The sequence below is a fragment of the Marinobacter segnicrescens genome, assembly GCF_900111555.1.
GTDB classification, from domain to species: domain Bacteria; phylum Pseudomonadota; class Gammaproteobacteria; order Pseudomonadales; family Oleiphilaceae; genus Marinobacter; species Marinobacter segnicrescens.
The window spans coordinates 56,023-141,338 of sequence record NZ_FOHZ01000010.1; the positions used below are offsets into that span (position 1 = coordinate 56,023).

Annotated in this window: 69 protein-coding genes (1 of these 69 running past the window's edge); 40 read left to right on the top strand and 29 right to left on the bottom strand. The window is 61.0% G+C overall.

The window, feature by feature from the left end; translation table 11 throughout:
• The 9 genes from BM036_RS11415 to BM036_RS11455 all read left to right on the top strand — a co-directional run.
• Positions 1–411 carry the 3' end of a methyl-accepting chemotaxis protein gene (locus tag BM036_RS11415; RefSeq protein ID WP_177186049.1) on the top strand. It extends 1,665 nt beyond the left edge of the window, so 411 of the gene's 2,076 nt are visible here — the last part of the coding sequence; its start codon lies beyond the left edge, outside the window; the stop codon is at positions 409–411.
• Positions 412–439: 28 nt separating this feature from the next.
• Positions 440–1,339 carry a CheR family methyltransferase gene (locus BM036_RS11420; protein ID WP_091852020.1) on the top strand — a complete coding sequence of 300 codons (900 nt, stop codon included), beginning with the start codon at positions 440–442 and terminating at the stop codon, positions 1,337–1,339.
• Positions 1,340–1,350: 11 nt separating this feature from the next.
• Positions 1,351–9,063 carry an Hpt domain-containing protein gene (locus tag BM036_RS20300; protein ID WP_091852023.1) on the top strand — a complete coding sequence of 2,571 codons (7,713 nt, stop codon included), beginning with the start codon at positions 1,351–1,353 and terminating at the stop codon, positions 9,061–9,063.
• Positions 9,063–10,121 carry a chemotaxis protein CheB gene (locus BM036_RS11430; RefSeq protein WP_091852026.1) on the top strand — a complete coding sequence of 353 codons (1,059 nt, stop codon included), beginning with the start codon at positions 9,063–9,065 and terminating at the stop codon, positions 10,119–10,121. Before BM036_RS20300 ends, BM036_RS11430 begins: the two co-directional genes overlap by 1 nt.
• A 12-nt stretch (positions 10,122–10,133) precedes the next feature.
• The gene (locus BM036_RS11435; protein ID WP_091852029.1) at positions 10,134–10,607 is read left to right on the top strand and encodes a chemotaxis protein CheW; all 474 of its coding nucleotides are present in this window, start codon (positions 10,134–10,136) and stop codon (positions 10,605–10,607) included.
• Positions 10,608–10,730: 123 nt separating this feature from the next.
• Positions 10,731–11,225 carry a Fur family transcriptional regulator gene (locus tag BM036_RS11440; RefSeq protein WP_091852031.1) on the top strand — a complete coding sequence of 165 codons (495 nt, stop codon included), beginning with the start codon at positions 10,731–10,733 and terminating at the stop codon, positions 11,223–11,225.
• Positions 11,222–12,019, top strand: coding sequence for a zinc ABC transporter ATP-binding protein ZnuC (gene znuC / locus BM036_RS11445; protein WP_091852034.1), 798 nt, complete (start codon positions 11,222–11,224; stop codon positions 12,017–12,019). Before BM036_RS11440 ends, znuC begins: the two co-directional genes overlap by 4 nt.
• Positions 12,006–12,818 carry a zinc ABC transporter permease subunit ZnuB gene (gene znuB, locus BM036_RS11450; protein ID WP_091852037.1) on the top strand — a complete coding sequence of 271 codons (813 nt, stop codon included), beginning with the start codon at positions 12,006–12,008 and terminating at the stop codon, positions 12,816–12,818. Before znuC ends, znuB begins: the two co-directional genes overlap by 14 nt.
• A 98-nt stretch (positions 12,819–12,916) precedes the next feature.
• Positions 12,917–14,386 carry a CHASE domain-containing protein gene (locus tag BM036_RS11455; RefSeq protein WP_091852040.1) on the top strand — a complete coding sequence of 490 codons (1,470 nt, stop codon included), beginning with the start codon at positions 12,917–12,919 and terminating at the stop codon, positions 14,384–14,386.
• A gap of 14 nt (positions 14,387–14,400) precedes the next feature.
• Here BM036_RS11455 and BM036_RS11460 read toward each other — a convergent pair whose 3' ends face one another.
• Positions 14,401–15,483: a patatin-like phospholipase family protein gene (locus BM036_RS11460; RefSeq protein WP_091852043.1), complete on the bottom strand. Its 1,083-nt coding sequence runs from the start codon at positions 15,481–15,483 to the stop codon at positions 14,401–14,403.
• Between the two features lie 281 nt (positions 15,484–15,764).
• Here BM036_RS11460 and folE point away from each other — a divergent pair, with 281 nt between their 5' ends.
• A complete protein-coding gene (gene folE / locus BM036_RS11465; protein WP_091852046.1) occupies positions 15,765–16,334 on the top strand; it encodes a GTP cyclohydrolase I FolE in 570 nt (189 codons plus the stop codon).
• Positions 16,335–16,338: 4 nt separating this feature from the next.
• The gene (locus BM036_RS11470; RefSeq protein WP_091852049.1) at positions 16,339–17,064 is read left to right on the top strand and encodes an SDR family NAD(P)-dependent oxidoreductase; all 726 of its coding nucleotides are present in this window, start codon (positions 16,339–16,341) and stop codon (positions 17,062–17,064) included.
• Here the strand turns inward: BM036_RS11470 and BM036_RS11475 are convergent.
• On the bottom strand, positions 16,951–17,511 hold the full coding sequence (locus BM036_RS11475) for a 2-amino-4-hydroxy-6-hydroxymethyldihydropteridine diphosphokinase (RefSeq protein ID WP_091852052.1): 561 nt from the start codon (positions 17,509–17,511) through the stop codon (positions 16,951–16,953). The genes BM036_RS11470 and BM036_RS11475 overlap by 114 nt on opposite strands.
• Before the next feature lie 140 nt (positions 17,512–17,651).
• Between BM036_RS11475 and BM036_RS11480 the strand changes: the two genes are divergently transcribed.
• From BM036_RS11480 to BM036_RS11515, 8 genes are all read left to right on the top strand, one after another.
• Positions 17,652–18,083, top strand: coding sequence for a CoA-binding protein (locus tag BM036_RS11480; RefSeq protein WP_091852056.1), 432 nt, complete (start codon positions 17,652–17,654; stop codon positions 18,081–18,083).
• Positions 18,084–18,340: 257 nt separating this feature from the next.
• Positions 18,341–20,602 (top strand): putative bifunctional diguanylate cyclase/phosphodiesterase, encoded by a 2,262-nt coding sequence (locus tag BM036_RS11485; protein WP_342714463.1) that lies wholly within the window; start codon positions 18,341–18,343, stop codon positions 20,600–20,602.
• An 83-nt stretch (positions 20,603–20,685) separates the two neighbouring features.
• Positions 20,686–20,997: a hypothetical protein gene (locus BM036_RS11490; protein ID WP_091852059.1), complete on the top strand. Its 312-nt coding sequence runs from the start codon at positions 20,686–20,688 to the stop codon at positions 20,995–20,997.
• A gap of 571 nt (positions 20,998–21,568) precedes the next feature.
• Positions 21,569–22,012, top strand: a complete 444-nt coding sequence (locus BM036_RS11495) for a MerR family transcriptional regulator (protein ID WP_091852062.1) — start codon at positions 21,569–21,571, stop codon at positions 22,010–22,012.
• Entirely contained in the window at positions 22,005–24,794 is a 2,790-nt protein-coding gene (locus tag BM036_RS11500; protein WP_245742591.1) for a heavy metal translocating P-type ATPase, read from the top strand. The genes BM036_RS11495 and BM036_RS11500 overlap by 8 nt, the downstream gene beginning before the upstream one ends.
• Before the next feature lie 120 nt (positions 24,795–24,914).
• Positions 24,915–25,361 (top strand): DUF411 domain-containing protein, encoded by a 447-nt coding sequence (locus BM036_RS11505; RefSeq protein WP_091852065.1) that lies wholly within the window; start codon positions 24,915–24,917, stop codon positions 25,359–25,361.
• Between the two features lie 162 nt (positions 25,362–25,523).
• Positions 25,524–27,257: a sensor domain-containing diguanylate cyclase gene (locus tag BM036_RS11510; protein ID WP_091852068.1), complete on the top strand. Its 1,734-nt coding sequence runs from the start codon at positions 25,524–25,526 to the stop codon at positions 27,255–27,257.
• A 116-nt stretch (positions 27,258–27,373) separates the two neighbouring features.
• Positions 27,374–29,359 (top strand): ribonuclease R family protein, encoded by a 1,986-nt coding sequence (locus tag BM036_RS11515; RefSeq protein WP_091852071.1) that lies wholly within the window; start codon positions 27,374–27,376, stop codon positions 29,357–29,359.
• A 25-nt stretch (positions 29,360–29,384) separates the two neighbouring features.
• On the opposite strand, the gene BM036_RS11520 is transcribed toward BM036_RS11515, so the two are convergent.
• A complete protein-coding gene (locus tag BM036_RS11520) occupies positions 29,385–30,308 on the bottom strand; it encodes an acyltransferase (protein WP_091852074.1) in 924 nt (307 codons plus the stop codon).
• An 89-nt stretch (positions 30,309–30,397) separates the two neighbouring features.
• On the opposite strand from BM036_RS11520, the gene BM036_RS11525 reads away from it, so the two are divergent.
• The 3 genes from BM036_RS11525 (at position 30,398) to tpx (ending at position 33,239) form a co-directional block, all read left to right on the top strand.
• Positions 30,398–31,300 carry a LysR family transcriptional regulator gene (locus tag BM036_RS11525; RefSeq protein WP_091852077.1) on the top strand — a complete coding sequence of 301 codons (903 nt, stop codon included), beginning with the start codon at positions 30,398–30,400 and terminating at the stop codon, positions 31,298–31,300.
• A 94-nt stretch (positions 31,301–31,394) separates the two neighbouring features.
• The gene (locus BM036_RS11530; RefSeq protein WP_091852080.1) at positions 31,395–32,612 is read left to right on the top strand and encodes a Bcr/CflA family multidrug efflux MFS transporter; all 1,218 of its coding nucleotides are present in this window, start codon (positions 31,395–31,397) and stop codon (positions 32,610–32,612) included.
• A gap of 129 nt (positions 32,613–32,741) precedes the next feature.
• Entirely contained in the window at positions 32,742–33,239 is a 498-nt protein-coding gene (gene tpx, locus BM036_RS11535; RefSeq protein WP_091852082.1) for a thiol peroxidase, read from the top strand.
• A 98-nt stretch (positions 33,240–33,337) separates the two neighbouring features.
• On the opposite strand, the gene BM036_RS11540 is transcribed toward tpx, so the two are convergent.
• The gene (locus BM036_RS11540) at positions 33,338–34,351 is read right to left on the bottom strand and encodes an NADP-dependent oxidoreductase (protein WP_091852084.1); all 1,014 of its coding nucleotides are present in this window, start codon (positions 34,349–34,351) and stop codon (positions 33,338–33,340) included.
• A 107-nt stretch (positions 34,352–34,458) separates the two neighbouring features.
• On the opposite strand from BM036_RS11540, the gene BM036_RS11545 reads away from it, so the two are divergent.
• Complete coding sequence (locus BM036_RS11545) at positions 34,459–34,917, top strand: MaoC family dehydratase (RefSeq protein WP_091852087.1); 459 nt, start codon at positions 34,459–34,461, stop codon at positions 34,915–34,917.
• Positions 34,918–35,014: 97 nt separating this feature from the next.
• Here the strand turns inward: BM036_RS11545 and BM036_RS11550 are convergent, their stop codons facing one another.
• The 12 genes from BM036_RS11550 to budC all read right to left on the bottom strand — a co-directional run bounded on the left by BM036_RS11550 (position 35,015) and on the right by budC (position 46,838).
• A complete protein-coding gene (locus BM036_RS11550) occupies positions 35,015–36,154 on the bottom strand; it encodes an ABC transporter substrate-binding protein (protein ID WP_091852089.1) in 1,140 nt (379 codons plus the stop codon).
• A 73-nt stretch (positions 36,155–36,227) separates the two neighbouring features.
• Entirely contained in the window at positions 36,228–36,935 is a 708-nt protein-coding gene (locus tag BM036_RS11555; RefSeq protein WP_091852092.1) for an ABC transporter ATP-binding protein, read from the bottom strand.
• Positions 36,922–37,689, bottom strand: a complete 768-nt coding sequence (locus tag BM036_RS11560; protein ID WP_091852095.1) for an ABC transporter ATP-binding protein — start codon at positions 37,687–37,689, stop codon at positions 36,922–36,924. Before BM036_RS11560 ends, BM036_RS11555 begins: the two co-directional genes overlap by 14 nt.
• The gene (locus BM036_RS11565; protein WP_091852098.1) at positions 37,682–38,716 is read right to left on the bottom strand and encodes a branched-chain amino acid ABC transporter permease; all 1,035 of its coding nucleotides are present in this window, start codon (positions 38,714–38,716) and stop codon (positions 37,682–37,684) included. The genes BM036_RS11560 and BM036_RS11565 overlap by 8 nt, the downstream gene beginning before the upstream one ends.
• 2 nt (positions 38,717–38,718) lie before the next feature.
• Positions 38,719–39,582, bottom strand: coding sequence for a branched-chain amino acid ABC transporter permease (locus BM036_RS11570; protein WP_091852101.1), 864 nt, complete (start codon positions 39,580–39,582; stop codon positions 38,719–38,721).
• 340 nt (positions 39,583–39,922) lie between these two features.
• Entirely contained in the window at positions 39,923–41,581 is a 1,659-nt protein-coding gene (locus BM036_RS11575) for a long-chain fatty acid--CoA ligase (protein WP_091852103.1), read from the bottom strand.
• Between the two features lie 110 nt (positions 41,582–41,691).
• A complete protein-coding gene (surE, locus tag BM036_RS11580; protein WP_091852106.1) occupies positions 41,692–42,483 on the bottom strand; it encodes a 5'/3'-nucleotidase SurE in 792 nt (263 codons plus the stop codon).
• Positions 42,480–43,553 (bottom strand): phosphotransferase, encoded by a 1,074-nt coding sequence (locus tag BM036_RS11585; RefSeq protein WP_091852109.1) that lies wholly within the window; start codon positions 43,551–43,553, stop codon positions 42,480–42,482. The genes surE and BM036_RS11585 overlap by 4 nt, the downstream gene beginning before the upstream one ends.
• Before the next feature lie 9 nt (positions 43,554–43,562).
• Positions 43,563–44,330 (bottom strand): SDR family NAD(P)-dependent oxidoreductase, encoded by a 768-nt coding sequence (locus BM036_RS11590; protein ID WP_091852112.1) that lies wholly within the window; start codon positions 44,328–44,330, stop codon positions 43,563–43,565.
• Positions 44,331–44,343: 13 nt separating this feature from the next.
• Positions 44,344–45,558 carry an acyl-CoA dehydrogenase family protein gene (locus BM036_RS11595; protein WP_218144807.1) on the bottom strand — a complete coding sequence of 405 codons (1,215 nt, stop codon included), beginning with the start codon at positions 45,556–45,558 and terminating at the stop codon, positions 44,344–44,346.
• Positions 45,559–45,603: 45 nt separating this feature from the next.
• Positions 45,604–46,050, bottom strand: coding sequence for a PaaI family thioesterase (locus tag BM036_RS11600; RefSeq protein ID WP_091852116.1), 447 nt, complete (start codon positions 46,048–46,050; stop codon positions 45,604–45,606).
• Positions 46,050–46,838, bottom strand: a complete 789-nt coding sequence (budC, locus tag BM036_RS11605; RefSeq protein ID WP_091852119.1) for a meso-2,3-butanediol dehydrogenase — start codon at positions 46,836–46,838, stop codon at positions 46,050–46,052. The genes BM036_RS11600 and budC overlap by 1 nt, the downstream gene beginning before the upstream one ends.
• 236 nt (positions 46,839–47,074) lie before the next feature.
• On the opposite strand from budC, the gene BM036_RS11610 reads away from it, so the two are divergent.
• Positions 47,075–48,676 carry a class I adenylate-forming enzyme family protein gene (locus BM036_RS11610; protein WP_091852122.1) on the top strand — a complete coding sequence of 534 codons (1,602 nt, stop codon included), beginning with the start codon at positions 47,075–47,077 and terminating at the stop codon, positions 48,674–48,676.
• 163 nt (positions 48,677–48,839) lie between these two features.
• Positions 48,840–50,117 (top strand): MATE family efflux transporter, encoded by a 1,278-nt coding sequence (locus BM036_RS11615; RefSeq protein WP_091852220.1) that lies wholly within the window; start codon positions 48,840–48,842, stop codon positions 50,115–50,117.
• A 6-nt stretch (positions 50,118–50,123) separates the two neighbouring features.
• On the opposite strand, the gene BM036_RS11620 is transcribed toward BM036_RS11615, so the two are convergent.
• A complete protein-coding gene (locus tag BM036_RS11620) occupies positions 50,124–50,549 on the bottom strand; it encodes an acyl-CoA thioesterase (RefSeq protein WP_091852125.1) in 426 nt (141 codons plus the stop codon).
• A gap of 172 nt (positions 50,550–50,721) precedes the next feature.
• Here BM036_RS11620 and BM036_RS11625 point away from each other — a divergent pair, with 172 nt between their 5' ends.
• The 3 genes from BM036_RS11625 to BM036_RS11635 all read left to right on the top strand — a co-directional run bounded on the left by BM036_RS11625 (position 50,722) and on the right by BM036_RS11635 (position 54,996).
• Positions 50,722–52,365 (top strand): MBL fold metallo-hydrolase, encoded by a 1,644-nt coding sequence (locus BM036_RS11625; protein WP_091852128.1) that lies wholly within the window; start codon positions 50,722–50,724, stop codon positions 52,363–52,365.
• 245 nt (positions 52,366–52,610) lie between these two features.
• On the top strand, positions 52,611–54,014 hold the full coding sequence (locus tag BM036_RS11630) for a succinylglutamate desuccinylase/aspartoacylase family protein (protein ID WP_091852131.1): 1,404 nt from the start codon (positions 52,611–52,613) through the stop codon (positions 54,012–54,014).
• A gap of 49 nt (positions 54,015–54,063) precedes the next feature.
• Entirely contained in the window at positions 54,064–54,996 is a 933-nt protein-coding gene (locus BM036_RS11635) for a DMT family transporter (protein WP_091852134.1), read from the top strand.
• A 6-nt stretch (positions 54,997–55,002) separates the two neighbouring features.
• Here the strand turns inward: BM036_RS11635 and BM036_RS11640 are convergent, their stop codons facing one another.
• The 4 genes from BM036_RS11640 to ovoA all read right to left on the bottom strand — a co-directional run bounded on the left by BM036_RS11640 (position 55,003) and on the right by ovoA (position 60,294).
• The gene (locus tag BM036_RS11640) at positions 55,003–56,097 is read right to left on the bottom strand and encodes a malate dehydrogenase (RefSeq protein WP_091852137.1); all 1,095 of its coding nucleotides are present in this window, start codon (positions 56,095–56,097) and stop codon (positions 55,003–55,005) included.
• Between the two features lie 91 nt (positions 56,098–56,188).
• Positions 56,189–56,722: a macro domain-containing protein gene (locus BM036_RS11645; RefSeq protein WP_245742593.1), complete on the bottom strand. Its 534-nt coding sequence runs from the start codon at positions 56,720–56,722 to the stop codon at positions 56,189–56,191.
• Positions 56,723–56,974: 252 nt separating this feature from the next.
• Positions 56,975–58,159 (bottom strand): MalY/PatB family protein, encoded by a 1,185-nt coding sequence (locus BM036_RS11650; protein ID WP_091852140.1) that lies wholly within the window; start codon positions 58,157–58,159, stop codon positions 56,975–56,977.
• On the bottom strand, positions 58,156–60,294 hold the full coding sequence (ovoA, locus tag BM036_RS11655) for a 5-histidylcysteine sulfoxide synthase (RefSeq protein ID WP_091852143.1): 2,139 nt from the start codon (positions 60,292–60,294) through the stop codon (positions 58,156–58,158). Before ovoA ends, BM036_RS11650 begins: the two co-directional genes overlap by 4 nt.
• A gap of 165 nt (positions 60,295–60,459) precedes the next feature.
• Here ovoA and BM036_RS11660 point away from each other — a divergent pair, with 165 nt between their 5' ends.
• Positions 60,460–61,347, top strand: coding sequence for an AEC family transporter (locus tag BM036_RS11660; RefSeq protein ID WP_091852146.1), 888 nt, complete (start codon positions 60,460–60,462; stop codon positions 61,345–61,347).
• Between the two features lie 23 nt (positions 61,348–61,370).
• Here the strand turns inward: BM036_RS11660 and BM036_RS11665 are convergent, their stop codons facing one another.
• A complete protein-coding gene (locus BM036_RS11665) occupies positions 61,371–62,975 on the bottom strand; it encodes a methyl-accepting chemotaxis protein (protein ID WP_091852149.1) in 1,605 nt (534 codons plus the stop codon).
• A 134-nt stretch (positions 62,976–63,109) separates the two neighbouring features.
• Entirely contained in the window at positions 63,110–64,990 is a 1,881-nt protein-coding gene (gene ftsH / locus BM036_RS11670) for an ATP-dependent zinc metalloprotease FtsH (RefSeq protein ID WP_091852152.1), read from the bottom strand.
• A gap of 208 nt (positions 64,991–65,198) precedes the next feature.
• On the opposite strand from ftsH, the gene BM036_RS11675 reads away from it, so the two are divergent.
• Positions 65,199–67,814, top strand: a complete 2,616-nt coding sequence (locus BM036_RS11675; RefSeq protein ID WP_091852155.1) for an acyl-CoA dehydrogenase — start codon at positions 65,199–65,201, stop codon at positions 67,812–67,814.
• A gap of 22 nt (positions 67,815–67,836) precedes the next feature.
• Here BM036_RS11675 and BM036_RS11680 read toward each other — a convergent pair whose 3' ends face one another.
• The 3 genes from BM036_RS11680 to BM036_RS11690 form a co-directional block, all read right to left on the bottom strand.
• Positions 67,837–68,511: a histidine phosphatase family protein gene (locus tag BM036_RS11680; protein WP_091852158.1), complete on the bottom strand. Its 675-nt coding sequence runs from the start codon at positions 68,509–68,511 to the stop codon at positions 67,837–67,839.
• A gap of 76 nt (positions 68,512–68,587) precedes the next feature.
• Positions 68,588–69,214, bottom strand: coding sequence for an exopolysaccharide biosynthesis protein (locus BM036_RS11685; RefSeq protein WP_091852161.1), 627 nt, complete (start codon positions 69,212–69,214; stop codon positions 68,588–68,590).
• Complete coding sequence (locus BM036_RS11690; RefSeq protein WP_091852164.1) at positions 69,211–70,164, bottom strand: LysR substrate-binding domain-containing protein; 954 nt, start codon at positions 70,162–70,164, stop codon at positions 69,211–69,213. Before BM036_RS11690 ends, BM036_RS11685 begins: the two co-directional genes overlap by 4 nt.
• 110 nt (positions 70,165–70,274) lie before the next feature.
• Here BM036_RS11690 and BM036_RS11695 point away from each other — a divergent pair, with 110 nt between their 5' ends.
• The 4 genes from BM036_RS11695 to BM036_RS11710 all read left to right on the top strand — a co-directional run bounded on the left by BM036_RS11695 (position 70,275) and on the right by BM036_RS11710 (position 75,148).
• Positions 70,275–71,165: a DMT family transporter gene (locus BM036_RS11695; RefSeq protein WP_091852167.1), complete on the top strand. Its 891-nt coding sequence runs from the start codon at positions 70,275–70,277 to the stop codon at positions 71,163–71,165.
• A 181-nt stretch (positions 71,166–71,346) separates the two neighbouring features.
• Positions 71,347–72,054: a biofilm-associated metzincin protease inhibitor BamI gene (bamI, locus tag BM036_RS11700; protein WP_091852170.1), complete on the top strand. Its 708-nt coding sequence runs from the start codon at positions 71,347–71,349 to the stop codon at positions 72,052–72,054.
• Positions 72,055–72,158: 104 nt separating this feature from the next.
• Positions 72,159–74,036, top strand: a complete 1,878-nt coding sequence (mep72, locus tag BM036_RS11705) for a biofilm-associated metzincin protease Mep72 (protein ID WP_091852173.1) — start codon at positions 72,159–72,161, stop codon at positions 74,034–74,036.
• Between the two features lie 242 nt (positions 74,037–74,278).
• On the top strand, positions 74,279–75,148 hold the full coding sequence (locus tag BM036_RS11710; protein ID WP_091852176.1) for an alpha/beta fold hydrolase: 870 nt from the start codon (positions 74,279–74,281) through the stop codon (positions 75,146–75,148).
• Between the two features lie 36 nt (positions 75,149–75,184).
• On the opposite strand, the gene BM036_RS11715 is transcribed toward BM036_RS11710, so the two are convergent.
• The gene (locus tag BM036_RS11715; RefSeq protein ID WP_091852179.1) at positions 75,185–75,826 is read right to left on the bottom strand and encodes a TetR/AcrR family transcriptional regulator; all 642 of its coding nucleotides are present in this window, start codon (positions 75,824–75,826) and stop codon (positions 75,185–75,187) included.
• Positions 75,827–76,074: 248 nt separating this feature from the next.
• Between BM036_RS11715 and BM036_RS11720 the strand changes: the two genes are divergently transcribed.
• The 5 genes from BM036_RS11720 (at position 76,075) to BM036_RS11740 (ending at position 82,716) form a co-directional block, all read left to right on the top strand.
• A complete protein-coding gene (locus tag BM036_RS11720) occupies positions 76,075–78,168 on the top strand; it encodes a 3-hydroxyacyl-CoA dehydrogenase NAD-binding domain-containing protein (protein ID WP_091852182.1) in 2,094 nt (697 codons plus the stop codon).
• A gap of 71 nt (positions 78,169–78,239) precedes the next feature.
• The gene (locus BM036_RS11725; protein WP_091852185.1) at positions 78,240–79,418 is read left to right on the top strand and encodes an acetyl-CoA C-acyltransferase; all 1,179 of its coding nucleotides are present in this window, start codon (positions 78,240–78,242) and stop codon (positions 79,416–79,418) included.
• A gap of 98 nt (positions 79,419–79,516) precedes the next feature.
• Positions 79,517–80,704 (top strand): acyl-CoA dehydrogenase family protein, encoded by a 1,188-nt coding sequence (locus tag BM036_RS11730; protein WP_091852188.1) that lies wholly within the window; start codon positions 79,517–79,519, stop codon positions 80,702–80,704.
• A gap of 10 nt (positions 80,705–80,714) precedes the next feature.
• Positions 80,715–81,863, top strand: a complete 1,149-nt coding sequence (locus BM036_RS11735; protein WP_091852191.1) for an acyl-CoA dehydrogenase family protein — start codon at positions 80,715–80,717, stop codon at positions 81,861–81,863.
• A gap of 79 nt (positions 81,864–81,942) precedes the next feature.
• Positions 81,943–82,716, top strand: coding sequence for an SDR family oxidoreductase (locus tag BM036_RS11740; protein ID WP_091852194.1), 774 nt, complete (start codon positions 81,943–81,945; stop codon positions 82,714–82,716).
• A 923-nt stretch (positions 82,717–83,639) separates the two neighbouring features.
• Here BM036_RS11740 and BM036_RS19895 read toward each other — a convergent pair.
• Both BM036_RS19895 and BM036_RS19900 read right to left on the bottom strand, forming a co-directional pair.
• Entirely contained in the window at positions 83,640–83,885 is a 246-nt protein-coding gene (locus BM036_RS19895) for a hypothetical protein (protein ID WP_143066598.1), read from the bottom strand.
• 62 nt (positions 83,886–83,947) lie between these two features.
• Positions 83,948–84,199 (bottom strand): hypothetical protein, encoded by a 252-nt coding sequence (locus BM036_RS19900; RefSeq protein WP_143066599.1) that lies wholly within the window; start codon positions 84,197–84,199, stop codon positions 83,948–83,950.
• A gap of 317 nt (positions 84,200–84,516) precedes the next feature.
• Here BM036_RS19900 and BM036_RS11750 point away from each other — a divergent pair, with 317 nt between their 5' ends.
• Entirely contained in the window at positions 84,517–85,041 is a 525-nt protein-coding gene (locus tag BM036_RS11750; RefSeq protein ID WP_091852226.1) for a DUF6988 family protein, read from the top strand.
• The last annotated feature ends 275 nt before the right edge of the window (positions 85,042–85,316 follow it).

Genomic DNA, 85,316 nt, shown 5'->3' on the forward strand with positions numbered 1-85,316 from the left:
CAGATTGAAGCCCTGGTTAAAACCATCCAGTCGGATACCAACGAAGCGGTTATCTCCATGGAACACACCACCGCCGAGGTGGTCCGCGGTGCACGCCTGGCACAGGACGCAGGTGTTGCCCTGGAGGAAATCGAAAACGTATCCATGAGCCTGGCGGAGCTGATCCAGAACATCTCCAACGCTGCACGCCAGCAGGCGTCGTCGGCGGCGCACATTTCCAACACCATGAACGTCATCCAGGAAATCACCTCCCAGACCTCTTCCGGTACCAACGCCACCGCGCGGTCTATCGGAAACCTGGCCGAGATGGCATCCGAGCTGAGGTCTTCGGTTGCCGGCTTTACCCTGCCGGAAGAAGACCAGGTCGATGCCATGGAGCGCGAAGAAGACAACGTACCGGTGGTCAGCTGACCACCGTTGCCAGGGGCGATGAGGGTTTATGGCTGAAGCACCCCGCAACCTGTCACCCGGCTCCGAACACTGGGCGCTGCGCCCGCTCCCTGACATGGACGAGGCGCAGTTCCACCAGTGGAAAACCCTGCTGGAACACCGGACCGGCATGGCCCTGGCCCCTGAGCGCAAGTCCTTCCTGGAAACCAACATTGGTATCCGCATGCGGGAGATCGGATGCGGCAGTTTCCAGGCCTATTACGAAAAGATTGTGGCCGGACCGGAAGCCGTCGTGGAATGGTCCACCCTGGTGGACCGGCTTACCGTCCAGGAAACAAGGTTTTTCCGGGATGGGGATGCGTTCCGGCTGGTGTCAGACTATGTGATGACCCGGCCACGGGAGCAACTGCGACATCGCCCGCTTGAGGCGTGGAGCGTGGGCTGCTCCACCGGCGAGGAAGCCTATACCCTGGCGATCCTGCTGAACGAGTGTATGGCGCAGCTAAAGCTGCCACCACTGTACGGAGTGACCGGTTCTGACATCAGCAAGCCGGCCCTGGACAAGGCGCAACAGGGGCTTTTCAACCCCAGGCGCCTGAACGGCATGGATGACAGCCTCCGTCAGCGGTATTTCCGGGCAGGAGCCCGTAACAGTGCGGAAATTGCAGAAAGCATTCGCGAGCGTGTCTGTTTCACCCGGCTTAATGTGCTGGACCTGAAGCGGGCCCCCATGCACGGGATGAACATCATTTTCTGCCAGAACCTGCTGATCTATTTCCGTCGCTGGCGACGGCGGGAGATCGTGACAAGGCTGGCGGAACACCTGGCCCCCGGCGGCCTGTTGGTGCTGGGGCAGGGTGAGATCACCGGCTGGCAACCGCCGGGAATGCAGCGGGTTCCCTCGGAACATGTGCTGGCGTGGATTCGCCGCCAGTCAGACGACGAATAACCGGAGTGGTTATGGGCAACAACCATGACAGTATCGCCCTGGACTGGGTTCGTGGCGAAATAGAACAAACACTGACGCAGAGCCAGCAGGCGCTTGAGGCCTATGTCGAGAACCGTGAAGACACGGCGCGCCTGCGCTTCTGCCTCAATTACCTGCACCAGGTAAACGGTACCCTCCAGATGGTCGAACTGCAGGGTGCCGCCCTGCTCACCGAGGAAATGGAAAAACTTACCCAGAGCGTGCTCAAGGGTGAGGTAGTCGACACCGACCAGGCCCTGGACAGCCTGATGGAGGCCATTCTCCGCCTGCCTCGCTACCTGGAAGGACTTCGCAGCAGCGCTGACGACCTGCCCCTGACTCTCCTGCCCCTGCTCAACGACCTGCGGGCTGCGCGCGGGGAGGGTCTGCTTTCCGATCTGTCACTGTTCCGGCCAGACATGGCCCAGGCCCGCTTCGAGGCCTCGCCCAGGGTTGCCCGCCTGCTGCAGGACCCCAAGATCCTGGCCAACGTCGGCAAGCTGGGACAGATGTTCCACCGTGCCGTGAACAGCATTGTCCCCGGCAAGGACAACAACGCTCTGTACGACAACCTGCAAAAGGTGATCCAGCGCCTGGTCAAGCTGTGCACCGGCACGCCCCGTGAGCAACTGTGGCGCGCCACCGGTGGCTTTATCGAGACGCTTGAGCAGAATATCAACGAGCTGACACCGGCCACCCATGCCCTGCTCAAAGAGCTGGACGACGAAATCGATCGTCTGACCCGGGAGCCAGACGACATCCTGCGTCAGCCAGTGCCGGAAACCCTGTTCCGCAACCTGCTCTACTACATAGCCCAGGCCCACGAAGCCACGTCTGCCTATATTTCTGACATTCGCGACCGCTACGGCCTTGAGCAGGCGATGCCCACAGGCGGCAGCTTTGACAGCAGCAGCGGCCCGGGCCGGGAAGCTATTCACTCAGTCGTGCTGGCGCTGAACGAGGAAGTTGCCCGCCTGAAGGACCAGCTCGACTTGTTCGTGCGCGATCAGAACCGCCAGAACCAGGATCTCGAAGAACTGTTGCCGGGCCTTCGCCAGGTAGCCAATACCCTCGCCGTGCTCGGCCTGGGTAACCCACGCCGTATCATCGGTGAACAACTCGATGTAGTGGACAAGCTCCTTGGCCAGAGTGACACCGTGGATGATGGCACCCTGCTGGACATCGCAGGGGCGCTGCTCTATGTCGAAGCCACCCTGTCCGGTATTGACCGGGACCGCCACCTGGCCCCGGACGGCGAAACCAGCAGCGAAGAAGACGAGTCAACCGGCCCCGGCCGCCAGGAGCTCGGTGACGCCCACAATGCCCTGCTCCGGGAATCCCGCAACGCCCTGGAACAGGTCAAGAGCGCGGTGGTCAACTTCATCGCGTCTCAGTGGGATCCGCGGGAAATCGAACATGTACCCGAAATGCTCTCGAGCATCGAGGGTGGCCTCAAGGTCATTCCCCTGGAGCGGCCAGCCCTGATACTGGCCGCAGTGCGCGATTACATCCAGCAGGTATTGCTGGAGCGCAAACGTATCCCGGACTGGAAACAGCTCGATACCCTGGCAGACACCATTACCAGTATCGAGTATTACCTGGAGCGCCTCACAGACGGCATCCGTGACAATGAATCCGTGCTTCGGGTTGCAGAGGAAAGCCTCCGCACCCTTGGCTTCCCCCCTGGCGCCGAGCCCACCTGGGTTGAAGCGGACACTGACGCTGCCCCGTCGCCCACCAGCGCCGAAGAAGCGCCGCCGGAAGCGCCGGTGCAGACCGCCAAGCACTCCGACATGGAGCTGGTGGACGACGAAATCCTGGAAATCTTTGTCGAAGAAGCCGGCGAAGTCATGGCTACCATCAACACCTGGTACCCTCGCCTTCGCCAGGACCACGATGATCGCGAAGCACTCACGGAAGTACGCCGTGCCTACCATACCCTCAAGGGCAGCGGCCGACTGGTAGGCGCCACCAGCATTGGTGAGCTGGCCTGGTCCATCGAAAACCTCCTCAACCGGGTGCTCGACCAGACCCTGCGTCCCACCGAAGACCTGTTTGCCCTGGTGGACGACGTCAACAACCGTGTCCCCTCGCTCATCGAGGAATTCCGCAACGGAGACGTAACCGGCGACGTGGATACACTGATCCAGCGGGCAGAGGCCATGGCCGATACCCGCAAGACCAGCCACAGCGAAGCGGGCGCGCCGATTGAGGCAACAGACACACAGGTAAGTGGCTCTGATGAGGATGCCACCCCGGCACCGGCCAGCCAGCGTGAAAGTCTGAGCACCACCGACAGCGGTTTCGACAACGATGATCTGATCGATGATGAAATTATCGAGATCTTTGTCGAAGAAGCCGGAGAGGTACTCGGAACCATCAACGAATACCTCCCCATGCTGCTTCGCCAGTATGACGATCGTAGCGCCCTTGCCGAGGTTCGGCGTGCATTCCACACGCTCAAGGGTAGTGGCCGCATGGTCGGGGCCAGCGTCGTCGGAGAACTGGCCTGGTCCGTCGAGAACATGCTTAACCGCCTCATCGACGGCACCGTATTCATGAACGACGACATTGCCGGATTACTGCGGGAGGTTACCGACACCATTCCGTCCCTGGTCACTGATTTCGAACAGCGCCGCACGCCCTCAGTGGATACCACCCCCCTGCAGGAGCAGGCGACCGCGCTGGCGAACGGCGAAATTCCGGGCACCCGGGCAATGCCCGAAACCGACCAGGAAGCGGACCACGAAGCTCCTGAAGATGTACAGCCAACACCGGAGCCCGAGGCGGGCACAGGGGCCCCTGACGCCGCCATGGGAGCAGCGGAAAGCAGCGAAGACCTGGTGGACCCGATACTGGTTGAGATTTTCGAGAGCGAAGCCCGGACACACCTGGCTGCCCTGGAAGCCTTCCTTGAGGATACCGGCGGACGCAGCAGTGTCGCCTATACGGACCAGGTCTCCCGCGCCCTGCATACTCTGAAAGGCAGCGCCAACACCGCTGCCATCGAACCCATTGCACGGGTTGTCACCACACTGGAGCAGTTCGTCAAGCAGGCCCGGGCCGAAAACCGTCGTGCCGACAGCGACGTCATCGCCCTGATCCAGCAATGCTGCGAGTTCCTCAAGCAGGGTCTCGACCAGCTTGACAGCACGCCGCAACAGCCACTGCCGGGCACCGACTCCTATCTTGAACAACTGGCCGCAGTCTCTGCCCGTACCCTTGGACGCCGTGACACCGACGACGAAGAGGCGGCGGGCAGTACTGACAGCCAGCTGGTGACGCTGTTCCTCAACGATGGCCTGGACGTACTGCTGGATGCTGACCGGATTGTTCAGGACTGGGCGGCCAACCCGTCGCAAACCAGCGACATTGGCCGGCTCTCCCATGAACTGGGGCAGCTTGCCTCCGGTGCCCGGGATGCCGGACTGGTGGATGTGGCTGAGCTCACCCGCGCCCTGACACAGGTCTATCACAACGCACTGGCACATCCCGAAGGTCCGGACGACTGGTTCATGGAAACCGTTCAATCAGCCCATGAGCACCTGATCAACCTGATGGACCAGGTTGCCGCGGGCCTGGCCACGCAGCCGGACCAGACCCTGCTTACCGAACTCGAGGTACTGGCGGATTCATTGTCCACACCGGAACCTGATGTCGACGAGCCCGAAGAGATTGACTATGAAGGTTACGACCTGCCGGCCGGTGAAGCGGAATCAGACACAAGCACCACCGACACCGACGATGGCATGGATGACGAGCTGGCCGAGATCTTCCTGGAGGAAGCCCAGGATCTGATTGCCAGCACCGCCGATGCCCTTGAAGACTGGCAGACCCGGTCCGACAACAGTGAAATGCTGCGTTTGCTGCAACGGGATCTGCACACCCTCAAGGGTGGCGCACGCTTGGCAGGCGTCCAGCCCATCGGCGACCTGGCCCATGAGCTGGAAACCCTGTTTGAAGGCCTCGCCGAACATCGCCTCGGTGTCACCGAGGAACTCTCGGACCTGCTGTTCCGTTGTCACGACCGCCTTGCAAGCATGGTCGACGCCCTTGCCGCCGGTGACTCTCCGCGTCCGGCCCCGGACCTGGAAGCGGACATCCGGCATTATATGGATAACGCCAGCGGTGAACGTCCGGTCACACGGATTCCCGGAGCCAGTGAAGCCACGCCGCCGGACGGGGAGTCCACCGAACAGCCCGGCGACAGTTCCGAGCAATCGGCGCAGAAGGACGAGCCTGTCGGGCCGACTGACAGTGCCGGGACTGCCGACCTTGAAGCCGGCGATGACGAGCTGCCGGAACTGGATATCAGCGATCTCGGCAACGAACTCGAACAGCTCCACGAGGACCTCGACGATGGTGCCGGCGATTCCGGCCAGGTCGCCAGCTCAGCGGCAGCCGAACAGGTCCCCCCGGAAGAATCCGGCGAAACCTATGACCTTTCCCACCTGGATCAGGAGCTGGTGGCGATCTTCCTGGAAGAAGCCTACGACCTGATCAATTCCACCAGCAGCGCCCTGCACAGCTGGAGTGAGAACCCGGCGGACAGCTCCCTCGCAAGCGAGCTGCAGCGAGATGTGCACACCCTCAAGGGCAGTGCCCGCATGGCTGGCGTCGACCCCATCGCGGACCTCACCCACGTGCTGGAAGACCTTTTTGAACGGGTCGCGGACGGCCGCATCGAGGCCAGCGCCGGGATGCTCGACCTGCTGTTTGCCTGCCACGACCGGCTCGCGGGCATGGTGGATGAGATTGCGACAGCCCGGCCCTGTGCCCGGGCGACGGGACTGATCAATCAGGTACAGGCTATTATCAATGGGGAACCGGCCGGCGCAGTCACTCAAAGAGCGGACGTCGACACCGCAGCCACACAGCCGGAGACTGCCGCGCCCGATCAGGCCGAAGTCCCGGAAGCCGAACTCAGCGAAGAGGCTCCGGAACTCACCGCTGATGAACTCACGGGCATGTTCCTCGAGGAAGGCCTGGACATCAGCGAATCCATCGAGGAAAGCCTGTCCCAGTGGCGAGAGGATCCGGAGCAGCTCACGGGGATTACCCAGCTTCAGCAGGAGCTCCATAGCCTCAAGGGCGGAGCGCGATTGGCCGATATGGACGCAGTAGCAGACCTGGCCGAAGCCTGGTCTGATGCACTCGGCCCTCTGCTGGAAGGTTCCGGCAACCAACCGCTGGTGCTGACCCTCAGCGAAAGGGCGAACGCGGGCCTCAAGGCCATGCTCGAGCAGCTTGAGGAAGGCAACCGGCCGCAACCGGACACCGGCCTTTTGCGCCTGCTGCAGGAGGCGGCCAGTCACCTGGACGAAGAAGGGGACGCGACCCCGGAATCGGCCACTGCCGACGACGATAAGCCCGACACCGAAGTACTGGAGATTTTCCTGGAGGAAGCCGGGGAAATTCTGGACCAGCTGGAACAGCTGCTGGCCGACTGGCGCCAGGAACCGGAAAGCCAGAACTTCAGCCACGAGGCCCAGCGTGCCCTGCACACCCTCAAGGGTGGCGCCCGCCTGTCTCGCCAACCCAGGCTCGGGGACCTGTCCCACGAGTTCGAGGCGATGCTCACCGAACTGGGAGACCAGCCCCCCGCCCAGGACGACTGGAAGAAAATCACCGAACACCACGATGCATTGATAGCGTCTGTCGCCAGGATTCGTGAGAACTTCGAGAACTACCTGGCCAGCCAGGCGCCGGACCTTGCCACCCCGGTCAGTAGCGACCAGTCCAGGGCGGGCGAATACCGTGGGCCGTCCGCCAGTGCCGAATCGGCACCGGTCGTCAGCAAGCCACAAACAGCCCGCAAGGCCATAGAGAAGCGCCGCAAGGACAGTGCAAGGGCAGCACAGGAAACCATCCGCGTCTCTGCCCCCTTGCTGGACGAGCTGGTTAACCTGGCTGGTGAAACCAGTATTACCCGTGGCCGGCTGGAACAGCAGAACAGTGACTTCGGCCATACCCTGGACGAAATGGCAGCCACCATTGACCGTCTGCGCGAGCAGTTGAGGCGAATGGACATCGAGACCGAGGCCCAGATCCTGTTCCGCGCTGAGCAGGAGCATGGCCCGGACTACGGTGACGACTTCGACCCGCTGGAAATGGATCGTTATTCGTCGATCCAGCAGCTGTCCCGGGCCCTGAGCGAATCCGCCTCTGACCTTGCTGACCTGCGGGAAACCATGTCTGACCGGGTGAGGGACACCGACACCCTGCTGGTGCAGCAGTCCCGGATCAACACCGAGCTGCAGGAAGGTCTGATGAAGACCCGGATGATCCCGTTCGCCTCCATGGTGCCCAGGCTTCGACGGATCGTCCGGCAGATCAGCGGCGAGCTGGGCAAGAAGGTGGAATTCGACGTCCGCAACGCAGAAGACGAGCTCGACCGCAACATTCTGGAGCGCATGGTGGCCCCTCTCGAGCACATGCTCCGGAACGCCCTGGACCACGGCATCGAGACTCCGTCGGACCGGGCCAGGGTCGGCAAGCCGGAAACCGGTCAGGTGACTCTGAGCCTGAGCCGTGAAGGTGGCGAAGTGGTATTGCGCATGACCGACGACGGCGCAGGCATTCCCAGCGCGGTTATCCGTCGAAAGGCCATCGAGCGGCGCCTTCTGGGCGAGCACGAAGACCTCAGCGAGCGGGAAATCCTGCAGTTTATCCTGCAGCCGGGCTTCTCCACGGCCGAGGCGGTTACCCAGATTTCCGGCCGGGGCGTAGGCATGGACGTGGTCGCCAGCGAGATCAAGCAGCTCGGTGGCAGCCTGGACATTGACTCACAGGTGGGCCACGGAACCACCTTTACCGTGCGACTGCCGTTTACGGTATCGGTCAACCGGGCGCTGATGGTTTCTACCGGCGAGGACTTCTATGCGATCCCGCTGAACACCATCGAAGGTATCGTGCGGGTCAGCACCTGGGAGCTGGAAGAGTATTACCAGCCGGACGCGCCCCTCTACGAGTACGCCGGCCAGCAGTACCGCCTGCAGTACCTGGGCGGCCTGCTCCACAGCGACCACCGCCCCAAATTGCAGGGCCAGGCGCTGCCGTTGCCGGTAATCCTGGTGAGGGGCTCCGAGCAGCCCATGGCCCTGCAGGTAGACAGCCTGCTGGGTAGCCGGGAAATCGTCGTTAAATCCCTCGGGCCCCAGTTCAGCTCTGTGCGCGGGGTATCCGGTGCCACCATCCTGGGTGATGGTAATGTCGTGGTGATTCTGGACCTGCCGGCCATGATCCGCTCCGATATCCTGTCCGAGCGACAGCGCCTGGCCGCTCAGGCCGCGCAGCAACAACAATACCGGGAAGACCGGCCCACCCTGGTTATGGTGGTGGACGACTCGGTGACTGTGCGCAAGGTCACCTCGCGCCTGCTGGAACGTAACGGCATGGAAGTGGTCACCGCGAAGGATGGCCTTGATGCCGTGGCCCAGCTACAGGACCACAAGCCGGACATCATCCTGCTGGATATCGAAATGCCCCGGATGGACGGCTTCGAGGTAGCCAGCTTCGTGCGCCACGATGACGACCTTCGGGAAGTGCCGATCTGCATGATCACCTCCCGTACCGGCGCCAAGCACCGTGATCGCGCCCTGGCGCTGGGGGTCAACGAATATCTGGGCAAGCCATTCCAGGAAACCGAGCTGCTTGACACAATCGAGCGCCTGACCAGCGAAGAGCCTGTAAACGGAGGGCGTTGATGACCACGGACGGCGAGCGACCAGCTGTAGCCATCGTCTCTGATGATGTGTTGCAGCGCCACCGTCTGCAGGAAACGACAGGTCGTTTCGGGCTACGCCCGGGGTTTTCCGGCTCGCCGGAGCGTGTACAGGGCTACGAGGCCTTACCGGAAGCCAACCTCTGGCTGATTACCCTGGAGGACGAAGCGGACCACCCGCAGCTGTTCGACCACCTGCTGGACCATACCGACGCTCCCATCCTGTTCGGTATCGATCCAGCGCCCAGGCCCGGCAGCCGGGACTTTGTCCGCTGGGAACGACGGCTGCTGGAAAAGCTGGAAAAGCAGCTCGGCCCGCTGGAACAGACGGAGTCCGGAGAGGACCTGGCGGAGCTCGCCGAGCAGCCTTCACTCCCGACCAGTGGCATGGATGTCGAGTTGCCCACCTGGATCATCCCGGCCCAACCAGGGCAGCAGGCGGAGGAGATCTGGATACTGGGAGCCTCGCTGGGCGGCCCAGCGGCAGTGAAGTGCTTCCTTGATCACCTGCCACCCGGATTGCCGGTGGGCTTTGTGTACGCCCAGCATATCGACGGCAACTTTACCGATGTGCTGGCCCGGGTGCTGGGCCGCCACGCCCACTACCGGCTCCAACGGGCTCAGGAAGGCATGCGCATCGCCTGTGGCAGGGTGACCGTTATACCGGTGGACAAGGAGTGGGGCCTGACCGCCGATGGCGCCCTGACCGAAAAAGACCGACCCTGGCCTGGCCCCTATGGCCCCTCCATCGACCAGGTCCTGCTGAACTTTGGCGATCATTTCCGGGGTCGCTGCCATGCCATCCTGTTTTCCGGCATGGGAAATGACGGGGCTGTCGCGGCGCCCATGCTGAGGGCCTTCGGCAGCCAAATCTGGGTACAGGCCAGTGACACCTGTGCCAACAGTGCCATGCCTGAGGCCGTTGCCGGAACGGGCTGTACCAGCTACTCCGGTTCGCCGCAGGAGCTGGCCCGGGCACTGGTACGAACGCTGGCCGACGCAGCCCTGGTGAAACAGACAACGTCGCAGGATGTAACCTGAGGACCGAGAATCATGAGCGAGACCACCCCACAAACTCTGCACTGTGTACTTATTCCGATGGACAACCGGCAATTGCTGCTGCCTAACGTGTCCATCGCGGAGGTGGTGGACCATGACGCCACCCTGAGCAAAGCCGGGGATCAGCCCTGGCTGGCCGGCTACCTGGACTGGCGCGGCCAGAAACTGCCAGTGATCTCCTATGAAGGTGCCAATGAACAGCAAGCCACTCAGCCGGAAGCCGGTCGCGGGCGGATTGTCGTCCTGAACACCATCGGTCCGGATCACGGCCGCCTGCCTTTCATAGCTATTGTGACCCGGGGTATCCCCAGCCAGGCACGACTGGACTCGAAACAAGTGCAGGGCCTGGAGACGGCCGATAACGGCCCGGCGGACCTGATGCAGGTTGAACTGGAGGGAGAGCCGGCGTGGATTCCCAACCTCGAATACCTGGAAAGCCTGGGTCTCCAGGCGCTGACAACAGCATGACACCAGGCCTGGCACCGGCCCAGGGTATTAGCCACTCACCAGCGACTGTGGGCTAACCGCCTGACGTTTTTCTCCGAATCCGGGTAATGTTATACTGTTACAACATTACCCGGATTAGCCTCTATGCCCCATAACGCGCTGCCCTATCGCCCCCACAATCACGACGCCTGTGTCAGGGATGCCCTGGCCGAGGCGCGCGCCATCTGTCAGGCCCGCAACGCGCGCCTCACCCCTATCCGCCAGCGGGTACTGGAGCTGATCTGGGAATCCCACAAGCCCCTGGGCGCCTATGACCTGCTCGGCATGCTTGCCCAGGAAGGCCATAACGCCGCACCACCAACGGTCTATCGTGCGCTGGACTTCCTCCAGCAATATGGGCTGGTGCACCGGATCGCCTCCCTGAACGCCTTTATCGGCTGCAGTCACGCTCGCGAACACCACACTGGCCTGTTCCTGATTTGCCAGGGCTGCCGGAATGTCCACGAACTGGCATCGGAGGGGGTTGCACGGGCTATCGAAGCTGCCAGCAGCGCCGAAGGCTTCACCCCGGTTGAAACCACCATCGAAGTGGCTGGCCTGTGCCCCCGTTGCCAGCAACAAACGACGACGCCAGTATGACGGACCGCCGCAACCAGCCGCTGGTCAGCCTGGACCAGGCCTCCGTCATGTTCGACGGAAACCCGGTGGTAGACCATGTCAGCCTGACCGTAAACCGTGGCGACATCGTGACCATTATTGGCCCCAACGGTGCCGGCAAGACCACCCTGATCAAGGCGGTTCTGGGCATCCAGCCGCTAACCCACGGGACGATCCGCAAAGCACCATCGATACAGATCGGCTATGTCCCCCAGCACCTTCAGCTGCAGCCAACCCTGCCCCTGAGCGTACGCCGGTTCATGGCCCTGACCGGGGCACCGGAGACTGACACCCGGGCTGCACTGGACAGGACCGGTATCGGGCACCTGTTTCGCAAGTCAGTCCATCACCTGTCCGGCGGTGAGATGCAGCGATTGCTGCTGGCCAGGGCCCTGGTCCGCAAACCCGACCTGCTGGTCCTGGATGAACCCGCCCAGGGGGTCGATATCAACGGCCAGGCAGTGCTGTACGACCTGATACGGGCGGTTCGCGACGAACTTCAATGCGGTGTGATCATGATTTCCCACGACCTGCACCTGGTCATGGCCGCCACCGACCGGGTGATCTGCCTGAACCAGCATGTCTGCTGTAGCGGCTACCCGGCAGATATTTCCCATGATCCTGCCTTTGTAGAAACCTTCGGCCGGCCGGTGGCGGAAAGCCTGGCGGTTTACCATCACCACCACACTCACCGCCACGACCTTCATGGCGATATCATCGAAGGCCAGCCGGAAACTCCCCACTGCGAACACGACCATCACCATGCCCCTTCTTGACCTGATCCTGGACGACTTCTTCTGGCGCGCGTTGCTTGGGGGGCTCGGGGTAGCTTTGCTGGCAGGCCCCCTGGGCTGCTTCGTGGTGTGGCGGCGCATGGCCTACTTTGGCGACACCCTGGCTCACTCTGCACTACTGGGTGTGGCCCTGGGCTTTCTTTTCCACACCAACCTCAACCTGAGTGTCGCCGCCACCTGTGTTGCGCTGGCGTTGGTCCTGGTATTCCTCTCCCGCAGCCGGGCCCTGGCCACGGACACCTTACTGGGCATCCTGGCTCACAGCGCGCTGGCCATCGGCCTGGTAGCGCTCAGTTTCATGCCGGACGTGCGGGTGGACCTGACCGGCTACCTGTTCGGTGACCTGCTGGCCATGACCCGCCAGGACCTGGCGTGGATCTTTGGTGGCGGCGTGGTGGTTCTGGGGCTGTTGTGGTGGCTCTGGCAGGGCTTGCTGATGGCCACCATCCATGAGGAACTGGCCCGCGTTGAAGGCTTCCCTGTTGCCCGACTGCAACTGGTGCTGATGGTGATTTTCTCGCTGGTGATCGCCGTGGCCATGAAAATGGTAGGGGTTCTTCTCATCACCGCCCTGCTGATCATTCCCGCCGCCACAGCCCGGCGCCTGGCCAGCAGCCCGGAGAAAATGGTCCTGATGGCCATTGGCTTCGGCATGGTTGCCGTAGCCAGCGGCCTGGGCCTGTCCTGGAACCTGGATACCCCGGCCGGACCCTCCATTGTGGTTTCAGCGTTCGTGACCTTCCTGCTGGTCTATTCCCTGATTCGGCGCGGCCGCGCCTGACGCCGGGCACATTGCTTAAACCCGACAGGCTGCTAGAGTGAAGATTGATTGCAGGCTCCGGCAATCAAGGCCGGGAGGACAGCAAACAGGAAGCGCTCATGGACCCTCAATCCACGTCAGGAAGGCCCGCCTACCTCTGGTGGTTGCTGCCGGTTCTGGTGCTGGCCGGTGGCCTGCTGCTGACCACGCTGATTGCGCCACGGAGCCAGGCACCGGTACAAGCCCTTACCCAGGACCTGTCACGGGCCCATCATGATCAGCTTAGCCGTGCGCTCGTGGAACGAGCCGCAGACGTCCTCATTGCGGCTCGCTCAATCACCAGTCCCGGCACCGCCGCCAGTACCGATACCGACGCGTTCAAACGCCAGGCGGTGTCCTTGCTTGGCGAGTTTCCCGAAGTTGCCGGGGTGGAATTGCTCACCCTGGTCAGCCACGACCAGCGCGCCATGGTGGAACGGCAACTCAGTGAACAGGCGGGTCAGTTTATCCGTTTCGCCCGCTGGACCGGCACCCGTGACACTGAACCGGCAGAACCGGCTGATCGCTACCTGGTCATCCGCCAGGGTGTTTTCCAGCCGGAAACCGGCCCCGGCGTGTCCGGCCTTGGCCTGGTCGCCACTTCCGTGCCCCATTGGCGGGATGCCCTGCGCCGAGCAAGGCGGGAAAACCGGCCCACTGCCACTACCGTGACCGAACTGCAACGCAACGGCGGTGAACAGCGTGCATTGCGGGTATTTATCCCCTTCCAGGATGAGGGAAAACCGGAGGAAGACCGGCACCTCCTCGCCCTGGTGATACGCCCTGACCACTGGCTGGAACGGCAACTGGATGGGCTTCACGACACCCGCTGGCAGGTGGAGGTACACGACATCTCACAGCACGCCCGCCAGCCCCTGGCTACCCTGCCCTCGGCGACCCCTCCTGCCACTGACACGCCGGCTACACGTTCCACACTGACACTCGCCAACCGCCAGTGGATGCTCAGTACCCGTCCCGCTGATGCGTGGCTCGGCAGCCTTCGTCAGCAGGCCCTCTGGCCTGCGTGGCTTGTCGGTCTGGCCGTCACCCTCCTGGCCGCAAGTCTGACCGCCTGGGCCTGCTGGCAGTTGATGGCACACAAACGACTGCTCTACCGTCGCACCCGCCGTGCCCGCAGACTGGGCCAACAACTGGACAACACCCGGGTGGAAAAAAACATCCTGCACCACTCCCTGCAGGAGAGCGACCGCCGGGCCAGGGACCTGATCGAACTGGGAGGGGGCATCTTTGCTGAGCTGGACGAAGGTCGCCACATCGGATACCTGTCGCCCCAGGCTGCCATCCTGCTGGATATTCCCTCCACCGAACTGATAGGCACTCCACTTGACGCATTGTTTGCCGAAGAGGGAAAACGCGACCTGGCGATGACGTTCGATGCCGCTCGAAGGGACCAGGGGATTGAGCGCCTGGATACTGAAATGGTGACCCAGGACGGTAGGTCGCTTGCTATCACACTGCGGGTCAAGGCCCTTAAAGACCCCCTCAGCGGCTGTGCCGGATTTCGTGTGTCACTGACACCCAGACAATAGGTTACCCGCTGGTCTCACAGGGGCTGCAGCACCTCCTGCACCCGCCCCGAATCCATCAGTTCGAGAAACTCCTCCCCCAGTCGTTCGCTGCGGGCGATGGCGGTACGCCAGGTGCGCTCCCTGCCGGCATCATCACCTGCGTAGCGCTCGAAGTCCTTCCGGTCCGGGAGCTTCTTGTCAGGCAGGGAGTCCAGGTAAGCCCGGGACGGGGCCACCAGCACCACATCCTGCAGCCGACCGGCGTCTCCCCGGCGCCAGGGTAACGTCTTGTCGAACCAGCCGGGCACGACCTTGTCGGTGAAATGGGGATACAGCACCACGCCAGGTTGCTGATAGGGCAGGTCCAGGTGATAGTCCAACAGGCCACCATCACGGTACACGCCTTGCGGCGCGCCAGGAATATTGCGCACACCGGACATTACCAGGGGAATGGAGGCCGAGGCCAGAAGCGCCGGGATGAGGTTCTCACGGGTAAGCGGAACCTGGTGGCTCGGGAAGTCCACCAGCTTGGCCAGGGGCGCCGGCAAGCGCCGGTCATGGATAATGCCGCGCTCAAAGAACCGCCCGAGGTGACGGCGGCTGACCATATTGGCGCTGATAGCCTTCATCAGTCCCAGCCCGAGCCTGCCCCGGGTGTCATCCTCCAGGCCGGCGAGGCTGCGAACCACCACGATGCTGAGCCTGTACCAGGGGTGCTCCAGGATCGCCTGCTCGCGTCCACCAATAAGCTCTTCCAGGAACAGTGTACTTTTACGGGTGACCTCCGCCGGGCTGACGCCCTTCGAGAAGCGCTGACAGGTATAGAGTTCGGCCAGCTTCGCCAGCTGGGCAGCAGGGTCGTCGGATGACGCAACCGCTGCAAAGCGCCAGCTGCCGATGGAGGAGCCGATGAGGGACCGTTCCTGGGGGGCCCGTGCCAACCATACCCCGAAGATGGCCCGATCCAGGCCAGACAGGCCGAGAGCCTTGGGACCACCAGCAGCGCCGGGGATCACGTGAACGTCTTCCGGGCGCAGCCCCTGCTCCCGAACGCGCTCCAGCGCCCGGCGCCCCGCACGGACAATGAGTGCCGGCGGACGGGTATGAATGGCTGGCATGATGGTAACCTCCCTGGTCTGTCGAGCCCGATCCGTCGTTAGCTGACGGGGTGATAAACGCGGAGTCAAACGCCCGTTTACCTGGATGAGCGCGAGTTTATCGAACTCCGGCGGGCTCCGCCATTATTGCGCTCGCCCGGCAATGCCACGTCCCGTTATGCCGCCAATGTGCGACGCGGGCATGGTCCCTTCGGCTACCGCTGTCGTATAGGATACTGTTCACGGCCAACTTGCCTTACAATGGCCGGTTTAGCCATGCCCTACCGCAGACGGAACCTATCATGACCGACGTTCTCGACTCCCTTTCCGCCAACTATCGCGCCATCCTTGAAGGCCTTGGTGAAGACCCTGACCGCGAGGGCCTCCGGGATACCCCAACCCGTGCCGCGAAGGCCATGCAATTCCTGACCCATGGCTATAACCAGAACCTCGATGACCTGGTTAATGGTGCAGTCTTCGAGTCGGCCATGGACGAGATGGTTGTGGTCAAGGACATCGAACTCTACAGCCTGTGCGAACACCATGTGCTGCCATTTATTGGCAAGTGCCACATTGCCTATATTCCCGATGGCAAGGTGCTGGGGCTGTCCAAGTTCGCCCGTATCGTGGACATGTACGCCCGCCGGCTGCAGATCCAGGAAAACCTGACCCGGGAAATTGCGGAAGCCGTGGAGCAGGTCACCCAAGCCGCCGGGGTTGCCGTGGTGATCGAGGCACGCCACATGTGCATGATGATGCGGGGCGTTGAAAAGCAGAACTCGGTGATGAAAACTTCCATGATGCTGGGCGGGTTCCGCAAGAACCAGGCGACCCGTACCGAGTTCCTGCAACTGGTCAGCGGTCGCGACTGACGCCATGGCAAACCCCGTCGCCGTTGTTACTGGTGCTGGCCGCCGCCTGGGGTTCGAGGCCAGCATGGCCTTGCTGGAGCGCGGCTACAGGGTATTTGCCCTGTACCGCAGTAAAACCGATGACCTCCTGCAGCTTGCGGACCGGGGCGCCATCACCCTGAAGGCAGACCTGGCTGATCCCGATAGCCTGGATCGTGCCATAGCCAACATTCTGCAACAGAGCGAAGCGGTTCACCTGCTGGTCAACAACGCCTCGGAATTCACCGCAGACGAAGCGGATCAGCAGGCCCTCGCCCGTCAGGCAAGCCGGCTGTTTCAGGTCAACAGCGTCGCTCCCATGATACTGATGGCCGGGCTGGCCGGCGCCCTACGCCAAGGCTGCAGCGACAACAGCGCTCCCACCCTGGTAATCAATATCACCGACATATTTGTGGAAAAGCCCAACCCGAAATTTGCGGCCTACTGCGCCAGCAAAGCGGCCCTGAGCAACCTGACCCTGAGCTATGCCCGCATGCTGGCGCCGGAAGTAAGGGTTAACGCCATAATGCCAGGACCGGTCCGCTTCCTGCCGGACCATACCGCCGAGGACCAGGCCCGGGTACTGTCAGAAACCCTGCTAGCCCGGGAGGGGGGATTTGACTGTGTGGTCCAGCAAATTCTTGCCCTGCTGGACAATCACTTCATGACCGGTGCCCTGATTCCAGTGGACGGTGGCCGGCGCCTGGCCTAGGGGCTGGCCGTCAAGGAGAAGCGCCACACCCGCTACCGGATCCCCTCGCAGAAGCTGCCTGAAATAGTCTTCGGTAACGTTTTCACCGTCAAATACCGGCACGCTGTGGATTTGCAGGATATCCACATCAATCGGCCGGTCCCGGATGCTACTCAGGGGATCGGCCCGGTCCCGCCCCAGCTCTGTCTCCAGTGCATTAAGCAAGGTTTTGACCTCGGCCCGGGCCAGGTCGGACTCAAACACCGCCAGCGCATTCAGGAAGGGATGGTCGGACGCCATGCCCTGGGGCAACGTACGGATAACCGGCGACAGGGCAACCGCCCCGAACCGTGAAGCCAGCCTCGCCACCGCCCTCGGCAGATTTTGTTCGGGCGCAATATTGCTGCCCAGGCCACAGAGATACCACATACCGGTTACCCGACTGAATGAACCAAGCGAGAGCCGCATTCAGGGCTCCATCACAGCATCATACGGATTTATCGATGCTATGGCCCAGCTTGAGACTGCTTTGGGCGCCGGCTCCTAGGCATTCTGACAGTCAGACGTTAGTATGACGCGCTACACCAGACTATCAGGAGATCGCAGGCATGCCCGTTCAACACCCGGAGGAAATACGCAGGATCCTGAGCGAGGTACGCACCATCGCCCTGGTCGGCGCCAGCGAGAAACCCCAGCGCCCCAGCCACGAAGTCATGGCCTACCTGCAGGGCCGTGGTTACCGCGTGATTCCGGTAAACCCGAAGCTGGCCGGACAGACACTGCTGGGAGAAACGGTCTACCCGGACCTGGCCAGTCTGCCGGTAGCCGTGGACATGGCGGAGCTGTTCCTCGCATCCGAGCGGACCGGTCCGGTGATGGACGCTGCAGTGGCCCAGAACATCCCGGTGATCTGGCTCCAGATCGGAGTAATCAACGAGGAAGCTGCAGCGAAGGCTGAGGCCGCAGGCGCCCGGGTGGTCATGGACCGCTGTCCCAAACAGGAAATCCCCCGGCTGGGAATTCCGCCGGTAGCAGCCTGACGTTTGGTGAACAGTGCCCTGGTTCCCATTAACGAAAAGTATTAAAGATCCGGAAGCCAAGGCCGTTTACACTAGCTGTAACCAGAAATTATTTTGATAATGAACTTCCGGCCCTGCCTGGCCATTGGCCAGCATTACCGGACCATAATAATAACTAAGCCATCGCCCGGGGTGCTCGCGGGTATTCCTGTATCATCTCTGTCCCTCAGAGAGGCCTGGAATCCCCGAGGCTCCCTGACCTCGCGCCGGAGCCGTGTGTGCCGCTGAGACGTCCCATATCTGTCGTTCTGTTACGCCAGCTGATGAAGCCGGTTTTTCCGGCCATCGTGTTACTGACGTTTCTGGTCATGGCGGCGGGGCTTAAAATCGGGTTGGACACCGAGGAGAACACCCAGATCCGCCAGACCCTGGCCCAGGACACCGAGGCCCTGGCGAGCAGGCTTGAACAGGACTTCCTCAACCATGTAATCGCGCTGCGGCGCATGGCCAGCCGGCTGGAAGTACAGCCGGACCTCCCGCAAGCCGTCTGGCGTGAGGATGCCCGTCAATATCTCCAGGATTTCCAAACCTTCCAGGCCATCGAGTGGATCGACCGCAACCTGGTTATTCATTGGGTAGAGCCCATGGCTGGCAACGAAGCGGCGCTGGGTTACAACGCCGGCTTCAACCCCGAGCGCCGCCGGGAGCTGAAACGCGCTCAAAAGGAAGGGAGCCTGAATATTTCCGGAGTCATCCGCCTGACCCAGGGCGGGCCCGGGTTGGTGGTCTATGCTCCAGTGGGGGCCGGAGACGCCAACAACGGCTTCATAGCCGGTGTATTTCGTATGGAACGCCTGGCGGATGCCCTAATCCTGCCCCGCATCCGCGGCAACTTCAGCGTCGAGTTGCTGGAAGACGACCAGATTGCTTTCAGCCTTCCCGCGACCTGGCCGGCACAGACAGAGTTCAGCCACACGACAGCAACCAACCTGCCCTCGGTTGAATGGAAGCTGCAGGTCAAACCAACCGCCGAATGGATCCAGCGCTATCGCAGCCCCTGGCCCTGGGTGACGTTCATCAGCATGTTTACCCTGGGAGTGCTGGGGTCCCTGACCATCCTGCTGGTCCAGCAGATTTTCAAACGTAACCAGGCACTGCTGCGTACCCGGCAGGAACTGGAAGAAGAAATCGACCAGCGTGTCGCCATCCAGCAGGACCTGGCCCGGCTGGAGTCCACGGATACCCTCACCGGCCTGGCGAACCGTCGCTTCTTCATGGAAGACCTGCAGCACACCCTGAGCCAGGCTGACCGCCAGCTGCGACAGGTGGCCCTGGTCATGATGGACCTGGACCGGTTCCAGATGCTCAACGACTCCCTGGGCCACCACTTTGGCGACGAGCTGCTGGCCCAGGTCTCCGCACGCCTGGACGCCCTGAGCAATGAGCGCGTCATGGTCGGTTACTCCGGCGGGGACGAGTTCATGGTGTGCCAGCAGCATGTGGACGATATCGACGACGTGATTCACCTGCTTGGCCTGCTCAAGGGATGCTTTTCCGAGCCCTTCGAGGTGCATGGCCAGAGCCATCACGTCACCGCCACCATGGGGGTTGCTGTCTACCCACAGAGCGGCCTGGATGCGGACACCCTGCTGCGTAACGCCGACATTGCCCTGTACCGAGCCAAGGAGCAGGGCCGTAACACCTACCAGTTCTACACCGAGGGCATGCAGGAGCGGGAAGTACGGCGCCTGGAGCTGGACAAGGACCTGAGCGAAGCCCTGGCGCGGAACGAATTCGAACTCTACTACCAGCCCCAGCTGGACCTGGCTACTTCAGAAGCGATCAGCGTGGAAGCCCTGATCCGCTGGAACCATCCAAAGCGGGGCCTGGTTCCGCCCATCGACTTCATACCACTGGCGGAGGAAAGCGGTCGCATTACCGAGATAGGCCGCTGGGTCATCCGGGCGGCCTGCCAGCAACTGCGAAAATGGCAGGGAACCTCACTTGCGAAGCTGGGTATTGCGATCAATCTGTCCGGTCGCGAACTGGCAGAGGCCGACCTGCCGGATTTCCTGGCCGCCTGTTTCCGGGAATACGGTGTCGAACCGGGCCGACTGGAAATCGAGCTGACGGAAGAGTCTTTCATCGCCAATATCGAGCACAACCACAAGCAGCTGCGACGTATCAGCAAGCTGGGCGTGAAGCTCGCCATCGATGATTTCGGAGTTGGCTATTCGTCCCTGGGTTATCTCCGCGACTTTACGGTGGACCAGCTGAAGATTGATCGTTCCTTCATCACCGATGTCACCCGGCGCCACGATGACGCGGTGATTACCCGCGCCGTGATCAACCTGGCCCACAACCTGGGTATACGGGTAGTGGCTGAAGGCGTCGAAACCGAGGACCAGCTCCGCTTCCTGAGACAGAACCATTGCGACCTGGCCCAGGGCTATCTGATGAGCCGTCCGGTACCGGCCAGGGAGCTGCCCCGACTGATCGAAAGCGGGGTGTTACCCGTATCCCTCCAGGAACCCCACTGAATCCGGCACCAAGAGAGTCTCTCGGGAGCCGATCGTGTTAGGATTCAGGCTGAATCTCCCGCATTTCTGGCAAACAGGATCCCATGGCAAGCTATCTGACGCCCGAACAGAACCAGCGCCTGCGGCGTTGGGAAGCCGCTAACAAGGGCTATTTCATTTTCGCCTTCGCGGCGCTGATTATCCTGCTGGTGTTCAGCAGTCAGCTTGGGCTATCCAGCGGTGATAGCTGGGGCCCTCTGGGCGCGTTGATTGCCCTTCTGGTTATTCCCATCATCGTCCTGCAGTTGCAGCTGAAGTGCCCGGCCTGTGGGCAGCCCATCGGCTGGCAGGCCAAGTTGATGGCGCCGGATCAGTGTCGGCACTGTGGGGTGTTTCTCCGGTCTCGTTCTGACTGATGGTTGTTTTCACCAAGCCTGCTGAGTTTTGGCGCCTGGCTCTGGGGCGCCCCGGGGATTTTTCCACCGCAATTCACGGTCCATCCGTGGACCGGCCTTGCTCCGCGCCATCCATGGCGCTGTTCCAAAATCCCCGGGCCACCCCAGATCCGTCAGACTAATGAGCAATCCTCCAACAGCACTACAACACAATCGGATTGATCAACCTTCTCCGTAACTTGCCTCCTGAAATGCCCTTTAATGCCTCTGTGAATGGCGGCTGAACAATAACCATCCCGGCTTACAGGCCCCGCAAAAAATCGGCGTTAACTGCATCTGCTCATAGGTCTGGGGGTGGGTGGGGGTATTACGCAGCAGCGCCATGGATGGCGCGGAGCAAGGCCGGTCCACGGACGGACCGTGAATTGCGGCGGAGTAATACCCCCACCCACCCCCGGACCCGCCCGCGAAAAAGAGTCCCGTACACCCCAGCCGGAATCAAAAACCAACAACAACGCACAAAGCCTTGACCTATGAGCAACTCACAGGTTCTAGTCTAGGCTCGTATGAAGCACAGATGGGACTAACCCCAATGAAAGTAAGCGAACTGGCAAAGGCGGCAAAGGTAAAACCGGACACGGTCCGGTTCTACACTCGGGAGGGCCTGTTAAACCCGACCCGCAACCCGGACAACAACTACCAGCAGTATGACGCCGAAGACCTGCGACGATTGCGGTTTGCCCGCAAGGCGCGGCAGCTGGGGTTCTCGCTGCCGGAGATTCGCTCCATCCTGGAGCAGGCGGATGACCACCACTCACCCTGCCCCATGGTCCGCGAAGTGTTCGAGGACCGACTCGCCCAGGTGGAGAAAGAGATCGAACAGCTGCAGCAGTTGCGGGAACGCATGCAGAGCGCCCTCACTGCCTGGCAGGCAATGCCGGACGGCACACCCGACGGCCACACCATCTGCCGGCTGATCGAACACTGGGACAACGACACCCCATCCAGGCCCGAGGAGGACCGCCACCATGGCTGAAGCTGAAATGGAAACCCTGGTACCGGCCCTGTCAATTACTGGCGCCAGCTGTCAGGGTTGCGCCAAAAAGATCCGGGCGGCCCTGGAGCCCCTTACCGGCAGCACTGACCGCGTTGAAGTGGACCTGGAGAACCAGACCGTGGCACTGCCAGCTGATACCGACCTGGCCGATGCGGCCCAGCGGGTCACCGATGCCGGCTACCCGGCTGAACCCCTGTGGCAGCCGGCACTCTCGGTTTCCGGTGCTACCTGCCAGGGTTGTGCCCGCAAGATTCGCAACGCCCTGGAACCACTAACCGGCGCGCCGGAGCGCACCCATGTGGATCTGGAAAAGCAGACCATTCTGCTGATGCCCGGTATTGACCGGAACGACGCGGCTGAACGAGTAACGGAAGCCGGGTACCCGGCACGGCCCCTGAACGACGAAGAGCCCGTCGAACCGGAGCAGCCAGAGCAGCCAGAGCAGGAAACAAACAGGACCCACAAAACACCTGAGCACGACGAAACTCCGGAAGCGGATTTACCGGCGCCAGCCAGCAACGATGACCAGGTGCAACTCTCGGTGACCGGTGCCACCTGCGCCTCCTGCGTGGCCACCATCGAAAAGGCCCTGATGTCCGTCAAGGGCGTGACCGGCGCCCATATGAACCTGGCCGACAACACCGCCACCGCCACCGGCGACGCCGACCCCGATGCCCTGGTGCAGGCCGTGGAAAGTTCCGGCTATGGCGCCAGCGTGATTGAAGACCCCGACGCCGCCGATGAACAGAAGCAGGCCCAGGACCGCAATCAGTATCGGGACATGATGGTCAAGATGGCCGTCAGCCTTGGCCTGGGTATCGGGCTTATGGCCTATGGCATGGGCTTCGGTTCCATGATGATCAGCGATGCCAACCAGCTGACCTGGATCAACCTGGGCATACTGACCTTCGCCGTCATGGTCGTCACCGGCGGGCATTTCTACGTGGGTGCGGCCAAGGCCTTCCGCCACCACAACGCCAACATGGACACACTGATTGCCCTGGGTACCGGCACCGCCTGGCTCTACTCCATGGTGGTCTCATTATTCCCGGACGTGTTCCCGGATATGGCCCGCCACGTCTACTTCGAGGCGTCGGCCATGATTATCGGCCTGATCAACCTGGGCCAGGCCCTGGAGTTGCGGGCCAAGGGCAAGACATCAGAAGCGGTGCGGCGCTTGCTGGACCTGCGGGCCAAGACCGCCCGAGTGATCCGGGATGGTGAGGAGCAGGACATTCCTGTCGAACAGGTGCGCAAGGGCGACCAGATCCGCGTGCGGCCCGGTGAGAAGCTGCCGGTGGATGGCATTATCGTTGACGGTAGCACCCGCATCGACGAGAGCATGCTGACCGGCGAACCCATGCCGGTCAACAAGGCCAGCGGTGACGAGGTTTCCGCCGGCACCCTGAATACCCATGGTTCCATCGTCTACGAAGCGACCCGTGTGGGCAGCGAAACAGCCCTTGCCCAGATCATCCGGCTGGTGAAAAAGGCCCAGGGTTCCAAGCCGGCCATCGGCCGGCTGGCTGACAGGATCTCTGCCGTATTCGTGCCCAGTGTCATGCTGATCGCCGTGGTCACCGCCCTCGCCTGGTTCAACTTCGGCCCTGACCCGCGGGTGGTCCATATGATGGTGGCGGCCACCACCGTGCTGATCATCGCCTGCCCCTGTGCGCTGGGACTGGCCACCCCAATGTCGGTCATTGTCGGTGTTGGCAAGGCGGCAGAGTATGGTGCCCTGATTCGTCAGGGGGATGCCCTGCAAACTGCCGGCAAGCTGGACCTGGTAATCCTGGACAAGACCGGCACCATTACCGAAGGTCACCCGGCGGTTACCCATGTCCACGCCGCGGAAGGTGACCAAGCCGAACTGCTGGCGCTGGCCGCAGGCCTGGAGCAGCACTCCGAGCACCCCCTGGCAGAGGCCATTCTCGAAAGGGCAAAGTCCGATGGGGCAGCCAAACGTTCCGTCACTGGCTTCGAAGCCCTGAACGGCAAGGGCGTACAGGGCGAGCTGGACGGCGAGCCCCTGCGGTTGGGCAACCGGCGCTGGCTGGAAGGCGTAGGCATCGACTTGTCTGACCTGGACAGTGCCGCCCGCACCATTACCGATGAGGCCGGCACGCCGCTGTTCCTGTCCCGGGGTAACCGGGCGCTGGGCGTAATCGGGGTGGCCGACGCGATAAAGCAAGACTCCGAAGCGGCTATCCGGCGCCTGCACGATGCGGGGATCCGGGTCATGATGGTGACCGGTGACGTGCAAGCCACCGCCGAAGCCATCGCCCGCAAGGCCGGGATTGACGATATTCGCGCCGAAGTTCTGCCCGAAGACAAGGCAGCTATTGTGGAAGAAATGCGCCGCAAGGGCCACACGGTGGCCATGGTGGGAGACGGTATCAACGACGCACCGGCACTGGCGGCGGCAGACGTCGGCTTTGCCATCGGTACCGGTACTGACGTCGCCATCGAAAGTGCCGCCATCACCCTGATGCGAGGATCGCTCCACGGGGTGGCGGACGCCATACAGATCTCCCGCGCCACCGTCCGCAACATTCACCAGAACCTGTTCGGTGCCTTTATCTACAACACCCTGGGCATTCCCATTGCCGCCGGGGTGCTGTATCCAGTCTGGGGTGTGCTGATGAGCCCGATCCTGGCAGGCGCCGCCATGTCACTGTCATCCGTCACCGTGGTCACCAACGCCAACCGGTTACGACTTTTCAAACCCCGTCACGAATCCGAAACGCAGGAGGGGAACTGATGACAACAGTGCTAGTCAACCTTGCAGGACTGGTATTAATGGGCGCCATCGTCTGGTGGTTCTGGCTCTCGGAATCCGGCGATGCCGGCACCCAACACGATCATCATTGAGGACCACACCATGAAGAAACTGACCATTGCCCTGGGCCTGGCGGCCGTCCTGACCACCGGCCAGGGCGCCTGGGCCGAGGACGACCTGAACATCAAGGTCTACAAATCACCCACCTGTGGCTGCTGTGGCGACTGGGTAGATCATCTTGAAGAAAATGGCTTCGAAGTGGACGTCACAGACACCAACAACATGAACCAGGTAAAAATGGACGCTGGCCTGACGCCACAGCTGGCCAGTTGCCACACCGCTTTCATCGATGACTATGTCATCGAAGGCCATGTGCCGGCAGCCGATATCCGCCGGCTTGTGGAAGACAAGCCCATGGCCCATGGTCTCAGCGTGCCCGGCATGCCCGCAGGCTCACCGGGTATGGAAATGGGTGACCGCAAGGACAACTACCAGGTGCTGTTGTTCAACAAGGCCGGCCAGACCCGGGTGTTTGCCGACTACCACTGACGGTGAGCCTCATCCATCCGCATGGAACCGGTGGTACCGGTAAGGCTGATCTCTGGAATATGGCAGAAAATCCTGTCGTTCGAATCGGCAGGTTTTCTACGCATAGAGCGCAGCCTGGTCTATCATGGACTCACCTGACCCCAAGCCGGAAGGATTACCGCCTTGAGCCTGAAAACCCGCATCCTTGGCCTGACGGCACTGCTGATCATGGCAGCCTCAGCTGCCTCATGGCTGGCCTATCGCGCCCTCTCGGAAGATATTATTGAACGCTGGGGTCAGCAGGTTGCCGAGATCCAGGTTCGTTACGACAGTGCACGGTTGCTGCAATCCCTTGAACGGGAGATCGGCCTGGCCCGCCAGATGGCTGACTCTGCGACCCTGATCCAGTGGGCCCGGAACCCGGATGACCCTGCCCTGGAGGCCGCGGCAATCCAGCAGATGGAGAGCTTCCGGGCCAACTTCCGCGACAACAGCTATTTCGTCGCCCTCCGGGAATCCGGTCGCTATTACTTCAACAACCAGGCCAACGACTACGCTGATAACCAGTTCCGTTACGTGCTCAATCCCGATGACCCGGACGATGCCTGGTTTTACCAGCTGATTGAGGAGGGCCGCGACTTCCACCTGAATGTGAACCCGGATACCGAGTTGGGCGTTACCAAGCTCTGGATCGATGTGCTGATGCGTGGCCCGGAAGGTGAGATTCTGGGCATGGTGGGTACCGGAATGGACCTGGATAAGTTCCTGCAGGATATCGTGGACATTGGACAGGACGGCATCACTACCCTGTTTGTCGACTACAATGGTGCCATCCAGCTGTACCGGGACCGCAACTACATCGACTTTGCCAGCATCATCAAGCCCGAGGGCCAGAAGAATACGGTCGACCTGCTGTTCGAGTCACCGGACGACCAGAAGAAAGTATTGGGCATGCTGCAGATGCTCAAGAACGAAGGTGGCCGCGAAGGGGCCGTCGCCAGCAGCTTTGTTGAGGTGGATGGTCGCAAGCACCTGGCAGGGGTCGCCTACCTGCCCGCCATTGGCTGGTTCGAGATTACCCTGCTGGACCTGCAAACCCTGCTGCCGGTGAGTTACCTTTGGCCACTGGTGGGGGTTTTCCTGGCCACCCTGATGGTCAGCCTGTTGCTGTTCCACTGGTTGATCAGCCGCCGGGTGCTGAGCCCGGTACTTGCGCTGGAAGGGGCGGTGTACCAGGTAAAGCAGGGCAATTTCCAGCTGCCGCCCCTGCCCAAGCCGGATAACGAGATTGGCAGGCTCAGCACCCATTTCGAGGCCATGACCGCCAGTCTGAAAACCATTAACGACGATCTCAAGGGACAGGTAGACGAGCGCACCCGGGACCTGCACCGGCTTGCCCGCATGGATCCCCTGACGGAACTCGGCAACCGGCGGGCCCTGGACGAACTGTTCAGCGCCGAGATTGAACGAAGCCACCGCCAGGGCACCGGCTTCGGTGTGCTATGGCTCGACATTGATCACTTCAAGGGCATCAACGACGAACAGGGGCATCAGAGTGGCGATGCCATCCTGTGCGATGTCGCCCATTGGCTGCGGGCGAGCCTGCGCCCCTATGACCAGGCTGGCCGCTGGGGTGGTGATGAGTTCGTGGTGATCCTTGCGCCCTGCGACGCCCATACCCTCAGTCATATCGGCCAGCGTATACGCACCCATATTGAAAGCCAGAGCCGGGCCATGGGCATGCCGGTGACCGTAAGCATTGGCGGCCACCTCGCCCAGCCGGGGGAACCGCTGGATGAAATTCTGAGGCAAGCCGACCAGGCCCTCTATCGGGCCAAGCAGGCAGGCCGGAACCAGCTGGTCACCAGCGATGCACTGCCCGAAACGGCTACTCAGCACGAACCGAGCGAAACCTGAGGCCACCGAAATTCGCGGGTTACCGGCACTGAATCTCAACCACAGACCATCTGACTCAGCCAGCCATAACCGGTATACTCCCGCCAACAGTCACTCTTACCAGCCAGGTTTCATTCATGCTTAATGCCGACGCGCTCAACCAGTTGCGCCAGCTCAAAACCGACATCAAGGAACACAAGGTGATCTACCCCGGCACCGTCAAGGCCACCAACGGTCGATTCGGGTTTGTGGCACTGGACGAGGGCCGCGACGTGTTCCTGCCGCCCGAGGAAATGCAGAAAGTCCTGCCCGGCGACCGTATCACCGTCTCCGAAGTGTCCGGTGAAAAGGGCCGGACCCAGGGCATCGTCGAGGAACTGCTGGAAACCAGCCTTGACACCTTCGTGGGCCGCTACCTGGTAAAGGGAAAGGGGCACTTTGTGGCGCCTGAAACCCCCGGCATTGGTCGCTGGATCTTTATTCCGCCCAAAGAGCGTAACGACGCAAAGCCGGATGACTTCATCTACTGCCGTATACTTCGCCACCCCATCAAGGACGGCAAGGGCCAGGCCCAGGTTATCCGGGTGATCGGCAAGGCTGGTGAGCCGGGCATAGAGCGTAACTTTACCCTCGCCAGTTTCGACATGGACGATGCGTTTCCCGAAGCGGTGGAAGAAATGGCAGCCGGACTATCGGAAGATTCCATCACGCCCTTGCGGGAAGGCCGTGAGGACCGCACTGGTCAGCCCTACGTCACCATCGACAGCCCGGGCACCCAGGACATGGACGACGCCCTGCTGGCCGAACCCAACGCGACGGGTTGGCGCCTGTCGGTGGCTATCGCCGACCCCACTGCGCTGATTCCGGAAGGGTCCCCTGCTGACGCCGAAGCCCGTAACCGTGCCACTGCCATCTACTTTCCCGGCGAACCGCGCCCCATGCTGCCGGAAGCCATTAGCACGCGGCTGTGCTCATTGATGCCGGACACCGACCGACTCGCCCTGGTGTGCGACCTTCAGGTGAATAACGACGGCAGCCTTGGCGAGTTCAGTTTCCACCGGGCGGTTATCCGGTCCCGCGGCAAGCTCAGCTATGAGCTGGTCAGCCAGCTGCTTGAAGACCAGCACAACGAGGAAACCGATGCCCTGGCACCGGAGGTCACCAACAACCTGGACCAGCTTCACCAGGCGGCCACGGCACTGCGCAAATGGCGCTCGGACCATGCCCTGCTGAACGGCGACCGACCCGAATTCCGCCTGCGGCTGGACGAGAACCGACGCATCCGTGCCATCGAGCCAGCTGTCCAGAATGAAGCCCACCGGCTGGTGGAAGAATGCATGGTCGCCGCCAACCGCTGTGTCGCAGATTTCCTTGCCCGGCAGGACCACGGGTTGTTTATTGCCCATCCGGGCCTGCGAGACGACCGCGCCGATAACATTCGCACCCTGCTGGAGCGCTATGCACCGGAACTGGCAAGCATCGACCCCGCCACCCCGGAAGGCTTCCGTGAACTGATGGTGCGGACGTCAGACCTCGACGTGGAAGTACCGGTGAGAACCATCATCGCACGCCAGCTGGCACGGGCCGAGATGGTATTCGAGGCAGCACCCCACCAGGGCATGGGGCTGCCTGCCTACACCACGTTTACCTCTCCCTTGCGGCGTTACGTGGATTTCTACGTGCACCGGCTGATCAAGGCAGCCCTTTGGGATGAGCAACACGACCGGCTGGCGGAAGAGGGCCTGAACAGCCTGCAGTCCGCCCAGATGCAGGCGCGCCAGGCATCCAACTCCCTGGAAAGCTGGCTCAAGAGTGATTACGCACGTCAGCTGGATAGCGCCGCCACCTTCACCGGAGTCATCACCCGTACCGTACCTGCCGGTTTTTTCGTGCGGCTGGACAGCAACGGGCTGGAAGGCTTTGTCAGCTGCAAGACCCTGTCAGGCAAGTTCAGCTTTGATCCGGTTACCCTGCGCCTGGAAGCCACCAAGGGTGCCCGGACCTTCCAGCTGGACCAGGCGGTCACTGTAAAGCTGGCAGGTATTGATGAGGAGCGTCGCCAGATCAACCTGGAACTGGTTGCTGACACCGTTGACCAGGCGCCGACTCGCTCTGAAGAGTGACTGATGGCCGGGCCCGGGCAAGGGCTCAGCGGCTGACGCTGGGCTCGCCCTTGCCGGCTTCCGCCAGCATTCGCTCCAGCCGTTGATCCTTTTCCCGCCACAGATTTCCCAACCAGTCCTTGAGCTGACGACGGTATTCGGCGTCTTTGGCGTAGTCCCGGCCCTTGAGGGCGTCCGGAATCGGGTGGGTATGGATTTCCATACGCACCTCGCTGACCCGGCCGCAAACGAAATCCCAGAAACTGGGCGCGCCACCGGGATAGGCAATAGTCACGTCCACCAGGGTTTCCATGGCGTCCCCCATGGCATCCAGCACAAATCCGACGCCTCCGGCCTTGGGCTGCAGCAGGTGCTGATAGCGGGATTTCTGCTTACGGTGCTTCTCGGGCGTAAAGCGGGTGCCCTCGACAAAGTTCATAACGCTGACCGGCGTAAAGCGGAACTTCTCACAGGCCTTGCGGGTGGTCGCCAGATCCTGTCCGCGCTTTTCCGGGTGCTTTAACAGGTACTGGGGGGAATGCCGCTTCATGAAGGGGAAGTCCAGCCCCCACCAGGCGATACCGATCACCGGCACCCAGATCAGCTCCTTCTTCAGGAAGAACTTGAGAAACGGTGCCCGCCGATTGAACACCCACTGCATCGCCAGGATATCCACCCAGCTCTGATGATTGCTCAGCACCAGGTACCAGCTTTCCCGCTCCAGTTCCTCGGCGCCGGTGACGTACCAGCGGGTGCGCTGGGTCAGGCGCATCCAGGCATTGTTACCGGCCACCCAGTTCTCGGCCACCCAGATAATCAGGCGGGTACAGCCGACCCGGAAACCCTTGTGGGGCACGATCAGCTTGAGCAGGGCCGGTATGTAGAGAAAAAGCGCCCAGAACAGGGTATTGAGAATCAACAGGGTGACCGCAATCACGCCAATCAGGGGCTTAGGCAGGAATCCCAGCATCTTGTCGTCCGTTTTCCGGTGTTATAAGGCGTGCATCATAACAATGGAGGCCTCGATTGGGCAGGCCTATAGCGTGCTACACTGCATTCATGAAATCCGTTGATCAATTCCACCTTGATACCCGCTCCCTGGAGGTCTTCCTGGCCGTACTCCGGGCGAACAGTGTCTCCCGGGCGGCAGTGTCCCTGGGTATGAGCCAGTCCGCGGTCAGTCACACCCTTGAGCGGCTACGACAGACCCTCGGCGACCCGCTCTTCGTGAAATCCGGCCGGGGTATTGCACCGACCCGCTATGCCCTCAAAACCGGGCCCCATATCCAGCAAATCCTGGATGAACTGCGCGCCCTGTCCGCCGGTCCCCCATTCGAGCCAGCCTCGGCCGAATTTACCTTCACCATTGCCGCCAACGATTATCAGCGGGACCTGTTACTGCCGCCGTTGATGAAGCAGCTAGCCCTGGAGGCCCCTGGCATCCGGCTGCAGGTGGTCCCTTCAGGTATTCCCGGACCGGAACTGCTGAGGGAGGATGTGTGCGACCTGATCATTACCCCCCACGCACCCGATACCGGTGACATTATCCAGAAAGGGCTGCTCCGGGATCAGATGGTGATTTTCTACGACCCCTCCGTGCAGTCCGCTCCGGCCACCCTGGCGGAGTATCTCCGGGCACGGCATGTGGATGTGCTGTTCGGCACGGGTGAGCGCACCGGGCTTGAGAATGCCCTGCGGGCGCGGGGGCTTAGCCGTAATATCGCCGTTACCGTCTCCAACTTCTCGGGACTGCCGGAATTCCTGCGCGGTACAGACCTGGTGGCTTCCGCCCCGTCCCGCATGCAACACCAGCTGTTGCGGGGCTTTGCCACGGCGCCCCTGCCCTTTGACTACCGGGACGTGCACCTCCTGATGATCTGGCACCAGCGCTACCAGACCGACAGCGGCCATCGCTGGCTGCGTAACCGGTTGGCCGCTGTGGCAAGGGATCTTGGCCATTAATCGATTTCGTGCATGGATTCTATGATCGGGCCGGTCGTTATCTTTGCAGCCACTCGCCGTATAGTGGTGCTCCCATTTAAAGACCGGAATATCCATGCTCGCACTGACCAGTATCTGGACAACCATATTGCTGGCGGCAGCCGTAGCCCTCGGACCGCTGGCCACCGACATGTACCTGCCTGCGCTGCCCGCCATGGGCCAGGCCCTGTCGGCGGGTCCTGACCAGGTACAGCTTACCTTGAGCCTCTATATGGCAGGCTTTGCCGTTGCACAGTTGTTCTGTGGACCGCTTGCCGACCGGTTTGGCCGCAAACCCGTGATGATCGGCGGGCTGTTGCTGTTTTTCCTCGCCAGTATCGGCTGCGCCCTGGCCAGCAACGTGGAAACCCTGATGCTGTTCCGCTTCCTGCAGGCACTCGGGGGCTCGGCCGGCCCCGTTCTTGGCCGGGCGGCTATCCGCGACATCTATACGCCAAGGGAGGCAGCCCGCATCATGGCACTGCTGGCCAGTATCATGGCCCTTGCCCCTGCAGTGGCACCCACCGTTGGCGGTTTCCTGCTGACCGGTTTCGGCTGGCCTTCCATCTTTGTTGCCCTTGGCGTCTATGGACTGGTCGTAGCCGGAATTGTTGCCTTTGGTATCCGTGAACCCATGGCACCGGAAAACCGCCAATCCCTCAAACTGCGGTCCCTGACCAGAAACTACCGGTACATCGGCACTGATCCCAGCTTTATCGGATACACCCTGACCAATGCCTTTGCCTTTGCCGGCCTGTTTGCGTTCCTGTCCGGCTCTTCCTATGTGCTGATCGATTTTCTCGGTGTGAAACCGGAGCATTTCGGGCTCTATTTTGCCTGCGTAGTAGCTGGCTACATTGCCGGCAACCTCCTGGCGATGCAGCTGGGGCGGCGCTGGCTGCCGGATCAAATCCTGGTGCGGGGGTTATTGGTCAGTGTGACCGGGGGGACCGCCATGGCCGGACTGGCAATGGCCGAGGTCTATAACGTCTGGGCGGTGATGATTCCGCAAAGCCTGTTCATGGCCGGCGTGGGCATGACACTGCCCCAGACCATGGCCGGGGCCCTGGCCAACTTTCCCCGTATGGCCGGGTCGGCCTCAGCCCTGTTCGGGTTCGTTCAGATGGCGCTGGCAGCCTGTGTGGGTTCACTGGTGGGCTATCTTTACACCGGCACTTCGCTGGTTATGGCCAGCATCATCGCCATCTGCGCGGTCGCAGCCATGGGCGCCTACCTGCTGTTGGTGCAGCGTTACCCCGCGCCCGGCTTTGAGCCCGCAAAGGCCACCCAATGACGCCCTGACCGACGGTGACTGACCGGAAGCGAAAGGAAGTTTTCCTGCTCGACGGGTCATCCAAAATGCACTAAACAGGTGTATGTTATGGATACTGGAAACAACCAACCCGAAAGTCAGGAGACACCCATGAGCAAAGTCACACTCGACGGCAACCCGCTGGAAGTCAGCGGCACCTTTCCACAGCCCGGCGACACGGCACCGGACTTCACCCTGACCACCGGTGATCTGCAGGACGTAGGTCTGGACAGGTTTGCCGGCAAGCGCAAGATCCTCAACATCATTCCCAGCATAGACACCGGCGTTTGTGCGACTTCAACCCGCAAGTTCAACGAGAAGGCCGGCAACCTGGACAACACGGAAGTACTGGTTGTCTCCGCCGACCTGCCCTTCGCCGCTGGCCGCTTTTGCGGCGCCGAAGGTCTGAAGAACGTGCAGACCCTGTCCACCTTCCGCAACTACAGCTTCCAGCAGGACTACGGGGTTGCCTTACAGACCGGGCCACTGGCCGGCCTTTGTGCCCGCGCCGTTGTGGTACTGGACGAGGACAACAAGGTACTGCACAGTGAGCTGGTCGACGAGATCAAGAACGAACCGGACTACGACGCAGCACTGGCCGTACTCTGATCGGTCCAGGTGATTGCTGGCGGAGAATTCGCTGTCAGCAGCTGTCAAAAAAGGGGCGCCCTTTACGGGTAAGCCCCTTTTGCGTTTAGAGCGGCTATTCAGGACACCTTGATCACCAGCTTGCCGCGATTGCGCCCCTGCAGCAGCCCCTGGAAGGCGTCGAGCGTGTGATCAAAGCCCTCGACCACATCTTCCTGGTATTTCACCTTGCCTTCCCTGAGCCATTGCCCCATATCCCGACGAAAATCCGGCAGCAGTTCGCTATGGTCGGACTGGATAAAGCCGCGGAACATCAGCCGCTTGACCAGGATCTGACCCATAAACGGAATCAGCCGGTCCGGACCTTCCGGCAGCTTCGTCTGGTTGTAGTGGGCAATACGTCCGCAGACCGGGATGCGGGCAAAGTCATTGACCATCTTCATGACCGCATCGAACACCTTGCCACCGACGTTCTCGAAGTATACATCGATGCCATTCGGGCAAGCCGCCTGGAGCTGCTCCTCGAAATCCTCATCCTTGTAGTTCACACAGGCATCAAAGCCATAGTGGTCCACCACGTGCTGACACTTGTCATCGGCGCCGGCGACGCCCACCACACGACAACCCTTCATCTTCGCGATCTGGCCCACGACCTGTCCGACCGCGCCGGATGCCGCCGATACGACCACCGTCTCACCTGCCTTGGGCTGACCAAATTCCCGCAGGCCGACGTAGGCGGTGAAGCCAGGCATGCCGATCACCCCGAGCCAGGCGCTGGGCGGGGCGAGGTCCGGGTCAATACGGTAAAGGATGTCGGGCGTTGCGGCGGAGTGCGTTTGCCAGCCGGTACGGCCGATGACCATGTCCCCGGGCGACAGGTCCGGGTGGTTGCTTTCCAGCACTTCGCTGACCGCCTCCCCGGTCATCACATCACCCAGGGCTACCGGGGTCGCATAGGACGCCGAATCGTTCATTCGACCCCGCATGTACGGATCCAGTGACAGATATCGGGTCTTCAGCAGCACCTCGCCCTCACCGGCGACGGGCATGTCCGCCTCTTCCAGTTTCAGGTGGGTTTCGTCGGGCATGCCGACCGGACGCTGTACCAGCGTGTATTGTTGCTTCTTGGACATATCACACCTCTTTATTCTGGGGGAGTTTTTGTTGTTGCACCGAAAGCCCGGGTCCATGAGAATAGCTTACGAAATTGATTTTCGCGAAACGAAACCAGGAGACAATAATGACAAGTATCGCACTCGAAGATCTGCCGAACCACAAGGGCAAGGTTGTGGGCCAGAGCACCTGGAAGAACGTCAGCCAGGAGATGATCCAGGCCTTTGCCGACGCCACCGGCGACCACCAGTGGATCCACGTGGACGTGGAGCGGGCAAAGAAAGAAGCGCCCTGGGGTGCCCCGGTCGCTCACGGCTTCCTGACCCTGTCACTGATTCCTCAGCTCAACCAGCAGGCCATGACCGTGACAGGTCCTGCCGCAACCATCAACTATGGTATGAACAAGGTACGCCTGCCTGCCGCGGTCAAATCCGGCTCGGATATCCGCTCTACGGTTGAACTGGTTGATATCCAGGACGTGGATGAGAAGCGGGTTCTGGCGACTTACAAAACGGTGATCGAGATCAAGGGCGAGGACAAGCCCGCCGTCGTGGCCGAGAACCTGGCCATGTACGTCAAGCCGTAAACCCGGTCCGTGATCCGGTGACTGGCTGGGCGGTCACCGGGCATGAAAAAGGGGGCCGAGGCCCCCTTTCTTATTCAGTGGTGTCTGTCCGGACGGATCAGAACTCCTCTTCGACGATCTTGCCGTCCTTGACGACAGCCATGGTCGGCGCGGTGATAAAGCCACCCTTCTCGTCAACGCCTTCCACTACATACGGGTTCTTGCTGTCCTCGAGGTTGGCAATGGCATCCCCAAGGGCCGCCCGGATGGTTTCCGGATCGGTGCTTTCTGTCTTGTCCATCGCAGCAACCAGGCCGTGCAGAGCGCCGTAGTTGAAGGCCGCTTCAGAGCCCGGAGTCTTGCCGTAGATCTCTTCATAACGCTCGATGAAGGACTGGGCAGCCTCAGTCTCGTACACGGTCAGCGGAACCACACCGACGGTGTCTTCCAACAGCTCATAGCCGCCGACCACGTTGGCGGCTTCGTCGATCTTGGCCTGGTCCATCATGATGAAGGCACCTTCGTAGCCCAGCTGACGTGCCTGCTGCATGACCAGACCGGTCGGCTCAGAAGCACCACCAACGAACATGACGTCCGGGTTCTCGGAGATCAGACGACTAACGCCGGTGAAGAAGTCCGCAGACTTGTTGTAGTCCATCGGATTCTGGGCAACGATTTCGCCACCCTTGGCAGTCCAGGCCTTCTCAACCATGGACGCCCAGATCTTGGCGTACTCGTGGGTTGCACCACCCATGGCCAGCTTGGTACCCCAGTTCTCCAGGGCGTAGTCAGTGAATGCCTTCACGTAGCCATCAAACGTCGGCGGGATCCGTATGGTCAGCGGGTTACCCTGCTCGGTGATGGTAGGAACACTGGTATAGGCCATCACGATGAAGTCGTCTTCTACGTTGAAGTCCATCAGTGCGAAGATGCCCCCGGAGTGGGGAATGAAGATGGCCGGAACATTGGATTCCTGCTTCAGGCGCTTGGCATTGGTGGCTGCCTGAGCCGGGGAATACTGATCGTCCAGGGCGATGATATTAATGGTGGTCTTCTCGCCATTCAGGTCGAAACCGCCTGCTTCATTGATTTCGTCAGCGGCCATGCGCAGGCCCGACAGAACGTTTTCGCCGTACAGTGCGGCGCCGCCGGAAAGCGGGCCAGAGAAGCCGATGTTGACCTCGGCCGCCATGGCGGAGCTCATACCCATTGTGGTTGCTACAGCAACTGCCAGTCCAAGTTTCTTCGCTGTTTTCATTGTTTTCTCCTGGTTTTATTTCGCCTTTTCACAGGCGCTTGTCAGGTATATTTACAAGCGAGCCGGGGCCGTATCAGGCCCCGATGTATGCTTTGCGCACTTCCTCGTTACCCAGCATCGTTTCACGGTCGCCGTCCATAACGAGCTGGCCGTTCTCCATAACGTATGCGTGTGTGGCAATTTTAAGTGCCGCAAAGGCATTCTGTTCAGCCAGCAGCACCGTGGTGCCGAGGCTGTTGATCTGTTGGATGGTCTCGAACATCTGCTTGACCACCAGGGGCGCCAGGCCCAGCGACGGCTCATCCAGCATAAGGAGGCGCGGACGGCTCATCATGGCACGACCAATCGCCACCATTTGCTGCTGACCACCGGACAGGGAACCAGCCGGCTGATGGGCCTTTTCCTCAAGGATGGGGAACAGCTCCAGCACCTCATTCAGGCGCTTGCGATTGCCTTCCTTGTCCTTGCGGTGGACATAGGCTCCCAGCATCAGGTTGTCGTGGACACTCATCTGCGGAAACAGTTGACGGCCTTCCGCACACTGGACCACACCGGCAGAAACCACGGCACTGGGCCTCATGCCGTTGAGAATCTTGTCCTCGAACTCGATATTGCCGGCCGAAGGCTTGATCAGACCACTGATGGCGTTGAAAAGTGTGGACTTGCCCGCACCGTTGGCACCCAGCAATACCACCAGGCCACCGGTATCGACGGTCATGTTGATGTTGTTGAGAGCCTTGAAGCTACCGTAGTGGACGTCAACGTTTTTAAGCTGCAGCATCGTGATCACTCCCCAGGTACGCTTCAATGACCACCGGATTATTCTTCACTTCTTCCGGCGTGCCTTCGGCAATCTTCTCGCCGTGGTCCAGCACCATAATCTTGTCGGCGATGCCCATGATCATGTCCATCTTGTGCTCAATAAGACACACCGTCAGGCCATTTTTTACCATCTTTTTCATCAGCTCAGCCAAGCCCTCGGTTTCTTCCGGGTTAACCCCGGCGGCCGGCTCATCCAGCAGGACGATCTTGGGATCCGTGGCCAGCGCGAGGGCAAAGGCCACACGCTTTCGCTCTTCCTGGGTACAGTCCGCGATATAGCGGTTTTCTGCATGGGTCAGGCCGACGAAATCCAGTGCTTCACGGGCCTTTTCGCGGGCCGCTTTCTCTTCCGCCTGCAGGCGTTTGGAGTTGATCAGCACGTCCCAGAGTCCTGAGTGGGTACGCAGACGGTGACCAACAATCAGGTTGTCCAGCACCGTCGCCGTCTCGAACAGGTTGGTGGTCTGGAAGGTCCGGCCAACCCCCAGCCTGGCCACATGGTCACACCGCATGGTGGTGACGTCTGTGCCATCCAGCAGGATTCTGCCGGATGTGGGCTGGTGAACGCCGGAAATCAGGTTGAAAAAGGTACTCTTGCCGGCCCCGTTGGGGCCGATAATGGCATTGATCTGGTTGGCGCCAAACTCCACGGATACATCGTTAACCGCAGCCAGGCCACCAAACATCTTGGTCAGGTGTTCTACCTTAAGCATTGTTCTCTACCTCCCGGGCGGTGTTGACCTTGCTTTCTTGCTGCACTTTTTTGGGGCCCAGGCCGAGGGCCTGTGCCTTGCGGTGCATCCAGGTCAGGAAGGAGCCGGAAACGCCCAGCGGGAAGAAGATCACCAGGATCACCAGCAGCGGACCGAAGATGATCATGCGGTACTCTTCCAGGAACTGCAGCGACTGGGTGATCCAGACAATGCCCAGAGTACCGATCAGCGGACCGAACAGGGTGCCAATACCGCCAACCAGCAGGTAGGTAATCATGTTGAAGGTGTGCAGGATGTTGCCATCCTCCGGACCCACAAAGCGGATCATGCCTGCGTACAGCGCACCGGCCAGGCCTGCGTAGGTGGTGGAGATCACGAACGCCAGGATCTTGTTCTTCATCAGGTTGATGCCCAGGGACTCGGCCAGGTCATCACCGTTACGGATGGCGATGAAGGTACGGCCCAACAGGGACTTCTGTATACGGCTGGTGAACCAGATAATGAACACCAGGAAGAACAGGATCAGGTAGTAAACGGGTATCGTTTCCCGGAAGTTCACCAGGCCGAAGCCGTCGGGCGCGGCGATGCCACGAACACCGATGGCGCCGTGGGTCAGCTCTTCCCACTTGTCCAGCAGCAGGTAGATGATAAAGCCGACGCACAGGGTGAAGATGGCAAAGTAATGCTCCTTCAGGCGCAGCGACACTGCACCCACGAGGAAACCGAGAACAGCGGTGATCACCAGGGCACCGATAAAGGCCGGCCAGAAGTTCCAGCCATAGTCAGCGGTAAGCAGCGCCACGGCGTAGGCGCCAATGGCGAAGAAGCCACCATGGGCCAGGTTGAGCTGACCACAGTAACCGGTAATCACGTTGAAACCGTAAACAGCAATGGCCCAGATAAAGGCCGTAGCCATTACATAGACCTGGTATTCGTTGGCGGCCAGTGCCGGGAAAAGCAGGGCCAGGGCCAGCAGCGCGTACTTGCTGGCCGGGTGCATGATAAGGGCTCCGAGTTTAAACATCATGATCAGTGCGCCCCCTTGGCAAACAGACCTTGTGGACGGATGGACAGGATTACCACCAGCAGGGCGAAGGCGATAATGTCCTTGTAGGCGTCAGAAATGTAGTAACCACCAAAGGCTTCCGCGAAACCAATGATCATGCCTCCAACAATGGCGCCGGGGATGCTGCCCATGCCACCGAGGATGATGATCACGAACGCCTTCATAATGACCAGGTGGCCCATGGCGGGGTAAACCAGGTTCATCGGCGCATACAGGGTGGCGGCTACAGCGGCCAGGATGCCGGAAATGGCAAAGGTCATCATCGCGACCCGGTTGGCGTCGATGCCTACCAGGAAAGCACCCTCTCGATTCTGGGCCATGGCAATGATGGTGGCACCCACCATGGTCTTGCGCAGGAACAGGTTGAGGGCAACGACGAGGACGACGGTGGAGGCAATGATCAGAATGCCCTGCTCACGCAGGAAAACGCCGTCCAGGTTCACCACACCGCCGAAAGGCGTGGACATCCGGCGGAAATCGGAGCCCCAGAACATGTGCACCACGGCCTCCAGGAACAGGAGGATACCGATGGCGGCGATCTTGTCGTGTATTGGCGGTGCATTTCTCAGGGGATGGAAAACCAGGCGCTCACAGATGATGCCCAGCACGGCTACCACTACGGCCGACCCGGCCATGGCAACCCAGTAGTGGACACCCATGTCCACCATAAAGAAGTACGACATGAACGCGCCTACCATGTAGAGCGCACCATGTGCAAAGTTCGGGATGTGGAGTATCCCGTAAACAAGGGTCAGACCGAGCGCTACGAGACCGTAGATACTGCCCAGGGTCAACCCGTTGAAAACCTGTTGGAGAAATATAGTCAAACCGGCCCCTCCCGTGGCGACGTTGTTTTTGTAGAGTTGCCGTTACCGCAACACTGTCATTGATTTTATTGGGTTTACGTTTTCTGGATTGTTTTTACTTTTCGTTGCAATTCAGACGTATCGGAAAAATGCCTCACGCCGATGCACAAGAGTACACTGCGAGCATGCACTGTCAATAGACAGAATGTGATTTCGCTATGCGAACCTTATTGTTAATTTTAATGGTGAAAATGAAATTCAGGAAGGTCCTCCAATGGCCGTCATAATAGGCCGGGAGGCAGTGGCAGGTCAGGCACCCCACTGGCCAGGATGGCCAGTGGGGCAGTCAGTCAGAACAGGTTTACTTCTTCCATTCCTCTTCTTGCAAAGCACGCCACATCAGCTTCCCGGTGGGGGACTTGGGCAGCTCACTGACGAACTGGACCTCGGAGGGCACCTTGTAGGCGGCCATCTGTTCCCGGCACCAGGCGATGATGTCTTCCTCGGTGGTTGACCCTTCGGCCTCCGGGGTCAGTACCACGACAGCCTTGACGGTTTCGCCTCGCTTTTCGTGGGGCGCGGAGATGATGCACACCTCATGGATGGAGGGATGCTGGTACATCATGCTCTCCACTTCCGAAGGCCATACCTTGAAGCCGGACGCATTGATCATCCGCTTGACCCGGTCAACCATGAAGAAGTAGCCGTCTTCATCGTAATAGGCCAGGTCACCGGTGCGGAAAAACTTCTTGCCATCGATTTCCACAAACGCCGCCTCGGTTTCCGCCGGGCGGTTCCAGTAACCCACGGTCACCTGATACCCATTGGAGACAATCTCGCCCACTTCGCCAGGGCCCTTCTCTTCCAGGGTATCCACATCAATGATGCGGGAATCCACGTCAAACACCGGAATACCCAGGCACTGGGCCTTCGGTGCGTTGGGCGGATTGATGTGCGTTGCTGCCATAGTTTCGGACAGGCCATAGCCCTCGATGTAATCCAGGCCGGTGAGGTCCTTGAGTTTCTTCGCCACTGCCTGGGGCATGGCGGCACCGCCACCACCAATGGTGACCAGGGAACTGATGTCGTACTTGCCCAGGTCCGGGTTGGACAGGAAGTCCACCGCCATGGTGACGATGTTGGTCCAGCCAGTCACCTTGTAACGCTCGATCAGTGTGCCGGCCACATTCCGGTCCCAGCGGGTCATGATGACCATGGTGGCGCCGGAGAAGATGGGACTGTTCATGGAACCGGTCATGCCGGTCACATGGAAGAACGGCAGGGTACACAGCTGGACGGAGTCGGACGTGGTAATGTTCCAGAATGACCGCTGTACCGCCGTCGCCATAGGGCCCCGGTGCACGTGCATGCAGCCCTTGGGCTGACCGGTGGTGCCGGAGCTGTACGGGATCACCGCCAGGTCGTCCGGCCCTGCGGTGTGCTCGCCGGGCTTATCACCGGAGTTCAGGGCATTTTCCCAGGAGATCAGGCCGGGAGCGTTCAGCACGCGGGGTTCCGCCGACACTTCCGCCGGCAGGTTCAGGTCGGTGGGCTGGCGCACATAGCTGCTGTAGGCCGCCACTACCACACGCTCCAGGTAGGTGTTACCTACCAGCGGGGCGATAAATTCTGCCAGCTCCATTCCGGCCAGGCAGATGGTTGCCTGGGTATCGGAGACATAGTGTTCCAGCTCAGCAGCGCGGTTCATGGGGTTGACCGGAATCACCGCCGCATCGGCTCGCAGGATAGCGTAGTAGCCGATCACATACTGGGGGGAGTTCTGCATGTACAGGAGCACCCGGTCGCCCTTCTTGACGCCGTTCTTCTGCAGCCATCCGGCCAGCGCCTCTACTTCGTCCAGCAGTTCACGATAGGTGATCCTGGTATCGTAGTAGATGATAGCGGTGTGGTCCGGGTACCGCAGGGCCGAGATTTCCAGGTTGGTAAACAGGCTGGTCTGCGGCAGGGTCATGGTCTTGGGCAATTCTCTCGGCCAGACCTTGTGGTGTCGTGTAAACATTCAGTAGTCTCCGGTTATCTAGCTTGCAGACGGCAACCGCCCCGGGCCGAACCAGCGATAGCCGGGCCATGCCCGGATATTACCAACTGATTCCGCCCGGAGCGGCTCTGTCAGGTCTTTCGTAGCGCGATGGATGCCCCGTCGCCAGGCATCCTGTGCTCTCCCCGCAAGGGTGAGGCCGCCACACCACGGCGGCGCAGAACGGCCACATCGGAATCGTCCGGTACCTGGTGTTCAGTGTTCCGGTCAAAACCCAGCCACCAGTAGGACAACCCACGACTGTCCTGCCCCGGCAGCAGTTGCGGCCGGGCAATGGAACCGGCGGACTGGGAAGCGTATTCCATGGTGGTGATGTCACTGGCCGCACACGCCGGGAAGTTCACATTCCAGCAGCACTTGTCATCCTTGGCAGAGGGCCATAGCGCCCGGATGGCCGCCTCACCCAGTTCGGTCACCGGCGCCCAGTCAATCTGCTCCCGGTTTACAAAGGACTGACTCAACGCGATGGCCGGTATACCCAGGTGCTCGGCACTGAGTACCGCCCCCACGGTGCCGGAGTATTGCACGGAATCACCAATGTTGGCACCGGCGTTGATGCCCGAGAGCACCAGGTCCGGTGGCGTTTCACCAAACCATTCGGCCAGGGCGTAGAGCACACAGTCTGCCGGCGTACCGGACACCGCGAAGTGCCGCTCACCATGCTGGTAAACCCTCAGGGGATCATGCAGGGAGATGCTCTGTCCGGCGCCACTGCGGTCGTGCTCCGGTGCCACGATCCAGACTTCTTCCGCCAACCGGTTGGCAATATCCACCAGGATCTTCAGACCAGGGGCCGCAACGCCGTCGTCATTGGTGATGAGTATGCGGCGAACCATGGGGTCCGCCGCTGCCTGGTCGCTCATAAGCCTGCGCCCTTGCTACCCTTCTGGGCAACGGCCCAGCCGGCGTCTGCCAGGATATGGGCACGCTTGCCCACTTCCAGCGCGTCAGCACTACTGGCGTTGCCTGCGAGGGCCCGGGCGTAGACGCCCTGGACGATGGCCGCCAGCCGGAACAGCGAGAACGACACGAATACGTGCCAGTCGTCGATGCCGTCACGGCCGGTCGCCTTGCAATAGCGCTCAATGGTCTCCTGCTCGTTGGGAATCCCAAGTTCGACCAGGTCCTCCCCCACTACGCCACGCATACCTTCAAAGCTGGAACTCAGATGGTAGTGCAGGCAGTAGTAAGCCAGGTCCGCCAGCGGATGGCCAAGGGTGGACAACTCCCAGTCGAGGATGGCGATGACTTCCGGCTTGTTCGGGTGCAGCATCAGGTTACCCAGGCGGTAGTCACCATGGGCAATGGCGCTTTCGTCCTTCGCCGGCAGGTTCTCCGGTAGCCACTTCATCAGCTTGTCCATGGACGGCATGTCGTCGGTCTTTGACGCGTCATACTGTTTGGACCAGCGAGCGACCTGGCGGGCCACGTAGCCTTCCGGGCGACCAAAGTCACCCAGGCCGACCTTGTTCACATCGACCGAATGCATCTTCGCCATAGTGTCTATGGCAGCGTAGTGCACCGGTCGGCGCTCAGCCTTGTCAAGCTCCGGCAAGGCTGGATGGCTGAGCACCCGACCTTCCATGAAGTCCATGACATAGAACGGCGTGCCGATCAGGTCGCTGTCTTCACACAGCACCCGGGCTTTGGGCACAGGTACATCAGTATTGTCAGACAGGGCCCGGATCACCTTGTATTCCCGCTCCACCATGTGCGCGGAGGGGAGGGTTTTCCCGGGCGGTTTCTTGCGCAGAACATAGCGCTTGCCTCCCGACGTCAGCAGAAAGGTAGGGTTGGACTGCCCACCCTGGAACTGCTTGACCTCAAGGTCGCCACCGAATTCGGGAATCTCCTTTTGCAGCCACTTCAGCAGGGCTGCCTCATCAAACCGGTGGGCGTCGAGGACGTCCACCAGGTTGGGTCCAGTACTCATAAGAGAACCTCAGCAAATGGTTTCGCCGCCATCCGCCACAATCACCTGACCGGTGATATAGGCGCTGGCCTTGGTGGACAGGAACACCGCCAGCCCGGCAATATCAACCGGGTCGCCGATACGGCGCAGGGGTGTCTTTTCCTCGGCGCGTTTAACGCGAACCGGGTCTTCCCACAGGGCCTTGGCGAAATCGGTCTTGATCAGCCCCGGCGCGATGCTGTTGATGCGGATGCCCTTCGGACCCCACTCCACCGCCAGGTTACGGGCCAGGGCCGCTTCCGCGGCCTTGGACACACCGTAGGTTCCGATGGTGGTATTGCCACGGATGCCGGCGATGGAGGACAGCAGAACCACTGCCCCCTCACCACGCTCAGCCATGCCCGGCAGCACCATGTTGGTGAGCCAGAAGGTGCCCTTGACGTTGGTGTCCATGATCTTGTCCCAGGCCTCGTCAGTCATTTCCGACGTGGGGCCGTAGACCGGGTTGGTGGCAGCGTTGCACACCAGTACGTCGATCTTGCCCCAGGCTTCCAGGGTCTTGTCCACCAGGTTCTGCAGGTCATCCTTCTTGCCCACGTGGCAAGGAATGGCAATGGCCTCAAAGCCCTGGGCCTTGAGCTCACCGGCCACGTGCTCACAGGCATCGGCCTTGCGGCTGGAGATCACCACCTTCGCACCGAGCCGGGCCATCTCTTCAGCGATGGACCGGCCGATACCCTTGGTGGACCCTGTAATCAGGGCCACCTTGCCGGTCATATCAAACAGAGGGTTTGTCATGACAGCTCCGGGATTAATGGGTGCGCGGGTAGTTCTTCAGTTCCATCTTGGCGATGGAATCCAGGTGCACCTCGTCCGGACCGTCCGCCAGGCGCAGGGTACGTACACTGGCCCAGGCTGCGGCCAGGAAGGTGTCCTGGCTGACGCCGGCACCACCGTGAACCTGGATGGCACGATCCAGAACCTGCAGGGCCATGTTCGGCGCGATCACCTTGATCATGGCGATTTCCTGACGGGCAACCTTGTTACCTACGGTATCCATCATGTGAGCGGCCTTCAGGGTCATCAGGCGGGCCTGCTCGATTTCCAGGCGTGAACGGGCGATGTCCTTGCGGATGGAGTCGAATTCCACCAGCGGGCGACCAAAGGCTTCACGGGCGTTGGCGCGTTCACACATCAGTTCCAGGGCGCGCTCGGCAACACCAATAGTACGCATGCAGTGGTGGATACGGCCTGGCCCAAGGCGACCCTGGGCAATTTCAAAGCCGCGACCTTCACCCAGCAGGATGTTGGAAACCGGCACACGTACGTTGTTGTAGTGAACCTCGGCGTGGCCGTGGGGCGCGTGGTCATAGCCAAACACGTGCAGGGCACGAACGATTTCCACGCCCGGCGCATCCAGCGGAACCAGGATCATGGACTGCTGCTTGTGCTTCTCAGCGGTCGGGTCGGTCTTGCCCATGACAATGGCGATCTTGGTGGTGGTAGTCATGGCACCGGAAGACCACCATTTCTTGCCGTTGATGACGTACTCGTCGCCTTCGCGGCGGATTTCAGTACCAATGTTGGTGGCATCGGAAGACGCAACATTCGGCTCGGTCATGGAGAAGCAGGAACGGATCTCGCCTTCCAGCAGCGGCTTCAGCCACTTCTCTTTCTGCTCTTCGTTACCATAGCGCTCGATGGTCTCCATGTTGCCGGTGTCCGGGGCGGAGCAGTTGAACACTTCCGGTGCCATGTGAGAGCGACCCATGACTTCGCACAGGTGGGCGTACTCCAGGTTGGTCAGGCCCGCGCCACGCTCGCTTTCCGGCAGGAACAGGTTCCACAGGCCGGCGCTCTTGGCCTTGGCCTTCAGTTCTTCCATGATCGGAGTCGGAGCCCAGCGATTCTCTGCCTGTTCTACCTGCTCGTGATGCTTGTGCTCGTTCGGGTACACATAGGCATCCATGAATTCGTTGAGTTCATTAAGCAGCTTCTTGGCTCTGTCAGACGGTTCGTACAACATCGTTGTGCCTCTCTATTATTTATTTGATGGAGGAGGGGTGCGCGTTCAGATAGGAACGCCCTCAGGTTTTTCACTACCGGATCGGATTCGGAAAGTACCCTCGGCAATGGCAAGCAGGTTGCCCTTGTCATCGCGAACTTCACCGGTGCTGTTGAAAATTCGGGTACCGCCGGCGCGCTTGATTCCAGTGACGGTAATAGTGCCAGCGGAACACTGGCCGGTAAACGTGGTTGTCAGGGTCAGGGTGATCGCCTTGCGCATCCGACCCGGAAAAGGACAGTAGGTACCAGCTTCGGCCAGTACAATATCCAGCAGTGACGTGAGCACACCACCGTGGATCACGCCCCCCAGGTTGAGATGCTCCGGCTTGAGGTCCAGGGCGATCACAGCCTTGTCTTCCTCCCAGGAAACCTGACGGTATCCCAGCATATTGTGAAAGCCGGGCAGATCCTTGCCACCGGTGATGTGGAGGTTCTGTGTTGCTTCGCTCATTACACTTTCATTCCGGGCATGTTCAGGGACGCGGTGTTGCCGCCATCGACGGGCAGGGCCTGTCCGGTGATGTAACTGGCATCGTCCGACGCCAGGAAGCAGATAGCCGCCGCCAATTCTTCCGGTCGGCCATACCGGCGCAACTCACAGCGGGAGCCGAGCTTGTGCTCTTTCTCGTTGGCACGGGCGTAGTCGAACACCGCCTTGGTCATACCAGTTTCCACCAGCCCCGGGCAAACCGCATTGACCCGCACATTATAGCCACCCAGGTCACAGGCCGCAGTCTGGGTCAGATTGATAACGCCGGCCTTGGAGGCGCTATAGGGGTTGCCACCAGCGCCGGAACGAATACCGGCTACCGACGCGGTATTTACGATCGCACCCTGCTGACGCTCCTGCATATGGGGCGCCACGTGCTTGATCATCAGCATGGCGCCGATCAGGTTCACCCCCAGGATCTTCTCCCAGTCGGCTTTTTCGTTCTCGGTAACCGGGGGATAACTACCGCCCGAGATGCCGGCGTTGTTCACAAGGATATCGATCTGGCCGAACTGTTCCTTGACTTCCGATACCAGTGCCTTGACCGCGTCTTCATCGGATACATCCAGCTTTCGTTCGACGTGGACAGCTTCGGAGGGCAAGAGTGAGGCGGTCTCCAGCAGACCCTCTTCGGACCAGTCCGCCAGGACTACGCGGGCGCCTTCGCTCGCGAGTCTCAGGGCAGTGGCGCGGCCGATACCACTGCCGGCACCGGTGACAATGGCGACTCGCCCAGTGAAACGCGTCATAGTCTGTGCTCCTTTAACCTTGCCTTGCTTTTATGATTGTAAATTCGGATGCTTAATCGCCTGATTCGGAACATAATTCCGACAGAACTGCTTGAAAAACAAACCATAATAATTGATTAGCGTGCTTTTCAAAAGCTTGAACAGGGCGTTTAATTTGTCACGCCTTCCAGTTTTGAGTCAATATATTCGGAAATAAATTTCACTAGTCAAAACACAACAACCACAGAGGCCCCCAAATGAGACAAACCGTTGCAGCGATGCCGAACTACGCTCCAGCGCTGGACCACGAAACCATGGACCCCATCGGTCACCATATCCAGGGTTTCGCCCGCTCGCAGGGAGAAAAGAGGGCGCTCACCGACGAAAAAGGCACCCTCACCTGGGACCAGATGATCAGCCGTTCCAACCGTATTGCCAACCGCTTGCGGGCCGACGGCTTGCAAACCGGGGACACGGTCGCAGGCCTGTCGGAAAACAGCAACGACTATATGTGCCTGTACCTCGGCACCCTGATTGCCGGGGGCTGCATGGTGCCTCTCTCCGGCATGGCCAGCGGTGAAGCCCTGGCGTTGATGGTGGAAGACTGCGACACCCGCTTCCTCTTTGTATCAGAGAAAAACCTCCCGCTGTTCAACGAAATCCGCGACCAGCTCAAGCGGGTCCAGCCAGCCCAGCGCATCGGACTTGGTACCAGTGACGTCGACAGTGGCCAGGACCTGGACACCTGGCTGGGTGACACCGGCGACGAAGCCCAGCCGGCAGAAGTCACCATGGACGACCCCTTCAATATTATCTACAGCTCGGGCACCACCGGAACTCCCAAAGGTATACTGCACGATTACCGGTTCCGCCAGCGTCAACTGATCCGTCTGGCCAACTTCGGCCTGGACGGTGACGCCATCAACCTTGTGTCCACACCACTGTATTCCAACACCACCCTGGTGTCGGCGCTGCCTACCCTGTACCACGGAGGCACCCTGGTGCTGATGGGCAAGTTCAATGCCCACCGCTTCCTGGAACTGGCGGAAGAGCACCGGGTAACCCACGCCATGCTGGTTCCGGTACAGTACAGCCGTATCATGGCGGAACCGGACTTTGACCAGTTCGACCTGTCCAGTTTCAAACTCAAACTGTGTACCAGCGCGCCGCTGCGCTCAAACGTCATTGCTGAAGCCATGAAACGCTGGCCGGGCAATATCCGCGAGGTCTATGGCCTCACCGAAGGGGGCATTTCCACCACCCTGGACTGCGCCGCCAACCCCACCAAGTGGGATTCCGTCGGTGTGCCTACCGAAGGGGCAGAAATCCGCATCATCGATGACAACGGCAAGGAGCTACCCCAGGGCGAAATCGGCGAGATCGTCGGCCGCGCCATCTCCATGATGCGGGGCTATTACCACCGGGAACAGCAGACCAAGGACATGCTCTGGACCAGCCCGGAGGGGCTTACCTTCTACCGCAGCGGCGACATGGGGCGGATGGACGAGGATGGCTTCCTTTATATCCTCGATCGCCGCAAGGACATGATCATCTCCGGTGGCTTCAATATCTATGCGGTGGACCTGGAGAAGGTCCTGCTGGAGCACCCCGCCGTTGCGGACGTAGCCGTGATCGGCATTCCCAGCGAACACTGGGGCGAGACGCCACTGGGCCTGGTGGTCCGCAGGCCAGGCTCGTCGGCCACCGAGGAAGACATCCTTGGCTTTGCCAATAACAAGCTGGGCAAGACCCAACGCCTGGCCGGGGTCGAGTTCCGGGATGATCTGCCGCGCTCCACCATCGGCAAGGTGCTCAAGCGGGAACTGCGTGAGCCCTACTGGGCTGACCAGAAGAAATAACCATTTAGTCCACGCAACCCCGAAGAGGCGACCACCCGGTCGCCTCTTTTATTGCTGCCAGGATAAAGCTGCTAGACTCCCGTCTCCCCCACCAGCCGGAGCTGTACCTGCACCCGTGAACGCCACCGACCCACAGGCCAGCCTGCCCCGCCAGCTCTATACCATGACCTGGCCGATGCTGTTCGGCGTGTTGTCCTTGATGACCTTCCAGCTGGCGGACAGCATCTTTATCGGTCAACTGGGCCGTGACCCGCTGGCGGCACTGGGCTTTACGGTGCCCATGCAACAGCTGATCACCGGGCTGCAAGTGGGGCTTGGCATTGCCACGACAGCGATCATTTCCCGCACCCTGGGAGCCGGGGATGAACAGCGGGCCTTCCGGCTCGCCGGCCTGGTGGTCACAACGGGCGCCGTGCTGGTATTCATGCTGGCCCTGGCCATGTGGCTGTTGCGGGACACCATCATGACCCTGCTGGGGGCGGAGCAATCCCTGCTGCCGATGATCCGCCTGTACTGGATGCCCTGGCTGGTCGCGGCCTGGACCGGGGCGGTGCTCTATTTTGGCTACAGCATCTGCCGGTCCCACGGGGATACCAAACTACCCGGCCTGATGATGATGGTAGCCAGCCTGCTCAACATCGCCCTGGACCCGCTCTACATCTTTGTATTCGGTTGGGGCTTGCCGGGGGCCCCGCTGGCAACCATCACCTCCTTCGGGGTTGGCTGCCTGGTCATCTACCCGGCCCTGCTGAAGCGGGGCTGGCTGAGTTTTGACCTCGGCACGCTGAAACTGGGCCAGTCCCTCAAGCAACTGGGCAGCATCATGGCGCCCGCCATGGTCAGCCAGCTGATGCCTCCGCTGTCCGCCATGCTGGCCACGGCGCTGGTAGCCGGATTTGGCTCCGCAGCTGTCGCTGCCTGGGGTCTGGGCACCCGGCTGGAATTCTTCTCTATCGTAGTGGTGCTGGCACTGACCATGTCCATGCCACCCATGGTGGGACGCCTGCTGGGTCAGGGAGATATCGGCACCATTCGCAAACTGGTGCGGCTTGCTGTGAGGTTCGTGGTTGTCTGGCAGCTTGGCATCGCCCTGGTGTGGCTGGCCGCATCGGGGCTGATATCAGAGCTGTTCACGTCCGACCGCGAAGTCAGCCGAGTGCTGGGGGACTATCTGTTGCGGGTCCCGCTCAGTTACAGCGGGCTTGGGGTCTGTATGCTGATGGTCTCGGTTAACAACGCCCTGGGGCTACCCATGCGGGCGCTACTGATTTCCACCCTGCGCCTGTTCGCCTGTTACCTGCCCATGCTCTGGCTCGGCGGCCAGTTCGGCGGTCTGCCGGGGCTGATGAGCGGCGCCCTGGTCGGCAACCTGATGGCCGGTACCATGGCCTACCTGCTTTACCGGCAGGGCATCGCCCATCTCAGGCAGTCCCGGACATAGCGGCGCTCAGGAAAAACGCTCACGGAAGTAATCCGGCAGCTCCACCACCTTTTTCTGTCGGAAACTGAAGAACACAAAGCCATACTTGGCGAGGGCAACCGGCTGGCCGCTGGCTGCCTTGGTAACCCGGAACACATAGTCACCGCCATACTTGTTCAGGTCGGTCACCCCGACCTCGAAGCGCAGGATCTCCGGGAAGAAAGATTCGGACTGGTACATGGTGGCCAGGTCGGTGACCACAATACCCACACCATCCACAATCTGCTCCTGAAGCCCCATCTTCACCATGAACTGCGCCCGGGCCTCGGACAGCATCGAAATCAGCGCATCGTTTCCCAGGTGATTGGCCCCGTTGATGTCGGTAATCCGTACCGGCATGTTGGTGGAGAAAATAAATACCTCATCGGGAAACGACAGTTTGATACGGGCCATGACACAGTAACCGGGCAGGTGGATCGAAAAAGAAGGTGCGCATCATACCCCCATGAGGCCGCCAAATCATCTGGAGCCTTCCGGCAACTTCCGTTATGTTAGGACCTATCGAATGCGCCAAAAACCATAAAAACGACCATCCCCCAAGTTGCAACAGATCAAGGTAACGCCCATGCAAATCCGCCCTGCGGCCACCCTGGCCCTGACCCGGGACTCCTCTGACGGTATCCAGGTATTGCTGCTCCAGCGCACCTGGGATGCCAGCTTCATGCCCGGCTTCTACGTTTTCCCCGGAGGCGCGGTGGACGAAGCCGACCAGCGTTGCGCCGAATACCTCACCGGCGGCGATGACCGCTCGGTGAGCCATGACCTCGGCCTCGACGCGGGCGGCAGTCACTATATGATTGCTGCCATCCGGGAAAGCTTCGAGGAGGCCGGCGTCCTTCTGGCCCTGGATGACAACGGTGATTTCCTGCCCCAGGACCACCCCGTGTTCGCTGACCGCGACGCCATGATCGCCGGTGACCAGACCCTGGCTGGCATCTGCCACCAGCACCAGTTAAGCCTGCCGGTTGACCGGCTGGCCTACCTGGCCCACTGGATCACACCGCCTGGGCCGCCCCGGCGCTTTGATACCCGCTTTTTTGTGGCAGTGATGCCGGACGGACAGACGCCTGCCCATGACCGGGTAGAAACCATTGACCACGTCTGGCTGACCCCGGAACAGGCGATGGACGAGCACCGCCAGGGTACCCGGCTGTTCGCCTCCCCCACCCTGCGGACACTGCGCATACTGGCTGGCTTCGACACCACCTCGGACCTGCTGCGCCATGCCCACTCACAGCCACCTGCGCCGGCCCCGGACAAGCCCTGGCCGGCAATGCGCCAGGGCAAGCCGGTCTCGGTGGAGCCCGGTACCCCGGCGTTCGATGAAGTCCACAAGGTCGACCCCGAGGGCCGCGGCCACGCCCTGGCGGAAATCGTCCCCGGCGAGCCGGTCCAGCTGGCTGACGGCGTTATTCGGCTTACCTGCCCCAACCCCGGCGCCCTGACCGGCCCTGGCACCAACAGTTACCTGCTCGGCCACCCGGGTGAGGACTGGACAGTCATCGACCCGGGCCCGGCGGACGAATCCCATATGGCCCGCATCCTGGAAGTAACCGGTGGCCGTATCGGCCAGGTACTGGCAACCCATACCCACCCGGATCATTCCCCGGGAGCGAGCTGGCTTCGGGAGCGCACAGGGGCCCCGTTACGAGGCATGCCAGCACCGCCGGAAGACCCGATACAGGACCACGACTTCCGGCCCGATTCGGTGCCGGTGGATGGTGACCGGATCGAAACCGCCGCCGGCACTCTGAAGGTGCTGTTCACTCCCGGCCACGCGTCTAACCACCTGTGCTTCCTGCTGGAGAACGAACGCATGCTGTTCGCCGGTGACCACATCATGCAGGGCTCGACGGTGGTCATTAACCCCCCCGACGGCGATATGAAGGATTACCTGGAGTCCCTCGACCGCCTGCTGATCGAAGAGATCCGCTGGTTCGCCCCGGCCCACGGCTTTCTGATCGGCAAGGTGGAATCGGTGGTCGACTGGCTGATCACCCACCGCCTGACCCGGGAAAAGAAGATCGCCACAGCCCTGGCCGAACATGGCCCCGGCACCCTCAAGGAGCTGGTAAAACACGCCTACGATGACGTGCCAGCCAACATCCATGGCCTGGCTACCCGTTCGCTGCTTGCCCACCTGATCAAGCTGCGCAAGGAAGGCAAGGCCCGGGAAGACGGCGAGGTGTGGGCCTCACTCACCGAGTGACCCGCAGCTCCGCGCCCCGCCAGCACGGCGGGTGCGCGGCGGGCAGGAAGTTCAAGAATCCTGACAATTCGTTGCAAATTCACACCCCAATTTACACCGGAACGGGGTATCAATGGAGTGATCAGGAATCCACCAGCGAATGACAGTACGGTTAAACCTTGGTCAGACCTCTATACCACTGTTTTCGCTTTCGGTTAGCCTACGCCGTTGCCGGATTCAGCGACTGTCCACCCATGGGAGACCCGATGCGCAAACGCCTGACCCAACGCTTGTTACCAGCCTTGCTGGCGGGCCTGACCCTGGCCCCGGTGGCCTGGAGTCAGTCTTCGGGAAGCGCACCGGAGCAAGAAACCACAAATCCGGCGCAAACCCGGGATGACGGGCCAGCGGTTATCGATGCGCCTGTCATTGCTTCAGTGGATGCCTCCGCCACTGCCAACGCCGAAGATGAAGAGGGAGAAGCACCCGCTGTCATCGAATTACCGGAAGACGAATCGGTGGAGGATATCGCGCCCTCCGACCAGGACATCCCCACCAGGGAAGAGCCTCCGGCAACAGCAGGCGACGCAATAGCCCCGGGCGTTACGCATGAATCCGACACCGCTGACGTTCCTGCGGTGGGTACTGCCGCAGATAATCCGCCAGGCACCGTGGAAGTCATTCCCGAGACCCACCCGGCCCAGGCAAAGCCATTCCGCCTGCTCAGCGGAGAAGTGCTGCCCGGCACCACGGCACGGCTGGCATGGTCTCCCGGCATCCAGATTGCCGGCCTGTCACAGCCCACCCCGGTGCTTGTAGTCAACGGAGACAAGCCCGGCCCGGTCATGTGCATGACCGGTGCAGTGCACGGTGACGAACTCAACGGCATCGAGATTATCCGCCGGGTCATCTACGAACTGGACCCCCGCGAACTCTCAGGCACCGTGGTAGGAATCCCCATCGTCAACCTGCAGGGTTTCCAGCAGGGCAGTCGCTACCTGGCCGACCGACGTGACCTCAACCGCTATTTCCCGGGCAGTGAAGACGGCAGCCTGGCCCACCGCATCGCCCACAGCCTGTTCGAACAGGTCATCCTTAACTGCGACATGCTGGTAGACATCCATACGGGTTCCCTCAAGCGCACCAACCTGCCCCAGCTGCGGGCGGATATGAACAATCCGGACGTGGCGGAGCTGAGCAAGGGTTTTGATTCCATGGTGGTGGTCCACAGCAGCGGCAGCGCTGGCATGCTGCGCACTGCAGCCACCGAGGCCGGCGTTCCTGCGGTCACCATGGAGGTGGGCGAGTCCATGCGCATCCAGGAAGAGCACATCGACGCCGGGGTCAACAGCCTGATCAGCCTGATGGAAAAGCAGGGCATGACCGCCCGTCTGTTCCAGTGGGGTGACCCCGAGCCGGTCTACTACCAGTCCCACTGGGTCCGTGCCAACCAGGGCGGAATCCTGTTCAGCGACGTCAAACTGGGGGCCTATGTCACAGAAGGAACGATACTGGGAACGGTGTCCGACCCCATCACCAACGAACAGTCGGACATCCGCGCCGATGCCGACGGCCGCATTATCGGCATGGCCGTGGACCAGGTGGTGATGGCGGGATTTGCCGCCTATCACCTGGGGTCACGGGCGGAAACCGAAGAAGAAGTGGAGTAGACTGTCGGGCCCGGTGTTCCCCTTATAGAATCGTGACGGAGCAGTACCCGTGGCTCGATATGCAAAGCATCCCCTGGCACTGGCTTATATCGGGCTGGTCCTGACACCCCTGTTCTGGGCCGGCAACGCCGTAGTTGCCCGGGGCGTCGTGGATGATATTCCACCCACCTCCCTGGCGTTCTGGCGCTGGGTGCTGGCCCTGCTCATTATCCTGCCTTTCGGACTACGCGGCGTGCGACGGGAGTGGGCGGTTATCCGCGACCACTGGCACCGTATCCTGATTCTGGCCCTGTTCAGCGTTACCGCCTTCAATACCCTGCTCTACCTGGCCGCCACGACCACAACCGCCATTAATATCGCCCTGATCAACTCCACCATTCCGATCATGGTGGCGCTGCTGGCCTTCCTGCTGCTCGGCGAACGCACCCGGGCCATCCAGGGCCTGGGCATTGCCGTGGCCCTGGCCGGCATGTTGCTGGTAATCGGCCAGGGAACCCTTGGCCGGCTGGTGGGGCTGTCATTCTCGGTTGGGGACCTGATCATGGTTACGGCAGTGGCCAGCTGGGGCGTCTTCTCGGTGCTGTTACGACGCCTGTCCGTTCCCGTGAAAAGCCTGACCTTCCTCACCATGCAGATTGCTTTGGGCACTGCGGTGCTGGCACCGATCTACCTTGTGGACCTGATGTTCTTCTCCGGTGGCTTCGAACTGTCCCGGACCACCCTGCCACCGCTGGTGTACGTGGCCATTTTCCCCGGCATTCTTGCCTACGCATTCTGGAACTACGGGGTACTCAACGTCGGCCCGGCAAAGTCCGCCATGTTCATGTACCTGACGCCGGTATTCGCCGCCGTGCTGGCATGGGTGTTCCTTGGCGAGCGCCTGGGCTGGTACCACCTGGCCGGCGGCGGGCTGATCCTGGTGGGACTCTGGTTCACCACCCGGAACCCGCCCATAGCCCCGGCCCGGAAAACGGCGGAGTGACCGACCCTACAGCACCCGGTCAGTCTGCAGGTACTGCTCTGGCAGGGAAATACCGTCATCGTAAAGGGTGATACCGGAGCGCAGGCAAACCGACAGGTTGCGGTGGGAGGCCTCCGTGTCCTCAGGCAGCAGTTCCGCCACCGTCTGCATCTCCTCCAGCAATTCCCGCTCGGTTTCCCTCATGCGGTCCCGGGCGAAATCGCTGATTTCCAGGCCCTGAACAATCTGGTAGCGGCCGTAATCACAGCGCACCGGGAACGAGTAGAAAATGCCCTTCTCGATACCATAGCTGCCGTCACTGACAATACCCATACTGACCCAGTCGTTCTCAGGGGTGCCGTTGATCCAGTCGTACATGTGATTGAGGATCGCCTGGGCGGCCGATGCGGCACTGGAATGCCCCCGGGCCTCGATAATAGCCGCCCCCCGCCTCTGGATCTTGCGGATAAACTGTTCCCGGTACCAGTGCTCATCCACCTGGGCCAGCGCAGGTTCGCCATAGATGGTGGCATGGCCCAGATCCGGGAACTGGGTTGAGGAGTGGTTGCCCCACACGGAAATACGCCGGATGCCCCTGGGGTTGGCGCCAGTGTGATTGGCAAGGATACCCCGGGTGCGGTTGTGGTCCAGCCGGGTCAGGGCCGTAAACTGGGCCGGGCTCAGATCCGGGGCGTTGCGGCTGGCAATCAGCGCATTGGTATTGGCCGGGTTACCCACCACCAATACCTTCACATCCCGGTTGGCAAACTCGTTGATGGCACGCCCCTGGCCGGCAAAGACAGGGGCGTTGGCGGTAATCAGTTCACTGCGCTCCATACCGGGCCCACGGGGACGGGCGCCAATCAGCAGCACATAGTGGGCGCCGACCACGCCATCCTCGAAGCGGTCATGCATGCTGATACTGTGCAGCAACGGGAAGGCACAGTCCTCCAGCTCCATGGCAATGCCCCGCAGGGGCTCCATCGCTCTGGGCACCTCGATAAGCTGCAGGATCACCGGCTGGTCGCGGCCAACCATCTCGCCGGCGGCAATACGGAACAGGAGGGAATGGCTGATACTGCCGGCGGCACCGGTGACAGCAATACGCACAGGACGCTTCATGGTCGGGCTCCTTTTGTCATGGGAGCCGCAAACCATATCAGGTTGACGCTAAAAATATGAGTCGAATTTAAAAAACGTCTAATTAATGAATTCAGCTGACTCTCGCCGCCAGTTCATCAAGTACCCGCTGGTGCAGCTCCCGGTCCCGCTCGCTGAACAACACAAAACGAATCAGCCTGACCGACGCCAGCCGCTCCGCCTCAGCCAGCAGGGTACCGAGCGCCACCCGGGCCGCCGCCTCCATGGGATAACCAAACGCACCGGTGGACAGCGCCGGGAAGCCGATAGCGGCCAGGCCATGCTGGTCCGCCAGCTGCACCGCATTACGGTAACAGTCCGCCAGCAAAGCATCCGACGGCTCATCCACCCCATACACCGGCCCCAGGCAATGAATAATGTGACCATTGGGCAGCCCGAAGCCCTCAGTCATCACCGCCTCCCCGGGCTGAATCGGCGCCAGCGGCAAACAGGCCTCAGCCAGTTCCGGCCCTGCCGCCCGGTGAATCGCCCCGGCCACACCGCCACCGGGCATCAAACGCGCATTGGCAGCGTTGACCACCACATCCAGGTCCGGCTGGTTGGTGATGTCGCCCTGGATGCATTCGATCCTGATACGATTTTTCATCTTGCATAAATCAACCATCATTAACCCCAGCTCTGGAGGAAGATTGCACGGAAGTCTCACGCGAGATGGGGTGGGGGCTTTCGGAGCAGCGCCAGGGATGGCGCGGTCCAAGGTCGGTCCATGGATGGGCCGTGAATTGGAGCGGAGAAAGCCCCCACCGCAGCTCGCACGCCCCCCACAGGCGAGTCCACTTACGGGCCGTGAATTGGAGCGAACAATACCTGGCATGGTCTGCCTCGCACGGAGTCAAACTCACTGAGAGCGTCGAGCAACCACCGCCACCTCAATTTGCTCCAACGCTCCCCGAATCACCCCCAAGGGCGACCCGATGTTCAGCCGCATAAACCCGCTACCCTGCTCCCCAAAGGTAATGCCAGGATTCATCCCAACCCCGGCCTGCTCCACCATAAACCGCTTCAGCTCCGGGTCATCCAGCTCAAGGCCCCGACAATCCAGCCAAAGTAGATAGGTCCCCTCCGGGTCCGTCACCTTTATCTCCGGCAACCGCTGCTCCACAAAGCCAAGCACAAAATCCCGGTTGCCGCGAACATAGTCCATCATCTCCGCCAGCCACTCGCCGCCGTGGCGATAGCCCGCCTCAAAGGCCGTTACACTGAACGGATTGCACTGCACCATATGCAGCGAATCAAACACCCCGTTCAGCCGCCCCAGCAGGTCCGCCCGCTCCGACACCACCGCAGACAAACCCATGCCCGGAATATTGAACGTCTTGCTGGGCGCAACCGTCGTCAGCAGCGGATCACCCGGCTCACAGACCGCTGCCAGCATGGTGTGAGATGGCCGGTCCCGGTACACCAGGTCGGCGTGTATTTCGTCGGAAACCACCACCAGGTCGTGGCGACGGGCAATCGCCATCACGCCCTCCAGCTCCTTACGACACCACACCCGACCAACCGGGTTATGGGGTGAACACAGGAACAGCACCTTGTTGGCTGGATCGGAAGCACAGCTTTCCAGGTGTCCCAGGTCCATCTCATACCGGCCATCCCGCTCCACCAGCGGATTTTCCACCACCCGGCGACCGGCCTTGCGAATACTGCTGAAAAACGGCGGGTACACCGGTGGCTGGATCATGACTCCCTCGCCTGCCTCCGCAAACGCCATGGCGGCCGCATGCAGGGTCGGCACCACCCCGGGGGCCATGCGAACCCACTCCCGCTGAATGGTCCAGTCATGATGCTCCCGGAACCAGTCGATCATGGACTCGTACAGGCTGTCCGGAAACAGCGTGTAGCCATAGGCCGGATGGCGCGCCCGCGCCACCAGGGCATCGGTGACCGCCTGCGGTGCAGCAAAATCGGTATCCGCCACCCACAGGGGAATCACATCCTCCCGCCCGAACACTGCTCTGCGGGCGTCAAACTTTACGGCGCAGGTGCCCTCTCGCGAGAACACCTGGTCAAACGGATTACTCAAGCCTTACGCTCCCAGATCGTAATGTCCGTGAAATTGTACTGGTATTTATTGGTCGTCTCGCGAATGACAAAAGGCATCCGTCCCGGTTCGCCAACCAGGGAGAAATGCTCGCCCAACAGCTCATCCAGCGCATCGCGGGTCGTGTAGTTTTCACCATCCTTCTTGAAACCACCGAGCCACTTCTCACGGGGCGTATGCTCCTCCTGCCAGGTATAGGGGGAGGCCAGCACCAACAAACCGCCGGCCTTAATCCGCCTGTGAATCTCCGCGAGGAAGCGTTCCGGGTCATAGAGCCGATCCAGCAGGTTACTCGCCAGCACAAGGTCATAGCCGGTGAACTGGGGTTTGAGATTGCAGGCGTCCCCCTGCCAGAAGTGAACCTTTCCGGAAACCTCAGCCAGGCCCAACTGATCCAGGTAGCGGGTACGGTAGCCAACCAGCTCTGCCTCATCAACCAGGGTATAACGTAGCGCGCCCTGATCCGCCATGGACACGCCCTGGGCAATAAAACGGGCCGAGAAATCCACCCCGGTGACATGGTCAAAATGCCTGGCCAGTTCGAATGTTGAGCGACCGGAGGCACAACCAATATCCAGCGCGGCAATCGCGGGTCGATTCCCCATGGCGCTGATCGCCAGTTCCGCAATGGCTTTGGGGTAGTTGGGCACACCCAGGTTTTCATCCCCGAAATGAAACTCGGCATATTCCGACAGCAGTTTGTCGGTTTCGTACTGGGTGGCCGGGGGCCGCACCTCGGCTTCGGAGACCACATACCGGAAACCGGCATGCTGGAAGAAGTGACGCCGGAATGCATAGCGGGCCGAGCGCAGGGTCTCGTTGCCACAGGAAATCCAGGACCCGCCCTTGATCAGGTTATGCTGATTATCGAAAGTCGGGGTCGTGAAGTCATCGTAGAGCGGATGCACTTCAAAGCCATCAAATGGATAGGTGGGCGTCTCCACCCACTGCCAGACGTTGCCCACAACATCAAAGAAGTCACCATGACGGAACCAGCTGACCGGACACGATGACGCCCAGTGATCCAGGTGCAGGTTGGCGCCGGCAGACGTGTTACGTGGCACCTCTCCAACGCCAGCGACATCATAGAGGCGATACCACTCGTCTTCCGTCGGCAAGCGTACTGATTGGCCGGTCTCCCGGGCCATCCAGTTACAGAATGCCTTGGCTTCGTGATAGTTGACCTCTGCCGGCCAGTCCCACGGCATCTCGACCTGCTCTGTCATCAACCGCAAATACCACTGGTTGTTCCAGACCCAGAACGTCGGATGGCGAGCTTCGGTAAAGTCCCGCCATTTGCGGCCCTCCTCTTCCCATACCTCGTCGTCCTGGTAACCGCCGGCTTCCACAAACTTCAGGAACTCGCTGTTGCTCACCAGGTATTGGCTCGCCTCAAACGCCGGCACGTCAGCACGGTGTTCACCGTATTCGTTGTCCCAGCCATAGAAAGGGGCATCGAACGGTTTCCCCAGGACAACCTCGCCACCGGGCACTGCCACCAGTGTGTTCTCGGGCGCCTCGCCGGTTTTCGGGCATGGCCGCCAGTCCGGGTCGCTCCGGATGTAGTCCAGCTTGTGCTGGCGAATAAGGACGGACGACGTTTCCAGATGAATCCGCTCATGCTCGATCCCCATCATGATCGGCCACCAGTCACTGCGCCAGTTGATCGGCAGCGTCAGCGGCAGGGTATCGATGAGGTCGAGGACCGCATGTCGGACCTTGTCCCGGTACGCCATGACTTCCGCAACCGAGGGCCAGTCGTAGTGATCATCATCCAGGTCATCCCAGCTCATTTCGTCAACGCCAACGGCGAACGTTGATTCCATGCGGGAATCGATGCGATGCGGCAACAGCTTGGCCAGGACCAGTTTGTTGACGAAAAAGGTCGCGGTATGGCCGAGATAGAAGATCAGTGGATGCCGCAGTGGAATGGATTTTTCGAAATAGGCCTCATCCCGGGCAAGGGTGCGGAACAGGGACTCGTAACGGGCCCAGGTGGCCAGGAAATACTCCCTGATCTCGTCCCGCCTGGACTCCGGGTCGCCGGACGCCAGGTCGGGCGTACGCTCGAACAACCGGCTGCGGGTGGTTTCTTCAATGCTCTCCAACATACTCATCACGCATGCTCCTACAATCACTGTCCTTGCTGATACTGTTCGGCATGGCTTTCGGACCATCAAAAGCGATGATCCGTGCGTCGCACCCATGACGGTCCGGCCAGGAAACACTACAATTGCCACCCTACCCTTTACCCTGCTTGCTGTTCCGTTCCCGGAGAATCCATGATAGGCCAGATTGTTTCAACGATGTTGCCCGTCTTCCTCATTGCCGGGTGCGGAGCCCTCTACGGTCGCTATCGATCACCCGACATCCAGAGCATGAACACCGTCAACATGGAGCTGTTCGTGCCCATGCTGGTGTTTGCCGTGCTGGCCGACCAGGAGGCGCCACTGGCGGATTATGCCTGGCTGGCCACCGCCGGCGTGGTCGTTGTGCTGGGTTCCGGCCTGCTGTTGTGGCCCTTGGCAAAGATGTTGCGGCTGAACCTGAAAACCTTCCTGCCGCCGATGATGTTCAACAACTCCGGCAACATGGGCATTCCGCTGATCGTGCTGGCCTTTGGCGAGGCCGCCCTGCCCGCCGCCGTAGTGCTGTTTATCGTCGAGATGATCCTGCATTTCTCGGTAGGCCTGTACATGCTGGACCCCCACACCTCCATGATCCGGCGCCTGCGGGTGCCGGTGGTACTGGCGACCATTGCCGGGCTAGCAGTGAATATCGGGGGTGTGGCCCTGCCGGGATGGCTGATGGAAGCCCTGAATATGCTGGGCGGCATCTGCATTCCGCTGATGCTGTTCACCCTGGGCATCCGCATGCTGGAAGTGGACTTCAGTGACTGGAAGCTGGGCCTGCTCGGCGCTATCGCCTGCCCCGCCAGCGGCCTGGTCCTGGCCTGGCCGTTGATTGCGGTGCTGGACCTGCCCGGCATCCAGGTGGCCAGCCTGTGGGTATTTGCCGCGTTACCGCCGGCGGTGCTCAACTACATGGTCGCCGAGCAGTACCGGCAGGAGCCCCACAAGGTGGCCTCCCTGGTACTGATCAGCAACCTGGGCAGCCTGGTGGTGATGCCCATTGTATTGGGACTGGTATTCAGCGCCGGTTACCTCTGAGCATAACCGGCGCCATCGACGCCTCAGGCCTGTCCCGCGCGGAAGAAAGAGACCTCCTTGCGCAACTGGTCCGCCAGGGTATCCAACTCACGGCTTGAGGAAGCGACCTGCTCGGAACCGGCGGCAGTCTCTACCGTGGCGTCGTGGATCCGGCGGATGTTGCGGTTCACTTCTTCCGCCACCGCACTCTGTTGCTCCGCCGCGCTGGCAATCTGGGCATTCATATCGTTGATGGCACCCACTTCGTGGCGGATGCGACCAAGGGCTTCCTGGGCCTCTCCGGTCTGAGCCACGGTCTCCCGCGCCAGTTCACGACTGGTCTCCATGACCGAGACGGCCTGACCGGCACCGGTCTGCAGCTTGCCGATCATCTCCTGGATTTCCCGGGTGGAATCCTGGGTGCGGGTCGCCAGCGAGCGCACCTCATCGGCGACCACCGCAAAGCCCCGGCCCTGCTCCCCGGCCCGTGCAGCCTCAATGGCTGCATTCAGGGCCAGCAGGTTAGTCTGTTCGGCGATGCCGTTGATCACTTCAATGATGGACTCGATATTGGCGCTGTCCTGGCTGACCTGGCGCACAGTTTCAGTGGCGCCTTCCAGGGTATCGGCCAGGTTACCGATGGCAGCGGCAGTGTCAGCCACTACCCGGTTGCCTTTCTCTACTTCGTCATCTGCGGTGCGGGTGGCAGAGGCCGCATTGCCGGCAAAGCCGGCGACTTCGTTGACGGTGGCTGCCATCTGGTTGACCGCCGCCGCCATTTGCTGGGCCTCTTCCGACTGCAGGCGGATTTGTTCACGGTTATTGCCGGCGGTGTCCATCAGTTCGGTGGCCGCTTCGGCCAGCTGGGTGGTGGTTTCCTTCAGGGCACCCATCACACTGTTCGGATACTGGGTATCGATCGCCTGGTCCAGCTGACCGTCTGCCAGTGCGCGGATTGCCTCAGCCACTTCTTCCGGCTCCGCCCCAAGGGTTGCTTTCAGGTTACGAATGATGAGCACCACCACGGCGATGCCCACCAGTATGGCCAACCCGGTGATGATAAAGATCAGGGCCTGGAAGCCGGAGGCTGCATCCTGAACCCGATCGATATCCCCGGCAATGATGTCTTCCTGGTGGTCAATAAATGCGTTTACCCGGGCGAGCCATTCCGTGTAGGCCGGGGACACCTGTTCCAGCAGGAAGACACGGGCCGCCTCGGGGCCTTCACTCTGGCGAAGGGTGACCAGCTGCCCTGTCAGCGCCAGGGTGCGCCGTTCGATGGCCTGGATTTCCCCAAGCAGGCGGGTTTCCTGGTCACTGGCACCGAGTTCATCGAACAGCCGGTCCATCGCCAATGCAGAGTCCTGATAAAAGGCCTTCAGCCGGTCAACATCCTGCAGGTGCGTCCGCAGATCCGCGTCGTTACGAACCAGCACGGCATCACGAATGGCAATGGCCCGGTCATGGACACTACCGCGGAAGTTGATGGCATGGCGCTGCTTGACCGACGCACCTTCGCGGACGTCCATCAGGGTGCGATCCATGAAACCGACCCGGAGGTTGCCAACCACACTGACCAGCACCATCAGGGAAAGAACTACTCCAAAACCGAGACCCAGGCGCTTCGCAACCGACAGCCGACCGAACATGGCAATACTCCGACACCGTAAAGTTATTGATCGAGCCTATGAGTTCCCTGAAACTCGAAGATTGGATCAATGTTTCGGGTCAGATTTGTTACTTTTTACATTAGTTTGCAATGCAACCTGATGAGCCCGGCCGGTCAGGCGCCTTTCTGGCTTTCCTGTCCCAGCAGTTTTTTCAGGGCGTCACCACTGAGCACTTCCACTTCTAACAGCTTGTGGGCACCACTCTCCAGTGTTTCCCGGTGGGACTCGAGAATGGCCGTAGCCTGGTTGAAGGCCTGGTCAATCAGCTCGCGGATAGCCTGGTCGATGGCTTCAGCAGTGGCTTCGCTGTACTGGCGGGAACTGTCCAGCCAGCGTTGTTGCAGGTGGGTCTGCCCGGCTTTTTCATAGGTCACCTGTCCCAGGGCCGGGATCATGCCAAAGCGAGTGACCATATCCCGGGCGATATCGGTGGCCTTTTCCAGGTCGTCGGCAGCGCCGGTGGAGGTGGCCTTGAATACCAGGCTTTCGGCGGCGCGACCACCGAGCAGTACGGTCATACGATTACGCAGTTCCTGCTCCGACAGCAGGAAGCGGTCCTCGGTGGGGCGTTGCAGGGTATAGCCAAGGGCGCTGATACCCCGGGGGATGATGGAAACCTTCTGCACCGGATCCACCCCTTCCAGTGACATCGCCACCAGGGCATGGCCCAGCTCGTGGTAGGCCACGGTGCGTCGTTCCTTTTCACTGAGAATCCGGTTTTTCTTCTCCAGGCCGGCCACGATACGCTCGATCGCCGCATTGAAGTCGTCCAGGGTAACCACGTCGGCATTGCGCCGGGTCGCCAGCAGGGCGGCCTCGTTCACCAGGTTGGCCAGGTCGGCGCCGGTAAAGCCCGGTGTCAGGGCGGCAATGTGGTCCAGGTCGGTATCTGCATCCAGCTTGATCTTGCGGATATGCACCTTCAGGATCTGGGCCCGGCCGATACGGTCAGGCCGGTCCACCAGCACCTGCCGGTCAAACCGGCCGGCCCGCAACAGGGCCTGGTCCAGGATCTCCGGGCGGTTGGTAGCCGCCAGCAGGATCAACCCGCTGGACGGATCAAAACCATCCAGTTCGACCAGCAGCTGGTTTAGGGTCTGCTCCTTTTCATCGTTGGCCATCATGGGGTTGGCACCCCGGGCCCGGCCCAGGGCATCCAGCTCGTCGATAAAGATAATGGCGGGGGCCATGCTGCGGGCCTGGTTGAACAGGTCTCGCACCCGGGCAGCACCAACGCCCACGAACATCTCCACGAACTCCGAGCCACTGATGGACAGGAAGGGCACCCCAGCCTGGCCTGCTACTGCCCGGGCCATCAGGGTTTTACCGGTGCCGGGCGGACCCACAAGCAGTACCCCCTTGGGAATGTGGGCACCCAGGCGACTGTAGGTCTCCGGGTCCCGCAGGAAATCCACCACTTCCTGCAACTCGGCCTTGGCTTCGTCCACCCCGGCCACGTCATCGAAGGTCACTTTCGTGTCCTTCTCCATGTAGACCTTGGCCTTGCTCTTGCCAATGGACATCATGCTGCCGCCACCGCCGCCCATGCCGCCCATCCGGCGCAACAGGAAGCTCCACAGCAGCACCAGCAACCCAAAGGGCAGCAGCCATGACAGCAGGGAAGTGAGCCAGGTGTTTTCCCGGACGCCGGTGTAGTCCACCCCGGCCTCCTCCAGCAACGGCACCAGGTCCGGGTCGTCCACCCGGATGGCGCGGATGTTCACCAGGTCACCCTCGGAGGAGCGCAGTCGACTCAGCTCGTCCGACGTCAGGAACGGCGAGAGCTGGTTACGGGGCACCGAGGCCTTAACCTCTTCGGCGGCAACGGTCACGTCCTGGAGCTCGCCGGACAGGGCCAGGGTCCGGAACTCACTGTAGCGAATGGTCTGTGGCTGGGTGGAAAGCCAGTCCGGCAGCAGAAAAAGCAGCAGCAAAACCCCCACGAAGTACCAGATGGAAAATTGCGTGCGCTTGTCCGGCGTTGGTGTAGGCATGGGTCGCTTCCTGTTGACGGCTCTGACTTTTCAGGGAGTTCCAGTATAGCCTGTTCATCGCAAGCTAACCGGTGATATGCGTCAAACGGCTTTCAGTGGACGGTCACGGCTATCGTTCCTGCACCGGCCACCCCTTGCAAGCCTGGCAGGTTTGACCGATGGTAAACGGAGTCATGGTGTATTCCATTCCCGATACGGAGGTCTGTCAATGAGTGTTCTGTTCCTGATCATCAGTGCCCTGGTGCTGATCTATCTCGGCCTTGGCGGCACGGTAGCTACCGTGGTGCTGGTGGCCGCGACCCTGGCCGGCATGGCCCAGGATGACTGGCATATCCTCAGCATCCTCCTGGGCGGCGGCCTGCTGGCCCTGGCGATGATCATCCTGCACGCTGACGAGCTGCGCCGGGATAAGCTCAGCAAACCCCTGCTGGGCTGGGTAAGGGGACAACTTCCCAAACTGTCCGACACTGAGCAGGAGGCCCTGAAGTCCGGTTCCGTAGACTGGGACGGCGAGCTGTTTTCCGGCCAGCCAGAGTGGTCAAAACTGCTGGATGCCAAGCCTGCCCACCTCTCCAGCGAGGAGCAGGCGTTTCTCGACGGCCCGGTGGAAACACTCTGCGCCATGCTGGACGACTGGAAGATTACCCACGAAGACTACGACCTGCCGGACAAGGTCTGGAAATACATTCGGGAAAACGGCTTCTTCGGCCTGATGATTCCAAAGGAGCAGGGTGGCAAGGGCTTCTCCCACACCGCCCACTCGGAAATCGTGATGAAGATCTCCACCCGCAGCGTGTCCGCCGCCGTCACCGTGATGGTGCCCAACTCCCTCGGCCCGGGCGAACTGCTGATGGAATACGGCACCGATGACCAGAAGCAACACTACCTGCCCCGCCTCGCCAATGGTGAGGAAATCCCCTGCTTCGCCCTCACCTCACCGGTGGCTGGCTCCGACGCCGGCGCCATTCCGGACAAGGGCATTGTCTGCAAGGGCCAGTGGAACGGCAAGGAAGTGCTGGGCCTCAAGGTCACCTGGAACAAGCGCTACATTACCCTGGCACCGGTGGCGACCCTGATCGGCCTGGCCATCAAGGTCTATGACCCCGACAAGCTGCTCGGTGGCGACGACAATATAGGCGTGACTTGTGTGCTGGTCCCAAGGGACACCGAAGGTGTCCATGCCGGTGCCCGCCACCTGCCCATGAATACCGTTTTCATGAACGGTCCTACCTGGGGCAACGACGTATTTATTCCCATGGAACAGGTGATCGGCGGCCAGGAGATGCTTGGCAAGGGCTGGACCATGCTACTGGAGTGCCTGTCCATCGGCCGCTCCATCTCGCTGCCTGCCCTGGGCACCGGTGCCGGCAAGGTCGCCAGCCTGGCCACCGGCTCCTACGCCCTGGTGCGGGAGCAGTTCGGTCGTTCCATCAGCCAGTTTGAAGGGGTGCAGGAAGCCCTGGAGCCCATTGCCGGCTACACCTACATGATGGACTCCGCCCGCCTGCTGACCGCCGGCATGCTGGACCGGGGCGTGCGGCCCTCGGTGCCGTCGGCGGTGCTGAAATACCGCAACACTGACCTGATGCGGGTAGTGATCAATAACGCCATGGATGTGGTCGCCGGCCGGGGTGTCATCACCGGCCCCCGCAACTTCCTGGCGCGGGCCTACCAGGCGGTACCCATTGGTATCACGGTGGAAGGGGCCAATATCCTGACCCGCAGCCTGATGGTTTTCGGCCAGGGCGCGATCCGCTGCCATCCGTTTATCGTGGATGAAATCGAGGCTGCGGGCATGGACGATGAACGGGAGGCGGTGCGCAAGTTTGATGACACTTTCTATCGGCACATTGCCCACACCACCCGCAATGCCCTGCGGGCGCTGGTGCTGGGACTGACCCACGGACTGGCGGAGCCCGCCCCCCGTGAGGGCAACATTGGCAAGTACTACCGGCAACTGGCCAGGTTTTCCGCCGGCTTTGCCCTGCTGACAGATGTCACCCTGCTTACCATTGGTGGTGGCCTGAAAGCCCGTCAGCGGCTGTCCGGCCGCATGGCCGACTGCCTGGTGCAGTTGTACTACGCCTCTGCCGTCATAAAACAGTGGCATGAGGAAGGCTATCCGGACGATCAGCGGCCCCTGGTGGAGTGGTGCCTGCAAACCTGCCTGAAAGACCTGCAGGCAGCGATGCGGGAGGCGGTGATCAACTTCCCGGTCCCGGCCCTGCGCTGGCCGCTGCGGATTCTGGTATTCCCCCTGGGTGCCACCGCCCTCAACGGCCCGGACGACCGCCTGGGCACTGAAGTGGCCGCCACCATTGTGAAGGACACGCCACTGCGACAGCGCATCAGCCGGGGGGCCTACTTCAACGACAAGCCCGACGACGCCCTGGGCCGGGTGCTCAATGCCTATCGCCTGGCCAATGAAACCGTGGAGCTGCGGGCCCGCCTGCACGACGCCATCCGCAACCGTGACCCGGAAGAGCTCGGCGGCATTGATATGCTGCTGGGGCATCAGCGCAAGGAACTGGTGGACTGGGCCTGCAAGGAAGGTATTGTCAGGGATGAGGAATGCGACAAGCTGCTGGAGGCCCTGACCGCGCTCTACGACGTGATCCGGGTGGACGCCTTCGATGCGGACGGCCTCAAGGCCCTCTCCCGCTGTGCCAAGGGCAAGCGCAAGGTGGTGGAGCGCCCGGCCAGCGACGACCAGGACACTGAGTCAGTCCTGCCGGAGAAGCCCGCCGGCAGCGGGAACGCCTCCACCCGTGCGACAAAGACCCGCAAGGCTACCAGCAGCAAGGCAAACGGCCGGAAAGCGTAGTCTTCCGGCCGTCAGGCGGGCGTCAAACGTGGGTCAGGGCGTGCCGGCGCCCTGGCCGGTCCAGGTGGGGCACGTTATTGAAGCTCAGCACCCGGCGGGCACTGCGGCCCATAATGACCTCACAGAATGCCGCGTTGCGGAACTGGAAGTTGAAGTGGATGGCGCCCTTCTGGGGGCCTTCGACCAACTGGGTCAGGGCGCTGCCAATCACGCCGCCGGAGGTCACTACCAGCACGGCATCGTCCCGACCCGCACCCTCGCAGGCGTGGCTGATCGCGTCTTCAATACGCTGGCCGAAGTCGCCCCAGGTCTCGTCGACGTCAGTGAGGCGGTCGTCGATCCAGGCCTCGTAAGCCGCCCGGAAGGTGCGCCAGTAATCCTTGAAATCCCGCTTCTGGTGCAGGTGTTGGTCCCCCTGGCCGGTAAAGGCCCGGTACATCATCTCGCCGTCGTACTCATTCAGCCCGGGATGGGTGGAAACGTCGATACCAGCGTGTGCCATGCCCTCAAGCACCCCCTTGGCGGTGTCCTGCTGACGTTGCAGGTCGCCAGCCACCACCCGGTGAAAGTTCAGTTCACGCTCGGCGAAGTATTCCCCCAGCCAGCGGGCCTGCTGCCAGCCAAGCCCGGAAAGTTGATCGTAGTTTGCCTGGCCAAAGGAGGCCTGCCCGTGTCGGACGATAAAGAGTTTTGCCATGGGATACGTGCTACCTGTGTGTGACTGCAAAAGCCACATCCTGCCTCAGCTGTGGTCAGTTGACCAGTCGACCGGTTCAGAAATTGCTGGCCAGCTGCCAGCCGATAAACCCCAGGGTACCGCTACTGAGCACCAGTGCCAGCACTGCCACCACGCCGTCCCGGGCAATCATGGCCAGGCCGAAGGCCATCAGGGCCAGGCCGCCGCCGTTGGCACTGAAGGGTACGAATTCCATCAGCGGCAGGGCCAGTGCCACCACCAGGCAGGCCAGCGCCAGCAGCAGGTTGCCACCCCCGGTCATCAGCCAGGTCAGTCGGGGCCCGGTGAAGCGGTCCAGGAAACGGGCCGGCTTGCGCATCCATGCCAGCCCCTTGTGCAGCTTGTCCCGTGGCACCCGACGCTGGCTCAACCATGCGGGAAGCCAGATGTAATCCCGGCGAAACAGCCGCTGGCCAACGGTAAGAATGACCAGCATCCCCATCAGGGTGGGCACGCCCGGCAGGTCACCAATCAGTGGTGCCAGCACCACCAGTCCGGCCACCACCGCCACGGGACCGAAACTTCGGGTACCGGCCGCATCCAGAATCTCCCTCACCGTTACCCGCCGACCATCACCATCGGTGTCCCGAATCCGGTCCAGCAGACCCTCCAGGCTGTCAAGGCGATGCCCATCGGCAGACCCGGAGTCCTTCGATTGGCTCATTCATTCTCCTTCCGGTTGCCCGCATTGCCGTTTATAACGGGCTTGTCATCGAGCAAGCCACTGTCGATAGCCCGGGCCAGCAACCAGTTTCGTAAAGATCGCAATCCGGGCTCCTGGCGCCGGCTGGCCTTGATGGCGAAATAGAAACTGTCCCCGGTGACCACGCTGTGCAGGGGCAAGCGCACAAAATCGCCGGCATCATCCCGGTTGCTCAGCATATAGTCATTGGTCAGGGCGATACCCTGATGATAACGGGCCGCTTCCAGTGCCAGCAGCATATGACTGAAGTGCTGGACCTGGGCCGTAGCAGGAATGCCCATGTCGGCTTCCGCGAACCAGGCCTCCCAGTCGCCACACGTCCGGTTGTAGATGCTGAAGGTAGATAGCAGCGTGTGCTCCGCCATGTTTTCGGGGGTAAGCACGTTCCCCTCCAGCGCCTGCCAGTATTGACGACTGCACACCGGAAACAGCCGTTCCCGGTATAACAGATCATAGCTGTAGGCGGGTGAATCCGTATTGATGGTAATGAAGCTGTCAGCAACACGGCCGGACAACACCGGGTGCTCACCGGTCATCTCCAGTATCAGCTGGATTTCCGGGTGCTGGCGGTGCAGGTCCGGCAGTCGTGGCACCAGCCATCGCACCGCAAAGGAACTGAATACCGCCAGGCGCAGGCTGCTGTCCTGACGGCCCAGAAGCTGGCCCGTGGCACGGTCGATCTGGACCAGCGCCGAAGAGATGCCCTCCAGGTAGTCCTGCCCCCCCCGGGTCAGGGCCAGGCTGCGACCATGACGTTCGAAAAGGGGTTCACCCAGGAAGGTTTCCAGCTGCTTGATCTGGTGGCTGACCGCGCTCTGGCTAACGCTGAGCTCCTCAGCGGCACGGGAGAAGCTGTTGAGCCTGGCAACTGCCTCGAACACGGGCAGGGATTTCAGGGGTGGCAGTTTCATTATCGAATTTTCTCATAGATGAGCAATAAATATCATTTTATCGGATATTCTTGCCAACCTATACTTCCCCCTTTCACCACACACGCCACTATTAACCAGAGGGAGGCACCATGTCGGGCAAAACCGTCAACAGCGCTATTCTGCTGCTGATCATCGGCAATGCCCTGGCCATTGTGTCCGACGTCTTTATCAAACTGATGGAGCCGGAAGCCCCGGTGTTCCAGTTTGCTTTCCTGCGTAATCTCATTACCGTCCTCCTGCTGATGCCGCTGCTGAAGCGGGCAGAATACGGGCGGTTGTTCGAGGGGTTCGTGGTCCATGCCATTCGCTCCCATGTGTTGCTGGCCGGATTGCTGTGCATGGTAGTCGCCCTGACCACCCTGCCCCTGGCCACGGCCAACGCGGTTTTCTACGCAGCGCCGGTGATCCTGATGGTGCTGTCGGTGCTGGTATACGGTGAGCGGCTCTCACCCCTGAGTGTGCTGGCAGTGATCAGTGGCTTTGCCGGGGTGCTGGTGATCCTGCGGCCGACAGCGCTGGACTTCTCCGCACTATCAGCGCTGGGCACCGCCTTCTGCCTGGCGGTAGCAGCACTGATGGTGCGCCGGCTGCCTTCCGGACAGTCCACGCTGCACAAGCTGTTCCTCAATTCGCTACTGGCCATTCCCGCCAGCTTCGCGCTGGCGATGTGGGAAGGGGCCCCCTGGCGGTGGGAAATCATTGCCAGTGCCGTTGGTTCGGCAGTGTTCATCCTGGGCTACAACGCGAGTGTACTGAAGGGCTACAAACACGTGGATGCCAACCAGGTCACCAGCGCCGAGTACACCGGGCTGATCTGGGCCATCGCCGTGGGCTGGCTGGCGTTTGGCGAAATACCGGATCTGTGGTTCCTTACCGGCAGCCTGATGATTATCGTTCCCCTGGTGCTGATCGGCCTGAACCAGCGCCGCAAGCGCCGCCTGATTCATCGGCGGCCGGGCGCCGAGGCCCAGGGGGCATAAACCCGCGCCCCCAGGGAACCACCCCATTCTCGCCCAAACCGGCAAGGCCTGACCCACGCATAGGTCTTTGAACCGGTTCCCAATTCGGGATACTTAACAGATTTTCACATGAGGTCGGCTGCGCTGAGCAGGCACTATGGCCTCAACAAATACGGAACCGATTTATTCGCAGGAGGCGCCCATGTCCAAAGCCCTGGCCTTTGTTGCAGGCATCGCCGTTGTCATCGCGGCACTGTTGTTCCTGTTTGCCCCGGTTTCCAGCGACCCGGAGTCTGCATCACCGGCACAAACCCCGGAAGCCGGCACCCGGGCAACCGACAACCCTGATACCCGAGAACCACCTGCCGCAGGCCTGGCCGATGCCGGTGTGCCGGATAACGTTTCCCGCTGGCCAGACCCCGAAGCCACCTCCGCCCTGCCAGCGAGGCCCAACAGCCCTTCCCGTAACGCCAGACCCGTGGTTTCCCTGTGGCGTACCGACGGTGACCCTGAAAAGACCGAGGTGGACGGCGTCCCGGCCATTCGTATGAAAGGTGACCAGGAAGCCGCCGCTTCGCTGCACGTGGGGCAGCAACTGGCACTGCAGCTACCGGACCTGGACCGCACCCTCAGCGCCCGCCTGGAAAGCACCCATAACCAGCTCAACGACATCCAGGTATTCCGTGGCCCGGTCAGTGGTGGCCACGAAGACGACAACGTTGTGGTTACCCGGGGCAAGAAATCCACCTATGTGGTGATCAGCACCCGCGAGGGGGTCTACTCGGCGGTCATCGACAACGAGACCGGCGACACCACCCTGACCAGCGAAACCGACATACAGGACAACCTGGCCGGTGAGGATGATGCCATTCCGGTGCCTGGCGTGGAGCAACTGCCACCCTCTGGCTAACCGATATTGCGGTAAGGCGGCGGCTGCTGCCTGCAGTACCTCGAACCCCACGGCGGACAGGAGTACCCGTCGTACAAACACACCCTTGATCAGGGACTGACGCTATGAAACAACCCATTCACTGGCTGGCCGGCCTTTCCCTCGCCCTGGGAAGCCCGCTGGCCCTCGCCAACCAGGTCGACGTACTGGTGTTCTACACGGGCGAAGCCGCCGCAACCTCCTCCGGCCAGGACATCCAAGCCCGCATCGTGTCCTATGTGGAACACGCCAACCAGGCCTACCGTAACAGTGATGTCGACGTACAGCTGCGGCTGGTGGGCACCGAACCGGTACAGGGCAGTTACGGCAGTGTAGATGGCAATGTTCTTGGCCGGTTCCGGTCCGACAGCAACGTCGCCCGCCTGCGTCAACAATACGGGGCGGACCTGGTCGCATTGATCAGCACCCCGCAACGCAGCGGCGCCGGCTACATCTGCGGTGTCGGCTACCAACCCGGCGGCAACGAGAATACCGGTCGCTTCTATACCAACGCCTCCGCCTATGGCTACAGCATGACCGGCGTCAGCTGCGGCTATAACACCTTTGCCCACGAGCTGGGCCACAACATTTCCCTGGGCCACTCCCATGCCCAGAACTCCTTCGGTTCCGTGTTCCCCTGGGGCCGTGGCCATGGGGTTTCGGGCCTGTTCAGTACCGTCATGGCCTACCCCCAGTCCTACGGCACCCGCAACCACCTGGCACAGTTCGCCAGCCCGGACCAGGTCCGTTGCGAAGGTCAGCCCTGTGGCTCAGACATCAATCGCAGTGATGGCGCCGATGCGGTGACCGCCATCAACCGCCTGGCGGCGCAGGTGGCGGATTTCATGCCCACGGCAGTCATTGACGACGGTGACCCGGAAGAGGAAGAGCCGGATACCGGTAACCCCGGCGATGGCAACCCGGGTGATCCGGACGACGGTGACAACAACGGCGGGGACAACGGTGATGACAACGGCAACGACCCCGAGCTGCCAGTCTGTGACAAGCCGAAGCTGGCCGAGAACAACCTGGTCCGGGCACCGGACTTCAATGAGCTGTCGCCCTGGGGCAGCTTCAACAACGCCGCCAGCCTGACCACCGCCAGCATCAACACCAGCTGTGGCCGCGACAACCTGCTGCTGGTAACGGACCGCACCGAGTATTACGGCGGCCCCGTGCAGTTGATCGAAGATGGGTTGGAAGCAGGTGCACAATACCGGGTCTCCGCGAAGCTGGCGCTGGCCGGGACCGATATCCGTGACGTGGTCCGGATCAGCCTGGAAATCGCTGACAGCCAGGGCACCCACTTCCAGGATCTCCCGGAACTGTCGGTAACCGCCAACGAGTTCAGCCAGTACGACGAAACCTTTACCGTCGCTGCCGAGGGTGGCGTCCGGCAGGCACGCCTGCTGATCGCTGGCCCGGCCGAAGGCGTTGATTTCGTGGCGGATGAAGTCCGGCTTGAGAAGCTCGCCGATGCCCCGGATGACGACGGGGGTGATGACAACAACGGCGGCAATACCACCCTCCTGGAAGAAGGCTTCGAGCAGGGCGGCAACGGCTGGTCCGGTTATATGGGCAGCTGGGTCTTCCGCACCCGCACCGCCAGTGAAGGCAACTTCGGCCTGGCCTCCCTGTTCCGGATGAGCACCAATGCCGGCCCGGTGCTGGAGGCCACAGGGTTGCTGGAAGCCGGCAAGACGTACCAGGCGTCGTTCGATGTGATGCTGAGCAACCGCCGCCAGGCCACGGATGCGGTGGAACTCTGGGCGTGGTACATAGATGACGAAGGCGCCCACTGGCAAAAGCTCGGCGGCGGCCAGGTTGCCACCAACAGCTGGTCCACGATCAACAGCCAGTTCAGCCTGCAGTCTTCCGGCAATATTAACCAACTGAGACTGCATGTGATGGGCGCCGCCACCTCGAGCCGCATTATTATCGACAACGTCAAACTCGGCCTGTAGTAAAGGCTTTCCGGCTGGTGATGTATCCGCCAGCCGGCAACAGAAGAAGTACTCGGTGACCTCTTGGGCACCCGGCTTCCCTGGCCGGGTGCCCCCTTTTTCCTGATCCTTTCCCGCTCACGCCCACCTCCCCTGACGCAACCCACTGGACAAGCCACCATCCGGCTGTCTAGGATCAGGTTTTGTTTTGCAACCTGATTCCAACCAACACCAACGACAGAACAACAGGCAGGAGCCCCACCATGTATCTCAGCGAAGCCAAAACCCTCTCCACCCCACGCGGCACGTTCACCTGGCGCGAGGGCGGTGACTCCTCCGGCGCCCCGGTGGTCATGATTCACGGCTGGCCCGAAAGCTCCTATTGCTGGGAGCACACCGGTCGCCACCTGAAAGAAGGGCTACGGGTGATCGCACCTGACCTGCGGGGCCTGGGTGACAGCGAGCGCACAGAAGGCCAGCAGCACTACATGAAACAGGCCCTGGCGGAAGACGTGGTCAGCATGCTGGACGAGCTGGGCATCAGGGAGTTCCAGCTGGTAGGGCATGACTGGGGTGGCATCGTGGCCCAGGAAGTGGCCCTGGCGATCCCCGAGCGAATCCAGAAGATGGTGATCATGAACATCGCCATCATCAATAACCTCAAGGGCAACATGGAGGTGATCGAAAAGGTCCGCTCCGGCAGCGGCAAGGCTTACTGGTACCAGCACTTCCAGCAGGCCCCCGGCCTGGCGGAGGCCATGATTCCCGGCAACGAGGACACCTGGATCCGCTTCTTCGTTAACGGCGTAGTGAAGCCGATCCCGGAGGACGCCGTGGCCGAATACGTACGCATGTACAGCATCCCCGGCACGCCGGGCGCGGGCGCCAGCTATTACCGTGCTTTCAAGGAGGATGCCAAGCGCTGGGCCACGCTGTCAGGCCATAAATGGAAAATCCCGAGCCTCTACATCTACGGCAACAAGGACAAGGTGATCATTCCGGAGTACCTGAACCACATCGAGGATTGCTTTGAAGAGATCCGGGTGGAACAGGTGGATGCCGGGCACTTCCTGCAGGAAGAAAAACCGGAAGAAGTGGCGGGTCACATGAACGGCTTTTTCGACGCTCGCTGAGCAGGCATTCCGGACAGGGCGGCCCTGATGGCCGCCCTACTCTTCCTCGTCTTTCCGGCGCTCGCCGCCACCCTGTCCAAGAGCCAGCCGGGCCACCAGGTTCTCAATCCTGGCCACGGCGGCTTCATTACCCTTGCGACCGGAAAGCACCACCTGGGAGCCCACTGACGCCACGTACATCAGCATCGCCAGGTCCTCGGTTTCGCTATCGGCGCTGCCCAGGTTGCGGAACAACAGCTTGTTCTGCTCCACACGGGCCTGGTCCACTTCCTCGACAATTTCAGCGGCATGGCGATTGCGGCGGGCGAAGTCACGGACCGCCAGTTCCACCTGTAACCGGCGGACGTTGCGGGAGGCGTCGGTCAGCAGCAGTTGCAACAACTGGTGCAACTCTTCCTCCGGGTTTTCCCCTTTGGGCCGCATGTAGTCCAGCTCGACGAACCGCCGGTCCCGCCAGCGGTCCAGGAAGCTGTCTACCAGGTCTTCATGGTCCCGGAAATGCCAGTAGAAACTGCCCCGGGTAACGCCGAGTTTCTTGGCGAGCGTGAGCACCCGCAAACTGCCAAAACCACCACTGGCGACCTCACCAGCGGCGGCATCCAGCCAGTCGTCGCGGGTCAACTGGGGCTTGCCGGTTTTTCCGGAGGCCCTGGGGGTACCTTTGGAGTCGGATGCCATAGTCTGCCTGTCGATCGGGTGGCGGGTGTGCCAGTTTGGGTCCTGGAAAGCCAAGGGGCGCGGAGTGTACAACCCCGTTGACCTTTTACGCCAACATACATTACTGTACGGACTCTCCAGACACCAGTGTATGGAATAAAACTCCCCCATTCCATTATCCATAAGGCGCCGAACCGGGGACCGACCTGTCCCGGAAAGAGCCGACAGAGCTATCCGGCACCTGTTGCCACCGCCAATAAGGAGCGAGCATGAGCACCGCACACTACGACACCAACGGCAATGTGGCCGTTATCCGCCTGGACAATCCGCCGGTCAACGGCCTCAGCCTCGGACTGCGCCAGGGCATTGTCGACGGCATCAAGAAAGCCGAGCAGGACAGCGCCATCGAGGCCATCGTCATCACCGGTTCTGACCGGGCTTTCTCCGGCGGCGCTGACATCACCGAGTTTGGCACCCCGAGAGTGATGCAGGAGCCCATCCTCACCACCGCCATCCACTATGTGGAAACCGCCAAAAAACCGGTTATCGCGGCCATCAGCGGTAACTGCATGGGCGGCGGCCTGGAGCTGGCCCTGGGCTGTAACTACCGGGTATCAAAGCCGGACGCCACCCTCGCCCTGCCGGAAGTGAAGCTGGGCATCCTGCCGGGCGCCGGTGGCACCCAGCGGCTGCCGCGGGTTATCGGTGTCGAGCAGGCCCTGAACATGATCGTCTCCGGCGCGGTAGTGCCGGCGAAGAAGTTTGAAGGCACCCCCCTGCTGGACGAGATTATCGAAGGCGACCTGATGGAAGGCGCCCTGGCCTTCGCCCGCAAGGTAGTTGCCGAGAAGATGCCGCTGAAGAAGGTCCGCGACCTGAAGGTGAAGCATCCCAACCCGGAAGGCTTCTTCATGTTCGCCCGCAACACCATCGGCGCCATGGCCAAGAACTACCCGGCCCCGCTGAAGTGCCTGGAAGCGGTGGAAGCCGCTGCCACCAAACCCTTCGACGAGGGCATGAAGGTCGAGCGTGACGGCATCAAGTACCTGATGCAGACCCCGGAGTCCGCTGCCCTGCGCCACGCCTTCTTTGCCGAGCGCAAGACCAGCAAGATTTCCGACGTACCCTCTGATACCCCTACCCGTGACATCAACAAGGTGGGCGTAATCGGCGCCGGCACCATGGGCACCGGTATCTCCATCAACTTCCTGAACGCCGGCATTCCGGTAACCATCGTCGAGATGAAGCAGGAAGGCCTCGACCGTGGCGTGGAAGCCATCCGCAAAGTCTACGAAGGCCAGGTGAAGAAAGGCCGCATGACCGAGGACAAGGCCAAGGCGAAGATGGACCTGCTGACCCCGTCCCTGAGCTATGACGACCTGAAGGACGCGGACCTGGTCATCGAGGCGGTGTTCGAGGAAATGGGCGTCAAGGAGCAGGTGTTCAAAACACTGGACGAGACCTGCAAGCCTGGCGCTATCCTCGCCTCCAACACCTCCACCCTGGACGTGAACAAGATTGCCAGCTTTACCAAGCGCCCGGAAGACGTGATCGGCCTGCACTTCTTCAGCCCCGCCAACATCATGAAGCTGCTGGAAGTGGTGCGCGGTGACAAGACGGCCAAGGACGTCCTGGCCACCGCCATGAAACTCGCCAAGACCATCCGCAAGACAGCAGTGGTTTCCGGTGTGTGTGATGGCTTTATCGGCAACCGGATGATCAACCAGTACTCCCGTGAGGCCCTGACCATGCTGGAGGAAGGCGCCAGCGTGCAGCAGATCGACAAGGCCATTGAGAAGTTCGGCTTTGCCATGGGGCCACTGCGCATGGCGGATCTCGCCGGTGGTGACATCGGCTGGGCCATCCGCAAGCGCCTGTACGCGGAAAACCCCGGCATGAAGAAGAACCTCATTGCCGACCGCCTGTGCGAGATGGGTCGCTATGGCCAGAAGACCGGCTCCGGCTTCTACAAGTATGAACCGGGCAACCGCAAGGCCCTGCACGATCCGGAAGTGGACAAGGTAGTCGACGAGTGTCGCGCCGAGATGGGCATCACCCCGCGCAAGATCAGCAACCAGGAAATTGTCCAGCGCTGTGTCTACGCCTTGGTGAACGAAGGTGCCCGCCTCCTGGAGGAAGGCATTGCCCAGCGTGCCTCCGATATCGACATGGTGTACCTGACTGGCTACGGCTTCCCGGTATTCCGTGGTGGCCCCATGCACTACGCCGAGCAGGTTGGCCTGGCCAACGTAGTCCGCGACATGGAGCCCTTCGCCGAAAACCCCAACCTCCAGCCGGGCTTCTGGGAGCCGGCACCCCTGCTCGTGAAATGCGCGCAGGAAGGGAAGGGCTTTGACCAGTAAGGCGAGCGAAACCGGAAACCACGAATTGATCGCCGGGGCCCGCAGGGGCTTCGGCACACAGGAGAAAGATTATGAATGATGTCGTCATCGTATCCACCGCCCGCACGCCCCTGGCCAAGTCCTGGCGCGGCGGCCTGAACATGACCCACGGCGCCACCCTGGCCGGCCACGCCATCCAGCATGCGGTTGAGCGTGCCAAGGTCGACCCGGCTGAGATCGAAGACGTACTGATGGGCTGTGCCCTGCCGGAAGGCTCCACCGGTAACGATGTGGCGCGTATGGGTGCCATCCGTGCCGGCCTGCCGGTATCCGTGGCTGGTGCCACCATCAACCGCTTCTGCTCCTCCGGCCTGCAGGCCATCGCCATGGCCGCCCACCACATTGCTGTGGACAAGGTACCGGTGATGGTTGCCGGTGGCGTGGAGTCCATCTCCACCGTTCAGGCTACGGCAAACCAGAACTATGTTGCCGAGCCCTGGCTGATGCAGAACAAACCGGAGCTCTACTGGTCCATGCTGCAGACCGCCGAGACCGTGGCCCAGCGCTACAAGGTCAAGAAAGAGGACATGGACGAATACGGCGTACGCAGCCAGACCCTGGCCGCCAAGGCCCGTGAGGAAGGCAAGTTCGACGACGAGATCGTGCCCATCACCACCACCGCCGGCGTTGCCGACAAGGCCACCGGTCAGCTGATGAGCCAGGAAGTGACCGTCTCCCAGGACGAAGGCATCCGCCCCGGCACCAACCTGGAAGGCGTGAGCAAGATCCGCTCCGCCATGGAAGGTGGCGTGGTCACTGCAGGTAACGCCAGCCAGTTCTCCGATGGTGCCTCGGCCTGTGTGCTGATGGATGGCAAGCTGGCCGAACAGCGCGGCCTGCAGCCGCTGGGCATCTTCCGTGGCTTCGCCGTCGCCGGCTGTGAGCCGGACGAAATGGGCATTGGCCCGGTCTACGCGGTACCCAAGCTGCTCAAACGTGCCGGCCTGACCGTGGACGACATCGGCCTGTGGGAACTCAACGAAGCCTTCGCCGTCCAGGTACTGTACTGTCAGCGTGAGCTGGGCATCCCCATGGACCGCCTGAACGTCAACGGCGGCGCCATTGCTGTGGGCCACCCCTACGGTACCACCGGCTCCCGCCTGGTGGGCCACGCCCTCATCGAAGGCAAGCGCCGCGGCGTCAAATACGTGGTGGTTACCATGTGCGTGGGTACCGGTATGGGTGCCGCAGGCCTGTTTGAAGTGGCCTGATCGGGCATTTCGTACGAATAAGGCTATTGCATGACTAACCGGGGCCCCTGACAGCTGTTCAGGGGCCCCGTTGCAACTGACGATAAAGAGAGACAACCATGGATCTGAACTACACCCCTGAACAGGAGGCCTTCCGCCAGGAAGTCCGCCAGTTCCTGCAGGACAACCTGCCGGATGACATCCGCGAGCGGGTTCAGAAGCGCCTGCGTTTCACCAAGGACATGATCGTCCGCTGGCAACAGATTCTGTACAAGCAGGGCTGGGGCGCCAGCACCTGGCCGAAGGAATTCGGCGGCACCGGCTGGACCGAAGTGGAACAGCTGATCTTCGAGGAAGAGTGTGCCCTCGCCGGCGCACCCCGCCAGCTGGACTTCGGCCTGCGCATGGTGGCCCCGGTGATCATGAAGTTCGGCAACCAGGAGCAGAAAGACAAGCACCTGCCGGGCATCCTTGACGGTTCTGTGTGGTGGTCCCAGGGCTATTCCGAGCCGGGCTCCGGTTCTGACCTGGCATCCCTGCGCACAACCGCCGAGCGGGACGGTGACTACTACATCGTCAACGGCCAGAAAACCTGGACCACCCTGGGTCAGCACGGCGACTGGATCTTCTGCCTGGTCCGCACCAACAAGGACGTGAAGGCCCAGGAGGGTATCTCCTTCCTGCTGATCGACATGAAGACCCCGGGCATCGACGTGAAGCCCATCATCATGCTGGATGGTGAGCACGAGATTAACGACGTATTCTTCGAGAACGTCAAGGTGCCGGTGGAAAACCTGGTGGGCGAAGAGGACAAGGGCTGGACCTACGCCAAGTACCTGCTGGGCCACGAGCGTACCGGCCTGGCCAACGTCGGCCAGTGGAAAGCCATGATGCGCCGGCTGAAGGAAATCGCCCGGGAAGAACAGGATGACGGCCACGCCATCATCGAGAACCCGCGTTTCCGCGACCGCCTGGCCCAGCTGGACGCCGAGCTGCGTGCGCTGGAGCTGACCGTGCTGCGGGTACTGACCAACTCTTCCGGCCCCGGGCCCGAGGCCTCCATCCTCAAGATCCGCGGTACCGAGATTGGTCAGCGTCTGTTTGAACTGGCCATGGAAGCCACCGGCCAGGACGCCCTCGCCCACATCCCGGATGCCCTGGAGCCGGACTACGACGGCCCCATGGTCGGCGGCATGAACGCTGTGCCGGCGGCGGGTGACTACTTCAACATGCGCAAGCTGTCCATCTTCGGCGGATCCAACGAGATCCAGCGCAACATCATTTCCAAACTGGTGCTGGGGCTGTAAGGAGCGGACCATGAACTTCGAACTGACAGAAGAACAGCAAATGCTGCAGGACTCGCTGCGCCGCTTCCTGGCCAACGAGTACACTTTCGAGAAACGCCGCGAGATCATCGAATCCGGCAAGGGTACCGACGCAGGTATCTGGAATGCCCTGGCGAAAATGGGCCTGCTGGCCTTCACCTTCCCCGAGGACTACGACGGTCTGGGCGGCAACGGCATCGACACCATGCTGGTAATGGAATCCTTCGGCCGCGCCCTGGTGACCGAGCCTTACCTGGCTACCGTCGTACTGGCCGGTGGCCTGGTACGTGACGCCGGCTCCGACGCCCAGAAGCAGGCCATCCTGCCGGCCATTGCCAGCGGTGAGAAGCTGATGGCTCTGGCGACCTACGAGCACGGTGCCCGCTACAACCTGGCCCACATCAACACCGTGGCCAAGGCTGAGGGCAGCGACTACGTACTCAATGGCAACAAGACCGCGGTCATCCACGGCGGCCAGGCCAGCCAGCTGATCGTATCCGCCCGCACCAGCGGCGATGCCCGCAATGAAGACGGCATCACCCTGTTCCTGGTGGATGCCGGTGCCAACGGCGTATCCGTCACCGACTTCGTCACCCACGACGGTTTCCGTACCGCCGAAGTGACCCTGAAGGACGTGAAAGTGGGCGCCGACGCCATCATCGGCGAGGCCAACCAGGGCTTCCCGGCGCTGGAAAAGGCCATCGACCAGGGCACGGCCGCCCTGTGCGCCGAAGCCGTGGGCGCCATGGATGCCATGACCGAAGCCACCCTGGAATATACCCAGACCCGCAAGCAGTTTGGCGTGCCGATCTCCAAGTTCCAGGTGCTGCAGCACCGCATGGCGGACATGTTCATCCATGCCCAGCAGGGTCGGTCCATGGCCATCCTGGCCGCAGACAGCGCCGACTCCAACGACCGTGCGGCCCGCCGCGAGGCCATCTCCCAGGCCAAGATGCTCATCGGCCAGGGTGCCCGTGAGGTTGGCCAGGCCGGCGTACAGCTGCACGGCGGCATGGGTGTGACCGACGAAATGTGGGCGGCCCACATCTTCAAGCGCCTGACCCTGATCAACCTGGTGTTCGGTGATGCCGACTATCACCTGGGCAAGGTCAGCGACGCGCTGCTGGAAAAAATCGCTTAAGCCCACCTGCACAATGCCCGGCCCTGATCGTTAAATAACGAGGCGGCCGGGCAGATCACAACAATTACAGGAGCCCCCAATGAGCCTGAAACAACTTCTCGACCTGACCGGCAAAGTCGCCGTTATTACCGGCGGCTCCCGCGGCCTGGGCCTGCAGATGGCCGAAGCCCTGGGTGAGCTGGGTGCCAAGCTGGTCATCAGTGCCCGCAAACAGCACGAACTGGACGACGCCCAGAAGCACCTGGAAGGTCAGGGCATCGAGGTCATGACCATCGCTGCCGACATGTCCAAGCGTGAGGCCGTGCCCGGTTTCGTAGACCAGGTCATCGAACGCTTCGGCACCATCGACATCCTGGTCAACAACGCCGGCGCCACCTGGGGTGCCGCAGCGGAAGACTACCCGGACGAAGCCTGGGACAAGGTGATGAACCTGAACGTGGACGCCACCTTCTTCCTCACTCGCGAAGTGGGCAAGCGCTGCATGATTCCCAACAAGTCCGGCAAGGTCATCACCACGGCCTCCATCGCCGGCCTGTCCGGCAACCCGGAAGGCATGAACACCATCGCCTACAACACGTCCAAGGGCGCCAACGTCAACTTCACCCGGGCACTGGCCTCCGAGTGGGGCAAGTACAACATCAATGTGAACGCCATCTGCCCCGGCTTCTTCCCCTCCAAGATGGCCAACGGCCTGCTGGACGCCATGGGCGAGAAGATGCTGGAGCGCATCCCCCTGAACCGCTTCGGCGGCGAGGAAGACATGAAGGGCCTGATCGCCCTGCTCGCCACCGAAGCCGGCCGCCACATCACCGGCCAGAACATCGCCATTGATGGCGGCACCACCGTGTGCTGATTAAACCCCCTCGGTTGCACTGTTCACAGTGACAGTCCTTTGCCCGGATGCCGTTTGGTTATCCGGGTTTTTTGTTTTGGACAGTATCCCGATCCCGATCAGAACACGTGATTGGCGTCTCCTGTGTGGGCGGGTTTTGACGTTTTTCTCGGATATCCACCGGATATTCACCGGTTTTGTCGGTATATTCGAAGTATAGCGACGTTTGGTCGCTTTTTTTGGTATGGATATGCAGGATTAGGGAAACTCGGGATCTGGCAAGACATTGTTTTTACGAGAACTTTGCTCTATACCTTGGGAAAGGCTGGTTCAGATATACCGTCACTTTTGCCGTAGAATAATCTGTTAGACAGATAAAGCCTGCAGGGAGAGATAACGAAGATGCGCGTTGTATTGTTTGTGCTTGGTCTTCTATCGGGGGCTGCCATTGCGGAAGCTCAGGACAGCTCCTATTTATGTATCGCAGAGCAAGGCGCGGCAGTTACAAAGCGCGAAGGTTCAACATTCGGGTCCTTCTCTGGGGTCACTGAGAATAAATACATTGTTGGAAGGCGCACGGGGCTCCGGCTCTTTGGCATCGACGCCAATTGGCTCTCTGAGTGTAGTTATAATGAATCCGGTAGGCCTACTTGGTGTGAAATGCCTGGGGAAGGCTGGGGCGGTGTATTTATGATGGACAAGGATGGAACTTTCGTAATTATGAGCCTGAGTAGCAATGCTAGTAATCCCGCCGCCACCGATTATTACTCAGTGATTGGAAAATGTTCGCGGCTGCAGTAGCGTCTAACAATCGGCTGCACCGGATAAATTTCCGCTGTCACCTTTTGTGCATGAATCCGCACAAAAGCCGCCATCAAAAATTTACCCGGTGAGCCGGGCGTTAAAGGGGCTGTGTAATGCATCCACTTGTCAAACTTGGCCTGTCAAAGAGTCGCCCAGTAAATCGGGCTGCAGCGCAGGAGTTCAAGAGTGGGCGAACTCAGCAACAGCGGCGCAAAAAGAAACACAAGCTTGAGGCGGCAGCGCGTGCAGAAGAGTATGTAACCTGTAAACACTGCGGGGTTGCTGTCAGACGCCGGAATCTGTTCAAGCATGAGCGCGGCCATCGAAGAGTAGTTTGCTGTGTTGGTTGCAAAGCCGTCATCAAAATCAAAAACATAGAGATGCATGCCACCAAGTGCAAGAAGTTACCGATGGCGGACCATGGCGGATAGACCCTTTAACAAGTCAATTAAATACGTTCCCGGCCTGGCGGCCGTCCACCGGACGCCCCTGTCGGGCCGCCGATTATTTCAGCGTTAGTGGTTTCTTCGAGCACTTTTTCAGCCTTACAAATCCGGGGTTCAGGGAGGAAAAGGGTGTCCAGAATTGATGAAAGAGGAGCAATAGCGGGAGCTCTTGTTTGGCTGGCGCTCATGGCGATGATGGCTACCCTCATGTCATGCGTCGAAGCTCGATCTTGCGGCAGCGAAGATTTTTTCATGTACGCTCTGATCGGAGTCGGCATGGTGGCCCCATCATATTTTGTGGCGGCCTTGCTTTCGAAATGACACCAAGGCACGCCACAGTCGATACGGCCTCGACCTTTTCGTCTCCCACTAACAAGGCCAGGCACGGCGACGGCTTTTACGTTACGGCTTCGCCTACACTACAAAGCCGCGCATGCTGGCGGCGTTATGAGTAGGGAAACCATTGATAAACAGTCTTTTATCGCGATCCGCTGAACTCGAAAGCAAGCTCTTGGAGTTTCTGGCGCTCCCTCCGTTCGACCACTCGGAGAGAATTATAGCCAGCAGGGTCATGTGCAGTGTTGCTTTTGAGCATGCCGAGAGCGCAAAGATGTTGATCTCTGCCGGCAATTTAACGTCAGCTACGGGGCTTGTCCGTCTTCAGTATGAAGCTCTGGTGAGGGCTATGTGGCTGCTTTACGCCGCTTCTGATGCTGCCGTTTCAAAGTTAACCAGTGAGTTGACGCAAGAGGCGGCTAACAGAGCAAATAAGCTACCAATGGTCAGCGAAATGCTTGAGAAATTGCAGGGTAAAGCACCACCGGAACCGGTAAACATGCTGTTGGAATTCAGAGAGTATTCGTGGAAGCCCCTTAGCTCTTTTGTCCACGGTGGTATTCACGCTATCCATCGCCACAGCAAAGGTTATCCGCTTCCTCTCCTGGAGCAGATGGTCCGAATATCCAACGGAGTGTCAGTAATGGTGGGTATGCTGGTGGTCATATTGCACGGTGGCGGTGAGCAGCGTGGCAAAATCCCTAAAATTCAGAGAGCATTTGCGGACTGTCTACCCGAAACCAAGTCGCAAATCTCATAACAAGTCGCAGCAGTACGCGGCCGATGGCCGCCGGACGCCCTTTCCATGACGCCTTCGGCGCCACTCCAAGGTCGCCGCTGTGCTTCGGCGTTAAATGCCGGTGATAGCCAGGTCGAGAGCTCCAACAATCTGGTCTCTGAAATGTGAGAGTGAGCCAATAGGGCTCTTGAGGTGTTTTTCAGTAAGCGTCCGGCCATCACGCCTTGTCAGGCATAGCCGGCATCCAGTTGTGGGGCAATAGCTCGTCGATGGCGTTGTTCTTCTGCGTCGGCAGC

Excerpts from the sequence above, each read along its gene's own strand:
- BM036_RS11420 (WP_091852020.1), top strand. The coding sequence starts at position 440 with ATGGCTGAAGCACCCCGCAACCTGTCACCCGGCTCCGAACACTGGGCG.
- BM036_RS20300 (WP_091852023.1), top strand. The coding sequence starts at position 1,351 with ATGGGCAACAACCATGACAGTATCGCCCTGGACTGGGTTCGTGGCGAA.
- BM036_RS11430 (WP_091852026.1), top strand. The coding sequence starts at position 9,063 with ATGACCACGGACGGCGAGCGACCAGCTGTAGCCATCGTCTCTGATGAT.
- BM036_RS11435 (WP_091852029.1), top strand. The coding sequence starts at position 10,134 with ATGAGCGAGACCACCCCACAAACTCTGCACTGTGTACTTATTCCGATG.
- BM036_RS11440 (WP_091852031.1), top strand. The coding sequence starts at position 10,731 with ATGCCCCATAACGCGCTGCCCTATCGCCCCCACAATCACGACGCCTGT.
- znuC (WP_091852034.1), top strand. The coding sequence starts at position 11,222 with ATGACGGACCGCCGCAACCAGCCGCTGGTCAGCCTGGACCAGGCCTCC.
- znuB (WP_091852037.1), top strand. The coding sequence starts at position 12,006 with ATGCCCCTTCTTGACCTGATCCTGGACGACTTCTTCTGGCGCGCGTTG.
- BM036_RS11455 (WP_091852040.1), top strand. The coding sequence starts at position 12,917 with ATGGACCCTCAATCCACGTCAGGAAGGCCCGCCTACCTCTGGTGGTTG.
- BM036_RS11460 (WP_091852043.1), bottom strand. The coding sequence starts at position 15,483 with ATGCCAGCCATTCATACCCGTCCGCCGGCACTCATTGTCCGTGCGGGG.
- folE (WP_091852046.1), top strand. The coding sequence starts at position 15,765 with ATGACCGACGTTCTCGACTCCCTTTCCGCCAACTATCGCGCCATCCTT.
- BM036_RS11470 (WP_091852049.1), top strand. The coding sequence starts at position 16,339 with ATGGCAAACCCCGTCGCCGTTGTTACTGGTGCTGGCCGCCGCCTGGGG.
- BM036_RS11475 (WP_091852052.1), bottom strand. The coding sequence starts at position 17,511 with ATGCGGCTCTCGCTTGGTTCATTCAGTCGGGTAACCGGTATGTGGTAT.
- BM036_RS11480 (WP_091852056.1), top strand. The coding sequence starts at position 17,652 with ATGCCCGTTCAACACCCGGAGGAAATACGCAGGATCCTGAGCGAGGTA.
- BM036_RS11490 (WP_091852059.1), top strand. The coding sequence starts at position 20,686 with ATGGCAAGCTATCTGACGCCCGAACAGAACCAGCGCCTGCGGCGTTGG.
- BM036_RS11495 (WP_091852062.1), top strand. The coding sequence starts at position 21,569 with ATGAAAGTAAGCGAACTGGCAAAGGCGGCAAAGGTAAAACCGGACACG.
- BM036_RS11500 (WP_245742591.1), top strand. The coding sequence starts at position 22,005 with ATGGCTGAAGCTGAAATGGAAACCCTGGTACCGGCCCTGTCAATTACT.
- BM036_RS11505 (WP_091852065.1), top strand. The coding sequence starts at position 24,915 with ATGAAGAAACTGACCATTGCCCTGGGCCTGGCGGCCGTCCTGACCACC.
- BM036_RS11515 (WP_091852071.1), top strand. The coding sequence starts at position 27,374 with ATGCTTAATGCCGACGCGCTCAACCAGTTGCGCCAGCTCAAAACCGAC.
- BM036_RS11520 (WP_091852074.1), bottom strand. The coding sequence starts at position 30,308 with ATGCTGGGATTCCTGCCTAAGCCCCTGATTGGCGTGATTGCGGTCACC.
- BM036_RS11525 (WP_091852077.1), top strand. The coding sequence starts at position 30,398 with ATGAAATCCGTTGATCAATTCCACCTTGATACCCGCTCCCTGGAGGTC.
- BM036_RS11530 (WP_091852080.1), top strand. The coding sequence starts at position 31,395 with ATGCTCGCACTGACCAGTATCTGGACAACCATATTGCTGGCGGCAGCC.
- tpx (WP_091852082.1), top strand. The coding sequence starts at position 32,742 with ATGAGCAAAGTCACACTCGACGGCAACCCGCTGGAAGTCAGCGGCACC.
- BM036_RS11540 (WP_091852084.1), bottom strand. The coding sequence starts at position 34,351 with ATGTCCAAGAAGCAACAATACACGCTGGTACAGCGTCCGGTCGGCATG.
- BM036_RS11545 (WP_091852087.1), top strand. The coding sequence starts at position 34,459 with ATGACAAGTATCGCACTCGAAGATCTGCCGAACCACAAGGGCAAGGTT.
- BM036_RS11550 (WP_091852089.1), bottom strand. The coding sequence starts at position 36,154 with ATGAAAACAGCGAAGAAACTTGGACTGGCAGTTGCTGTAGCAACCACA.
- BM036_RS11555 (WP_091852092.1), bottom strand. The coding sequence starts at position 36,935 with ATGCTGCAGCTTAAAAACGTTGACGTCCACTACGGTAGCTTCAAGGCT.
- BM036_RS11560 (WP_091852095.1), bottom strand. The coding sequence starts at position 37,689 with ATGCTTAAGGTAGAACACCTGACCAAGATGTTTGGTGGCCTGGCTGCG.
- BM036_RS11565 (WP_091852098.1), bottom strand. The coding sequence starts at position 38,716 with ATGATGTTTAAACTCGGAGCCCTTATCATGCACCCGGCCAGCAAGTAC.
- BM036_RS11575 (WP_091852103.1), bottom strand. The coding sequence starts at position 41,581 with ATGTTTACACGACACCACAAGGTCTGGCCGAGAGAATTGCCCAAGACC.
- surE (WP_091852106.1), bottom strand. The coding sequence starts at position 42,483 with ATGAGCGACCAGGCAGCGGCGGACCCCATGGTTCGCCGCATACTCATC.
- BM036_RS11585 (WP_091852109.1), bottom strand. The coding sequence starts at position 43,553 with ATGAGTACTGGACCCAACCTGGTGGACGTCCTCGACGCCCACCGGTTT.
- BM036_RS11590 (WP_091852112.1), bottom strand. The coding sequence starts at position 44,330 with ATGACAAACCCTCTGTTTGATATGACCGGCAAGGTGGCCCTGATTACA.
- BM036_RS11595 (WP_218144807.1), bottom strand. The coding sequence starts at position 45,558 with ATGTTGTACGAACCGTCTGACAGAGCCAAGAAGCTGCTTAATGAACTC.
- BM036_RS11600 (WP_091852116.1), bottom strand. The coding sequence starts at position 46,050 with ATGAGCGAAGCAACACAGAACCTCCACATCACCGGTGGCAAGGATCTG.
- budC (WP_091852119.1), bottom strand. The coding sequence starts at position 46,838 with ATGACGCGTTTCACTGGGCGAGTCGCCATTGTCACCGGTGCCGGCAGT.
- BM036_RS11610 (WP_091852122.1), top strand. The coding sequence starts at position 47,075 with ATGAGACAAACCGTTGCAGCGATGCCGAACTACGCTCCAGCGCTGGAC.
- BM036_RS11615 (WP_091852220.1), top strand. The coding sequence starts at position 48,840 with ATGACCTGGCCGATGCTGTTCGGCGTGTTGTCCTTGATGACCTTCCAG.
- BM036_RS11620 (WP_091852125.1), bottom strand. The coding sequence starts at position 50,549 with ATGGCCCGTATCAAACTGTCGTTTCCCGATGAGGTATTTATTTTCTCC.
- BM036_RS11625 (WP_091852128.1), top strand. The coding sequence starts at position 50,722 with ATGCAAATCCGCCCTGCGGCCACCCTGGCCCTGACCCGGGACTCCTCT.
- BM036_RS11630 (WP_091852131.1), top strand. The coding sequence starts at position 52,611 with ATGCGCAAACGCCTGACCCAACGCTTGTTACCAGCCTTGCTGGCGGGC.
- BM036_RS11640 (WP_091852137.1), bottom strand. The coding sequence starts at position 56,097 with ATGAAGCGTCCTGTGCGTATTGCTGTCACCGGTGCCGCCGGCAGTATC.
- BM036_RS11645 (WP_245742593.1), bottom strand. The coding sequence starts at position 56,722 with ATGAAAAATCGTATCAGGATCGAATGCATCCAGGGCGACATCACCAAC.
- ovoA (WP_091852143.1), bottom strand. The coding sequence starts at position 60,294 with ATGAGTATGTTGGAGAGCATTGAAGAAACCACCCGCAGCCGGTTGTTC.
- BM036_RS11660 (WP_091852146.1), top strand. The coding sequence starts at position 60,460 with ATGATAGGCCAGATTGTTTCAACGATGTTGCCCGTCTTCCTCATTGCC.
- BM036_RS11665 (WP_091852149.1), bottom strand. The coding sequence starts at position 62,975 with ATGTTCGGTCGGCTGTCGGTTGCGAAGCGCCTGGGTCTCGGTTTTGGA.
- ftsH (WP_091852152.1), bottom strand. The coding sequence starts at position 64,990 with ATGCCTACACCAACGCCGGACAAGCGCACGCAATTTTCCATCTGGTAC.
- BM036_RS11675 (WP_091852155.1), top strand. The coding sequence starts at position 65,199 with ATGAGTGTTCTGTTCCTGATCATCAGTGCCCTGGTGCTGATCTATCTC.
- BM036_RS11680 (WP_091852158.1), bottom strand. The coding sequence starts at position 68,511 with ATGGCAAAACTCTTTATCGTCCGACACGGGCAGGCCTCCTTTGGCCAG.
- BM036_RS11685 (WP_091852161.1), bottom strand. The coding sequence starts at position 69,214 with ATGAGCCAATCGAAGGACTCCGGGTCTGCCGATGGGCATCGCCTTGAC.
- BM036_RS11690 (WP_091852164.1), bottom strand. The coding sequence starts at position 70,164 with ATGAAACTGCCACCCCTGAAATCCCTGCCCGTGTTCGAGGCAGTTGCC.
- BM036_RS11695 (WP_091852167.1), top strand. The coding sequence starts at position 70,275 with ATGTCGGGCAAAACCGTCAACAGCGCTATTCTGCTGCTGATCATCGGC.
- bamI (WP_091852170.1), top strand. The coding sequence starts at position 71,347 with ATGTCCAAAGCCCTGGCCTTTGTTGCAGGCATCGCCGTTGTCATCGCG.
- mep72 (WP_091852173.1), top strand. The coding sequence starts at position 72,159 with ATGAAACAACCCATTCACTGGCTGGCCGGCCTTTCCCTCGCCCTGGGA.
- BM036_RS11710 (WP_091852176.1), top strand. The coding sequence starts at position 74,279 with ATGTATCTCAGCGAAGCCAAAACCCTCTCCACCCCACGCGGCACGTTC.
- BM036_RS11715 (WP_091852179.1), bottom strand. The coding sequence starts at position 75,826 with ATGGCATCCGACTCCAAAGGTACCCCCAGGGCCTCCGGAAAAACCGGC.
- BM036_RS11720 (WP_091852182.1), top strand. The coding sequence starts at position 76,075 with ATGAGCACCGCACACTACGACACCAACGGCAATGTGGCCGTTATCCGC.
- BM036_RS11725 (WP_091852185.1), top strand. The coding sequence starts at position 78,240 with ATGAATGATGTCGTCATCGTATCCACCGCCCGCACGCCCCTGGCCAAG.
- BM036_RS11730 (WP_091852188.1), top strand. The coding sequence starts at position 79,517 with ATGGATCTGAACTACACCCCTGAACAGGAGGCCTTCCGCCAGGAAGTC.
- BM036_RS11735 (WP_091852191.1), top strand. The coding sequence starts at position 80,715 with ATGAACTTCGAACTGACAGAAGAACAGCAAATGCTGCAGGACTCGCTG.
- BM036_RS11740 (WP_091852194.1), top strand. The coding sequence starts at position 81,943 with ATGAGCCTGAAACAACTTCTCGACCTGACCGGCAAAGTCGCCGTTATT.
- BM036_RS19895 (WP_143066598.1), bottom strand. The coding sequence starts at position 83,885 with ATGCATCTCTATGTTTTTGATTTTGATGACGGCTTTGCAACCAACACA.
- BM036_RS19900 (WP_143066599.1), bottom strand. The coding sequence starts at position 84,199 with ATGAAAAAATCTTCGCTGCCGCAAGATCGAGCTTCGACGCATGACATG.
- BM036_RS11750 (WP_091852226.1), top strand. The coding sequence starts at position 84,517 with ATGTGCAGTGTTGCTTTTGAGCATGCCGAGAGCGCAAAGATGTTGATC.